The 112148-nt window shown below is 70.2% G+C and carries 104 protein-coding genes, 3 tRNA genes and 7 pseudogenes (2 of these 114 cut by a window edge); 59 read left to right on the top strand and 55 right to left on the bottom strand.

What is annotated here, in order from left to right:
- A protein-coding gene (gene istA, locus DA075_RS29765) for an IS21-like element ISMex13 family transposase (protein ID WP_200602002.1) crosses the window boundary here: on the bottom strand, positions 1-869 show its 5' portion. 397 nt of this gene lie to the left of the window's left edge; only the first 869 of its 1266 coding nucleotides appear in the window; its start codon is at positions 867-869; its stop codon lies off the left edge, out of view.
- 154 nt (positions 870-1023) lie between these two features.
- Between istA and DA075_RS29760 the strand changes: the two genes are divergently transcribed.
- Both DA075_RS29760 and istB read left to right on the top strand, forming a co-directional pair.
- Positions 1024-1233 (top strand): hypothetical protein, encoded by a 210-nt coding sequence (locus tag DA075_RS29760; RefSeq protein WP_099956253.1) that lies wholly within the window; start codon positions 1024-1026, stop codon positions 1231-1233.
- The gene (gene istB, locus DA075_RS29755) at positions 1230-2024 is read left to right on the top strand and encodes an IS21-like element helper ATPase IstB (protein WP_099952834.1); all 795 of its coding nucleotides are present in this window, start codon (positions 1230-1232) and stop codon (positions 2022-2024) included. The genes DA075_RS29760 and istB overlap by 4 nt, the downstream gene beginning before the upstream one ends.
- 42 nt (positions 2025-2066) lie before the next feature.
- Here the strand turns inward: istB and DA075_RS29750 are convergent, their stop codons facing one another.
- Positions 2067-2426: a DEAD/DEAH box helicase family protein gene (locus DA075_RS29750; protein ID WP_099956252.1), complete on the bottom strand. Its 360-nt coding sequence runs from the start codon at positions 2424-2426 to the stop codon at positions 2067-2069.
- A 468-nt stretch (positions 2427-2894) separates the two neighbouring features.
- Here DA075_RS29750 and DA075_RS38675 point away from each other — a divergent pair, with 468 nt between their 5' ends.
- The gene (locus DA075_RS38675) at positions 2895-3560 is read left to right on the top strand and encodes a DUF6538 domain-containing protein (protein WP_420813093.1); all 666 of its coding nucleotides are present in this window, start codon (positions 2895-2897) and stop codon (positions 3558-3560) included.
- 69 nt (positions 3561-3629) lie between these two features.
- On the opposite strand, the pseudogene DA075_RS29745 reads toward DA075_RS38675, so the two are convergent.
- Positions 3630-4561, bottom strand: a pseudogene (locus DA075_RS29745) (IS66 family transposase).
- A 221-nt stretch (positions 4562-4782) separates the two neighbouring features.
- On the opposite strand from DA075_RS29745, the gene DA075_RS29740 reads away from it, so the two are divergent.
- On the top strand, positions 4783-5358 hold the full coding sequence (locus tag DA075_RS29740) for a tyrosine-type recombinase/integrase (protein ID WP_099956251.1): 576 nt from the start codon (positions 4783-4785) through the stop codon (positions 5356-5358).
- Here the strand turns inward: DA075_RS29740 and DA075_RS38670 are convergent.
- Complete coding sequence (locus DA075_RS38670) at positions 5306-5767, bottom strand: DUF6538 domain-containing protein (protein WP_420813092.1); 462 nt, start codon at positions 5765-5767, stop codon at positions 5306-5308. The two genes, DA075_RS29740 and DA075_RS38670, sit on opposite strands and share 53 nt — an antisense overlap.
- Positions 5768-5867: 100 nt before the next feature.
- Positions 5868-5957: transfer RNA gene (locus DA075_RS29735), tRNA-Ser, on the bottom strand.
- Positions 5958-6254: 297 nt separating this feature from the next.
- On the opposite strand from DA075_RS29735, the gene DA075_RS29730 reads away from it, so the two are divergent.
- Entirely contained in the window at positions 6255-6656 is a 402-nt protein-coding gene (locus DA075_RS29730) for a response regulator (RefSeq protein WP_232387061.1), read from the top strand.
- A gap of 291 nt (positions 6657-6947) precedes the next feature.
- On the opposite strand, the gene DA075_RS29720 is transcribed toward DA075_RS29730, so the two are convergent.
- The 4 genes from DA075_RS29720 to DA075_RS29705 all read right to left on the bottom strand — a co-directional run bounded on the left by DA075_RS29720 (position 6948) and on the right by DA075_RS29705 (position 10166).
- A complete protein-coding gene (locus DA075_RS29720; protein ID WP_174800132.1) occupies positions 6948-7229 on the bottom strand; it encodes a hypothetical protein in 282 nt (93 codons plus the stop codon).
- A gap of 95 nt (positions 7230-7324) precedes the next feature.
- Positions 7325-8341, bottom strand: a complete 1017-nt coding sequence (locus tag DA075_RS29715; protein WP_099956250.1) for an ABC transporter substrate-binding protein — start codon at positions 8339-8341, stop codon at positions 7325-7327.
- Positions 8342-8469: 128 nt separating this feature from the next.
- Positions 8470-9357, bottom strand: a complete 888-nt coding sequence (locus DA075_RS29710; RefSeq protein ID WP_099956249.1) for an ABC transporter permease — start codon at positions 9355-9357, stop codon at positions 8470-8472.
- 38 nt (positions 9358-9395) lie between these two features.
- On the bottom strand, positions 9396-10166 hold the full coding sequence (locus DA075_RS29705) for an ABC transporter ATP-binding protein (protein ID WP_099956248.1): 771 nt from the start codon (positions 10164-10166) through the stop codon (positions 9396-9398).
- Between the two features lie 122 nt (positions 10167-10288).
- On the opposite strand from DA075_RS29705, the gene DA075_RS29700 reads away from it, so the two are divergent.
- The 5 genes from DA075_RS29700 to DA075_RS36855 all read left to right on the top strand — a co-directional run bounded on the left by DA075_RS29700 (position 10289) and on the right by DA075_RS36855 (position 13961).
- Positions 10289-10966 (top strand): response regulator transcription factor, encoded by a 678-nt coding sequence (locus DA075_RS29700; protein ID WP_099956247.1) that lies wholly within the window; start codon positions 10289-10291, stop codon positions 10964-10966.
- Positions 10963-12348 (top strand): sensor histidine kinase, encoded by a 1386-nt coding sequence (locus tag DA075_RS29695; RefSeq protein ID WP_099956886.1) that lies wholly within the window; start codon positions 10963-10965, stop codon positions 12346-12348. Before DA075_RS29700 ends, DA075_RS29695 begins: the two co-directional genes overlap by 4 nt.
- The gene (locus DA075_RS29690; RefSeq protein ID WP_244936440.1) at positions 12345-13472 is read left to right on the top strand and encodes an ABC transporter substrate-binding protein; all 1128 of its coding nucleotides are present in this window, start codon (positions 12345-12347) and stop codon (positions 13470-13472) included. Before DA075_RS29695 ends, DA075_RS29690 begins: the two co-directional genes overlap by 4 nt.
- 56 nt (positions 13473-13528) lie before the next feature.
- Positions 13529-13711, top strand: a complete 183-nt coding sequence (locus tag DA075_RS29685; RefSeq protein ID WP_099956246.1) for a hypothetical protein — start codon at positions 13529-13531, stop codon at positions 13709-13711.
- Between the two features lie 94 nt (positions 13712-13805).
- Positions 13806-13961, top strand: a complete 156-nt coding sequence (locus tag DA075_RS36855) for a hypothetical protein (RefSeq protein ID WP_164712518.1) — start codon at positions 13806-13808, stop codon at positions 13959-13961.
- Between the two features lie 3 nt (positions 13962-13964).
- Here DA075_RS36855 and DA075_RS36850 read toward each other — a convergent pair whose 3' ends face one another.
- The 3 genes from DA075_RS36850 to purM all read right to left on the bottom strand — a co-directional run bounded on the left by DA075_RS36850 (position 13965) and on the right by purM (position 16273).
- Entirely contained in the window at positions 13965-14321 is a 357-nt protein-coding gene (locus tag DA075_RS36850; RefSeq protein WP_099956245.1) for a VanZ family protein, read from the bottom strand.
- A gap of 219 nt (positions 14322-14540) precedes the next feature.
- Positions 14541-15200 (bottom strand): phosphoribosylglycinamide formyltransferase, encoded by a 660-nt coding sequence (purN, locus tag DA075_RS29675; protein WP_099956244.1) that lies wholly within the window; start codon positions 15198-15200, stop codon positions 14541-14543.
- Positions 15197-16273, bottom strand: coding sequence for a phosphoribosylformylglycinamidine cyclo-ligase (purM, locus tag DA075_RS29670; protein WP_099956243.1), 1077 nt, complete (start codon positions 16271-16273; stop codon positions 15197-15199). The genes purN and purM overlap by 4 nt, the downstream gene beginning before the upstream one ends.
- A 109-nt stretch (positions 16274-16382) precedes the next feature.
- Between purM and DA075_RS29665 the strand changes: the two genes are divergently transcribed.
- The 5 genes from DA075_RS29665 to ppx all read left to right on the top strand — a co-directional run bounded on the left by DA075_RS29665 (position 16383) and on the right by ppx (position 23002).
- A complete protein-coding gene (locus DA075_RS29665; protein WP_099956242.1) occupies positions 16383-16940 on the top strand; it encodes a CDP-alcohol phosphatidyltransferase family protein in 558 nt (185 codons plus the stop codon).
- A 105-nt stretch (positions 16941-17045) separates the two neighbouring features.
- A complete protein-coding gene (locus tag DA075_RS29660) occupies positions 17046-18164 on the top strand; it encodes an AI-2E family transporter (RefSeq protein ID WP_099956885.1) in 1119 nt (372 codons plus the stop codon).
- Between the two features lie 44 nt (positions 18165-18208).
- Complete coding sequence (locus tag DA075_RS29655) at positions 18209-18922, top strand: P-loop NTPase family protein (RefSeq protein ID WP_099956241.1); 714 nt, start codon at positions 18209-18211, stop codon at positions 18920-18922.
- A gap of 224 nt (positions 18923-19146) precedes the next feature.
- On the top strand, positions 19147-21402 hold the full coding sequence (locus tag DA075_RS29650; RefSeq protein WP_414468191.1) for an RNA degradosome polyphosphate kinase: 2256 nt from the start codon (positions 19147-19149) through the stop codon (positions 21400-21402).
- 64 nt (positions 21403-21466) lie between these two features.
- Positions 21467-23002, top strand: a complete 1536-nt coding sequence (gene ppx / locus DA075_RS29645; RefSeq protein WP_099956240.1) for an exopolyphosphatase — start codon at positions 21467-21469, stop codon at positions 23000-23002.
- Positions 23003-23096: 94 nt separating this feature from the next.
- Here the strand turns inward: ppx and DA075_RS29640 are convergent, their stop codons facing one another.
- Positions 23097-23498: a SpoIIAA family protein gene (locus DA075_RS29640; RefSeq protein WP_099956239.1), complete on the bottom strand. Its 402-nt coding sequence runs from the start codon at positions 23496-23498 to the stop codon at positions 23097-23099.
- A 119-nt stretch (positions 23499-23617) separates the two neighbouring features.
- The gene (gene hemN / locus DA075_RS29635; protein WP_420813163.1) at positions 23618-24973 is read right to left on the bottom strand and encodes an oxygen-independent coproporphyrinogen III oxidase; all 1356 of its coding nucleotides are present in this window, start codon (positions 24971-24973) and stop codon (positions 23618-23620) included.
- A 231-nt stretch (positions 24974-25204) separates the two neighbouring features.
- Between hemN and ccoN the strand changes: the two genes are divergently transcribed.
- The 14 genes and pseudogenes from ccoN to DA075_RS37820 all read left to right on the top strand — a co-directional run.
- The gene (gene ccoN / locus DA075_RS29630; RefSeq protein ID WP_167456065.1) at positions 25205-26878 is read left to right on the top strand and encodes a cytochrome-c oxidase, cbb3-type subunit I; all 1674 of its coding nucleotides are present in this window, start codon (positions 25205-25207) and stop codon (positions 26876-26878) included.
- Positions 26879-26940: 62 nt separating this feature from the next.
- Positions 26941-27681: a cytochrome-c oxidase, cbb3-type subunit II gene (gene ccoO, locus DA075_RS29625; RefSeq protein ID WP_099956236.1), complete on the top strand. Its 741-nt coding sequence runs from the start codon at positions 26941-26943 to the stop codon at positions 27679-27681.
- A 5-nt stretch (positions 27682-27686) separates the two neighbouring features.
- Entirely contained in the window at positions 27687-27836 is a 150-nt protein-coding gene (locus DA075_RS29620) for a cbb3-type cytochrome c oxidase subunit 3 (protein ID WP_099956235.1), read from the top strand.
- Positions 27837-27841: 5 nt separating this feature from the next.
- Positions 27842-28735 (top strand): cytochrome-c oxidase, cbb3-type subunit III, encoded by an 894-nt coding sequence (ccoP, locus tag DA075_RS29615; protein WP_099956884.1) that lies wholly within the window; start codon positions 27842-27844, stop codon positions 28733-28735.
- Between the two features lie 325 nt (positions 28736-29060).
- Entirely contained in the window at positions 29061-29291 is a 231-nt protein-coding gene (locus DA075_RS38445; protein ID WP_099956234.1) for a hypothetical protein, read from the top strand.
- 365 nt (positions 29292-29656) lie between these two features.
- Complete coding sequence (locus tag DA075_RS29605; RefSeq protein ID WP_099956233.1) at positions 29657-31108, top strand: DUF1254 domain-containing protein; 1452 nt, start codon at positions 29657-29659, stop codon at positions 31106-31108.
- A 279-nt stretch (positions 31109-31387) separates the two neighbouring features.
- Positions 31388-32923: a cytochrome c oxidase accessory protein CcoG gene (ccoG, locus tag DA075_RS29600; protein ID WP_099956883.1), complete on the top strand. Its 1536-nt coding sequence runs from the start codon at positions 31388-31390 to the stop codon at positions 32921-32923.
- 2 nt (positions 32924-32925) lie between these two features.
- Complete coding sequence (locus tag DA075_RS29595) at positions 32926-33432, top strand: FixH family protein (protein ID WP_099956232.1); 507 nt, start codon at positions 32926-32928, stop codon at positions 33430-33432.
- Between the two features lie 18 nt (positions 33433-33450).
- Positions 33451-35781, top strand: a complete 2331-nt coding sequence (locus DA075_RS29590) for a heavy metal translocating P-type ATPase (RefSeq protein WP_099956231.1) — start codon at positions 33451-33453, stop codon at positions 35779-35781.
- Between the two features lie 11 nt (positions 35782-35792).
- Positions 35793-35930 (top strand): cbb3-type cytochrome oxidase assembly protein CcoS, encoded by a 138-nt coding sequence (ccoS, locus tag DA075_RS29585; RefSeq protein WP_099956230.1) that lies wholly within the window; start codon positions 35793-35795, stop codon positions 35928-35930.
- 40 nt (positions 35931-35970) lie between these two features.
- Positions 35971-36390: a CBS domain-containing protein gene (locus DA075_RS29580; protein WP_099956229.1), complete on the top strand. Its 420-nt coding sequence runs from the start codon at positions 35971-35973 to the stop codon at positions 36388-36390.
- 120 nt (positions 36391-36510) lie between these two features.
- A complete protein-coding gene (locus tag DA075_RS29575) occupies positions 36511-36930 on the top strand; it encodes a response regulator transcription factor (RefSeq protein WP_099956228.1) in 420 nt (139 codons plus the stop codon).
- Positions 36931-37009: 79 nt separating this feature from the next.
- Positions 37010-37342 (top strand): annotated as a pseudogene (locus tag DA075_RS37825) (cyclic nucleotide-binding domain-containing protein); the annotation flags it as partial.
- Between the two features lie 194 nt (positions 37343-37536).
- Positions 37537-38054, top strand: a pseudogene (locus DA075_RS37820) (HAD family hydrolase); the annotation flags it as partial.
- A gap of 236 nt (positions 38055-38290) precedes the next feature.
- On the opposite strand, the gene DA075_RS29565 reads toward DA075_RS37820, so the two are convergent.
- Positions 38291-38626, bottom strand: a complete 336-nt coding sequence (locus DA075_RS29565; protein WP_099956227.1) for a hypothetical protein — start codon at positions 38624-38626, stop codon at positions 38291-38293.
- Between the two features lie 71 nt (positions 38627-38697).
- On the opposite strand from DA075_RS29565, the gene narI reads away from it, so the two are divergent.
- Both narI and DA075_RS29555 read left to right on the top strand, forming a co-directional pair.
- On the top strand, positions 38698-39393 hold the full coding sequence (narI, locus tag DA075_RS29560; RefSeq protein ID WP_099956226.1) for a respiratory nitrate reductase subunit gamma: 696 nt from the start codon (positions 38698-38700) through the stop codon (positions 39391-39393).
- Complete coding sequence (locus tag DA075_RS29555; RefSeq protein WP_099956225.1) at positions 39390-40058, top strand: peptidylprolyl isomerase; 669 nt, start codon at positions 39390-39392, stop codon at positions 40056-40058. Before narI ends, DA075_RS29555 begins: the two co-directional genes overlap by 4 nt.
- Here the strand turns inward: DA075_RS29555 and DA075_RS29550 are convergent.
- Positions 39992-41173: a cupin domain-containing protein gene (locus DA075_RS29550; protein ID WP_099956224.1), complete on the bottom strand. Its 1182-nt coding sequence runs from the start codon at positions 41171-41173 to the stop codon at positions 39992-39994. The two genes, DA075_RS29555 and DA075_RS29550, sit on opposite strands and share 67 nt — an antisense overlap.
- Positions 41174-41365: 192 nt before the next feature.
- Here DA075_RS29550 and DA075_RS29545 point away from each other — a divergent pair, with 192 nt between their 5' ends.
- Positions 41366-41788: an EamA family transporter gene (locus DA075_RS29545; protein WP_232387044.1), complete on the top strand. Its 423-nt coding sequence runs from the start codon at positions 41366-41368 to the stop codon at positions 41786-41788.
- Here the strand turns inward: DA075_RS29545 and DA075_RS29540 are convergent.
- Positions 41772-42671, bottom strand: a complete 900-nt coding sequence (locus DA075_RS29540; RefSeq protein ID WP_099956222.1) for a LysR family transcriptional regulator — start codon at positions 42669-42671, stop codon at positions 41772-41774. The two genes, DA075_RS29545 and DA075_RS29540, sit on opposite strands and share 17 nt — an antisense overlap.
- A 125-nt stretch (positions 42672-42796) precedes the next feature.
- Here DA075_RS29540 and DA075_RS29535 point away from each other — a divergent pair, with 125 nt between their 5' ends.
- On the top strand, positions 42797-43432 hold the full coding sequence (locus tag DA075_RS29535) for a LysE family translocator (protein WP_099956221.1): 636 nt from the start codon (positions 42797-42799) through the stop codon (positions 43430-43432).
- Positions 43433-43462: 30 nt separating this feature from the next.
- Here DA075_RS29535 and DA075_RS29530 read toward each other — a convergent pair whose 3' ends face one another.
- Positions 43463-44056, bottom strand: a complete 594-nt coding sequence (locus DA075_RS29530) for a COG3904 family protein (protein WP_099956220.1) — start codon at positions 44054-44056, stop codon at positions 43463-43465.
- Positions 44057-44120: 64 nt separating this feature from the next.
- On the bottom strand, positions 44121-45275 hold the full coding sequence (locus tag DA075_RS29525) for a hypothetical protein (protein ID WP_099956219.1): 1155 nt from the start codon (positions 45273-45275) through the stop codon (positions 44121-44123).
- 101 nt (positions 45276-45376) lie between these two features.
- On the opposite strand from DA075_RS29525, the gene DA075_RS29520 reads away from it, so the two are divergent.
- The 3 genes from DA075_RS29520 to der all read left to right on the top strand — a co-directional run bounded on the left by DA075_RS29520 (position 45377) and on the right by der (position 48357).
- On the top strand, positions 45377-45982 hold the full coding sequence (locus DA075_RS29520) for an NnrU family protein (protein ID WP_099956218.1): 606 nt from the start codon (positions 45377-45379) through the stop codon (positions 45980-45982).
- 122 nt (positions 45983-46104) lie between these two features.
- Positions 46105-46908 carry a tetratricopeptide repeat protein gene (locus DA075_RS29515; protein ID WP_164712560.1) on the top strand — a complete coding sequence of 268 codons (804 nt, stop codon included), beginning with the start codon at positions 46105-46107 and terminating at the stop codon, positions 46906-46908.
- Positions 46909-47010: 102 nt separating this feature from the next.
- A complete protein-coding gene (der, locus tag DA075_RS29510) occupies positions 47011-48357 on the top strand; it encodes a ribosome biogenesis GTPase Der (protein WP_099956216.1) in 1347 nt (448 codons plus the stop codon).
- A gap of 46 nt (positions 48358-48403) precedes the next feature.
- Here der and DA075_RS36845 read toward each other — a convergent pair whose 3' ends face one another.
- Positions 48404-48574: a hypothetical protein gene (locus DA075_RS36845; RefSeq protein WP_164712517.1), complete on the bottom strand. Its 171-nt coding sequence runs from the start codon at positions 48572-48574 to the stop codon at positions 48404-48406.
- Between the two features lie 212 nt (positions 48575-48786).
- Entirely contained in the window at positions 48787-49668 is an 882-nt protein-coding gene (locus DA075_RS29505; protein ID WP_099956215.1) for a LysR family transcriptional regulator, read from the bottom strand.
- Positions 49669-49771: 103 nt separating this feature from the next.
- Here DA075_RS29505 and DA075_RS29500 point away from each other — a divergent pair, with 103 nt between their 5' ends.
- From DA075_RS29500 to DA075_RS29490, 3 genes are all read left to right on the top strand, one after another.
- Positions 49772-50638 (top strand): NmrA/HSCARG family protein, encoded by an 867-nt coding sequence (locus tag DA075_RS29500; protein WP_099956214.1) that lies wholly within the window; start codon positions 49772-49774, stop codon positions 50636-50638.
- A 101-nt stretch (positions 50639-50739) separates the two neighbouring features.
- The gene (locus DA075_RS29495; protein ID WP_099956213.1) at positions 50740-50940 is read left to right on the top strand and encodes a P-loop NTPase family protein; all 201 of its coding nucleotides are present in this window, start codon (positions 50740-50742) and stop codon (positions 50938-50940) included.
- 42 nt (positions 50941-50982) lie between these two features.
- Positions 50983-51228: a hypothetical protein gene (locus DA075_RS29490; RefSeq protein WP_099956212.1), complete on the top strand. Its 246-nt coding sequence runs from the start codon at positions 50983-50985 to the stop codon at positions 51226-51228.
- A gap of 45 nt (positions 51229-51273) precedes the next feature.
- Here DA075_RS29490 and DA075_RS29485 read toward each other — a convergent pair whose 3' ends face one another.
- The 6 genes from DA075_RS29485 to radA form a co-directional block, all read right to left on the bottom strand.
- Positions 51274-51678, bottom strand: coding sequence for a dihydrofolate reductase family protein (locus tag DA075_RS29485; RefSeq protein ID WP_060846860.1), 405 nt, complete (start codon positions 51676-51678; stop codon positions 51274-51276).
- A 93-nt stretch (positions 51679-51771) separates the two neighbouring features.
- Entirely contained in the window at positions 51772-53931 is a 2160-nt protein-coding gene (locus tag DA075_RS29480) for a sensor domain-containing protein (protein ID WP_099956211.1), read from the bottom strand.
- A 417-nt stretch (positions 53932-54348) separates the two neighbouring features.
- Positions 54349-55119, bottom strand: coding sequence for an SDR family NAD(P)-dependent oxidoreductase (locus DA075_RS29475; protein WP_099956882.1), 771 nt, complete (start codon positions 55117-55119; stop codon positions 54349-54351).
- 20 nt (positions 55120-55139) lie between these two features.
- Complete coding sequence (gene purF, locus DA075_RS29470; protein ID WP_099956881.1) at positions 55140-56642, bottom strand: amidophosphoribosyltransferase; 1503 nt, start codon at positions 56640-56642, stop codon at positions 55140-55142.
- Positions 56643-56931: 289 nt separating this feature from the next.
- On the bottom strand, positions 56932-57525 hold the full coding sequence (locus DA075_RS29465; protein WP_099904125.1) for a CvpA family protein: 594 nt from the start codon (positions 57523-57525) through the stop codon (positions 56932-56934).
- A gap of 128 nt (positions 57526-57653) precedes the next feature.
- The gene (gene radA, locus DA075_RS29460; protein ID WP_099956210.1) at positions 57654-59108 is read right to left on the bottom strand and encodes a DNA repair protein RadA; all 1455 of its coding nucleotides are present in this window, start codon (positions 59106-59108) and stop codon (positions 57654-57656) included.
- A gap of 179 nt (positions 59109-59287) precedes the next feature.
- Between radA and DA075_RS29455 the strand changes: the two genes are divergently transcribed.
- Positions 59288-59848, top strand: a complete 561-nt coding sequence (locus tag DA075_RS29455; protein WP_099956209.1) for a cytochrome b — start codon at positions 59288-59290, stop codon at positions 59846-59848.
- A gap of 144 nt (positions 59849-59992) precedes the next feature.
- Here the strand turns inward: DA075_RS29455 and DA075_RS29450 are convergent, their stop codons facing one another.
- On the bottom strand, positions 59993-60550 hold the full coding sequence (locus DA075_RS29450; protein WP_099956208.1) for a TetR/AcrR family transcriptional regulator: 558 nt from the start codon (positions 60548-60550) through the stop codon (positions 59993-59995).
- An 86-nt stretch (positions 60551-60636) separates the two neighbouring features.
- Here DA075_RS29450 and DA075_RS29445 point away from each other — a divergent pair, with 86 nt between their 5' ends.
- The gene (locus DA075_RS29445) at positions 60637-61836 is read left to right on the top strand and encodes an MFS transporter (protein WP_099956207.1); all 1200 of its coding nucleotides are present in this window, start codon (positions 60637-60639) and stop codon (positions 61834-61836) included.
- A gap of 31 nt (positions 61837-61867) precedes the next feature.
- Here the strand turns inward: DA075_RS29445 and DA075_RS29440 are convergent, their stop codons facing one another.
- From DA075_RS29440 to DA075_RS29415, 6 genes are all read right to left on the bottom strand, one after another.
- The gene (locus DA075_RS29440; protein WP_099956206.1) at positions 61868-62968 is read right to left on the bottom strand and encodes a hypothetical protein; all 1101 of its coding nucleotides are present in this window, start codon (positions 62966-62968) and stop codon (positions 61868-61870) included.
- Between the two features lie 472 nt (positions 62969-63440).
- Positions 63441-64070, bottom strand: coding sequence for an outer membrane protein (locus tag DA075_RS29435; RefSeq protein ID WP_099956205.1), 630 nt, complete (start codon positions 64068-64070; stop codon positions 63441-63443).
- Positions 64071-64206: 136 nt separating this feature from the next.
- On the bottom strand, positions 64207-64869 hold the full coding sequence (locus tag DA075_RS29430; RefSeq protein WP_164712516.1) for an alpha/beta fold hydrolase: 663 nt from the start codon (positions 64867-64869) through the stop codon (positions 64207-64209).
- 98 nt (positions 64870-64967) lie between these two features.
- Positions 64968-65043 (bottom strand) — tRNA-Lys (locus DA075_RS29425).
- A 103-nt stretch (positions 65044-65146) separates the two neighbouring features.
- Positions 65147-65222: transfer RNA gene (locus tag DA075_RS29420), tRNA-Lys, on the bottom strand.
- A 140-nt stretch (positions 65223-65362) separates the two neighbouring features.
- A complete protein-coding gene (locus DA075_RS29415; protein ID WP_414468189.1) occupies positions 65363-66940 on the bottom strand; it encodes a 2-isopropylmalate synthase in 1578 nt (525 codons plus the stop codon).
- Positions 66941-67365: 425 nt separating this feature from the next.
- Between DA075_RS29415 and DA075_RS29410 the strand changes: the two genes are divergently transcribed.
- The gene (locus DA075_RS29410) at positions 67366-67695 is read left to right on the top strand and encodes a hypothetical protein (protein ID WP_232387030.1); all 330 of its coding nucleotides are present in this window, start codon (positions 67366-67368) and stop codon (positions 67693-67695) included.
- Positions 67696-67699: 4 nt separating this feature from the next.
- On the opposite strand, the gene DA075_RS29405 is transcribed toward DA075_RS29410, so the two are convergent.
- Positions 67700-69022 carry a PLP-dependent transferase gene (locus DA075_RS29405; RefSeq protein ID WP_099956202.1) on the bottom strand — a complete coding sequence of 441 codons (1323 nt, stop codon included), beginning with the start codon at positions 69020-69022 and terminating at the stop codon, positions 67700-67702.
- A 150-nt stretch (positions 69023-69172) separates the two neighbouring features.
- On the opposite strand from DA075_RS29405, the gene DA075_RS29400 reads away from it, so the two are divergent.
- Both DA075_RS29400 and DA075_RS29395 read left to right on the top strand, forming a co-directional pair.
- Positions 69173-69367, top strand: a complete 195-nt coding sequence (locus tag DA075_RS29400) for an Rmf/CrpP family protein (RefSeq protein ID WP_099956201.1) — start codon at positions 69173-69175, stop codon at positions 69365-69367.
- A gap of 9 nt (positions 69368-69376) precedes the next feature.
- The gene (locus DA075_RS29395) at positions 69377-70684 is read left to right on the top strand and encodes an MFS transporter (protein WP_099956200.1); all 1308 of its coding nucleotides are present in this window, start codon (positions 69377-69379) and stop codon (positions 70682-70684) included.
- 4 nt (positions 70685-70688) lie between these two features.
- On the opposite strand, the gene DA075_RS29390 is transcribed toward DA075_RS29395, so the two are convergent.
- Positions 70689-71690, bottom strand: a complete 1002-nt coding sequence (locus tag DA075_RS29390) for an SDR family oxidoreductase (protein WP_099956879.1) — start codon at positions 71688-71690, stop codon at positions 70689-70691.
- Between the two features lie 276 nt (positions 71691-71966).
- Between DA075_RS29390 and DA075_RS29385 the strand changes: the two genes are divergently transcribed.
- The 5 genes from DA075_RS29385 to DA075_RS36840 all read left to right on the top strand — a co-directional run bounded on the left by DA075_RS29385 (position 71967) and on the right by DA075_RS36840 (position 77567).
- Complete coding sequence (locus tag DA075_RS29385; protein ID WP_099956199.1) at positions 71967-74969, top strand: response regulator; 3003 nt, start codon at positions 71967-71969, stop codon at positions 74967-74969.
- A gap of 154 nt (positions 74970-75123) precedes the next feature.
- Positions 75124-75387: a hypothetical protein gene (locus tag DA075_RS36150; protein WP_123834486.1), complete on the top strand. Its 264-nt coding sequence runs from the start codon at positions 75124-75126 to the stop codon at positions 75385-75387.
- Between the two features lie 5 nt (positions 75388-75392).
- Entirely contained in the window at positions 75393-75959 is a 567-nt protein-coding gene (locus tag DA075_RS29375) for a histidine phosphatase family protein (RefSeq protein WP_099956197.1), read from the top strand.
- A 149-nt stretch (positions 75960-76108) separates the two neighbouring features.
- Positions 76109-77167, top strand: a complete 1059-nt coding sequence (locus DA075_RS29370; protein WP_099956196.1) for a patatin-like phospholipase family protein — start codon at positions 76109-76111, stop codon at positions 77165-77167.
- Positions 77168-77420: 253 nt separating this feature from the next.
- The gene (locus DA075_RS36840; protein ID WP_164712515.1) at positions 77421-77567 is read left to right on the top strand and encodes a hypothetical protein; all 147 of its coding nucleotides are present in this window, start codon (positions 77421-77423) and stop codon (positions 77565-77567) included.
- A gap of 12 nt (positions 77568-77579) precedes the next feature.
- Here DA075_RS36840 and DA075_RS29365 read toward each other — a convergent pair whose 3' ends face one another.
- From DA075_RS29365 to DA075_RS29305, 13 genes and pseudogenes are all read right to left on the bottom strand, one after another.
- Positions 77580-79031: a M81 family metallopeptidase gene (locus DA075_RS29365; protein WP_099956195.1), complete on the bottom strand. Its 1452-nt coding sequence runs from the start codon at positions 79029-79031 to the stop codon at positions 77580-77582.
- A 180-nt stretch (positions 79032-79211) separates the two neighbouring features.
- Complete coding sequence (locus DA075_RS29360; protein ID WP_099956194.1) at positions 79212-80690, bottom strand: amidase; 1479 nt, start codon at positions 80688-80690, stop codon at positions 79212-79214.
- Between the two features lie 103 nt (positions 80691-80793).
- Entirely contained in the window at positions 80794-82431 is a 1638-nt protein-coding gene (locus DA075_RS29355; protein WP_099956193.1) for an ABC transporter ATP-binding protein, read from the bottom strand.
- Entirely contained in the window at positions 82428-83351 is a 924-nt protein-coding gene (locus DA075_RS29350) for an ABC transporter permease (protein ID WP_244936434.1), read from the bottom strand. The genes DA075_RS29355 and DA075_RS29350 overlap by 4 nt, the downstream gene beginning before the upstream one ends.
- Positions 83348-84289, bottom strand: a complete 942-nt coding sequence (locus tag DA075_RS29345; protein WP_099956192.1) for an ABC transporter permease — start codon at positions 84287-84289, stop codon at positions 83348-83350. Before DA075_RS29345 ends, DA075_RS29350 begins: the two co-directional genes overlap by 4 nt.
- Before the next feature lie 3 nt (positions 84290-84292).
- The gene (locus tag DA075_RS29340) at positions 84293-85864 is read right to left on the bottom strand and encodes an ABC transporter substrate-binding protein (protein WP_099956191.1); all 1572 of its coding nucleotides are present in this window, start codon (positions 85862-85864) and stop codon (positions 84293-84295) included.
- A 296-nt stretch (positions 85865-86160) separates the two neighbouring features.
- Complete coding sequence (locus DA075_RS29335; protein WP_164712514.1) at positions 86161-87063, bottom strand: LysR family transcriptional regulator; 903 nt, start codon at positions 87061-87063, stop codon at positions 86161-86163.
- 145 nt (positions 87064-87208) lie between these two features.
- Positions 87209-87856 carry an isochorismate family cysteine hydrolase YcaC gene (gene ycaC / locus DA075_RS29330; RefSeq protein ID WP_099956189.1) on the bottom strand — a complete coding sequence of 216 codons (648 nt, stop codon included), beginning with the start codon at positions 87854-87856 and terminating at the stop codon, positions 87209-87211.
- Between the two features lie 200 nt (positions 87857-88056).
- Positions 88057-89471: pseudogene (locus tag DA075_RS29325) on the bottom strand (sensor histidine kinase).
- Positions 89472-89615: 144 nt separating this feature from the next.
- On the bottom strand, positions 89616-91073 hold the full coding sequence (locus DA075_RS29320; protein WP_099956188.1) for an aldehyde dehydrogenase family protein: 1458 nt from the start codon (positions 91071-91073) through the stop codon (positions 89616-89618).
- Entirely contained in the window at positions 91070-92347 is a 1278-nt protein-coding gene (locus DA075_RS29315) for an NAD(P)/FAD-dependent oxidoreductase (RefSeq protein ID WP_099956187.1), read from the bottom strand. Before DA075_RS29315 ends, DA075_RS29320 begins: the two co-directional genes overlap by 4 nt.
- Before the next feature lie 58 nt (positions 92348-92405).
- On the bottom strand, positions 92406-93275 hold the full coding sequence (locus DA075_RS29310; protein ID WP_099956186.1) for a GNAT family N-acetyltransferase: 870 nt from the start codon (positions 93273-93275) through the stop codon (positions 92406-92408).
- 113 nt (positions 93276-93388) lie between these two features.
- Positions 93389-94276 (bottom strand): GNAT family N-acetyltransferase, encoded by an 888-nt coding sequence (locus tag DA075_RS29305; protein ID WP_338067993.1) that lies wholly within the window; start codon positions 94274-94276, stop codon positions 93389-93391.
- 337 nt (positions 94277-94613) lie between these two features.
- Here DA075_RS29305 and DA075_RS29300 point away from each other — a divergent pair, with 337 nt between their 5' ends.
- From DA075_RS29300 to DA075_RS29280, 5 genes are all read left to right on the top strand, one after another.
- The gene (locus DA075_RS29300) at positions 94614-94970 is read left to right on the top strand and encodes a cupin domain-containing protein (RefSeq protein ID WP_099956185.1); all 357 of its coding nucleotides are present in this window, start codon (positions 94614-94616) and stop codon (positions 94968-94970) included.
- 1092 nt (positions 94971-96062) lie between these two features.
- A complete protein-coding gene (locus DA075_RS29295) occupies positions 96063-97673 on the top strand; it encodes an ABC transporter substrate-binding protein (RefSeq protein ID WP_099956184.1) in 1611 nt (536 codons plus the stop codon).
- Between the two features lie 184 nt (positions 97674-97857).
- A complete protein-coding gene (locus tag DA075_RS29290) occupies positions 97858-98814 on the top strand; it encodes an ABC transporter permease (protein ID WP_099956183.1) in 957 nt (318 codons plus the stop codon).
- Positions 98811-99674, top strand: coding sequence for an ABC transporter permease (locus tag DA075_RS29285; RefSeq protein ID WP_099956182.1), 864 nt, complete (start codon positions 98811-98813; stop codon positions 99672-99674). Before DA075_RS29290 ends, DA075_RS29285 begins: the two co-directional genes overlap by 4 nt.
- Positions 99671-101329 carry an ABC transporter ATP-binding protein gene (locus DA075_RS29280; protein WP_099956181.1) on the top strand — a complete coding sequence of 553 codons (1659 nt, stop codon included), beginning with the start codon at positions 99671-99673 and terminating at the stop codon, positions 101327-101329. The genes DA075_RS29285 and DA075_RS29280 overlap by 4 nt, the downstream gene beginning before the upstream one ends.
- Before the next feature lie 57 nt (positions 101330-101386).
- On the opposite strand, the gene DA075_RS29275 is transcribed toward DA075_RS29280, so the two are convergent.
- Complete coding sequence (locus DA075_RS29275; RefSeq protein ID WP_099956180.1) at positions 101387-101863, bottom strand: Lrp/AsnC family transcriptional regulator; 477 nt, start codon at positions 101861-101863, stop codon at positions 101387-101389.
- A gap of 431 nt (positions 101864-102294) precedes the next feature.
- Between DA075_RS29275 and DA075_RS37815 the strand changes: the two genes are divergently transcribed.
- Positions 102295-103473: an IS630 family transposase gene (locus DA075_RS37815; protein ID WP_244936277.1), complete on the top strand. Its 1179-nt coding sequence runs from the start codon at positions 102295-102297 to the stop codon at positions 103471-103473.
- A 59-nt stretch (positions 103474-103532) separates the two neighbouring features.
- Here the strand turns inward: DA075_RS37815 and DA075_RS37810 are convergent.
- Both DA075_RS37810 and DA075_RS29250 read right to left on the bottom strand, forming a co-directional pair.
- A pseudogene (locus DA075_RS37810) lies at positions 103533-104840 on the bottom strand (IS701 family transposase).
- A gap of 219 nt (positions 104841-105059) precedes the next feature.
- On the bottom strand, positions 105060-105875 hold the full coding sequence (locus DA075_RS29250) for a class I SAM-dependent methyltransferase (protein WP_123834484.1): 816 nt from the start codon (positions 105873-105875) through the stop codon (positions 105060-105062).
- A gap of 205 nt (positions 105876-106080) precedes the next feature.
- Here DA075_RS29250 and DA075_RS29245 point away from each other — a divergent pair, with 205 nt between their 5' ends.
- Positions 106081-106779 carry an NlpC/P60 family protein gene (locus tag DA075_RS29245; protein ID WP_099956178.1) on the top strand — a complete coding sequence of 233 codons (699 nt, stop codon included), beginning with the start codon at positions 106081-106083 and terminating at the stop codon, positions 106777-106779.
- A 327-nt stretch (positions 106780-107106) separates the two neighbouring features.
- Positions 107107-107716 (top strand): annotated as a pseudogene (locus DA075_RS29240) (IS701 family transposase); the annotation flags it as partial.
- Here the strand turns inward: DA075_RS29240 and DA075_RS29235 are convergent.
- The 3 genes and pseudogenes from DA075_RS29235 to DA075_RS29225 all read right to left on the bottom strand — a co-directional run.
- Positions 107709-108287, bottom strand: a pseudogene (locus tag DA075_RS29235) (DDE-type integrase/transposase/recombinase); the annotation flags it as partial. The pseudogenes DA075_RS29240 and DA075_RS29235 sit on opposite strands and share 8 nt — an antisense overlap.
- A gap of 183 nt (positions 108288-108470) precedes the next feature.
- Positions 108471-108782 (bottom strand): hypothetical protein, encoded by a 312-nt coding sequence (locus tag DA075_RS29230; RefSeq protein ID WP_099956176.1) that lies wholly within the window; start codon positions 108780-108782, stop codon positions 108471-108473.
- Between the two features lie 86 nt (positions 108783-108868).
- Positions 108869-109891, bottom strand: a complete 1023-nt coding sequence (locus tag DA075_RS29225) for a TerC family protein (protein WP_099956175.1) — start codon at positions 109889-109891, stop codon at positions 108869-108871.
- 329 nt (positions 109892-110220) lie between these two features.
- Between DA075_RS29225 and DA075_RS29220 the strand changes: the two genes are divergently transcribed.
- Positions 110221-111414 carry an efflux RND transporter periplasmic adaptor subunit gene (locus tag DA075_RS29220; protein ID WP_420813091.1) on the top strand — a complete coding sequence of 398 codons (1194 nt, stop codon included), beginning with the start codon at positions 110221-110223 and terminating at the stop codon, positions 111412-111414.
- Between the two features lie 38 nt (positions 111415-111452).
- Positions 111453-112148 carry the start of a multidrug efflux RND transporter permease subunit gene (locus DA075_RS29215; RefSeq protein WP_099956174.1) on the top strand. Its footprint extends 2448 nt past the window's final position, so the window shows 696 of its 3144 coding nt (coding positions 1-696); the start codon lies at positions 111453-111455; its stop codon lies off the right edge, out of view.

Here is a 112148-nt window from a genome sequence, read left to right as displayed (position 1 = left end):
GCGGCGAAGGCTTCCGAGACGATCCGCTGCGTGGTGCCGTGCAAGCGGACGTTGGCGACGGTATCGAGCCAGCTCCGAAGCTGGCGGTTGAGGTCGTCGAGGTCGCGGAAGGAACGTGCGAGGAAGAAGTCCTGGCGGATGTAGGAGAACGGTCGCTCGACCTTCCCCTTGGTCTTGGCCCGGTACGGGCGGCAGGCGCGCGGCAGGAATCCGTAGTGCTGGGCGAGTGCCAGCAGGGATCGGTTGTAGACGATGTGGCCGTCCGCATCCTCGCCGGTGACCGCCGTCTTCATGCGATCGTAGAGGATCTCGATCGGCACGCCGCCGATCGCGGTGAAGGCCTGCATGTGACAGCGCAGCAGCGTTTGCAGGTCCTGATGCAGGACGAAGCGCGCCTCGATGTGCCGGGAATGGCCGAGCACCAGCGAGAACAGCCAGACGATGCAGGTCGTGTCCGGCGCATCCGTGAAGGTGACGAGGAAGCGGGCGAAGTCGACCTGCGCCTGCTGGCCGGCCGGGGTCTCGAAGCGGACCTCGTAGGGCTTGGCCTCGGGCGGCCGGATCGCGGCGGCGAACCGCTTCACCGCGGTGTAGGCACCGGTGTAGCCGCGCTCGCGCAACTCGCGGGTCAGGCGCACGGCACTCAGGTCGGGGAAGGCGGTGATCCGCTCGCGCAGATAATCGAGATAGGGCGCGAGCTTGCTCGGGCGGCCGGGCTGACGCGGGCCGTAGGCCGGCGGCTCGAGGCCGCGCTCGATGTACTTGCGGATCGTCTTCGGATCGCGGCCGGTCCGGCGGGCGATGGCGGAGACGGACAGGCCCTGTCGGTGCAGGTCCAAGATCATGACGAGTTCTCCCAGCAGAACCATCCTCGTCGCTCCCAGCCGATCGGTATCGGCAGGCATGGTGGCTGAGGATGGAAAAGCCCGAGAGGGCGCGGGGCGTCGCGACCCTACGGGCCAGGGCACCGACCAGGGAATTTTCGATGCCCACAATCAGGGAGTATTCAACGCCCGCTGACAGGTGCATGCCACGACCGGCGCGGTGCCGGCCGAGCGCCTGGAAGTGGAACGGACGCAGTTGCAGCCGGTGCCGCCGCCCTATGGCGGCCGCTCGGTGCGCCAGATCCAGGCCCCGGCGGTGCCGGCTCCCGCTCATCCGGTGGTCGGGCTGCAGCACCCGCTGGCGCTCTACGACGGGCTCTCGGGCCTGATGACGGGAGAACCGGCATGAGCGACCTGCAGCATGCCCGCCTGGCTGAACTCTGCGCCGAGCTGCGCTTGCAGGCGGTGCCCGCGGCCTACGGCGCGCTCGCGCAGGCGGCATCCGAGCGCGACACGCCCTATGCCGTCTTCCTGGAGGAGGTGCTGCGGGCCGAGCGCGAGGCTCGGCGCACCCGGGCGCGGGAGATGTTCGCCCGGGTGGCGGGCTTCCCGGCGGTGAAGACGCTGGAGGGCTACGACTTCGGCTTCGCCACCGGGGCGCCGCGGGCGCAGATCCAGGAACTGGCCAGCCTAGCCTTCGTGGAGCGGGCGCAGAACGTGGTGTTCCTGGGTCCGTCCGGCGTGGGCAAGACGCATCTGGCGATCGCGCTCGGCTACCTGGCGACGCAGCGCGGGATGAAGGTGCGCTTCACCAGTGCGGCGGACCTGGTCCTGACGCTGGAGACAGCACAGCGCCAGGGGCGCCTGAAGGAGGCGATGCACCGGGCGGTGAACCTCTACCGGCTGCTGATCGTCGACGAGATCGGCTACCTGCCGTTTGCGCGCGAGCAGGCGAACCTGTTCTTCCAGGTGGCGGCCAAGCGCTACGAGCGGGGCGCGATGATCCTGACCTCGAACCTGTCGTTCGGGGCGTGGGACCAGGCGTTTGCCGGCGACGCGGTGCTGACGGCGGCGATGCTGGACCGGGTGCTGCACCACGCCAGCGTGGTGACGATCACGGGCGAGAGCTACCGGCTGAAGGACAAGCGGCGCGCCGGGCTGGTGGCGCGGCCCGTGCGGGAACCAGCCGTTCCTGCGTGAGGGGTGGGTCAGGTTACGATCGGCGACAAAGCCAAAAGTGGGTCAGACTTCAATCGGCGTTGACATCAAGGTCCACTCGCGCTTGCGCTCGATGTAGGGGACCAGCAGGAAGCCGGCGTGCGTGAGGAAGAGGATCTCGCCCTGGTCCGCGGTGGCGTTCTTGAAGTGGGTGACGGCCTCGGCGACCACGGATGCCTTGAGGCAGGTGTCGCTGTGGATCTCGCGCACCGGGTAGGTCGGCGCGAGGGGCTGAAGTTCTTCGGCAACGGTCTTGGTGATGAGGTGCTTGGTCGGCTGGACGAAGAGCACCTTCTGCCCGCCACGGGCGAGCCGGTCGGCGTAGCGCGCGCAGGCGCGTGTCTTCCCGGACCCTGCCGGGGTGTTGAGTTCGTAGATGATCATAACGCTGACTGTTCCAGTATAGATAAAAAAATAACCCGCGAGGTGTGGCGGCACCTCACGGGTCGAAAGGATTTAGAACGTCAGCAGAGAACGCCTGTGCCGCGGATGCACAGACGGTCTATTTAATCCTGCTGATGAACGTCATCCCCCGCCAGGGGCCGAGGCACCAACGTGCCTCGTGGTACTTATCCGGCAGGAACCCGGAAGGTGTCCATAAAAATTCGTACGGGACACCGACAACGGCTCAACCCGGCATCAGCAGGGCGCAGGGGTCTTGTGGGCGAGCAACCCCGCTTGACGGGAGCCCCCACGGTGTCACCCCCATTCGCCGGAAGCGAGACCATTGATGGAGTGGAGGAAACGACCAGTGTCGGCTCATCCCTCTCTCTCCGCCAAGTCCATTTAAGCTATTGCTGGACTTGGGTTTTTTATCGCTTCCAACGGCTCGCACGATGACACTGTGTCACCGTGGCCGTATTGGGGGTGAGGTCCGCAGTGCGCCGTGCGGAGTACCTGCAATGCCGTCGCGGGCGCTGGTTCGTCCGCCTCAGAGTTCCGGTTCACCTCCAAACCTTGATCGGGCAAAGCCACCTCGTCCGTTCCCTCGACACAGATAGCGAAGCTGTTGCTCAGGAGAGGCGCAGGGTCGCGCTGGCGCTGCTCTGGGAGTGGATCGGCGCTCAAACCGTTTCGGACGGCTGGGAGCCCGCTTGGGCGGCTGCTCTTACCGGTTCACAACGGTGTGATCACGATGGAGCCGAAGGATGCCCCCGTGGTCCAGATGCACCTGCCACCGATCGTTCAAACCTGAAACTGAGCCAGCCTCGCCCCACATCGGCACAGCGCCTTCAGCAGCATACCATCTTGAGCATGATGGAGAGATGGCTTCGTGAGATCGAGGGGGTGCAAACAAAGCAGTCCCTGATGCAGCACGCTGTAGCCGTCAGGGAGTTCGCCAAATCCCAACCATCAAGCTGTACTGTGACGAAGGTTGATCGTCGTAAGGCCGGTGAGTTCGTCAGTGACGTGCTTCTAAAATCAGGAGCGGCGCAGAAGACCATAAATCGTAAGCTCAGTTCTCTTTCAGCTATGTGGCGATGGCTTCAGAAACGAGGCTTCGCTAGCGACAAGTAATTACCCACGGGGTGTTTTTCGGCACGCAGTTCGTCGGCCCACCCTATCCGGGCTGGCTGGGGGGAGTGATCAGGCTGTGATGGTGGCGAGCAGGGTGGCGAAGGGGGTGGCCTTAGTCCTGAGCGCGGCGGTGGCGACGACGGTGCGCACGTCCGCTTCGCCCTTGGCCGCCCACATTGCCCGATAGCCGTTGGTGACCTTGCGCTGGATCACCGCCGGCCGCAGGTCGCGCTCGCAGGCGTTGTTGGTCACGTCCACCTGCCCCGGGAAGGCCACGAAGGTCAGGAGTTGGTCGCGCGCCCTCTGCATCCGGGTCTGGAGCGCCAGGGCCAGATCGCCCGTTGCCGGGGCCTTCAGGATGGCATCGAGGTCCCGCTCCAACTCGCGCCGCTTACGCGCCAGGGTCGAGGCGGCCAACTCGGTCAGCCCTCGAGCGAGCCCGAAGGCCTTGTCGAGCCACCACGTGAGCCGCAAGGCAATCAGGTCGTCGCCCGCCTCGACAGGTCCGACAGGGCGGCCTGCAACCGGTCGTAGGACAGCGCCTGGAAGGTCTTGAGATAGGTCGCCACCGCGTGCAGACGTGGCCCGAACGGCGTCGCGTCGGCCCCCGCTGGCCGCGGGGCGACGACCCGGGTCCGGCAGGCCGGGCAGGTCACGCCCAGGCGCCGATGCTGATCGACCACCGGGCGAACCAGCGGCAGGTCGATCCGCTCGTGCGTGCTGACGACCTCGGCCGGAAGATCGATGGGCAATGGCGCGCCGCAGGCCGAGCACGAGGCCGGCCGGTGCTCCACGACCTGATCCGGATCGGGTGTCAGCGCCCGCTTGTGCCCTTCATGCCCGGGCTTGGCCCCGCCGGGGTGGGACTTCTCGCGCCGCTCCTTGCGGTCGCTCGCCGGCGGCTTGGACGAGGTGCGCGACGTCTTCTCGGGCCGGTGCAGCTTCAGCACCAACTCGATCAGCTCCTCCTTGCTCAGGCGCTCGAGGTCACTGCGGCTCATCCCGACAGGGAATCAGCCAAATCGCCGTCCGGCAAGGGGGGGAGGGCCGACGCCCAAGCCGCCACGGAAGCACACCGATCCAACACCCCCTGGGTAATTACAGCGACAACCCCTGGGCCGGGCAAGGTAATTTCGGCAGTGGGGCAAGGCTCGACAGCGGTAAGCGGTCATACTCTGCTCGGGAACTCGTCACGCTGCTCAGCACCGATCCCCGGACGGTCATGGGTCAGCGCTACGGAGAAGTGCTTTTCGACCTCATGCGTCTGGCACCGCTGACTGGTTGCCGAATCAGCGAGCTTTGCCAACTCCGCAATGAGGACGTAATTGCAGAGCAGCAGGCGCTCCGCATCCCGGAAGGCAAAACCGAAAACGCTCGTCGTATCGTGCCGGTGCATCGGCTTGGCTGGCCGATCGTTCAGCACCGGTTGGCAACATCATCTGACGGCTGGATTTTCTCGGGTCTGACACCGGCAGGACCAGACGGAAAGCGAAGCTGGATCGTGGTGAAGCGGTTCGCCACGTTCCGACAGAAGGTGCTCGGTTCGAGTAAAGAAGTCGATTTTCACAGCTTTAGGCGATGCTTCGCCACCTATCTTGAGCGTGCGTCCACCCACACACCGGCCGTAAACTCCAGCGTAATCGCCGAGCTTATGGGCCATTCAAAAGCGACGCTCGCCCTCGCGGTGTACTCTTCAGGGCTTGTCCCCTCTCAGCTTAGGACAGCGATCGACGCTCTGGATTACGTCATTGAGCCCGAGGTCGTAACGCACCTCGGCGACAAGCTTCGAGGTGCATGACCCCCTCGATCTCACGAAGCCATCTCTCCATCATGCTCAAGATGGTGTGCTGCTGAAGGCGCTGTGCCGATGTGGGGCGAGGCTGGCTCAGTTTCAGGTTTGAACGATCGGCGGCAGGTGCATCTGGACCACGGGGGCATCCTTCGGCTCCGTCGTGATCACACCGTTGTGAACCGGTAAGAGCAGCCGCCCAAGCGGGCTCCCAGCCGTCCGAAACGGTTTGAGCGCCGATCCACTCCCAGAGCAGCGCCAGCGCGACCCTGCGCCTCTCCTGAGCAACAGCTTCGCTATCTGTGTCGAGGGAACGGACGAAGTGGCTTTGCCCGATCAAGGTTTGGAGGTGAACCGGAACTCTGAGGCGGACGAACCAGCGCCCGCGACGGCATTGCAGGTACTCCGCACGGCGCACTGCGGACCTCACCCCCAATACGGCCACGGTGACACAGTGTCATCGTGCGAGCCGTTGGAAGCGAGAAAAAACCCAAGTCCAGCAATAGCTTAAACGGACTTGGCGGAGAGAGAGGGATTCGAACCCTCGATACGGTTGCCCGTATACACGCGTTCCAGGCGTGCGCCTTCAACCACTCGGCCACCTCTCCGGGCCAGACCGGCGGGGCGGCGGGGCGCCCGTGCCGGTCAGGTGCTGTGCTCTAGCGGGGCGCGGGCTGCGACGCAAGCGCGAGATCGTGCGAGAGCCCCCACGAAGCGGCGAATTCCTCGTTGGGCGGACACGGCGCCGCTGCAACCGGTGCAGGGTATCCGTCGTTTCGATCAACGGCCGGCGTGTGGGCGCTGGTCGGCCGGGATCGGCCGCCCGACAACAGGAGACCGCTCGTCCGACCGCGCCGCCTCCGGGCCGGCGTCCCGGACGGGCCCGACCGGCAAGGACAGGCGACGTGGGAAACGACACCGTGAAGGCCAAGGACGGTACCCAGCACGAGCGGCCCGTGATCCTGGTGGTGGAGGACGAGGCGCTGACGATCATGGATCTCAGCGACGTGTTGGACGCGGCCGGCTACGAGGCGCTGCAATCGGCCTCCGCCGAGCGCGCGCTCACCCTGCTCACCGGACGGACGGACATCGTGGCGCTGATCACGGATGTCGAGCTCTCCGGCAAGACGGACGGCTTCGACCTCGCCCGCACCGCGGCGCAGATGCGGCCCGACCTGCCGATCGTCGTCGTGTCCGGGCGCAGCAAGCCCGATCCCGACCGGATGCCGGCCCATGCCCGCTTCGTCGCCCGTCCCTGCCGCGGCGACGACATCCTGGAAGTGCTCAGGACCTTGATGCAGGGCTAGGCGCGGGCGCGAGAGGCTCGTGCGGCTCCGGCTCGGCCAGCCACACCTCGACCGGGGCGCAGGCCGAGCCGAAATCGAGGATCAGGTTTCGCAGCCGGCGCGCGGGGCATCCGGGGGTGCCGGGCATCTCGACGAACTCACCGACGGCCCGCAGGACACCCTCGATCCTGCGTCGACCCAGGGTCAGACTGACGGGCGTCCCGCTGCAGGTGTCCACGCTATTGGCTCCCCTCACTGTCAACCGCTTAACGCGGGGCGGCGAGGGGTGGTCCATCGACGAGTCGATCAAGGTTACGGTCCGGTCACCGACGTGCACGAGCGACGGTTCCGCACTTTGGGGTTGAACGTGCCGTCGTGCGCGATTCCTCGGGATCCTCCGGCCTTGAGGGCGCGCAGCCGCATGGCGCCGGGTTCGGCCGGGCTGCGGGGAGGGGAGAGGCGGCGCTCGACGGCGTCGAGCCGGCGGCTCTGCACGGTCAGGAGAAGGCGCCAAGCCGCGATGCTGGCGCGCAGGTCCCGGGCGTCGCCGAGCGGATCCAGGGAATGATGGCCTGTCAGACGCTGAGTCGGCATGGCCGGCATCAGGGCCGGCCAGGTTTGACCAGTGGGAAAAACCCCGCCGCGCTGCCGGCGCAGTGGGGTCGGGTGTCGCGGAAATCTCGGGCGGATCAGCTGCCGGCGCGCTCGCGCAGGGCCGGGATGAACAGCTCCTGCCAGCCGGCGGGCTTGGTCTTCATGATGCCGGCCCGGTGCATGAAGGTGACGAACTCCATGATGCCGTGCGGCGTCGCCGAGAACTTGCTGTCGGGATCCTCCAGGATCTGGGCGACGTCCGACGGGCTCACCTTCACCTTCGAGGCGCGGGCGAAGATCTCGGCGGTCTCGGCCTTGTTGGTGACGATGAAGTCGCAGGCCTCGTCGAGGGCGGCCAGGAAGGCCTGGGTCATCTTCGGGTTGGCCTCGGTGAAGCGCTTGAGCGCGAACACCACGTCGAGGGTGATGTTGCCGAAGATCTGCGAGGCCTTGAGGATCGTGCGCACCTTCGGGTCGGCGCGCTCGACCCCGGTGAAGGGCGGCGAGGCGAAGTGGGCGACGATCTCGGTCTTGCCCGAGAGCAGGGCCGCGACCGCCTCCGGATGGGGAAGGCCGACGGTGCTCGCATCGAGCTTGGTGTAGTTCTCGGGCCCGAACTGCTTGGCCACCGCCATCTGCAGCACCACCGCGGCGAGCGAGGTCTTGATGCCCGGGATCGCGATCTTGTCCTTCGGGGTGAAATCGGCCAGCGACTTGAGCTCGGGCTTGTTGACGTTGAGGTCGAGGGCGGTCGCCGACATGCCCGAGACGCCGATCACCTCGGTCTTGGGGCTGCCGCGGCCCTTCGACCACAGGGCGAGGAAGCCCGGGGCGCCGGTGCCGGCGATGTCGAGGGAGCCGGCGATCATCGCGTCGTTGATGACGTTGCCGCCGTCGAGCGTCAGCCAGGTCACCTTGACGTCGCCGAGGCCCGCCTTGGCGGCCTGGGCCTCCAGGAACTTCTTCTCCTGCATCACGAAGAGCGGCAGGTAGAGGACGCCGTAGCCCTTGGAGATGCGAACCTCGGACACCTCGGCCCGGGCCGGGATCAGGCTCAGCGAGAGCGCCAGGGCGGCGCCGGCGGCGAGGCCGAGGAGCTTGCGTGCGAACATGGGGGGTTCCTCCCGGGTCGTCGTTCTTGCAGCGCGTACTTGCGATGCGTTCTTGCGGTGCGTTCTTGCGGGTCTTCTCTGCCCCCCGGACGGCGGCGGGTCCAGGGGGGACGAGGCTTGTTTGGGTTTTAGTGCTGCATGCCCCAGCGGCGGATCGTCTTCTTCTCGATGTTGGCGAAGATCACGTTCTCGACGAAGAGGCCGATCAGGATGACGGTGAACAGGCCGGCGAAGACGTTGGTGGTCTCGAGCGCGTTGCGGTTCTCGAAGATGTACCAGCCAAGGCCGCCCGAGCCCGAGGAGACGCCGAAGACCAGCTCCGCGGCGATCAGCGTGCGCCAGGCGAAGGCCCAGCCGACCTTGAGGCCGGTGAGGATCGAGGGGAAGGCCGCCGGGATCAGGATCGCCCGCACCAGGCTCAAGTTGCGCAGGCCGTAATTCAGGCCGACCATCCTGAGCGTGTTCGAGACCGAGCGGAAGCCCGCATGGGTGTTGAGCGCGATCGCCCACAGCACCGAGTGGACGAGGACGAAGACGACGCTGCCCTGGCCGAGGCCGAACCAGATGAGCGCCAGCGGCAAGAGCGCGATGGCCGGCAGCGGGTTGAACATCGCGGTCAGCGTCTCGAGCAGGTCGGTGCCGATCCGCGAGCCGATGGCGAGCGTGGTGAGCAAGGCGGCGAGCCCGATGCCGATGCCGTAGCCGATGGCCAGCGTCTGGAGCGAGACCAGCGCCTTGGTGGGGATCTCGCTGCTCAGGATCGCGGTGGCGAAGGCCTCGACCGTGGCGGAGAAGGTCGGGAACAGCAGCGGGTTGTCGAGCCAGCGGCCATAGGCTTCCCAGACCGCCGCCAGGACGGCGAGCACCACCACCTTGCGCAGCCAGCTCTGGCGATAGGCCAGTTCGGCGAAGGACAGGCGCTGCTCGACGCTGATCGCGCCGGCGGCGGAGGTCTCGCGGACGATCTCGGGCCGTGGGCTGAGCGGTGTGGTGAGGGGGGCGAGGGTGGCGGTCACGGCGTGTCTCCCGAAAATTCTCTCAGAAATTCTGGTTGTCAGGCGAACAGCATGTCGTTGATGCGGGTCTCGAGGGCGCCCTGCGCGGCGGTGCCGAGCTCGGAGGCCGGCAGGCTGTTGAGCTCCGCCTTGACCTGGCCCGGATGCGGCGAGAGCAACAGGATGCGGGTGCCGACCTTGATCGCCTCCTCGATCGAGTGGGTGACGAACAGGACCGTGAACCGGGTGTCGTCCCACAGGCGCAGCAACTCGTCCTGCATCTTGCGGCGGGTCAGCGCGTCGAGGGCCGCGAAAGGCTCGTCCATCAGCAGGATGTCGGGCTCCATCGCCATGCCGCGGGCGATTGCCACGCGCTGCTTCATGCCGCCCGACAGCATATGCGGGAAGGAATCGGCGAATTTCGCCAGGCCCACCTTCTCGATGTAGGCCATCGCCCGGTCCGCGGCTTCCGCCCCGGTGGCGCGGCCCGACGCGGTGAGCGCGAAGGCGACGTTCTGCTTCACCGTCTTCCAGGGCAGGAGCTGGTCGAATTCCTGGAACACCATCATGCGGTCGGGGCCGGGCTCGGTGACCTTGCGGCCCTTGAGCCTGATCTCGCCCTCGACCGGAGTCATGTAGCCGCCGATCGCCTTGAGCAGGGTGGACTTGCCGCAACCCGACGGCCCGAGCAGGATGTAGCGGTCACCCGGCATCACCTCGAAATCGACCCGGTAGGTCGCGGTGACCAGGTGATCGGTGGTCTTGTACTGGAGCGTGACGCCCTCGACCTGAAGCAGCGGCTCAGGGATGAGAGTCGGGCGTGCGTTCATGGTAGTCCTCCCCTTACGTCCGTCGTCAGGCCCGCTTGGCCGGGCGTTGGAGCGTGGGGTAGCCTGCGAACCTGTTGCCAACCTGACAGATAGTTCCGGCCGGAACTCGAAGAGGAATTTTCGTGCGCATCCTGCTCGTCGAGGACACGCGGGACGTCGGCGAGGCCATCGCGGTACGCCTGCGCGGCCTCGGCCACGCGGTCGACTGGGAGACCGACGGCGCGGCGGCGGACGCCCTGCTGGAGGTCCAGGCCTACGACCTCGTCATCCTCGACGTGAACCTGCCGGGGCTCGACGGCTTCGCGATCCTCAAGCGCCTGCGGGCGCGCCGCGGCCCGGTGCCGGTCCTGGTGCTCACCGCCCGCTCGGAGGTCGACGACCGGGTCGGCGCGCTCGATCTCGGCGCCGACGACTACCTTGTGAAGCCGTTCGACTTCCGCGAGCTGGAGGCCCGGGTGCGGGCGCTGCTCCGCCGCAACAGCGGGCATGCCGACAACGCGCTCACCCTCGGCAATCTGCGCCTCGACCGGGAGGCGCGCAGCGCCAGCGTGGCGGGCGAGGCCCTGGAGCTGACGCGTCGGGAATGGACCCTGATCGAGATCCTGGCGGCGCGGCCGGGCCGCATCTTCGCCAAGGGCGACTTGTTGGAGCGGGTCTTCGCCTTCGAGGAGGAATCGAGCGAGAACGCCGTCGAGCAGATCGTGGCGCGCCTGCGCCGCAAGCTCGCCGCCGCCGGCGCCCGGGCCGAGATCCGCACCCTGCGGGGGCTGGGCTATCAGGTCGTGTGCCCGGACTCATGATCTCCCGCAGCTCGTCCCTCTTCGCCCGCCTCGTCACGGTGCTGGCCCTGGTCCTGGCCGTCGGGGCGGGCCTGCTGCTTCTCGCCGCCTGGGCCTCGGCCCGGCTCGCGGCGGACGAGGCCTACGACCGGCTCCTCGTCGGCGCGGCGCTCCAGATCGCCGAGACCATCGCCAGCGACGGGCGCGCGATCTCGGTCGATCCGCCCTTCTCGGCCTTCGAGACGCTGGCGTTGAGCCCGCGCGACCGGATCTTCTACAAGGTGGTCGATCCCGCCGACCGCCTGCTCACCGGCGATGCCGACCTGGAAATCCCGGTCGATCGCGCGCGCCTCGCCGCCGGGCCGCTCCTCCTCGACGGGGAGCATCGCGGCCAGGCGGTGCGGGCGGTGGTGGCAGGCCGCTACGTGCCGGACGCGACGCAGGCCGGCTTCGCCGCCGTGGTGGTGGCCCAGACACGCGAGGCGCGCGGCACGCTCACCCGCGCGCTCACCGTGAAGGCGAGCCTGATGGTGCTGGCGATGAGCGCGCTGGCGCTCGGCGCCGTCGCGGTGGCGGTGCGGGGCGCCTTACGGCCGCTCGGCGCCATCGAGGGCGTGCTGGCGGCGCGCGGACCCAACGACCTCCAGCCGCTGGGTCTCGCCGCCCCGCAGGAGATCCACCTGCTCGTCGCCTCGATCGACCATTTCATGGGCCGGCTCTCGGGCCACGTCGCGGTGATGAAGCGCTTCATCGCGGATGCCGCGCACCAGATCCGCACGCCGCTGACGGCGCTCGCCGCCCAGCTCGACCTCCTGTCGCACGAGACCGACGAGGGCCGCCGGCGCGACCAGCTCGCCCGCATCCGCGCGCGCATGGCGGAACTCGGCCACCTGACCAACCAGCTCCTCAACCACGCCATGGTGATCCACCGTGCCCGCTCGGCGGCCTTCGATCCGGTCGACGTGGCGGGGCTCGCCCGCCGCACGCTGATCGATGCCGTGCAGGGCGCCGGCGACCGGGCCGTCGATATCGGCTACGAGGGGCCGGACGAGGCCGTGACCCTTCCGGGCGACGCCATCGCGCTGCGCGAGGCCCTGGCGAACCTGATCCACAACGCCCTCAAGCACGGTGCCAGAAGCCGGCTCACCGTCCGGGTCGGGCGCGAGCGCGGCCGGGTGGTGCTGGCGGTGGAGGATGACGGGCCGGGCATCCCGGCGAGCGAGTGGGCGCGGGTGCGCGAGCCGTTCCAGGCCGCCAGCGGCGGCACGGTCGGGTCCGGCCTCGGCCTGTCGATCGCCGCGGAGGTGGCGGCGGCACATGGCGGCGAGTTGCGCTTCGAGAGCCACTCCGAGAAGGGGTTCTGCGTGATCCTGTCCCTGCCGGACGGGGAGGGGCGGTCGTGAGCCGCCGCCTTGCCCTGCTCATGGCCCTCACGCTGGCGGGTCCGGTCGCCGCCGAGGAGGCGACCCGCTTCCCCGCCACCGAGCATGCGCGCACGACGCTCACGATCCGCTCCGCCGCCGACCTCGACGCCATGGCGCCGCTGATCCGCGACTACCAGCTGCTCTATCCGGACGTGACGGTGGTCTATCACGAATACATCACCGCCGACCTGTTCGGCGAGGTCGCGGCATCCTGCGCCGCGGGCCGGGCGGAGCGCGACCGTGAGGCGGACGTGGTGATCTCCTCCTCGGTCGATCACCTGATCAAGCTCGCCAATGACGGCTGCGCCCGGGCGCACCGCTCGATCGAGACCGGCCGCCAGCCCGACTGGGCCGCCTGGCGCGACGAGGTGTTCGGCTTCACCACCGAGCCGGCGGTGATCGCCTACCGGCCCGACCTCGTGCCCCGCGAGGACCTGCCGCGCAGCCGGGTCGAGCTGGTCGACCTGCTGCGGCGCAAGCCCGAGGCGTATGCCGGGCGGATCGGCTCCTACGACATCACCCTGTCGGGGATCGGCTACCTGTTCGCCGCCTACGACGCCCGCGCGGCCGCTACCTACGGGCGTCTCGTCGAGGCGTTCGGGCGGGCGAACCTCCAGGTGCGCTGCTGCACCAGCGACCTCATCGCCGATCTCGAGGCCGGGCGCATCGCCATCGGCTACAACCTGCTCGGCTCCTATGTCTACCGGGCGATGCGGCGGGGCGCCCGCCTCGGGCTGGTGGTGCCGCGGGATTATACCCTGGTCCTCGCCCGCGCGGCCCTGGTGCCGGTCACCGCCCGCGCGGTGGGCGACGCCTTCGCCTTCGTCGACTATCTCCTGTCCGAGCGCGGCCAGCGGGTGTCGCGCGAGGAAGCCTTCTTCTTCGACCGCGCCGGCCCGCTGCCGCCCGGGATCGACGGCCCGTCGAGCCTGTCCGCCGCCGGCGCCTTCCGGCCGATCACCGTCGGGCCGGTGCTGCTCGCCGTGCAGGACCGGGCCAAGCGCGCCCGCTTTCTCGCCGAGTGGCGCCAGTCGATCGGGGCGGAGGCGCAGAAGGCCGACGGCAACGCCCAGGCGGGCGGTCGGCGGGCGGAGGAGCCGTGACCCGCGGCAACTCCGCCGGCTCTCGGGCCGTTGTTCCCGCGGAGGTATGCATCGCGATGAAGGGATCCCCGTACAGCCTGTGGCTCTCCGCCGCCAACCGGGCCGCCGGCTTCTGGATGGGGCACGCCGCCAACGCGGTGCGGCGCCAGCAGCGCGCGGCCCTGGCCGAACTCGGCAAGGCCGCGGCACCGAAGCCGAAGGCGAAACGCCGGCGCCGGACCAAGCGTCGCGCGGCCTGAGGCGGAGCCCTTCGCGGCCGCCCCGAATCGGCTTACTGTCCTCACCCTTGAGTCGGCCCGCACGAGAACGGGCCGGCCATCGGAGGAGGCAGCCATGCAGGAGGCGGTTCGCATCACGGTGCGGCCCGACGGCCGCTACACGCTCTATCGCGGCGAGACCCCGCTCATCTTCGGCCTGACCCGCGAGATGGCGTTCAGCCTGGCCGAGAGCTGCGGCGTCGTCATCGAGCGCGCCTACAGCATCAACTAGCGGTCACGCCTCGCCGCTCGTGCCGAGGCGGGGCCAGACCAGGCCGGCGGCCAGGGAGGCCGCCGCACCGAAGCCGCACCCGACCACCTTGACCATCAGGTCGGCGATGCGGCCGTGCCGGGTCGGCTCGAGCAGCTGGAACGCCTCGAGGGCACCGGCCGCCATCACGGTCAGCACCAGCACCTGCCAGCGGTGGCGCGGATAGCCCAGCGCGAGCAGGAAGGCGAGCACCGCGAAGGCGCCGAACCGCTCGATCGAGACCGGCATGCCGCTGATCGGCCGGTACCCGATCGGCGCGATCGTCGACACCGCGATGGCGGCCAGGATCAGCCAGCCGAGATAACGCGACGCTCTGGACATGCGGGGGGGGATCCGTGCGGGCCACGCGGCCCGTGCTTGCGACATGACGCGAATGCCGGTGCCAGATCGCACCTTGCGCCGCAATCCTGATCCAAACGCTTTAAGCCATCGCCTGAAGGACGTGTGGCACCGTGGCATCGGTTCCATATCCGGCGCGCCAGCGCGACCGAGCGGACGACCGGTCCGGCCACGCGCCCGGGGGAGCGACGGCCCCCGCGATCAGTCCAGCGACGGCGCCACCAGCGCGCCCTCGGCGGCCCCGCTGCCTTGCGCGAACACCACCCGGCCCCCGTCGAGGCGGGCCCGCCCGCTCGCCACCAGGGCAAGCGCCGCGGGGTAGAGGCGGTGCTCCTGCACCAGCACCCGGGCGCTCAAGGATTCCTCGTCGTCCTCCGGCAGCACCGGCACGACGGCCTGGGCGACGATCGGGCCCGCATCGAGCTCCGGCACCACGAAATGCACCGTGCAGCCATGGACGCGCACCCCGGCGGCCAGTGCCTGGGCGTGGGTATGGATGCCGCGAAACAGCGGCAGCAGGGAGGGGTGGATGTTGAGCATCCGCCCGGCCCAGGCCTCGACGAACCAGGGCGTCAGCACCCGCATGAAGCCGGCGAGCACCAGGAACTCGACGCCGTGGCGGCGCAGGCCCTCGTCCAGCGCGCGCTCGAAGGAGGCCCGGTCCGGATGGGCGCGGTGATCGAAAGCCGCGGTGGGAAGCCCGGCTTCCGCCGCCCGGGCCAGGCCGGGCGCGTCCGGCCGGTTCGAGGCGACGAGCACGATCTCGGCCGGGTAGTCCGGCGCCTTCGCGGCTTCGAGCAGCGACACCATGTTGGAGCCGCGGCCCGAGATCAGGATCGCGACCTTGGCGCGGGCGCTCATAGGGCGAGCCGGCCCGAATAGGTGACCGGGCTCTCGCCCCGCGCCGTGATCTGCCCGAGGCGCATGGGCGCCTCGCCGGCCGCCTCGAGCGCCTGGGCCACCGCCTCCGCTTTGGCCGGATCGACCACCACCACCATGCCGATGCCGCAATTGAAGGTGCGCAGCATCTCGGCCTCGGCGACGTTGCCCTGGCGGGCGAGCCAGCCGAAGACCGGCGGCACCGTCACCGCGTCGAGGTCCAGCGCGATGCCGACGCCGTCGGGCAGCACGCGGGGCAGGTTGTCGGGAAAACCGCCGCCGGTGATGTGGGCGAGCGCCTTGACGGCGCCGTGGCCGGTCGCCTTCAGGGCCGCCAGCAGCGGCTTGACGTAGATGCGGGTCGGCTCCAGCAGCGCCTCGCCGAGGCTCACGCCCGGCGCGAAGGGCGCCGGGGCGTCGTAGCCGAGGCCGGAGGCCGCCACGATCCGGCGCACCAGCGAGAACCCGTTCGAATGCACCCCCGACGAGGGGAGGCCCAGCACCACGTCGCCGGGCGCGATGCCGGCGACCGGCAGGAGCGCGCCGCGCTCCGCCGCACCCACGGCGAAGCCCGCGAGGTCGTAATCGGACCCGTCATAGAGGCCCGGCATCTCGGCGGTCTCACCGCCGATCAGCGCGCAGCCGGCCTGGCGGCAGCCCTCGGCGATGCCCTTCACGATGTCGGCGCCGATTCCCGGCACCAATTTGCCGGTGGCGTAGTAGTCGAGGAAGAACAGGGGCTCGGCGCCCTGCACGATGATGTCGTTGACGCACATCGCCACGAGGTCGATGCCGATCGTGGCGTGGCGCCCGGTCTCGATCGCGATCTTGACCTTGGTGCCGACGCCGTCATTGGCCGCCACCAGGATCGGATCCTTGAAGCCGGCCGCCTTCAGGTCGAACAACCCGCCGAAGCCGCCGATCTCCGCATCGGCCCCCGGCCGGCGGGTCGCCCGCACCAGGGGCTTGATCGCCTCGACCATGGCGTTGCCGGCATCGATGTCGACGCCCGCCCCCGCGTAGGTCATCCCGTTCTGGCGCTCGCCCGTCGTCATCCCTCGACCCTTCGCCTCGATCCTTCACCGGTTGCGACCGCTCTTAGCCGCTCTTGTGCGTGATCGCGAGTCTTGCCCGCGGCCGCGAGTCGGGGCAGCCCAAGACGTCATGACGCTGCCGAAGACTCTGCCTCGATCGCTGCCGAACCTGATCACCGCCGCGCGCCTCGCCGTGGTGCCGGTCGTCGTCTGGGCGATCGTCCGCGAGGCCTGGGGGACCGCCTTCCTGGTCTTCGCCCTCGCCGGGCTCTCCGACGGGATCGACGGGTTCCTCGCCCGCCGCTACGGCTTGACGAGCCGGCTGGGCGCGATCCTCGATCCGCTCGCCGACAAGGCCCTGATGCTTGCCGTGCTGGTCAGCCTGACGCTCGCCGGCCTCGTGCCGGCCTGGTTTCCGGCCGTGCTGATCGCCCGCGACAGCCTGGTGGTGCTGGCTGCCGGCCTCGCCCGCCTCGCCGGCCGCCCGCTGGAGACGCCGCCGCTCCTCGTCGGCAAGCTCAACACCGCCTGCCAGATCGCCTTCCTGGCCTGGCTCCTCGGTGGCCGGGCGCTCGGGATCGCGGCCGCGGGGGCGGAGGCTTGGGCGATGCCGGCGCTCGCCGGGCTGTCGGTCGCCTCGGCGGTGGGGCAGGGCGTCGTGGCGTGGCGGGCCAGTGCCTCTCGATAAACATCGATGAACCATCCGGCTTGACCCTGCGGCGCCGCCCTTCCATCTCGGTCCGGCCGGGGCGCGACGGATTCGCGTTGAGTGACGGGGCCGTCGAGCATGCCGATCCAACGCCGGGCCGCCATCACCCTGGCCGTCCTCGCCCTGCTGGTCGTCCTGCTCTACCAGCTGCGCGACGTGCTGCTGCCCTTCGTGGCCGGCGCGGCGCTCGCCTACGCCCTCGATCCCGTCGCCGACCGGCTGGAGCGGCTCGGGGTCGGGCGGCTCGCCGCGACGCTGATCATCCTGGCGGTCTTCCTGTTCGGGCTGATCCTGGCCCTGATCCTGGTGGTGCCGCTCGCCGCCAACCAGGTCGCGGCCCTGGTCGCCTCGCTGCCGGCGATGATCGCCAAGCTCCAGGCGATCATCGCCGAGCGGGCCGGGCCCCTGATCGAGCGGGCCGGGGGCCACGGCGCCGTGCAGGAGCTGCAATCCTCCGTCGGCAACCTGATGGGCCAGGCGGTGGCCTGGATCCTCGGCTTCCTGCGCTCGCTGTGGTCGGGCAGCCAGGCGGTCGTCGGCATCGTCTCGCTGCTGGTGGTGACGCCGGTCGTCGCGTTCTACCTCCTGGTCGACTGGGACCGGATGATCGCGACGCTCGACCGCTGGGTCCCGCCGCGCCACCGCCCGACGGCCCGGATGCTCGCCCGCGACATCGACGCGGCGATCACCGCCTTCATCCGCGGCCAGAGCCTGGTCTGCCTGATCCTCGGCACGTTCTACGCGCTCGGCCTGTGGCTGATCGGGCTGAATTTCGGCGTGCTGATCGGCCTGATGGCAGGATTCCTGACCTTCATTCCGTATGTCGGCTCGCTCACCGGGTTCCTGCTCTCCACCGGCGTCGCCCTGGTGCAGTTCTGGCCCGACTGGGTCTCGGTCCTGCTGACGGTCGGGGTGTTCCTGGTCGGGCAGTTTCTCGAGGGCAACGTGCTCCAGCCCAAGCTCGTCGGCGATGCCGTGCGGCTGCACCCGGTCTGGCTGATGTTCGCGCTGCTCGCCTTCGGCTCGCTGTTCGGCTTCCTCGGCCTGCTGCTGGCGGTGCCGGTGGCGGCGGCCCTCGGGGTCGTCGCCCGCTTCGGGGTGACCCGCTACCTGGAGAGCCGGCTCTACCACGACGGCACGCCGATCCTCACGGCCGACGCCTCGGTGGCGAAGCCGGCCCCGCCCGCCATATCGAAGCCCTGAAACCCGTCCAACATCCCCAAGACCGCGAAGAATCCCGACTCCGCATGCCCGACCAGCCGCGCCAGCTCGCCCTCGACCTGCCCGTCGCTCCCCGCTTCGGGTCCGAGGACTTCCTGGTCAGCCCGTCCAACGAGGGGGCCTATGCCCGCATCGAGGCATGGCCCGACTGGCCGGACCGCGTCCTCGTGCTCACCGGCCCTCCGGGCAGCGGCAAGAGCCACCTCGCGGCGATCTTCGCCGAGCGCTCGGGCGCGCTGACCGTGCCGGTCTCCGCCGTGACGGCCGAGGCCGTGCCGGAACTCAGCATGGCCGAGGCCCTGGTGATCGAGGATGCCGACCGGGGGGAGGGCCGCGACGAGGCCGCCTTGTTCCACCTCCTCAACCTCGCCCGCGAGCGGAGCCTGAGCGTGGTGGTGACCGGCTCAAGCCCGGTCGAGGCCTGGGGCATCGCGACTCCCGACCTGCGCTCGCGCCTTCGCCTGTCGCCCGGCGTCAGTCTGGCGCCGCCGGACGAGGCCCTGCTCAAGGTCGTGCTGGTGAAGCTCTTCCTCGACCGCCAGCTCGTCGTCGATACCAGCGTGGTCGACGCGCTGGCCCTGCGCCTCGACCGGTCGCTGGCCCGCGCCCGCGACGTGGTCGCGGCCCTCGACCGGGAGGGGTTGAGCCGGCGCCGGCGCATCACCCGGCCGCTCGCGCTCGCCACCCTGGCGGCCCTGGAAGGAGCCGGCGAGGCAGGCGACGAGCCCGACGAGGAGTGAGGCCCGGGAGCCACGCACAAGCCCGAACGGATATTCTCCCGCTCCGTTCATGCAAACGTCAAAGTGTCCTGTCACCGGGGAAGGCTGGAAGCCGCGCCCCGGCATCGATCCAAGGAGGAGCCATCGTGTCGGACACCGCTACCGGAGCCAGCGCTATCCCGGTCCTCGACGAGACCGAGGCGACGCCTGAGAAGGTGGGGGCCGCCCGGCGCGACGAGGCGGACATCCTCGCCGAGGCCAAGGTCGATCCCGAGACCCGGCGCCCCGCCGGCGAGGCCGGGGCGGCGCAGGGGGGCGCCCAGGATGCCGCCCGCCAGGCCAAGGCCGAGGCGATCGCGGCCGGCCGTGCCCTGCGCCACGAGCCCGGCCGCTACGTCAACCGAGAATTGTCCTGGCTCCAGTTCAACCGCCGGGTGCTGGAGGAGGCCTCGAATACCGGCCATCCGCTACTCGAGCAGCTGCGCTTCCTGTCGATCTCGGCCAACAACCTCGACGAGTTCTTCATGGTGCGGGTCGCCGGCCTGCACGACCAGGTCCGGGCCGGGCTGACCGCACCCTCCGCCGACGGCCTGTCGCCGGCCGAGCAGCTCGCCCGGATCGATGCGGAGGTCACGACGCTGGCCCGCGACCAGCAGCGGCGCTGGAGCGAGCTGCGCGAGGACCTGCACGCCACCGGGATCGACCTCGTCGAGGCGCTGGACCTCTCGGCGGAGGAGGCGGCCTGGCTCGAGGATTACTTCCTCCAGCACATCTTCCCGGTGCTGACGCCGCTCGCCATCGACCCGGCGCATCCGTTCCCGTTCATCCCGAATCTCGGCTCGACCATCGCGCTCACCCTAGTGCGCCCGCGCGACGCCCGGGTGCTGCGGGCGCTGATCCGCCTGCCCTCGATCATCGACCGCTTCGTGCGCCTGCCCGATCCCGGCAATAGCGGCACCGCCCGGTTCATCGCCATCGAGCAGGTGATCGTGCTGTTCACCAGCCGCCTCTTCCCGGGCTACCTGGTCAAGGGCCAGGGCGGCTTCCGGGTGGTGCGCGATTCCGACCTCGAGATCGAGGAGGAGGCCGAGGACCTGGTGCGTCACTTCGAGACGGCGCTGAAGCAGCGCCGCCGCGGCGTGGTGATCCGCCTCGAGGTCGTCGCCACCATGCCGGAGGACCTGCGCACCTTCGTGGCCGACGAGCTGGAGATTTCCTCCGACGCCGTCTTCGTGGTCGAGGGGATGCTGGCCCTCAACGAATTGTCGCAGATCGTCGGGATCGACCGGCCGGACCTGAAGTTCAAGTCCTACAACCCGCGCTTCCCGGAGCGCATCCGCGAGAGCGGCGGCGATTGCTTCGCGGCGATCCGCCAGAAGGACTTCATCGTCCACCACCCCTACGAGTCGTTCGACTCGGTGGTGCAGTTCCTGTCGCAGGCCGCCCGCGACCCGAACGTGGTGGCGATCAAGCAGACGCTCTACCGCACCTCGTCGAACTCCCCCATCGTCGCGGCGCTGGCCGAGGCGGCGGAAGCCGGCAAGTCGGTGACGGCGCTCGTCGAATTGAAGGCGCGGTTCGACGAGGAGGCCAACATCCGCTGGGCCCGCAACCTCGAGAAGGCCGGCGCGCAGGTGGTGTTCGGCTTCATCGAATTGAAGACCCACGCCAAGCTCTCGATGGTGGTGCGCCGCGAGGGCGACCGCCTGGTGAGCTACTGCCATGTCGGCACCGGCAACTACCACCCGATCACCGCGCGGATCTACACCGACCTGTCGTTCTTCACCGCCGACCCGGTGATCGGGCGCGACGTGTCGCGGATCTTCAACTTCATCACCGGCTATGCGGAGCCGGCGGAGCTGGAGCGGATGGCGGTCTCGCCGCTGACCCTGAAGGCGCGCCTCCTGGAGCACATCGCCGAGGAGATCGCCCACGCGAAGGCCGGGCGGCCGGCGGCGATCTGGATCAAGTGCAACTCGCTGGTCGATACCCAGATCATCGACGCGCTCTATGACGCCAGCGAGGCCGGCGTCGCGATCGACTGCGTGGTGCGCGGCATCTGCTGCCTGAGGCCCGGGGTGCCGGGCCTGTCGGAGAACATCCGGGTCAAGTCGATCGTCGGGCGTTTCCTGGAGCACGGCCGCGTCTACGCCTTCGGCAACGGCGTCGGGCTGCCCCACCCCAAGGCGCGGGTCTACATCTCGTCGGCGGACCTGATGAGCCGCAACCTCGATCGCAGGGTGGAGGCGATGCTGCCGATCCTCAACCCGACCGTGCACCAGCAGGTGCTCGACCAGATCATGATGGCGAATCTCCTCGACAACCAGCAGAGCTGGCGTGTACTGGCGTCCGGTGCGAGCGAGCGGATCGAACCCGCCGAGGGCGAGGAACCCTTCAACGCGCACAAGTATTTCATGACCAACCCGAGCCTGTCCGGCCGCGGGAAGGCATCGAAGAAGTCGAGTCCGCGCGCGCTCAGCCGGCGCGCCCAGCGCGCCTGACGCAGCGTTCCGGGTCGGTCCTGAGGACGCGGCGCCAAGCGGCGTTCCCGTCATGAGGACCTGGATGGGCCTGGATCGTACCGCCCTCAACGAAGCCGCGCTCGCCCGCATCGAGCCCGGCGCTCCCGTCGCCATCATCGATATCGGCTCGAACTCCGTCCGGCTGGTCGCGTATTCGGGCATCAGCCGGGCGCCCACGCCGCTCTACAACGAGAAGGTCCTGTGCGGCCTCGGCCGCAACGTGCTGACCACCGGGCGCCTCAACGAGGAGGCGGTGCGCCGCGCCCTCCAGGCGCTGGCCCGGTTCCGGGTCCTGTGCGAGACCATGCATGTCGGCCAGGTCTTCGTGCTGGCCACCGCCGCCGCCCGCGACGCCGAGAACGGCCCGGCCTTCCTCGAAGCCGCGCAAGAGGCTTGCGGCCACCCGATCGAGCTGCTCTCCGGCCGGCGCGAGGCGGAGCTCTCGGCCTACGGCGTCATCTCGGGCTTCCACGCGCCGGACGGCGTGGTGGGCGACCTCGGCGGCGGCAGCCTGGAGCTCGTCGACCTGCGCGGCTCGTCCGTCGGCAGCGGCGTGACCATGCCGCTCGGCGGCCTCGCGCTCCAGGATCTCAGCGGCGGCTCGCTCAAGAAGGCCCGCAAGATCGCGGCCGAAGCGCTCAAGAAGGCGGGCCCGCAGCTCGACACGCTGAAAGGGCGCACCTTCTACGCCGTCGGCGGCACCTGGCGGGCGCTCGCCCGCCTGCACCAGGCGGCGCGGGACTACCGCCTGCACGTGATGCACGGCTACGCGATCGAGCCGAACGACGAATTGTCCTTCCTCCAGGTCGTCGAGCAATCCGACGCCGCCACCCTCGCCGCCGTCGAGAGCGTGTCCGAGGCGCGGCGCCCCCTCCTCGCCTACGGGGCGGTGGTGCTCGAGGAGCTGATCCGCTCCGGGCGCCCGCGGGAGATCGCGATCTCGGCCACCGGCGTGCGCGAGGGCCTGCTCTACGAGAAGCTCGACGACGCCGCGCGCGCCCGCGACCCGCTGCTCCTGGCGGCGGCCGAGCTCAACCGCCTGCGCTGCCGCAGCCCCGGCCACGGCCCCGAATTGCAGGCCTGGACCGACGCCTTCATGGCAAGCCTGTCGACGCCCGAGACCGCCGACGAGCGGCGCCTGCGCCACGCCGCCTGCCTGCTCGCCGACGTCAACTGGCGCACCCATCCGGATTACCGGGGCGAGCAGAGCCTCAACGTCATCGCCCACGCCTCCTTCGTCGCCATCGACCATCCGGGCCGTGCCTATCTCGCCGTCGCGGTGTTCTTCCGCCACGAGGGCGTCGCCCCCGAGAAGGCGAGCCCGCTCCTGCGCCAGCTCGCCGGCCCGCGCCTGTTCGAGCAGGCGCGCCTGCTCGGCGCGCTCCTGCGCGTGGCCTTCCCGGTCTCGGTGGCGATGGAGGGCATCCTGCCGCGCACGCCGCTGGCGATGCGCGACGGCGCCATCGTCCTCACCCTGCCGCCGGAGTTGCGCGACCTCGCCAGCGACCGCCTGTCGAACCGCCTGCGCGGGCTCGGCCGGCTGCTCGGGGCGGAGGCGCGGATCGAGATCGGGGCGTGAGGGAGACGGCCGCCGCAGGGACGATCGGCGGCGTCCATGACAATCTGGGCGGGCGCCGCGCCGTGGTGCGGGCTCGCCTCTGGCGCCGTCCTGCTCAGGCCTTGGCCGGTCCCGCCTCGGCGAGGTAGGCCCACGCAGCCGCTTCGTCGGACAGGTCGAACGTCTTCGTGTCCACCGGCAGGACCGTCCCGGACAGGGTGATCATCGCCCGGGCGAAGGCCGGTGCGCCGACCACCACGTAGTTCCGGATATGCGCGACCGAGCGGGCCATGACCGAGGTGGCGTAGCCGTCGAACCGCGCGCCGAGATCCGAGCCCTCGTAGTTCGACATGATCAGCAGCATGTCGATCTTGCCATGCGCGTTCATGGCCGCGTCGGTGATCGAGGACATCCATTCGATGTCCGGCTTGGTGATCCGGTCCCTGACCTCGAAGGCGACGAGGTCGGGCCGGGGCGTCTCGCGCTGGATGACCGAACCGTCGGGGCTTGCGTTCATGACGACCTCGCAACGCCGCGCCCGTTACTCGTCTCGAAAGCTGCGGCTCGTTGCGGGAGAACGGGGCTTGGGCGGTTTCGATCCCGCGACCTGCGGTCCCGCTGTCCGGAGACGGCCGCTCAGAGGCTCGGCGAGTGCCGGCCCGGCCCGCCGGACAGCCGCGCGTCGAACACGGCGCTCGCGGAGCGCACTAGGCCGCGCATGTCCTCCGGCACGGTGATGCGGTGGCCGGCCCGCCGCACCACGCCGAGGCGCTCCATCTCGGCGAGCGCCGCCAGCTCGCTCGCGAACACGGAGGAGGCCGCGACGCCGTGCCGGGCGCAGACCGCGTCGAGATCGACCGCGAGGTCGCACATCAGCCGCTCGATCACCTCCCGGCGCAGGCGGTCCTCCGGCGTCGGCACGAGGCCCCGGGCGGTGGCGAGGCGGCCCTGCCGCAGGGCGTCGCCATAGGCGGCGATGTCGAGGGTGTTCTGGGCGTAGCCGCCGGGCAGGCTCGAGATGGCGGAGGCCCCGAAGCCGATCAGCGTCTCGGCGGCATCCGTCGTATAACCCTGGAAGTTGCGGAAGAGCCGCCCCTCCGCCATGGCGCGGGCGAGGGGGTCGTCGGGCTGCGCGAAATGGTCGAGCCCGACGCGGAGATACCCGGCGCGGACGAGCCGCGCGGCGGCCGCCTCGAATTGCGCGTGGCGCTCGCGGGGGCCGGGCAGGGCCGCCTCCGGCAGGGCGCGCTGGTGCGGCTTCATCCAGGGCACGTGGCCGTAGCCGAACACCGCGACCCGGTCCGGGGCGAGGTCGAGGGCGTGGTCCAAAGTCGCGATCACGTTGTCCACGCTCTGGTGCGGCAACCCCACCATCACGTCGATATTCACCGCTTCGATGCCGACATGGCGCAGCCACGCCACGGCCCGCGCGGTCTCCTCCACCGATTGGACACGGCGGATCGCGCGCTGGACCTGAGGATCGAGGCTCTGCACGCCCAGGCTCGCCCGGGTGACGCCGATGGCGGCCAGGGTCTCGACATCGGCCGGCGTCAGGGTGCGGGGATCGATCTCGACCGCGATCTCGATGTCGCGCGCGAACCTGAAGCCCTCGCGCAGGCGCGCCCCGATGCGGCGCATGTCCGAGCCGCGCAAGCTGGTCGGGGTGCCGCCGCCCCAGTGCAGGTGGCGCAGGGTCGGCCGGCCGGCGACACGGCCCGCGACGAGGTCGATCTCGCGCTCGAGCGCGGCGACGTAGGACTCGATCGGCGCGTAGCGGCGCGCGACCTTGGTGTGGCAGCCGCAATAGAGGCACAGCTCGGCGCAGAACGGCACGTGGAGATAGGCCGAGACCGCCTCGCCCTCGCCGATTCCCGAGAGCCAGCCGGCGACCTCCTGCGGGCCGACCTCGGCGGTGAAATGCGGAGCGGTGGGATAGCTGGTGTAGCGCGGCACGCGCTCGCCGCCGAGGCGGTCGATCAGGTCGGGAGAGATCATGGATCGGGGGTTTCTGGGAGAGGGGTTTAGGGGGGCTTTCCGGCGCCAAGCCTCGCGGGCCGCCCGGCCCCCCGCCTTGCGCTGGATCAATCGGCCGGTGCCGGGCCGGCCACCTCACGGTCATCGCCGGCCGGCTCCGGGGGGATTGACGCAGATCAAGGCTCCGCCGCCGGCCGCGTGGACAAACGGGTCGTCCCGCATCACCGCGTGGAGCGAACCGATTCAGCCATGCCCGCCACAACCGCACCCAAATACATGACCGAGGGAGAGGCGGGCCTGTGCGCCGTTCTCGGCCTCGGCGCCCTCCTGTGCCTGATCGCCTCGGCCAAGGCGGTCGATCCCGCCTTCGGGCTGCATACCGGCCTCTTCTCGCTCGCGGCCGTCGCCGGGGTCGTCGCGATCCTGCGCCGCTACGCCGCCCGCGACCCCGAGCCGATCCCGCAGGAGATCGGGGGGAAGCCGAACTACAATTTCGGGCCCGTCAAGTTCGCGGCGATCGCCTCGATGGGATGGGGCATCGCCGGGTTCCTGGTCGGCTGCATCATCGCCTTCCAGCTCTGGGCGCCCTCGCTCAATCTCGGGCTCGAATACACCACCTTCGGGCGCCTGCGCCCGCTGCACACCTCGGCGGTGATCTTCGCCTTCGGCGGCAACGTGCTGATCGCGACCTCGCTCTACGTGGTGCAGCGGACCTGCCGGGCGCGCCTCGCGGGCGACCTCGCGCCGTGGTTCGTGGTGCTCGGCTACAACCTGTTCATCGTCATCGCCGGCACCGGCTACCTGATGGGGGTCACCCAGTCGAAGGAATATGCCGAGCCCGAATGGTACGCCGACCTCTGGCTCACGATCGTCTGGGTCGTCTACCTGGTGGTTTTCCTTGCCACCCTCGCCAAACGGCGCGAGCCGCACATCTTCGTGGCGAACTGGTTCTACCTCGCCTTCATCGTCACCATCGCGATGCTGCACATCGTGAACAACCTCAGCATCCCGGTGACGGTGTTCGGCTCGAAATCCTACCCGGTCTTCTCCGGCGTGCAGGATGCGCTCGTCCAGTGGTGGTACGGCCACAATGCCGTCGGCTTCTTTCTCACCGCCGGCTTCCTCGCGATCATGTACTACTTTGTCCCGAAGCGGGCGGAGCGGCCGATCTATTCCTACCGGCTGTCGATCATCCACTTCTGGGCCCTGATCTTCATGTATATCTGGGCCGGTCCGCACCACCTGCACTACACGGCGTTGCCGGACTGGGCCCAGACGCTCGGCATGACCTTCTCGATCATGCTGTGGATGCCGTCCTGGGGCGGCATGATCAACGGCCTGATGACGCTCTCGGGCGCCTGGGACCGCTTACGCACCGATCCGATCCTGCGCCTGATGGTCGTCTCCCTCGCCTTCTACGGCATGGCGACCTTCGAGGGGCCGATGATGTCGATCAAGGCGGTCAACGCGCTCAGCCACTACACCGACTGGACCATCGGCCACGTCCATTCCGGGGCGCTCGGCTGGGTCGCCTACGTGTCGTTCGGCGCCCTCTACTGCCTGGTGCCGTGGCTGTGGAACCGCCGCGAGGTCTATTCCCTGCGGCTCGTCGAGTGGCACTTCTGGGTCTCGACGCTCGGCATCGTCCTCTACATCACGGCGATGTGGGTCGCCGGAATCATGCAGGGCCTGATGTGGCGGGCCTATAACGACTTCGGCTTCCTCGAATATTCCTTCGTCGAGACCGTCGAGGCGATGCAGCCCTACTACCTGGTGCGGGCTCTGGGCGGCGTCCTGTTCCTGATCGGCGCGCTCATCATGGCCTACAACCTCGCCATGACGATCCTGGGCCGCGAGGCGGGCGTGCCGAATCCGGCCAAGCCCGAGCCCGCCGCCGACGGCGCCCTGGTCCCGGCCGAGTAACCCTCCCGGCCCGCCGGCAAGGCGGGCCCATCCCCGAAAGTCCCCAGCGAAAGCACCCGGCCATGGCCATCGCCCAGCCCGGCCTCTGGAAGAGGCATGAATTCTTCGAGCGGAACTCGATCCTCCTGCTTATCGGCATCCTGATCGTGGTCGCCATCGGCGGCCTGATCGAGATCGTCCCGCTCTTCTACCTGAAGAGCACCATCGAGGCGGCGGAGGGCGTGCGGCCCTACACGCCGCTGGAACTCGCCGGCCGCAACATCTACGTGCGCGAGGGCTGCTACCTCTGCCACAGCCAGATGGTGCGCCCGATGCGCGACGAGGTCGAGCGCTACGGCCATTTCTCGCTCGCCGCCGAGTCGATGTACGACCACCCGTTCCAGTGGGGCTCGAAGCGCACCGGGCCCGACCTCGCCCGGGTCGGCGCGAAGTATTCCGATGCCTGGCACCGCGAGCACCTGAAGGACCCGCGCGCGGTCGTCCCCGGCTCGATCATGCCGGCCTACGCCTTCCTCGACCGGCCGCTCGACGCGGAATCCGTCGCCGACGACCTGAGGGCGAACGCCAGGCTCGGCGTGCCCTACAGCCCGGACATGATCCTGCGGGCGCAAGGCGACCTTAACGCCCAGCTCGATCCCGACGGCGCGGATGCGACGTTCCCGCAGCGCTATCCCGGCGCCGTCCTGCACGCCCCCGGCGAGCGCGGCCGCGCCACCGAGCTCGACGCCCTCGTGGCCTACCTCCAGGTGCTCGGCACGATGGTCGATTTCAAGATCTACGACGATCAGAAGAACCTGAGGTAATTGTCGTGACCTACGATCTCGCCTCCCGCTTCGCTCAGACGAGCGGCCTTCTCTACTTCGTGGCGTTGTTTGCCGGAGCCACGCTCTACGCGCTCTGGCCGCGCAACCAGGGCCGGTTCGACGCCGCCGCCCGCCTGCCCCTCGACGAGGAGTGAGCCTCGTGACCGACCTCAAATCCGCCACCCCCGCCACCACCGGCCCGGACGCCACCGGGCAAGAGACCACAGGCCACGAGTGGGACGGCATCGCCGAGTACAACAACCCGCTGCCGCGCTGGTGGCTCACCTCGCTCTACGCCACCATCGTGTGGGCCTTCGGCTACTGGATCGCCTATCCGGCCTGGCCGCTCGTCTCGGACCACACCCGCGGCCTGCTGGGTTACTCGACCCGCGCGGCGGTGCTGGCCGACGTCGCGGCGACGAAGGCGGCGCGCGCGGCGTTGGGCCAGGAGAAGCTCGCCTCGGCGGATCTCGCCCAGATCGCCGCCGACCCGACGCTGATGCCGCTGGCGCTCGCCACCGGCAAGGCCGCCTTCGGCGACAACTGCGCCGCCTGCCACGGCACCGCGGCAACAGGCCGGACCGGCTACCCGAACCTCCAGGACGACGACTGGCTCTGGGGCGGGAGCCTCGACGCCATCGCCCGGACGATCCGGGTCGGCATCCGCTCCGGCCACGCCGACACCCGCGCGGGCGAGATGCCGGCCTTCGGGCGCGACGGCATCCTCAAGCGCGACGAGGTCGAGACGGTCGCCAACTACGTCCTGTCCCTGTCCGGCAAGGCCTTCGCGCCGGCCCTGAGCCTGGAGAAGGGCGCGGAGATCTTCGCCCAGACCTGCGCCGCCTGCCACGGCGAGCAGGGCAAGGGGAATCCGGAGATGGGTGCCCCGAACCTCACCGACGCGGTCTGGCTCTACGGCTCCGCGCCGCAGGAGGTGGCGGCGACGATCCAGGGCGGGCGCAAGGGCGTGATGCCGACCTGGGAGGGCCGGCTCGACGCCGCGACCATCAAGTCGCTGGCGGTCTACATTCACGGGCTCGGGGGTGGGAAGTAGCGGGCGGCACGCCCTCTCACGACCACGGTCGCGCAGCGAAGTCGTGACACCAGCGGTCGCTGAGAACGACCGTTGGGCTCCGTTCCCGGATGTCCGCGAAGCGCGATGCAGCGACGCCGGCGCTCCGTCGCCGGCCCGGGCGGAGCCAGCGCCCGGCCTGCGCTTGCCGGCGATGCGATAGCCATCAAAACGACAATTCGTCCTATAAGCGTACCGTCTTCACAAATGATCGGAAATTTCTTCAAGATCATGCTACCGTTACGACTGCCGTGATGCGGCGGTATGTCCTTGATCTTGCCGGTGCTGCAACGCGCGGAGGTCCGTCATGCGGTATATCCTGGTCGCTCTCGGTCTCGTCACGGGCGTACTCGCCTACCTGCCGACGGAGGCGAATGCCGTCGTCTGTGCGCGCGGCATCTACCGGGCGGGCTGCGTCGGCCCGCGCGGTGCGGTCGGTGTCCGACGGGGATATTACGGTCCGCGTGCGGTAGGGGTCGTTCGGCGCGGATATTACGGCCCGCGAGCGATCGGCGTCCGGCGCTACCGCCGCTGGTAGGCCCGTCCCTGCCGCCGCAAGCCTCGGCATCATCGTTCACGCCGTGATGCGTGATTGCCTCGCGCAAGTCTCCGCATGAGCCAGTTCATGAGACAAGCTTCGGGCGCGGCGAATTCGGCTTGAGATTTTGCGCGCAATACAGCAAATTTGACATATCTCAAGCGGACATGTCCGTCTTCGTGCTTTCTTCGCCCGCTCAAGGGGCTGGTGCCATGCTCCCGGCGCAATCCCGATTGCTGCCGCCGAGGCAGATGGGCGGCCGCCGATGATGGCCCCTTAGCCGAAAGCGCGACGGGTCCGAGGTTTCCGAAGGCTCGACATGGGCCCGTCGCCCGCAGGGGCCCGTCGCTCGCAGGAGGCGATCCATGGAAGTGACCAGACGGATCTTCGCCGCGGGCGCTGCCACGATCCCGTTCGTCGGTCCTGCGACGCCCGCCGCCGACGCCCAGACCGTCGCTCAGGACGCGCCCGTCATCGGCAATCAGGGGGTGGCGGACCCGCTCGAGATGGCGGTGGGCGCCTACATCTATGGGTATCCGCTCGTCACCATGGAGATGACCCGGCGCGTTCTCACCAACGTCGCCGCACCAGAAGGCGCCAGGGGTGCGCCGATGGGCCAGATCAGCAATGTGCGTCGTTACCCCGATGCGACGTTCCGGGCCGTCACCGCACCCAACGCCGACACGCTCTACTCGCTCGCCTTCGTCGATGTCGGCCGAGAACCCTACCTCTTCGGCATCCCGGAGATGGACGGGCGCTACTTCCTCATGCCCATGCTCAGTGCCTGGACGAACATCTTCGCGGTTCCGGGCAAGCGCACGACCGGGACGGGGCCGCAGACCTATCTCATCGTCGGGCCCGGCTGGAGCGGCAGCGTACCGCCCGGCGCCACGTTGATCCAGGCGCCCACCAGCCTGATCTGGATCCTCGGTCGGACCTATTGCACGGGCACACCCGACGATTACGCGGCCGTCCACGCACTTCAGGACCGGTACCGGCTCATCCCGGCGAGCGCGGCCGGCAGACCCTCCACGCCGCCGGCCGGCCGGGTCGATCCGAGCATCGACGGCAAGACGGCGGTGCGCGAGCAGGTCAACCGCATGGACGCGTCGACCTACTTCAACCTGCTCGCGGCCCTGATGAAGGACAACCCGCCGGCGCTCGCCGACGGGGTTCCGGTCGCCAGGATGGCCGCGCTCGGCATCGTTCCCGGCCAGCCCTTCGACGCAGGCAAACTGCCGCTCGCCGCTCGACAGGCGGTCGAGCAGGCACCACCGCTCGCCCTTGCCCGGATCATGGAGCACGAGAAGAGGACGGGCAGCCACGTCAACGGCTGGACCTTCACGACGGACGGTGGCGATTACGGCAAGGATTACCTGCAGCGCGCCTTCATCGCGGCGGTGGGCCTAGGCTGCAACTTGCCGCAGGACGCAGTCTACCCGATGACAATGGTGGATTCGGCTGGGCGCCGGCTAAACGGCACCTCGAACTACGTCATGCGCTTTGCCGCGGGTGACATGCCGCCGGTCGAAGGCTTCTGGTCATTGACGATGTATGACGCGGACTTCTTCTTCGTCGACAACCCGCTCAACCGCTACACCGTCAGCCCACGCAACAGCCTTCAGGCCAACCCGGACGGCTCGGTCGATCTCCTCATTCAAAACGAGAGCCCCGGCGCCATGCGGGAGGCGAACTGGCTGCCTGCCCCGAAGGGGCCGTTCAACCTGATGCTGCGGACCTACTGGCCGAAAGGCGCGCTGCTCACCGGCGCCTGGGCCCCACCGGCGGTCACCCGCACCGGAGGCACCACGCTTTAGGCCGTCCGGACATCGCACCCGCGCCAGTGGCAGCCCCGAACCGCGGAGCGCCGGGGCCGGTTCCAGGCCAGGTCCCTCGTCACGAGGGGCGGCTGCCGGACCGCCGCCCGTGCCCGGCCGGCGCGACGCCGAACGAACGCTCGTCACCGCAGGAGGCCGGCCCGACTTCCCGATTGCGCGAGATCAATGCCGCGGGCCGCCCCTCGGCCCAAGACATCGGGCGCCCGTTCCCGGGCGGCTGGACACGCGGTGATGGCCCCGACGGATTCTGCGCGGACGATGCGATCCACGACCCTCGACGAGGGGCACGCGCCCCCGACCGGGGGTCGCACGACCCCGTCGGGGGGTCGCACGACCGTTCTGGAGGGCCGCACGAAGAAGTTCGGCGAGGCGGCGACGCGGCGGGTCGTCTCAGCCCCCACCGGCGCGCTCTACGAGGCACGGCGCAAGATCCAGCCGCAGGCGGTGCGCGGGCGCTTCCGCACCGCGAAGTGGATCGTCCTGGCGGTCACCCTCGCCATCTACTACCTCGTGCCGTTCCTGCGCTGGGACCGCGGACCGGGCGCGCCGTCGCAGGCGGTGCTGATCGATCTCGACCGCGGCCGGCTCTACTTCTTCTTCATCGAGCTGTGGCCGCAGGAGGTCACCTACGTGATGGGCCTGCTGATCCTGGCGGCCCTGACCCTGTTCCTGATGAATGCGGTCGCCGGCCGGATGTGGTGCGGCTATCTCTGCCCGCAGACGGTCTGGACCGACCTGTTCCTCGCGGTCGAGCGCCTGGTCGAGGGCGACCGCCGGGAGCGGCTGAAGCTCGATGCCGCGCCGTGGTCGATCGAGAAGGTCGCCTTGCGCACCATGAAGCACGCGATCTGGCTCCTGATCGCCTGGTGGACCGGCGGCGCCTGGGTGCTCTACTTCGCCGACGCGCCGACTTTGGTGCATCAGCTCGCGACCTTCCAGGCCCCGCCGACGGCGGTCTTCGCCATCCTGACCCTGACCGCCACGACCTACGGGCTCGCCGGCCACATGCGCGAGCAGGTCTGCACCTATATGTGCCCCTGGCCGCGCATCCAGGGCTCGCTCACCGACGAGCACTCGCTCAACATCCTCTACCGGGTCGATCGCGGCGAGCCGCGCGCCTCGGTGAAGACGTCGCAAGCCCTGCGCGCCGCCGGACAGCCGGCGGGGGATTGCGTCGATTGCTTCGCCTGCGTCACCGCCTGCCCGGCGGGGATCGACATCCGCGACGGCCTCCAGATGGCCTGCATCCAGTGCGGCCTGTGCGCCGATGCCTGCGACACCGTCATGCAGAAGCTCGGGCGCCCGACCGGTCTCATCGCCTACGACACCGAGGCGAATTGCCGGCGCCGGGCGGAGGGCAAGCCGCCCGTGTTCAAGATCCTGCGCCCGCGCACCATCGTGTACGGGCTCCTGGTCGCCGGCATCGGCGGCTTCATGCTCACCACGCTCGCGACCCGCAGCTTCACCGGCGTGAACGTCCTGCACGACCGCAACCCGCTCTTCGTCACGCTCTCGGATGGCGGCATCCGCAACGGCTACACCGTCCGGCTCATCAACAAGCGCCCGTTCGAGCGGGAGCTCGGCCTCGTCGTCGAGGGGCTGCCCGGCGCCCGCGCCGAGATCGTCGGCGCGCCGGAGGGTCACCTCGCGGTGCCGGCCGACGCGACGCGGGAGGTCCGCGTCCTCGTCTTCGCGCCGCCCGGCACCGCCGGCTCGGTCCCGCTCACCTTCCGCCTCGCCGATCCGGTCTCGGGCGAGACCGCGTCGGTGCAGGACCACTTCAAGGCGCCCTGACGATGCAGGCCGATTCGACCCTTTCCGCCGCGTCCTTCCGCCTGACCGGACGGCGCGTGCTCCTCATCTTTGTCGGCTTCTTCGGCACCATCGCGAGTGCCGACGCCGTCCTCGTCGCGTCCGCCCTGCGCACCTGGTCGGGCCTGGAAGTGGCCTCGCCCTACCATGCGGGCCAGGTCTACAACGCGGAACTCGCCCGGGCCCGCGCGCAGGAGGCCCGGGGCTGGCACCTGGAGAGCGCCGTCGCGCGGGTGGGCGCGGGCGCGACGGTCGGCGTCTCGCTCCAGGGTCGGGGGGCCGTGCCGCTGGCGGGCAAGGATCTGCGCGCCCGGCTGGAGCGCCCCACCGATGCCCGCGCCGACCGGGGCCTCGCCCTCGCCGAGACGGCGCCCGGCCACTATGCGGGCCGGGTCGAGGCGCTGCCGGGCGGCCAGTGGCGGCTCGTCGTCGAGGTGCTGGGCGCCGACGGGGTCGAGCTGCGGCGCGAACGCCGCCTGACCATCGATTGAGGTCCGGGAGGCGATCCGATGTGCTGCACCGACGCCGCCCTCGCCTATGTCGAGGCCCATGCCGCCTGGAGCGAGGCGAATACGAGACCGTCCCTCGGCCGCAACTACGAGGCCTTCGTCTCCCGTGACAAGGCGGGCGCGGCGCGGGCGGAGTTCGCGGTCGAGGGCGTGCGCTGCGCCGCCTGCATGAGCGCGATCGAGCGCGGGCTCCGCGACGTGCCGGGCGTCGCGAGCGCGCGCCTCAACCTCTCCGACCGGCGCCTCGCGGTCGAATGGGCGCCCGAGGCCGAGCCGGACATCGGCGCGATCCTCGCGCGGCTCGACGGTCTCGGCTACGCGGCCCATCCCTTTGATCCGCGCCGGCCGGCCGATGCCGAGGCGGCGGAGACCGAGCGGCTGATCCGTGCCATGGCGGTGGCGGGCTTCGCCTCGATGAACGTGATGCTGCTCGCCATCTCGGTCTGGGCCGGCAACGTCTCCGACATGACGCCGGAGAACCGCGACCTCTTCCACTGGATCCAGGCCCTGATCGCCCTGCCGGCGGCGGCCTATGCGGGCCGGCCGTTCTACGAGGGCGCCCTGCGGTCCTTACGGGCCGGGCGGATCACGATGGACTTCCCCATCACCCTCGGGGTGGTGCTGACGCTCGTGATGTCGGTGGTCGAGACGGCGTTCGGGGCCACCCACGCCTATTTCGACGGCGCGATCATGCTGCTGTTCTTCCTGCTGATCGGGCGGGTGCTCGACCAGGCGATGCGGCGGCGCACCCGGGCGCTGGCCGAGAACCTGGCGGCCCTGCGCAGCGAGAAAGCCGCGCGGATCGAGCCGGACGGGTCGGTGCGGGACGTGCCGCTCTCGGACCTCGCCCCCGGCGCCCGCGTGCTGGTGCGGCCTGGCGAGCGGGTGCCGGTGGACGGGACCGTCGAGCGCGGGCGCTCGGACCTCGACCGCAGCCTCGTCACCGGCGAGACCGCCGCGGTCCCGGTGGCGGAGGGCGCCACGGTCCATGCCGGCGCCCTCAACGGCGACGGGGCCCTCGTCGTCGCGGTCACGGCTCTCGCCGGGGCGACGCTCCTCGACGAGGTCGAAGGCCTGATGCGCCGCGCCCTCGAGGCGCGCTCCCGCGCGCTGGTCCTCGCCGACCGGGCCACCCGCCTCTACGTGCCCCTGGTCCACGCTGCCGCCGCCCTGGCCTTCGCCGGCTGGCTCCTGGCGGGGGCCGGCCCGCATGCCGCCCTGATGACCGCGGTCGCGGTGCTGATCGTCACCTGCCCCTGCGCGCTGGGCCTCGCGATCCCCGCCGTCCAGGTGGTGGCGGCCGGGGCCCTGTTTCGCGACGGCGTGCTGCTCGCCGACAGCACCGCCCTGGAGCGCCTGGCCGAGGTCGACACGGTGGTGTTCGACAAGACCGGCACGCTGACCCTGCCGGAGCCGGTCCTGGCCGCGCCCGGGGATCCGGCTCTGCTGGCGCAGGCCGCGCGCCTCGCCCTGTCGAGCCGCCACCCGATGGCGGCGGCGCTTGCCAGGGCCGTCCCCGCCGCCGAGCCCTGGCCGGGCGCGCAGGAGGCCGCCGGGCTCGGCGTGCGGGCCGTCGTCGACGGGATCGAGCTGCGCCTCGGCTCCCCGACCTTCTGCGGAGCGGAGAGCCAAGCCGCCGCGGCCCTCGCCGCCGATCCGGAAGCGTCGGTCATCTGCTTCCGGGCCGGGGAGGGGATCCCGGTCGCCTATCCGGTCGCCCAAGCCCTGCGCCCCGATGCGGCCGAGGTCGTGGCGGCACTGCGGGCGGAGGGCCGCCGGGTCGTCATCCTGTCGGGCGACCGGCCGTCGGCGGTCGCCGCGGTCGCCGCGCGTCTCGGCATCGACGAGTGGGAGGCCGGCCTGACCCCGCAGGACAAGATCGCCCGCATCGACGGGCTCAAGCAGTGCGGCCGGCGCGTGCTGATGGTCGGCGACGGCCTCAACGACGCCCCGGCCCTCGCTGCCGCCCACGCCTCGCTCTCGCCGGTGACCGCCGCGCATGTGAGCCAGGCTGCGGCCGATGCCCTGTTCCTCGGCCGCAGCCTCGCCCCGGTCCTGTCCGTCCTCGCGGTCGGCCAGCGGGCCCGGACCCTGATGCTGCAGAACCTGTGGCTCGCCGCCGCCTACAACCTGGTGGCGGTGCCGCTCGCCGCCGCGGGGTTGCTCACGCCGCTGATCGCGGCCCTGGCCATGTCGGGCTCCTCGGTCGTCGTCACGCTCAACGCCCTGCGGGCGCGGAGCCTGTCCGTGCCGTCCCTCGGGTGGCAGCCGGAGACCGACGCGGCCGGGACGCCGCCGACCGTCCCCACTCTCACCGTCCCCGCCACCTGAGGACCCGTCCGATGAGCGTGCTTCTCCTCGTCATCCCGATCGCGCTCGGCCTCGGCGGGCTCGGCCTCTGCGCCTTCCTGTGGGCGCTGCGATCCGGCCAGTACGACGACATCGAGGGGGCCGAGCTGCGGGCCCTGTCGGACGAGTGACGTCCCTCACGCCCCCTCGAACTCCTTCGGAGCCTGCCCCATGCCCGACCGGACCCTCGTCGAATTCCTCGCCGACCGCCCCGTGCGCGGCGTGAGCGGGAGCTTCACCATCGCGAGCGTCTGCCATCGCCTGCGCGACTACGGCGTCGGCGCCCTCGTGGTGATGGAGGCGCGTCGCCTCGTCGGCATCATCACCGAGCGGGACATCGCCGTCCGCGTCGTCGCGGGCCATCGCGATCCCCTGGTGACGCTGGTGCGCGAGGTGATGACCCGCGATCCCCAGACGATCGCCGCCGAGGCGAGCCTCGCGGACGCGCACCGGCTGATGATCGCCGGAGGGTTCCGGCACCTGCCGGTCCTGCGCGGCGACCACGTGGTGGGGGTGGTTTCGCTGCGCGACATCCCGGCTGTTGGGGGGCAATCCCGGAGCGAGGCCGTTCAGGCGCCTGCTCTCGGATGACGCAGGAGACTGTCCACGGAGAGGGCACCTCGCGCGCCCGTCCCCGACCCGCTTGAGACAGATCAACGACCCGTCCGAACCGGCCGGCTACCGTCCATCACGTCAGCATCCGGGTCGATCATGCCAGCCCCCACGGGACCCGTCCTCGTCGTCGACGACGACGAGGCGGTCCGCCGCTCGCTCAAGTTCTCCCTTGAGCTCGAAGGATACGATGTGCGCCTCTACGAGGATGCCGCGCAGCTCCTCGGAGAGGCGGGTCTGCCCGGCGAGGCGGCCGGGCTGCCCCGGACCGGGTGCCTGATCGTCGATTACCGCATGCCGGGCATGGACGGGCTCGCGCTGGTCGACATCTTGCGCGCGCGCCGGATCGGCCTGCCCGCCATCCTGGTCACCGGCCGGCTCACGGAGGACCTGCGGCAGCGCGCGACCCGGGCCGGGTTCCGGCAGGTGGTGGAGAAGCCCTTCCAGGACGGATCGCTGCTCGCCGGCATCCACGATGCGCTCGCCGCCTCGGCCGCTCACCTAAGGGATTCCCCTTAAGCGCTGGTCCGGAATGTCCCGTTCGCCTCCGGCGCCGTAGCCATGGCCTCGTCACACGCCATCCGACGGGGCCTCTCCCATGCCGCTCGCTCTCGCCACCGCCGGCCTCGGCCCCGCGCTCAATGCCGGTCCCGCTCCGGCCGCCCGGCTCAGGCAGGACGGCGCGCAGGACGGCGCAGCCGCGGGCGCGCGCCGCCGCTTCGAGGCCGAGGAGGAGATCTACGCCGAGGGCGACCGCGTCGTGCACTTCTACAAGGTCGTGTCCGGGGCGGTGCGGACCTACCGCCTCCTGAGCGACGGCCGCCGGCAGATCGACGGCTTCCACCTGCCGGGCGACATCTTCGGCCTCGAGGCCGGCGCCGAGCGCCGCACCGGCGCCGACGCCCTCGTCGACACGACCCTGGTCGCCCATCGCCGCAGCGACCGCGCTGCTCTGACGGGCGAGGCGGGCGCTCTCGCCCACGAGGTGGCGGCGGCGATGCTGCGCGCGCTGGAGCGGGCGCAGGACCACATGCTGCTGCTCGGGCGCAAGTCGGCCAAGGAGCGCGTCGCGAGCTTCCTGCTCGGGCTGGCGCGGCGGTCCGGGATGGAGGGCACGATCGCGCTGCCGATGTCGCGGGCCGGCCACGACTGGAGGGCGCGCGGGCTGCGCTGGAGGGGCTCGGCGGCGCCGCGGCGCAGGCCGCCGCCTATGCCGAGAGGAAGCAGGCGGCGATCGAGCGGCTCATCGCGGCGGGGAATGTCGCCGCCTTCCCGGACGCGATCCGCCTCGCCCTCGCCCTGGAGCGGACGGCCTTGCGGCGCGTGCTCGCCTCCTCGTCGAGAAATGCCGACGCGATGCTGGCGCGCGTGGTCCTGCCCGACGGGCGCAGGCTGCTGTCGCTGTTCGACGCGGATGTGAGCGGGCGCGACCTGCCCCGCGGCAAGCCCGACCCGGCCCTGTTCCTGCACGCGGCCGAGGCCGCCCGCGTGCCGCAGGCGCAGTGCGTCGTCGTCGAGGACGCGCCGGCGGGCATCGCGGCGGCGTCGACCTCGTCCTCACCTCCCTCGACGGTCTCGACGTCGCCGCCCTGGCCGGCGGGGCCTTGCAAGCGCGATCGTCCACGGAGGGCGACGAGGCGTAATGGCCGTCACGCCGCCACCGGATCCGCAGGCTTGACCTGTAGGATTCTGCACAAGGAAGGCTTCCGCCTGCCAAAATTCTGTAAGGCCAGGGGATGATGGGTTATCGATCCTGCAAGTTGGCCTATTGTTCATCGGATTTGCTGCTTATGTCCCCGTGATATCCGTGGAATGGTCACCGAATGCCGCGCATCCGGCACGTTATCGCGCGATTATACAATCAAGAATGAGAAAAAGACTATCGGAGAATCGTCCGAACCCTTTGCGTCACGCGTCCCTTCGACATCCGTCGGACCGGAGAACCGCCTATGGCAACGTTGGTCACCTCGCCGAGTGGCACGGCCGAACAGGCCGACCGGGTTCTCTGGACGAGCACCGCCGCGTTCACGGCGAGCTTCGCGGTCTGGACGATTTTTTCCATCCTCGGCATCGGGATCAGCGACGAGCCGAGCTTGTCCGAGACGCAGTCCGGGCTCCTCGTCGGCACACCGTTCCTGTCCGGCTCGGTGTCGGGGCTGTTCCTCGGCGTCCAGTCCGACTGCGACGGCGGCCGCAGGATCTTCGCGGGCCTCATGGTCGGCTCCGCGGCCGCGACCGACGCGCTGATCTGGGCCGACAGTCTGAGGCGTCAGCACCCCTTGGTGCATCTGCTCCATAAGGCCGCAGTATTCCTGGCGCTCCGAATCCTCGCAGTTCCTGCGGCGCAAGCAGATGCTCGTCGGATCGAACCTGTTCCACCTCGGCATCCTGGTTATCCTGGTCGGCCACTTCGTCGGCCTGCTTACCCCGGTCGAGGTCTTCGAGCGGTTCGGCATCAGCCACGCGGCCAAGCAGCTGATGGCGAACACGATCGGCGGCATCGCCGGCATCGCGGCGCTGATCGGCTGCTCGCTGCTGCTGCATCGCCGCCTGTTCGAGCCCCGCATCCGGCGCAGCTCGTCGGTCGGCGATATCCTCGTGCTCTGCCTGATGTGGCTGCAGCTGATCGTCGGCATCGGCACCGTCTACTGGACGTTCCAGTCGCTCGACGGGCGCGAGATGGTGCGCCTCATGGGGTGGGCTCGCGGCGTCGTCACCTTCCAGCCCGGCGCCTCCGACCTCCTGCTGGAGACGGCCCTCGTCTACCGGCTGCACATCGTCATCGGCCTCACGATCTTCCTGATCACCCCCTTCACCCGGCTCGTGCACGTCTTCAGTGCGCCGGTCTGGTACCTGTTCCGTCCCGGCTATCAGGTCGTGCGCTCGCGGCGCGTGCCCGCGCAGGCCGTCCAGGACCCCTTCGCCGGCGCGGTCAGTGGAGCCGCCTCGATCGGACGGGCTCAAGCCGAGAGCGCGCAATGAGCACCACGCTGATCATCGACCGCCGCCCGGACCCGGCAATGCCGAAAGCCTGCGGCAGCGGCTGCGGCTGTGCGTCGGCTGCGACGCCGCCCGCCCCGCCGCCGAGCGGCGGCCGGGTCGCGGTCAACGGCGTGGAGATCGCCCCCGAGGAGATCGCCTCCGAGAAGATCGCCCGCGAGATCCAGCACCGCCGCCGCCGCCTGGAGGGCGGCCGCGCAGGCCCTGGTCGTGCGCGAGCTGATGCTCCCAGGCCGCCCGGGCGGCGGGCCTCGTGGCCGGTCCCGAGCGCGACGCGGCCGGGCGGCTGGAGGTGGCCGAGGAGGCGCTGGTGCGGCGCCGCTCTCGCTCCCGCCCCGCGTCGAGCGGGCGAGGCGGAATGCCGGCGGTACTACGAGGCGAACCGCCATCGCTTCCGCATGCCGGACCTGGTCGAGGCCTCCCACATCCTGTTCGAGCCGGCCTCCGACGACGCGGCGGGCTGGGGGCAGGCGGAGCGGGAGGCCCAGGCGATTGCCGCCGAGCTCGGTGACGATCCGGGCGACTTCGCCGCGCCGGGCGATCCCCTCACGGGTGATCGCCCGGCGCGGCGGGGAAGGGGTCACGCTTGCTTCAGCTTCGTGATCGTGTCGCCCGGCACCCCCGCGAAGTTGTTCGACAGGAGGTAGCGCGGGCTCGATTTGATCCAGGTGTCGAGGTCGATCTCCTCGAACTTGCCGTTGTCCCAGGTCTGAACGATCTCGAGGTCCTCGTCGCCGATGTTCTTGATCGCGTGGCCGAAGCCCATCGGGATGTAGGCGACGTCGCCGGGCTTGAACTCGGCCACCTTGCCGCGCCCGCCCGAGCCGAACAGGGCCACCTGGCCCTTGCCCTTCAGGTAATAATGCCACTCGTTGGCGTTGACGTTCCAGTGCAGCTTACGCATCTGCCCGGGCTTGATCGTCATCACGCCGCCCGACATCGTCTTCTGGATCGGCCACTCGTCGACCGTGGCGAGGCGGAAGGTGCCGCCCTCGAACTCGCGCACAGCCCGCGGATCCTTGAGCAGCCGGAACTTGTGGGTCGATTCCTTCGGCCAGGGTGCGTCGAGGGCGTCCGACACCGGCACGACCGGGCCGGCCTGGATATAGGCCTCGCCCTTCGGGAAGGCGTCGAAGGCGTCCTTCGGCAGGCCGAAATCGAGGGCCAGCATGTCCTTCGGGGTCACGTCGATCCAGTCGGTGATCGAGAACGTGCCGTGCTCCGAGAAGGCGCCGTTGTCGAACGACAGGATGAAGTGGCACGGCTTGTCGCCGATGGTCTGGATCGAGTGGCCGTGGCCCTTCGGGAAATACCAGAGGTCGCCGGGCTCGTAGTTGTTGATCTCGCTGGCGCCGGACGGGTCGAGCACCACGGTCTGGCAGCGCCCGTCGATGACGTAGGCCCATTCGGCCGCGATGGCGTGCCAGTGCAATTCGCGCGAGGCGCCGGGCTCGAGGAACATGTGCACGCCCGCGATCCCCTTGCTGATGGGGAACTGGTGCACCGTCGCCTCCTTGGCCCACCCGCCGGAGGTCACCTTCGGCCGGTTGCCGTCGAGGGAGAAACGGAAATCGGGCATCGCCCCGACATCCTGGGGATCGTGGTAGGCGACCTTGGCGCCCGGCGGCAGCGAGACCGCCTGACGGCCGAACCCGCCGTCGCCCGGATTGCCGTGGTCGTGCTCCAGCGCCTTCGCGCCCGTGGCCATCACGCTGGCACCGAGCGCCGCACTCCCCAGAAACAGCCGCCGCGTCTGGTCCATGGTGCTTCCCCCCGTTGGGCAGACGGGCCGGCCTCGGCCGGGCTCCTGTCTGTGTGATCTTGCCGTGCGGCCCTGCCGGGCCGGCCGCGGGGGAAGCTGAGCGAAGCCGGTGCGCCAGTGAAACGCATTGTCGGCATTCGCGCATGCCGATCATTCATGATGCCGTTCGGGGAGAGGATGGAGGGGTGCGGGATGGCGTGGCAGGTCTGGGCGCTGGTCTCGGCGGTGTTCACGGCGCTCACGGCGGTGCTGGCCCGGGCCGGCAGCGCCGGGGCGGAATCGGATGCCGCCGCCTTCATGCGCTCGGTCGTGATCCTCGTGGCCCTCGGGGCGCTCTGCCTCGCCACCGGCCAGTGGCAGGGCCTGCGGTCGCTCACCGGGCGCAACCTCGGGCTTCTCAGCCTCTCGGGCCTCGCCACCGCCGGCTCCTGGGCGTGCTACTTCCGCGCCCTCAAGGTCGGCGGGGCGGCGCAGGTCGCGACCCTCAACAAGCTGTCGATCGTGCTGGTCGCCGTATTCGGCGCGACGCTGCTCGGCGAGCGGTTGTCGGGGGTGAACTGGCTCGGGGTCGGGCTGGTGATGCTCGGGGCCTACCTGCTCACCTGGCGGGGATGAAGCCCCCGGGAGGGTCGGCGAGCGTCCGGGCCATCCGGCCGCCGATCCACTCCGCGAAACGCCGCTCGCGCCCCTCGGCCGAGATGGGTTTGTCGGTCAGGGCGACGTAGCGGCTGCCGTCCGGCTGGAACGGATGCAAAGCCGTCAGGCGGCCCGCCTTCAGATCGTCAGCGACCATGTGGAGCGAGGCCAGGGCGATCCCCTGGCCGGCGATCGCGGCTTCGAGCATGAGGGCGAAGTGCTCGAACTGCACGTCGCGGGAGCCGAGGAAGGCCGGCAGGCCCCGCCGGCGCCAGGCCGGCCACGCATCCGGCCGGCTGCGCGTGTGCAGGATCGGCAGGCCGGCCGTCCCGGCGAGGGCGGGTGCGCAGACCGGCCCCATCGCCTCGTCCGCGAGGGGGCGGACCGCGAGGTGGCTGGGAATCGGGAAGTCGTCCCGCCGGATCGCGAGGTCGACGCGGTCGCGCCGAAGGTCGATCCGCCCGCCCGCCGCCAGCACGCGGATGTCGAGGCCGGCCTCGGCGCGCAGGGCCGGCAGGCTCGGGATCAGCAGCCGGAGGCACAGGGTCGGCTCGCAGGAGACGACGAGCGGCGGGTCGGCCTCGCGGCGCGCGAAATCCGCCAGGGCGTCCTCGAGCTGCGCGAAGGTCGTTGAGAGCCGCTCGGCGAGCCAGCGGCCCCGCTCGGTCAGGAAGAGGCCCCGGTTGCGCCGTTCGAACAGCGGCTCCCCGAGTTCCGCCTCCAGGTTTCGGATCTGCTTGCTGACGGCACCGTGGGTCACGTGCAGCTCCGCGGCGGCCGCCACCAGGCTTCCGTGGCGCGCCGCGGCCTCGAAGGCGCGCAAAGATCCGAGCTGCGGCAGGCGGTTGCGGGTCTCGGGCATCCTGTGAGCGATACTCACGCATCGGCGGACATGGTTTCGATGGTCGCACGCGCCCCGCCGTGGTCCCTTGCCGTGGTCCCTTGCGGTCGCGCCCTCGAGGCGCAGGTCTATCGGAGAACGGCGTCATGGAGCAGGCTCTGCTCATCGCATCGGTCACATGGCTCGCGGTGCTGAGCCCCGGGGCGGATTTCGCGGTCGTCAGCCGCAACAGCTGCCTGTTCGGGCGCCGCGCCGGGCTCGCCGCCGCGGCCGGGATCGCACTCGCCTGCTGGTTCCACGTCGCCTACGCGATGGCCGGGGTGGCGGTCATCCAGCGTGTCGCGCCGGGGGCGCTGGAGATCGTCAAGGTCGTGGGCGCGCTCTACCTCGTCTCTGTCGGGATCACGACGGCCGCGACCCGGCTCGACCCGGACGCCGCCGCTTCTGCCGTCTCCCGCCGGTCGCTCGGCCGCGACATCGCCACCGGCGCCCTGACGAACGGCCTCAACCCCAAGACCTCCCTGTTCGTCCTGAGCCTGTACAGCCAGCTCATCGGCGCCGAGACCTCGGTGCCGGTCCAGATCGCCTGGGGGGCGTTCTTGTCACTGTCCCACTTCGCCTGGTTCGCGACGGTGTCGGTGTTCCTGTCGCGGGAGTCGGTGCGGGCCAGGATGCTGCGGCATCAGGCAGCCCTGCGCTTCGGGATCGGCGCCGTGCTGGTGGGCCTCGGCGTGGCGCTTCTCCTCACCCATGTCGGTCCTGCTCCCGGGACGCGATCCTGACGATCGCTCCCATCCACGGTCCGCCGGCCCTCACGGCGCCTGCAGGCTCGTCGCGATGCCGAGGCCGAGCGCGGTGCTGCCGGAGGGGCGGTAGAGGGTGTTGAAGGCGGCCTTGTCGACCAGCGTCGCGGCGCCGGGCTGGCCCATCTCGGCATAGAACCGGCGCATGTTGTCGGAGCCGTGCTCGTTGAGCGTGTTGGCCTCGACCCGGTTGCCGGGGCGGTGCGCCGTGTGGAAGCCGAGGCCGGAGCGGCCCGACATCCCCTCGTAGACATCCTCGCCGTGGATGTAGTGGCGCCGAACGCCGCCGGCGAAGATCAGCGTGCAGGCGCTGTCGCACCGCGCCGCGTGAGCATCCACCGCCGTGACGAGGCCGGCGCGGCGGATCGCCCGGCCGATGGCGATGCCCTCCAGCACCTTGCCGCCGCCGCTGTCGAGATAGACGACCCGCGGCGGCTGGGCGTGCGGCCCGGCGAGGAAGCGGGCGAAGGCCTCGCCGTCGCCCGGCACGATCGTGCCGACGAGCGTCACCCGATCGCCGCTCTCCGAGAGGCTCATTGCCTGGGAGGGGCCGGCGCCCGCGGTCGAGATCGCTGCCACGCATGCCAGGGCCCGCCACCGCATCACCGTTCCTCCCGCGCTTCCCCTAAGGCATATTGACGCGACGCGAGACCGAGGGCCAGCGCCGTCACGGCCAGACCTTGATCGCTACCGGCCGCCGCACGAGGTCGCGCTCCGAGGTGACCTCGCAGCCCTTGGTCTTGAGGGTGACGGTGAACAGCGTCGCGGTGTCGCCGATGGTGTCGAAGTTCCGGCCCGGCGCGGCGGGATCGAGGAGGGACGGATAACTGACGAGTTCGCCGCCGGAGGTGCAGGGATCGTCGTAGAGCGTCGGCCCGGCGATGAGCAGGCGGGGCGCGTCCCAGGCCAGGAGGTCCCGCGACGTGCTCCAGTAGATCCCGGAGCGCGAAAAGACGCCGCCGGTGCTGGCCTGGAACACCGCGATCCAGGCGCCGGTGCCGCGGTGGCGGCTCACCGAGCCGACCGGGGCCGGAAACGGGCCCACCGGCGCGCAGGAACCGACGGGTTTCGCGCCCTTCAGGTAGGGGTTGGGGAAGCGGGCGGTGAAGGCCTTGCCGTCGAAGGCGCGCCAGCGGGCGGGATCCGAGACGTCGTCGCTGCGGAACAGGCAGACGCCGAAGGGCTGGCCGGTCCAGCCGGTGGTCGAGGCGTAGAAGTAGCGGAAGCGGCCGTCGGAAAAGATGTTCGACGGGTTGAAGAAGCCGCGATGGCGCCCCTGCTCGACCTCCTGGCGGAAGGGCGGCGCCGCGACGACCGTCGGGGGCGTCGCCCGGGTGAAGCTGCGCCCGCCATCGGTCGAACGGGCGGCCAGGATGGCGTTGTACCAGCAGGCCAGCGTCCCGGTGGTGCGGCAGCGCTGGTGGGTGTCGGCGTGGTACTCCTCGTGCAGCAAAGCCTCGACCCGCGTGCCATCCTCGGTCCAGGTGGCAGTGATCCAGGTGCGGTCGTCGAAGGCCTCCGGCTCCGGCTTGAAGGCGGAATCGAGCACGATCCGGCAATCGAGCTTCAGGCTGTCGAAGTCGCGGCCGCGCAGGGCCCGGTTGCGATAGTGCATCCCGAACAGCGCGATCCCGCCATCGGCCTCGCGCAGGGCCCGGGCGGGGGCGTCCGGCACGTCGTGGCCGTCGCAGGCGTCGCGTCCGGCCTTGAAGACCGTGCGGGCGGGGCCGACCAGGGTCAGGGCCGAGAGGGGAGGCTCGGCCGCGGCCGGCACCGTCACGGCCGCGACGCAGAGACACGCGAGGAGGAGGCGGAGGAGCATGCGGCGTCCCTGGACTCGGACTCCGAGCCTGCCCCAGACTGCTTGACGCTTGCTTTCGGCGATCCACCGGATCGGCCGCCATTCCCGAGGACTTTTTTCCGATGCTGCTCCTGATCGTCGGCCTCGCGCTGTTCCTCGGCACCCACGCCTTCACGATGGCCCGCGGCCCCCGCGCCGCCCTCATCGAACGGGTGGGGGAGGGGCCCTACAGGATCGGCTACTCGCTGGTCGCGCTGCTCGGCCTCGTCCTGACCGGGATCGGCTACGGCCAGTACCGGGCGCACGGCATGATCGAGGTCTGGTCACCCCCGGTCTGGACCCGGCACCTCGCCCTGCTGCTCGTGCTCCTCGCCTTCGTCAGCTTCGTCGCCGCCTACCTGCCGGGACGGATCAAGGCGCGGCTCAAGCACCCGATGCTGCTCGGCGTGAAGATCTGGGCGACCGCGCATCTCCTCGCCAACGGCGATCTCGGCTCGATCGTCCTGTTCGGGGCGATCCTGGCCTGGGCGGTGATGGCCCGGATCAGCGCCAAGCGCCGCGACGAGGTGAGGCCGCATGGCGGGCCCCTTGCCGGCCCGGTCGCCGCGCCCGCCGGCTGGCGCAACGACGCGCTCGCCGTGGTGATCGGCGTCGCGGCCTGGTTCGTGTTCGCCCGAGTGCTGCATCCCTGGCTCATCGGCGTCGCGGTCTGGCCGGGCCAGGCCTGAGACACGGCCAAGCCTGTGCCTGACCGGGCCTGACTTCCCGCCGGGACTGTGCTACGCGACCGGCCCTGTCGCACGGTCGCGGCGAAGAGCCCACCAGGTCCTTGGTGGCGGCGAGCCCAGAGATCATGAGCGAGAACGAGTTCATCCGCGAGGTCAACGAGGAGTACCGGCGCGACCGCCTGGCGCAGATCTGGTCGCGCTACAGCGGCGTGCTCATCGGTCTCGCGGTGCTGGTGGTGCTGGGTGTCGGCGGCTGGCGCTACTGGCAGCACGCGCAGGGACAGCAAGCCGAGGCGGCGAGCCTGCGCTTCGAGGAGGCCCTGCGCCGCGCCAAGGGCGGCACGCCGGAGGATGCCGAGAAGGCCTTCGCGGGTGTCGCCGCCGATGCGCCGTTCGGCTACCGCCTGCTGGCCCGCCTGCGCGCCGCGGCGGAAGCCGGTAAGGCCGATCCGGCCGCCGGGGCCAAGGCCTACGGGGCGATCGCGGACGATTCGGCCGTCGGCCAGTCCCTGCGCGACCTCGCCCGCCTGCGCGGCGCCCTGCTCCTCGTCGACAAGGACGATGCCGGCGCGCTCAACAGCCTCCAGAGCCTCGCCGCCCCGTCGAGCGCCTTCCGCCACACCGCCCGCGAGACGCTGGGCCTCGTGGCGCTCAAGAAGGGCGACTTCGAGGGGGCGGGCCGCTGGTTCGACCAGGTCGCCGCCGACCGCGAGACCCCCGCGGGCCTGCGCCAGCGGCTCGAGATCTATGTCGCCCTGGTGGCCGGCGGGCCGGTGCAGGTGACCGAGGCGGCGCCTCCGGCCCCCGCCGCGCCGCCGCCGCCCTCCCTCCTCGGGACGCCCCTGCCCGCGCCCGACGCTCACGATCACGACGCGCACGAGGAAACCCCGGCTTCCGAGGCTCCGGCTCCCGAGGCGACGCGCTAGAAACCCCGTAGCGCGGGATCCCTTCGTCCCGCATCATCACCTTCGAAAAGGGCGGCGTGCCTCGCGGCGTGCCCGCCCGCTGCTATGTTCAGGAAGACCTCCATGTCGATGCCCATCGTCGCGATCGTCGGGCGTCCCAACGTCGGCAAGTCGACGCTGTTCAACCGCCTCGTCGGCCGCAAGCTCGCGCTCGTCGACGACCGGCCGGGCGTGACCCGCGACCGGCGCGAGGGCGAGGTGCGCCTCGGCCACCTGCGCTTCCGCATCCTCGACACCGCCGGGCTGGAGGAGGCCGAGGCCGATTCGCTCGCCGGCCGCATGCGCGCCCAGACCGAGGCCGCCATCGCCGAGGCCGACGCGGTCCTGTTCGTGATCGACGCACGCGCCGGCCTGCTGCCCGCCGACCAGCCCTTCGCCGAGCTGGTCCGCCGGGCCGACAAGCCGGTGATCCTGCTCGCCAACAAGGCCGAGGGCGGAGCCGGCATGGCCGGGGCCTACGAGGCCTTCGCGCTCGGCCTCGGCGATCCCGTCCCGCTCTCCGCCGAGCACGGCGAGGGCATGGGCGACCTCCTCGACGCCCTCGAAGCGGTGCTGCCGGAGCCCGACGACGAGGACGACGAGGAGGGGGGAGAGGGCAAGCCCCTCAAGGTCGCGATCGTCGGCCGGCCCAATGCCGGCAAGTCGACCCTGATCAACCGGATGCTCGGCGAGGACCGGCTGCTCGTCGGCCCCGAGGCCGGCATCACCCGCGATTCGATCTCGCTCGACTGGGAATGGCGCGGCCGGCGGATCAAGCTGCACGACACCGCTGGCATGCGCCGCCGCGCCCGGATCGACGACAAGCTGGAAAAACTCGCGGTCTCGGACGGGTTGCGGGCGGTGCGCTTCGCCGAGATCGTGGTGGTGCTCCTCGATGCCACGATCCCGTTCGAGAAGCAGGACCTGACCATCGTGGACCTCGTCGAGTCGGAGGGCCGCGCCCTCGTCATCGGCCTCAACAAGTGGGACCTCGTCGCCGACCAGCCGGGACTCCTGAAGGAGCTCAAGGAGAAGGCGACCCGCCTGCTGCCGCAGGTGCGCGGCGCCGCGGTGGTGCCGCTCTCGGGCCTCGCCGGCGAGGGCATCGACCGGCTGATGCATGCCGTGGTCTCGACCGCCGAGGTGTGGAACCGCCGCGTCTCGACCGCCAAGATCAACCAGTGGCTGAGCGAGGCGACGCAGGCCAACCCGCCGCCGGCGGTGTCCGGCCGGCGGATCAAGATCCGCTACGCCACGCAGGTGAAGTCGCGCCCGCCGCACTTCGCCCTGTTCGGCAACCAGCTCGACGCGCTGCCGAAATCCTACACCCGCTACCTCGTCAACAGCCTGCGCGAGGCCTTCGACCTGCCGGGCGTCCCGATCCGCCTGTCGCTCCGGACCTCGAAGAACCCGTTCGACAAGGGCGAGTAGGCAAGGGCGAGCCGGCAAGGGCGAGCGAGGAGGGCTCGGGCGGCGCTCAGCGCGGCTTCTGGTCGGCGGGGAGGTTGCGGGCGTAGGCCTCGCGCTCTTCCTTCTCGCGGATCAGCTTCTCGTAGGCCGCCTTGGCCTCCGGCGACACCGTGAGGGTACGCGCCTGCGCGGTCTTGCGCTTGGGCGCGCGCTTGAACCGATCGGTGGATTCGCTCATCGCCGAAACACCCCCGTTTTGACTGATTGCGGACGAGCCTACCGCTTTCGGCGGTCCTTGGCGACCGCCAATGACCGAGCGGCAGATCGAATCTCGCAGGCTTGAGAGAGCTTTGCCGGCTGGAACGCTGGCCGCGGGGATGTCCGGGGAGGGGCCGGCGTCCGGGTCGGCGCCGGATTCCTTCTCGTTCCAGGAGATGTCAGGGCCTCGCCTCACCCGGCCATGTAGGCCGCCAGCTCCTCCGGCTCGCCGGTCGGGAACGTCTCGCGCAGGTGCTCCAGGAAGGCGGAGACGCGGGCGCTGAGGAGCCGCTGGGACGGGTGGAGTGCCCACAGGGCGATCTGCGACCCCGCCACGTCGCCCCAGGAGACCAGCCGGCCGGCGGCAAGGTCGTGGGCGACCAGGGAGACCGGCAGGCGCGCGGCGCCGATGCCGGTGCGGACCGCATCGCGGATCATCACGAGGGAGGACAGGGCCAGCACCGGTGCGACGGCGAGGCTCGCTCCGTCCATCAGGGCCCAGACCGCCCGGTCCTCCACATTCCGCACCACCGCCGGAACGCATCCCCCCTCCGCCGGGCGGGCGAGGCCTGGGCCCGCCACGACCACCATCCGGTCGCGCAGGAAGACCCGCCCGACCAGGGCCTCGTCCGGGTCCGGGTTGACCCGGATCACCAGGTCGTAGCCCTCCTCGACCATGTCGACGGCCCGGTCCTCCGTCGTCACCGCGAGGCGCACCTCCGGGTATTTCAGCGCGAAGCCCGCCGCGACCTTGCCCATGGCGATCTGCGAGAAGAGCAGCGGCGCGCTGATCCGCAGCCGGCCGCGGGCGCTGGCCCCGCCCGCGGCGATCGCCGCCGCGGTCTCGTCGAGCTCGGCCAGCAGCGCGCCGGCCCGCTCGTGGAGCGCCCGTCCCTCCTCGGTCAGCGTCAGCATCCGCGCGCCGCGCTCGAACAGGCGCAAGGCCAGGCTGGCCTCCAGCTCCGCAACCCGGCGCGACAGGGTCGCCTTCGGCCGGCCCGTCGCGCGGGCGGCGCGCCCGAACCCGCCATGGCGGGCAACCAGGGTGAAGTCGGCGAGGGCGAGCAGGTCCATCCGTTCCACTCACGAGACGGTGCGTCCAGATTGGACGCCTATCGGCTCGATCCTGGATCGCTCATCTTGTGGATGTGTTCAACGACGAACCCGGAGCAATCCCATGACGATCCTGGTCACCGGCGCCACCGGCACGATCGGCCGCCACGTGGTCCAGCACCTCGCGAAGGCCGGCGCCGACATCCGCGCCCTCGTCCGTGATCCCGCCAAGGCGGACCTTCCGGCGGGCGTCGCGGTCGCAAAGGGCGACCTCCTCGACATCGACGCGATGCGCGGCGCGCTCTCGGGCGTCTCCACCTTGTTCCTGCTCAACGCGGTGGTGCCCGACGAATTCACGCAGGCCTTGGTCGCCCTCAACCTCGCCCGCGAGGCGGGAATCCGGCGGGTGGTCTACCTGTCGGTGATCCACAGCGAACTCTACGTGAACGTGCCGCACTTCGCCGGCAAGTTCGGCGTCGAGCGGATGATCGAGGCGATGGGGTTCGAGGCGACCATCCTGCGCCCGGCCTACTTCATCGACAACGACCGCACCGTCGTCGACGTGGTGCGCCAGCACGGCGTCTACCCGATGCCGCTCGGACACAAGGGGCTGGCGATGGTCGATGCGCGCGACATCGGCGCGGTCGCGGCCCTGGAGCTGATCCGGCGCGAAGGGACCGCGGGACCTCTCACGCGCCTCAACCTCGTCGGGCCCGAGACGCTGACCGGGCCGGCCGTCGCGGCCATCTGGTCGGAGGTGCTGGGCCGCCCGGTCACCTATGGGGGCGACGACACGGCCGGGTTCGAGCAGAACCTGCGGAGCGTCATGCCGCCCTGGATGGCCTTCGACATGCGCCTGATGAGCGAGCGCTTCCAGACCGACGGGATGATCCCGGAGGCGGGCGACCGCGAGCGCCTGACCGCGATGCTCGGGCGCCCGTTGCACGCCTACCGCGAGTTCGCGGCCGGCCTCGGAGCCGGAGCGCGCTGAGTGTCGCCCGCGCGGGAACTCGGGCCGACACCCGATCGGCTCCATCTCGCGGGGGACCGCCCAGTGTGGAAACCGGGCCGTGGCAATGCGAGAGTAAGGGGATGTCTCCGCCTCGCTCCATCCGTTGGGTCATCGTCGGCAACAGCGGTTCGGGCAAAAGCACGCTGGCCGAGCGCCTGGGGCAGATCCTGCATCGGCCGATCTACGACCTCGATCGCGTTCACTGGCAGCCCGACGGACGCAAGCGCGACGAGGCCGATGCCAGGGCCCGCGTCGCCGAGATCGCGGCGACCGATGCGTAGATCGTCGAGGGGGTCTACGGCTGGCTCGCCGAGGTCGCCCTGGTGCGGGCGACCCGGCTTATCTGGCTCGACATCCCGTGGGACGCCTGCCGGGCCGGCCTGCTCGCGCGAGGCCTGCGGCGCGGCATGACCGTGACCGATCAGAACGATCTGCTGGCCTGGGCGCAGGACTATTGGACCCGGACCACGTCGTCATCGTTCACGGGCCACGAGCGGCTCTATCGCGGGTTCGCGGGCGAGAAGGCGCATCTGCGCACCCGCGGCGACGTGGCTGCCTTCGTACCGTGATTACGCTCGGGGCCGGACGGTGGATCCCGCGGGAGGTCCGGGCTTTCAATCCCGCCCCCGCCCCACCAGCCAGGCCGGATCGAACCAGCGGTCCGCCTCGCCGTCATAGGGCAGGCGGGTGATGTCCCATTGCTGGATGAAGGGCGCGTAGACGTTCCAGACCGCAATGCCGCCCCCGACATAGATGCGCCGGCCGGGGTAGCGCGCCAGCACCGCCCGCGGGTCCTCGTGCGAGCGGATGATGGCGATGGTGCGGTCCTGGTAGGCGAAGTCCGGCACCGCCTCGATGGTCTTCGGCCCGGCGATCAGCACGTGGCCCTGCGTCACGGCGAAGAAGCGCGTCACGTCCTCGACGTAGAGCGGGTCGGTGTTGCCCTCCCAGGGCAGCCGCCCGTGGAGGCCGAGCTGGCCCCGCTGCCCGATGGCGCACATCGCCCGCACGTCGATCATCGGCGCATTCTCTCCCGGTCCGGGCCCGGCGGGCCTCGATCGACTGATAGCCCGCCCGCCGGGCCGAGGGCCAGCCGGCCGAAGGGCGGGGGCTCACGATCCGGTCGACAGGACCGCCCCCTGCGCCGCCCGGCGCTCCGGCAGGGCCTTCGCGGGCATCGGCCGGCCGTAGAGATAGCCCTGGAGCTGGGTGCAGCCCTCGCGGCGCAGGCAGGCGGCCTGCTCGGGGGTCTCGACGCCCTCCGCCGTGGTGGCGATGCCGAGGCTGCGGCTGAGCCCGGCGATCGCCCGCACCACCGCCAGGGCCTCGCGGCTGTCGCAGATCTCGCGCACGAAGGACCGGTCGATCTTGATCTTGTCGAACCGGAACGCGCACAGGTAGCTCAAGCTGGAATAGCCGGTGCCGAAATCGTCGAGGGCGATCCGGACGCCGAGCTGCTTCATCTGCTCCAGGAGCGCGAGGTTGTTCGACGAGGCGTCGAGCAAAACCGACTCGGTGATCTCCAGCTCGAGCCGGCCGGCGGGCAGGCCGGAGGCGGCGAGCGCCGAGGCCACCCGGGCGGCGAGCGCCGGGCTGCGGAACTGCACCGGCGACAGGTTGACGGCGACGCGGCGGCCGCTCGTCCAGCGGCTCGCCTCCCGGCAGGCCTCGTGCAGCACGAAGGCGCCGATCTCGTGGATCAGCCCGGTCTCCTCGGCGATCGGGATGAAGTCGAGCGGCGGGATCGGGCCATGCACCGGATGCTGCCAGCGCAGCAGCGCCTCGTAGCCGATGGTCTCCCCGTCCTCCGCCCGCACGATCGGCTGGTAATGCAGGCCGAGTTCGCGCCGGGCGACCGCCCCGCGCAGGTCGGTCTCGATCAGCCGTCGGTAGCGGGCCGAGGCCGCGAACGTGCCGTGGAAGCGCTGGGGCCGGCCCCGCCCCGCGCGCTTTCCCTCGGAGAGCGCGAGGTCGCCGCAGCGCAGGAGCGCGTCGGCGCTGTCGGCGTCGATCGGCGCGAGGGCGATGCCGATGCTGAGGCCGGTCTCGATGCGGTGGCCCTCGATCTCGACCGGCGCGCCGGCCGCCTCGATCAGCCGGTCGGCCAGGGCCTCCGCCTCCGCCTCCGTCGCGAGGTGGGGAGCGACGGCCGCGAACTCGCCGCCGCCGAGGCGCGCCAGGGTGTCGCCCGGGCGCAGAGCGTCCCGGAGGCGTCCGGCGAGCGCGCAGAGCAGCTGGTCGCCGACCGGCTGGCCGAGGGTGTCGTTGATGCGCTTGAGGTCGTCGAGGTCGAGGCGCAGCACCGCCGTGCAGGTCCCCGCCGCGGCGTCGGAGGGCGTGGCGGCCAGGGCCGCGCCGAGCCGCTGCCGGAAGAGCGCGCGGTTGGGAAGGCCGGTCAGCCCGTCGTAATGGGCGAGGTGGTGGATCCGCACGCTCGCGGCGTGCTCCTCGCTGATGTCCTCGGCGATGAGCAGGCCGTGGAGCGGCGCCTCGCCTCGCCCGCCGATCGCCAGGGCGCGCATCCGGAGCCTGCGCGAGCCCCAGGCGGTCGGGACCGGCGCCTCGCAGGTGAGGGCGGCCGGCGTTCCGGCCGCCGCGGCTGGCGTTCCGGCCGCCGCGGCCGGCATTCCGGCCGCCGCGAGAGCGGTCCTCAGGAGCGCCGCGAGAGCGTCCGGCAGGACCGCGCCTGCCGGCCGGCCGACCAGCTCGCCGGCGCAGCCGCAGAGCAGCAATTCCGCCTGCCGGTTGGCGAGCCGGATCAGCCCGGTGCCGGCGTCCTGCACCACGACGATCGACGGCATGGTTGCGACCACGCTGTCGAGGAAGGTCGAGGTCGCGGCCAGTGCGTCGCGGTGGCGCTCGGCGGTCTCCTTGGCTTCCAGAAGCTGCAGCTCCTGCATCCGCCGGTCGCTGCGGTCGCGGGTGACCTTGGCGAAGCCGACGAGGCCGCCACCCTCGTCGCGGATCGCGTCGATGACGACGTCCGCCCAGAACGCGGTGCCGTCGCGGCGGATGCGCCAGCCTTCGGTCTGGAAGCGGCCGGATTCGCGGGCCTGGCGCAGGCCGGCCTCCGGCAGCCCCGCCGCCCGGTCCTCCGGCCTGTACAGGCAGGAGAAGTGCCGACCCACCATCTCGTCGCCGGTGAACTGCTTGGCCCGCTCCGCCCCCGTGTTCCAGTTCACGACGATCCCATGCGGATCGAGCATGAAGATCGCGTGATCGGTCACGCCCTGGACGAGCAGCCGGTACATGACGTCGATGCTTGCAGTCACGGCTGGCCGTCCCGTTTGCGGCCGGGCCCCGGCAAGGCCCAGTGTGATGAGGTTCCCTTGCGTTCTTGTTGAGCGGGAGGGTCCTAAGGCGGTGTTAAATCAGCCTGCCGCCGCAGCGAAAACGGTGTTTGTCGGACACGTCCCGAACTCTATTGGTTCAATGAGCATTTAGGGCTCAAAGTGAGCTTGCCGTGTCGAATTAGGACAAAATACCTATGTTTCGTGGCGGGAATCGCCGGCCGGGCATGCCCCAACCCTCGCCCCAGGCGCGGGGCTGGCCAGGAACATGAAGGGCGCGGGCCCACCGCTCTCCCGCGAGGGAGGGCGGTGGGCCCGCGCCCGATCGTCGAACGTTCTGTCCGAGCCGCCCCGCCGCAGGATCGGGGCCGCGGAAGAACAGCGCGCGGCCTTGCCTGCTCAGGCCGGCTTCTGCGGCGTCAGTACGCGCCCGGTCGGGAAGTCGTAGATCGTCCCGCTCTCGGTCCAGTCCGGGCTCACCAGGCGCAGGATGTGGGGCGCCAGATCCTCGGGCGTGCGCAGGGTCTCCGGGTCCTCGCCCGGCATCGCGGCCTTGCGCATCGCGGTGCGCAACGGCCCGGGATTGAGCAGCATCGCGCGCACCGGCGTCGAGGCGGTCTCGGCCGCGTAGGTGCGCACCAGCGCTTCCAGCGCCGCCTTCGACACCGCGTAGGGTCCCCAATAGGCCCGGCACGACGAGGCCGCGCCCGAGGTGACGAACACCGCCCGCCCCGCATCCGAGCGCCGCAGCAGCGGGTCGAGGGAGCGGATCAGGCGCCAGTTCGCCGTGACGTTGACGTCCATCACGCTGGCCCAGACCTTCGGGTCGACATGGCCGAGCGGCATCAGCTTGCCGAGCACGCCGGCATTGCCGACGAGCACGTCGAGCCGGCCCCAGCGTTCGTGGATGGCGGCGCCGAGGCGGTCGATGGCGTCGTAGTCGCACAGGTCGAGGGGGACGAGGGTGGCGGAGCCGCCCGACGCCCGCACGGCATCGTCGAGGTCCTCGAGCGCGCCCTGTGTGCGGGCGACCGCGATCACGTGGGCGCCGGCCGCGGCGAGCGCCAGGGAGGCCGCGCGGCCGATGCCGCGCGAGGCCCCGGTGACGACCGCGATGCGGTCCGCGAGAGGCTTGTGGGAGAGGGGCGGGGAGGGAGGGCTATCGGACATGCGCTCGGTCTGCTTCGGGTTCAATCGGCCTCGGCGAGGATCGCCATCCGGCGCGGCGAGGCGACCGCGAGGTCGGTCAGCGGCGTCGGGTAGTCGCCGGTGAAGCAGTGATCGGTGTATTGCGGGCAGGCGGCGTCGCGGCTCTCCTCGCCCATCGCCCGGTAGAGCCCGGCGATCGACAGGAAGGCGAGGGAATCGGCGCCGATATACTGGCGCATGCTCTCGAGGTCGTGGGTCGCGGCGAGCAGCTTCTCCTTCTCCGGCGTGTCGATGCCGTAGAAGTCGGGATGGGTGATCGGCGGCGAGGCGATGCGGAAATGCACCTCGCGGGCACCGGCCTCGCGCATCATCCGGACGATCTTCACCGAGGTGGTGCCGCGCACCAGGCTGTCGTCGACGAGGACGATGCGCTTGCCCTCGACCGCGGCGCGGTTGGCCGAGTGCTTCATCCGCACGCCGAGCTCGCGCACCGACTGGGTCGGCTGGATGAAGGTGCGGCCGACATAGTGGTTGCGGATGATGCCGAGCTCGTAGGGCAGCCCGGTCTGCTGCGCGTAGCCGAGCGCCGCCGGCACGCCGGAATCCGGCACCGGGATGACGATGTCGGCCTCCGCCGGCGATTCCTTCGCCAGTTCGAGGCCGATATTCTTGCGCACCGTATAGACGTTCTTGCCGTTCACGATCGAATCGGGACGGGCGAAGTAGATGTACTCGAAGATGCAGGGACGGAGCGGTTGCGCCCGGGCGAAGCGGATCGATTCGATGCCCTCTTCCGAGATCACCACCATCTCGCCGTTCTCGACGTCGCGCACGAAGCGGGCGCCGATGATGTCGAGGGCGCAGGTCTCGGAGGCCAGGATGTAGCGGCCGTCGAGCTCGCCCAGCACCAGCGGGCGGATGCCGAGGGGATCGCGGGCGCCGATCAGCTTCTTGTTCGTCATCATCACGAGGGCGTAGGCGCCCTCGATCTGGCGCAAGGCGTCCATCACCCGGTCGACGATGCGCACGTGGCGCGAGCGGGCGACGAGGTGGAGGATCGCTTCCGTGTCGGAGGTCGACTGGCAGATCGCGCCGTCGCGCACGAGCTGGCGGCGCAGCAGGAGGCCGTTGGTCAGGTTGCCGTTATGGGCGACCGAGAGGCCGCCGGTCTCCAGCTCGGCGAAGAGCGGCTGCACGTTGCGCAGGATCGTCTCGCCGGTGGTCGAGTAGCGGACGTGGCCGATCGCCGTCTCGCCCTTCAGGCGCTCGATCGTGGCGAGGTCGGAGAACGAGTCGCCGACGAGGCCCATGCGGCGCTCGGAATGGAACACCCTTCCGTCGAACGACACGATGCCGGCCGCCTCCTGGCCCCGATGCTGCAGGGCGTGGAGGCCGAGCGCCACGATCGCGGCGGCATCCGGATGGCCGTAGATGCCGAAGACGCCGCACTCCTCGCGCAGGGTATCGCCGTCGAGGTCGAGATCGCCGCCGAACGCTTCGCTCGCCCCGGGGGCACCCCGGAAGGTTTCGCTGCGTGCTGACATGATGAGAAGCCCCTGGTGGCCGGTCACCGCACGGCCTCGCCTCGCCGACCCCGCGCACCGGTCATCCGCGCGCGGGCCTGATTCGCTTGAGCGAAGCAGGGCCCGGGCCACCTGCGTCGTGCCTCGCGCCCGATCGAGATGCGTCCGAATTCTTGCCTCGCGCCGGCTATGTAGTCGCTGCCGTTGGCGGAACCAAGGCGTCAAACGTGCGTTGCGCGGCGTATCACACATGCAAAGGGCGCCGGTCGGGCGCCCTTGTGCCGGTCGATGTGAGCGTCGTGCGGCCGAGTCAGCGGCGCGGGCTGGCGTCGGTCCGGCGCTGGGGCGGGGCGTCGGCCTCCGCCGGGGCATCGGTGCCGGGATCGGTCTCGGGCTTGGGCTTGCGGAACTGCTTGAGCAGGCCTTCCGGGTTGTCCGGCAGCATCGCCACGAGCTTCTGGCCGCTATTCTCCAGGATCTCGCGGCTGCGGGCCTGCTGGGCCCAGTCCGGCACCTTGCCCTGGACCAGCCAGGCGAGGAACACCCAGCCGATCACGCAGATCAGGAAGCCGCGGGCCGCCCCGAAGGCGAGGCCGAGGCTGCGGTCGACCGCGCCGATGCGCGAATCGAGGATCAGATCCGAGATCTTCACGGTGATCACCGAGACCACCAGGAGGGTCACGAGGAAGATCGCGGCGATCGAGACCACCAGCGAGACGGTGTCGCTGGAGACGTGCTGCTTCACGGTCGGCAGCAGCAGCGGGTGCAGGTACCAGGCGAGGCCGGCCGCCGCGACCCAGGCCACGATCGCCAGCACCTCGCGGGTGAAGCCCCGCACCGCCGCGAGCAACGCGGAGATGACGACGACACCCAGCACGACGAGATCGAGAACGGAGAACGGCATCGGCAGGAACGGTTCGGGGGCTGTTGCGTTGCCTCGGGATCGCGGCTGCCCTGACCGCCGGGGTTGTATACGCTGCCGGATGTGATCCGTCACCCTCGCCGTCGCCCGTGCGCTGACAAGCCGGCGGCTCACATGTCCTCGTCGTCGTAGGCCGGCATCCGCTGCGGTTGGCGCCGCCCGCCGCGGGCCGGCTTGCCGTTGGCGGCGACACCCGCCACCAGATCGGCGATGTGGCGCAGGGATTCGGCCGGAAACCCCTTCTCGGACCCGTCGCGGCCGCTTCCTTCTCGACCTTGGGGCATCAGCGCCTTGGCGAAGCCGAGCTTCTGCGCCTCCTTCAGCCGCGCCGGCGCCTGCGCCACCGGGCGGATCGCCCCCGACAGGCCGACCTCGCCGAAATACACCGCGTCCGACGGGAGCGCCGCGCCCGAGAGCGAGGAGACCAGGGCCGCCGCCACCGCGAGGTCGGCGGCGGGCTCGCTGATGCGCAGGCCCCCGGCCACGTTGAGGTAGACGTCGTGCCCCCCGAGCCGGATGCCGCCATGGGCCTCCAGCACCGCCAGCACCATCGACAGGCGGTTGGGATCCCAGCCGACCACGGCGCGGCGCGGCATGCCCAGCGCCGAGGGCGCCACCAGGGCCTGGATCTCGACGAGGAGGGGCCGCGTGCCCTCCATCCCGGCGAAGACCGCGGTGCCCGGCGCCGCGAGGTCGCGCCCGGCGAGGAACAGGGCCGAGGGGTTCGGCACCTCCGAGAGGCCCCCGTCGGTCATCTCGAACACCCCGATCTCGTCGGTCGGGCCGAAACGGTTCTTCACCGCGCGCAGGATGCGGAAATGGTGGCCCTGGTCGCCCTCGAACGAGGCCACCGCGTCGACCATGTGCTCGACCACGCGGGGGCCGGCGATCTGCCCGTCCTTGGTGACGTGACCGACCAGGATGACGGCGGTGCCGGAGGTCTTGGCGAAGCGGATCAGGCTCTGGGCCGAGCCGCGGACCTGCGTCACCGTGCCGGGGGCCGATTCCACCGTCTCGGTCCACATCGTCTGGATCGAATCGATGATCGCGAGCGCCGGCGGACGGCCCTGGCTCAGGGTGGCGATGATGTCCTCGACATTGGTCTCGGCGGCAAGCTCCACGGGGGCGCCCGACAGGCCGAGCCGCTCGGCCCGCAGGCGCACCTGGCCCACCGCCTCCTCGCCCGAGATGTAGGCGACGCGCTCGCCCCGCTTCGCCAGGGCGGCGGAGGCCTGCATCAGCAGCGTCGACTTGCCGATCCCGGGATCGCCCCCGAGCAGGATCACCGAGCCGCGCACGAAGCCGCCGCCGGTCACCCGGTCGAGCTCGGCGATGCCGGACGAGGTGCGCGGCGCCTCCTTGACCTCGCCCGTTAGCCCTTCGAGTGGAAAGATCCGGCCCCGGGCCCGGCTCGGCCGCGTCGCGACCGGGCCGGAGACGGGGCTCGCCGCGCCGGTCTCCTCGACGATCGTGTTCCAGCCGTTGCAGGCCTCGCAGCGCCCGCGCCAGCGGTTGTAGACCGCGCCGCAGGACTGGCAGGCGAAGGTCTGGTGGTTCTTCGCCATCGGCGGCGGATCTCCGAGAGGGGTGGCCGCGCGCCGGCAGCCTCCCGTGTTCCTGATATGTCCCGAGGGGGACACGGTTGCAACCGCGCCCCGCGACGGTTCCGAAACGAACCTGCCGCGCTCGCGTCCCAATCCGCGGCGACAGCTCGGGCCTCTCCTCAGCGAAGGACGCTTGCCCGATGTCCCGGTCCGGCCAGGGTTTTCATTATGACCGCCTCCAGCGCGGCTTCCACTGGCTGATGGCGGCCCTGATCGTCATCGCGCTCGGCCTCGGCATCTACGCCGCCTGGCAGGTGCCCGGCACCTCGCCGCGGCGCGAGCTGCTCGACATCCACAAGTCGCTCGGCCTGACGGTGCTGCTGCTCCTGCCCCTGCGCTTCGTCTACCGGCTCGTCGCCGGCGAGCCGGCCTACCGCTCAGCCCCCTCCCGGAGCGCCCATCTCGCCGCGACCCTGGCGCATCTGACGCTCTACGCCCTGATGGTGCTCCTGCCCGTCAGCGGCTACGTCTACTCGGCGGCGGGCGGCTACGGCCTGCCCTGGTTCGGGGTTTTTTCCTTCCCGCGCCTCGTCCCGGTCGACAAGGCGCTGTCGCAGGCGGGCTACGGCGCCCATTACTGGATCGCCTGGGGCTTCGGGATCCTGCTCGGCCTGCACCTGCTGGCGGTCGCCTGGCACGCCTGGATCCGCCGCGACGAGGTGGTGGGGCGGATGTGGCCGCGGCGGGTGGCCGGGGGTTGAGGCGAGTTCGGCCTGATCTGATCCGGCGGCGCCAAACGCGGGTTTCCTCCTCCCCCGCGGGCGGGGAGAGGAGAGAACCCGAGCCTGTTCTTTCATCTGACTGCCCTGCGGCTCACGGTGGGAGCGGACCTTGCGCCGGATCCGTCAGGCGGCCACGAACGCCGCCTCCACCAGCCCTCCCACCCGCTCCGCCCCCAGCGCCTCGTCGAACAGGATGCGGTAGACGATCGGCGCGACGACCCGGTCGAGAATCGTGTCGATGTCCGGAAACGCCTCGTTGCGGGATGCGGCGCGCTCCGCGATGGCGGCGATCTGCTGCCTGACATAGCCGCAGCAGCGCCGCGGGCCAGCCTCGCCCTCGGCCGCCAGCACGTCGCGGATCATCTCGCGGCCGAGGCTGGAGGCCATCTCCTCGGCATATTGCTCGGCCCAGGCCAGGAGGTCGCCGATTCCGCTGCCCGTCTCGACCGGCACCATGTCCGGCCGAAGCCGCTCGACCGCGACGTCGGCCAGAAGCTCGTTCAGCTCGCCCCAGCGCCGGTAGATCGTCGAGGGCGTGACGCCGGCCTCGGCGGCGATCAGCGGGATCGTCACCTCGGCGCGGTCGAGCCGGGCGAGGAGATCCCGTGTGGCGCGATGCACCGAAGCCTGGACCCGCGCGCTGCGCCCGCCCGGACGCGGCCCTCCCTCCCTCTCCGCCATCGCTGCCTCGCCTTCCAAACGCAAAGAATTTGCTTTTAGCACGCCGTGGCGCTAGATCCTTAACGCAACGGATTTGCTTTAGGGGCATGACGATGCGCACAGGTCAAGGATCCCGGCGGGTCGACCCGCTCGTCGTCCACGCCGTGACGCTCGGGGCGTTCTTCGCCGCCGCGGCGGCACCGACGCCGCTCTACCGGATCTACCAGGAGACGCTGGCCCTCTCGCCGGTCTTCGTCACCCTGGTCTTCGCGGTCTATGCGGTGGCCCTGCTCAAGGCGCTGCTCGTCGCCGGCTCGCTCTCCGACCATCTCGGGCGCCGGCCGGTGATCGCCGGGGCGTTGTGGCTCGAGGCCGCGGCGATGGGCCTGTTCCTCCTGGTCGGAAACGGGCCCGGCTGGCTCGTCGTCGCCCGGATCGTCCAGGGATTCGCCACCGGCATCGCCGCCGCCTCCCTGGGCGCCGCCCTCGTCGATGTCGGCCGCGCCCGCGGGCCGATCGTCAATGCGGTGGCACCGCTCGCCGGCATGGGCGTCGGGGCGCTGGGCACCAGCGCGCTGATTCAATATGCGCCGCTGCCGCTGCACCTCGTCTACGGCCTCCTTCTCTGCACCTTCGCCGGGCTGGCGCTGGCGATCTGGCTGATTCCCGAGAGTGCCGCACGGCGGCCGGGGGCGCTCGCGTCCCTGAAGCCCCGCATGGCCGTCCCGCCCCGGATCCGGCGGCCGCTCGCCCTGGTGACGCCGATCAACATCGCCAACTGGACGCTCGGCGGCTTCTACCTGTCGCTGATGCCCTCGGTGGTCGCGGCGGCCACCGGCAGCCGCGCGCCGCTCACCGGCGGCGCCGTCGTCACCGCCCTGATGGTGGCGGGCGCTGTCACCGTCCTGCTGCGCCGCACGGCGCCGCCGCGGGAGAACCTGACCTTCGGGGTCCTCACCACCGCTCTCGGCGTCGTCGGGGTCGTCGGCGGCATCCACGCGGCGAGCGTACCGGTGCTGATCTTCGCCACCCTGGTCACCGGCTGCGGCTTCGGCACCAGCTTCCTCGGCTGCCTCGGCACGATCATGCCGCTCGCCGAGCCCGACGAACGCGCCGGGCTGCTCGCCGCCTTCTACGTCCAGAGCTACCTCGCCTTCAGCCTGCCGGCGGTCGGCGCCGGCTTCCTCGCCCGCGCCCTCGGCTACGCGGCGACGGCCGATCTCTACGCGGCGGCGATCCTGGTGGTGAGCCTGACCGGCCTCGGGCTGCTGCGGGCGCGGTCGGGGCGGGGGCTGGCGGTGGCATAGGCACGGAGGCGCCCGATCACGGGATTCCTCCTCACAGGATTCGTCTGGCCGCATGCACGAGCCGGCACGCCGCCGCTCCGAAGCGTCCGCGCAGCCCCGGCGGTCCCGCCGGAAGCCGGCCGCCGAACTCCTCCCGGATCGTCCCGAGGATCTCCGCGACCTGGCTCTCCTGGTCGCTGCCGGGTCCGAGCCGCGCCAGCTCGTTCACCGCCCGGTGCGGCGGCTCGGCGACGCGGGTGTTCCAGCCGGTGCCCCAGACCCGGCGGGCGAGGGCGTCGTTGAGCCGGTCGTAGACCTCGGCGACGCGCGCGGTCATCGCCCGGTCGAGGGCGCGGAACGGCTCGGCATCGAGGCCGCGCGCCTGCGCCAGGGCATCGATGCGGGCGGTCACCGCGCGGGCGAGCCCCTGCGGGCCGCCGGCGCCGTCCGCCCGCAGGCGGCGCGACACCTCGACGCCGACGGGACCGAGGCTCTCGTTGGTGCGATAGGCGAGGTCGGCGGGCGTCAGGAGCGGCAGCAGGCGGTCGGCCAGCCCGAGCTCGACCGCGATCCGCGCGATGAGTGGGGCCGGCGATCGCCGGTCCTGGACCGGCACGAGATGCACCCGCCACGCCGCTTCCCGCGCCCAGCTCCGCAGGCCGCGCCAGTAATCGAACCGCCGCGCCCGCAACTCGGTCTCGAACGACACCCTGAAGGCCTGGGCCTCGCGCAGGAACTGGATCCGCCAGGTATATTGCGATTGCAGGTAGGCCGCCTGCGGGCGCACCGTCATCAGGATCTCGGGCCGGAAGCCGCGGCGCTCGAACAGACCGCAGAGGAGCTTCGGCGCCCGGTGCCAGGGCGGCAGCAGGCACAGGCTCTCGTAGGAGAGGACGGCGACGTCGTCCCGGCTCTCGGCCAGCGTCCGGTCGAGGCGGTCGAGGAGCTCGCCCCGCTCCCGCCGCGGCCGGCGCCCGTCCAGGGTCTCGCCGAGATGCTGGTGGCTGACATGCGGATCGGCAGCCGAGGCCGGTGTCAGCGCGGGGTAGAGGATGCCCGCCCGGTGCAGGTCGTCCCGGCGGGTATGCAGCAGCATCTGCAGCGACGACGTGCCGGTGCGCGGCGTGCCGATATGGAGGATGGCGCGGCGCATCGGAGCCCTCAGTGCGGGGTCCTGCGCGGGCATGCATCCGACGGAGCGGCCCGGTCGGTCGGGGATGCGCGGGGCATCGTCCGGTCAGGGATCATGCGGATCTCCCATGCCTGCGCCGGCGCCCCGAAGGACGCAGGTCAGCCCGAGCCGACGCGACGGGGGACCATGGTCCCATCCCGCCGGCGCTCACGGCTCAAGCGGAGCCGTTCGCGAGACAAAATGCGTGCACAAGCCAGGCAATTTTGCGGCATATTGGGCCGGCTGCCGAGCAAAAAGCCCGTTCTTTAAAGAGGAGAGCCGGACGATCTTGCGATCGGGATACGCCCTATCTCCGTGATGTTGCCAGGTGACCGCTTCGAAGATCGGAGTTCTACGTCGATGCGAAATAATTTTTTGATGGAAGTGTTGCCGGGCGCGTTTCCGCTTCGATGCGACATGTTGTGTTGCATGAACGACTGTTGCCGCGCTGCGCTCAGCGCAGGCCGCCGCCGACCACGCCGGCCTCGACGGCGACCGACAGCCGGTCGGTGATCGCCCATTCGACCCCGACATGCGCGTTCGGCAGGATTGCGATGTCGTCGCGCGAGAACGGGGCCGAGCCCGGTGTCGCCCCGGCCCTGACCGTGCCGTGGACCGCCGCCGCGCCGGCGCGCGCGTAGAGCAGCACCTCCGGCGTCAGGAGCGTGCCGACCTTCACCTGCACCGCACCGGCGAAGTCGCGGGTGTAGCTCAAGGCCCCGAAGCCCGGCGTCAGGCCGCCGGAGGTCGCCGCGAGGTAGTCGAACCCGCCGGAGATGCCGTAGACGAACCGGCCCTCCCGCCACAGCCGCCCGCCCTCGACGCCGATGGTCGGCCCGGCATAGCTGCCGAAATGCCGCGACGACACCGCCTCGAACCCGGTCGAGAGCCGGGCATAGGAGCCGGACCAGCGCCCGTCCCCACCAGGGCCCTCCTCGAGGTTTTTGGGCCAGGCGAAGACGGGCAGGAATCCGAAGCCGACGAGGCCCTGCGCCGCGCCGGGATCCGGCCTGAGGGCGCAGAAGCCGAGGACGAGGCAGGCCGCGAGGCGGCGGCGGGAGCGGGAATCGGCGCATCCGGTCATGGCGCCACGATAGCCGAGAGCCGGACGCTCCGCATCCGGGGGCGCGGCGAGGATTGGTCTCTGCGGACAGCGACGGACGAAGCGCCCACCGGGATACGGATCGCGGGCGAGGCAGGACAAGACCGCTTCAGGGCGGTCAGGATTCCGTCCCGGCCGATGATGCACCGTCAGGAGCGCGCGACGGCCCTTCGGGCGGAATCCAGGACGACACGGCGTCCAGCACCGCCGCCTGCGCCTCCGGATGGTTCATCAGCCAGGTATGATGGGCCGGCACCGTGCGCCACCGCTCGCCGGCGCCGAGCCGTGCGCTCTCCAGGCTGACCAGGCCGTCATGCGGCTCGGGGATCCGGCCGCGGAAGAGCGGGATGAGCGCCCGCGTGCCGGCCACCACCGCCATCGGGCAGGCCGGCACCGGGACCGCCCCGGCGGCGTCGCGGCGCAGGTCGCGGAGGGCCGGACCGAACACCGCCCGACCGAGCCAGCAGCGCGACACGAGGTCGGCCGCCTCGCTGCCGCGGTTCGGCGTGCCCAGCATCACCAGTCCGGCCGCCAGATCGGGGTCGGAGGCGGCGAGGTGCCGGGCGACGAGGCCACCCATGGAATGCCCGACGAGGACGACCGGGGTCCCGGCGCGGCGCCGGATCGCCGACAGGGCCGGTCGCAGATGCTCGGCGCAGGCGGCGAGGCCGAGGCGGCGGGACGGGTAGCCGAGGGTCTCCACGCGGTAGCCGGCGGCGGCGAGGCGGGCGGCGAGCCGCGCCATGCTGCGCCGCGTGCGTCCCAGGCCGTGCAGCAGCACCACATTCATGCTCGCCCCGGGGCAGGATTCAGGAGACCGGTGCCTCCGCCGGAGCCGCCGCGCGGCCGACCCGGTCCATCGTCTGTCAGGGAGGGGAGTGGTGGGCGCACTAGGGCTCGAACCTAGGACCCGCTGATTAAGAGTCAGCTGCTCTACCAACTGAGCTATGCGCCCGTCGCTCGCGAGAGCGAAAGGGGAACGGCCACCAACCGTTCCTCTGGTGCCGGATACCCGAAGGTCTCCGGTTCAAGTTACCACGAGAGTAACTTGGGACTTTTGGTGGGCGCACTAGGGCTCGAACCTAGGACCCGCTGATTAAGAGTCAGCTGCTCTACCAACTGAGCTATGCGCCCGCGCTCACAAGAGCGCCACCGGGGAAGCCACCAAACCGCCCCGGCGGTGAGGGTCGTTTAATGGGCCGGCGGCGGGCTGTCCAGCCCCGATCCCGCCGACCCGTCGATTTTTTGCCGGCTGGCTCCCGACGGGGTCCGGTCTACTCGGCGGCAGCGTGCTGGGCGTGCTGGGCGTGCAGGCGGCTGGCGCCGGCCATCAGCTTGTTCAGCGCGGCGAGATAGGCCTTGGCCGAGGCGACCAGGGTGTCCGGGTCGGCGCCGCGGGCGGTGACGATGCGGTCGTCCTGGCGCAGGCGCACCGAGACCTCGGCCTGGGCGTCGCTGCCGCCCGTCACCGCGTGGACGTCGTAGAGCTCCAGGGCGGCCTCGTGCGGCACCAGGGCCTGGATGGCGTTGAACACCGCGTCGACCGGGCCGTTGCCGTCGACCTCCTCGGTGACGATGCGGTCCTCGATGGCGAGCTTCATGGTCGCCCGCTGCGGGCCGCGGGTGCCGGCGACCACGGTCAGCGAGACCAGCCGGATGCGGTCGTGGGCAGTGGCCAGGTTCTCGTCGACGAGGGCCTCGATGTCCTCGTCGTAGACATGCTTCTTGCGGTCGGCCAGCGCCTTGAACCGCTCGAACGCGTCCTGGAACTGGTTGTCGGACAGGCGATAGCCCATGTCGTCGAGCTTGGAGCGGAAGGCGGCCCGGCCCGAATGCTTGCCCATCACCAGCGAGGTCTTGTGCACGCCGACCGATTCCGGCGTCATGATCTCGTAGGTGGTCTGGTTCTTCAGCATCCCGTCCTGGTGGATGCCGCTCTCGTGGGCGAAGGCGTTCCGGCCGACGATCGCCTTGTTGTACTGCACCGGGAAGTGGGTGGCGCCGGCCACCAGCTTCGAGGCACGCACGAGCTGGGTGGTGTCGATGCCGGTCGCATAGGGCAGCACGTCGGCGCGGGTCTTGATCGCCATCACGATCTCCTCCAGCGCCGCGTTGCCGGCCCGCTCGCCGATGCCGTTGATGGTGCACTCGATCTGGCGCGCGCCGCCCTCGATGCCGGCGAGCGAGTTCGCCACCGCCAGCCCCAAGTCGTTGTGGCAGTGGACCGAGAAGACCGCCTTGTCGGCGTTCGGCACCCGCTCGCGCACGGCGCGGAACATCGCCCGGTATTCCTCGGGCGTGGCGTAGCCGACCGTGTCGGGCAGGTTGATCGTGGTGGCGCCCACCCGGATCGCTGCCTCCACGCAGCGGCACAGGTAATCGATCGGCGTGCGGGTCGCGTCCATGGCCGACCACTCGACGTCCTCGACGAGGTCGCGGGCCTGGGCCACCGTCTTCAGGATGATCTCCAGGACCTCGTCCTCGGTCTTGCGCATCTGGTGGGCCAGATGGATCGGCGAGGTCGACACGAAGGTGTGGATGCGCCCGCGCTTGGCAAATTTCACCGCCTCGCCGGCCCGCGCGATGTCGGCCGGGATCGCCCGGGCGAGGCCCGCGATCACCGCCGACTTGGAGCGGCGGGCGATCTCCGCCACCGCCTCGAAATCGCCGTTGGAGGCGATCGGGAAGCCGGCCTCGATGATGTCGACACCCATCGTGTCGAGCATCTCGGCCACCGCCAGCTTCTCCTCCAGCGTCATCGTGGCGCCGGGGCATTGCTCGCCGTCGCGCAGGGTGGTGTCGAAGATCAGCACGCGCTCGGCGGAGGCAGCAGTGGACATGGCGGTGGACATGGCGGAGCGGGCAGCCTGGTCGGTCATGGTCTGGAATCCTGGTTCGCCCGGGAAACAGGTCGCGCGGGCGCGGCGTCGGATAAGGTGTCTCTGTCCTCAGATCCCCCAAGGGCCCAGGCGCGCGCCCGGACGGCCCTCAGGGGCTGATAAGGAGAAGAAGGCCGCCGAGAAGGAGCGCGCGCGACCGTGCCGCCGAAAGGGCGGTCGTCGGAAGCGTCAGCGGGGAGCCGGCATGAGCCACGGCTCGCGTCTCCTGAAGGGTGATGAACCCGGTGCGAGGGTGGCCTGTGTACCGGGCCCGATGATCGATGACAAGGGTGCGGTGGCAAGTCGCGGCGGACGCAGCGTCGCCCCGTGATTGACCGCCCCATCCGTGCTTGCCACAAGCTTGGCCGCACATGCTCAATTCCAAGTGGAGCTTTCCCGTGTCGTATTGGAAGCCCGGACTCGCCCTCGCGGCCCTCCTCGCCGTCGCCGCCTGCCAGTCGAAGCCGGCCGCTCCGCCCGCCGCGTCGCTCGGCCCGGTCGCGGCGCTCCCCGCCGGGGCGCTGCCCCCGGGCACCGGCTGCGGCCCGGCCATCGCCCGCACGCAAGCCGTCGTCGACAGCGACGTCGCCACCGGCAACCTCAACGCCCCGGTCGGCAAGCGCTTCTCGGCCGACCTCGCCAACGCGTCGTCGGCCTGCGCGGCCGGCCGGGACGGCGAGGCCCTGCGCCTGCTCGCCGCCGCCAAGGCCCGCTACGGCTACCCGTAGGCCTTCAAAGAAGCGTCCCGCGTGACGCTTGCGCGAGGTCGGCGATCAGGTCGTCGGCCTCCTCAAGGCCGGCATTGAAGCGGAACATCACGCCCTTGGGCAGAGATTCCCCGGGCAAGCTCGCCGGATCGCGGTGCGGATGGACCGGCAGCACCAGCGAGACGTGGCCGCCCCAGCTCTCGGCGACGCGAAACAACAGCAATGCGTCGACGAAGGCGTGGACCCGCTCGACCGGAAGGCCCTCGTCGAACGCGACCGTGAACAGGCTGTTGCCGGCGCCGAAATACTGCCGGAAGCGGGCGTGGTACGGGCTGCCTGCGCGGGTCGGGCTCAAGGTTTCGGCCGTGAAGGGCTGAGCCTCGAACCATGCCATCAGCGCCGCGGCGCTGGCCGCGTGGCGGTCCAGGCGGTCCCTGGCGCTGTCGACCCGGTGGAACAGGCGGGTGCAGGTCTGGGGCGACACCGCGCCGTGGCCGCTGATCCGGAGCTGGCGGCGCAGGCGGGCGATGTCCGCCTTGTCGCGGGCCACCACGATGCCGCTCGGCGTATCGCCGTAGCCGCCCTCGTACTTTGTCGTCGCCTGGACCGCGATCCCGATGCCGTGCTCCAGCGGCCGGAAGCGCACGTGGCTCGCCCAGGTATTGTCCATCGCGGTCCGCAGGCCTGCCCGCGTCGCTTCCGCGACGATGCCGGCGATGTCCGGGATCTCGAAGGTGCCGCTCGCCGGCGCCTCGAGATAGACCATCGTGTCGGCGGGCGCGAAATGCCGGCCCGCCTCCCGGATGCGGGCGCCGACCTCCTCTCCCGACGCGCCGGCCGGGTAGGTCAGCAGCGCGGCCCGGCCGGTCTCCGAGAGGTAGCGCCGGGCCGGGAAGTAGAGGGCATCCGGGATCAGCACGGCCTTCGGGGCGAAGGCGTCGAGCATCGTGGCGATCGCCGCGAGACCGGAGGCGCAGACGATCGCGCCGGCGCCGCCATGCAGCTGGGCGAACTTCGCGCAGACCGCGTCGGCCTCCGGCGATTGGACGACACCGTACTCGGCGCCGCCCCAAGGCGCGCGGCCCGCCGCGTCGGCCGCCTCGTAATCGCCGAGCGTATCGAAGCCGACGCTGCTCTGGCCGAGCGAGCCGAGATCGGAGAAGGCCCGGGCGTGCCCGAGGCCGCGGGGATTGAGGTGGCCGCGCGACGCGGCGAGATCGACGATCGGCGCGTGGATCCGGCGCGTCGCCGGCCGGCACCCGGCGAGGAAGGCCGCGCGCCGCCCGGCCTTGGTGCCGGTCTCTGGTCCGGCCTCTTGGGATGACGGGGCGGGCGGGGAATGCGGCACGGCGGCGTCTCCGTCTCAGGGGATTCACGCCTATAGGCCCGTCCCGCGCCGCCGGCCACGCGGGACGGCGCGCAAGCGACGCCATAGGCGCTTCGGATTGCCGAGGCGCGCCCTAGATCGGAGGCGAGACGCAGGAGCCCGGCAGACCCGATGCAATCCCCGCCCGACAACCTCGACGCCCACGCCCTCGGCCGCGCCGCCCCCGGGAAGGGCCTCGCCCGCGAGGCCTGCCCCTATGCCGAGGGCACCGAGGCCCGGGAGCGCTGGCTCTCCGGCTACGACGAGGCCGTGGCGGCGGGGGCCGAGCCGGTGACCGGCGGCCTCAAGCGCGAACCGGGCCGCTGACATCCCGGCATGGATGCGCGCAATCCTGTCCGCCCCGGCCTCGACCGCAAGGCGGTCGGCGCCGTGGTGCTCGGCAACGCCCTCGAATTCTACGACTTCACCGTCTACGCCTTCTTCGCCAAGGCGATCGGCGAGGCGTTCTTCCCCGCCTCCGACGCGAGCCACAGCCTGCTCGCCTCGCTCGCCCTGTTCGGGGCCGGCTACGTCATGCGGCCGATCGGCGGCGCCCTGATCGGGGCGCTGGCCGACCGGTCCGGGCGCAAGCCCGCCATGCTGGTCACGATCGTGCTGATGGCGCTCGGCATGCTGATGCTCGCCGCCTGCCCGGGCACCACGCAGATCGGGGGGTGGGCGCAGGGGATCGTCATCGTCGCCCGGCTGATCCAGGGCCTGGCGCTCGGCGGCGAGGTCGGCCCCTCGACCGCCTACCTGCTGGAGGCGGCGCCGGCGAAGCATCGCGGCTTCGTCACCAGCTGGCAGATCGCCAGCCAGGGCTGCGCGGCCCTGTTCGCCGGCCTGCTGGCGACGGCGCTCGCGCTCACGCTCGGCGATGCCGCCATGGCGGCCTGGGGCTGGCGGGTGATGTTCCTGGTCGGCCTCGCCGTGGTGCCGGTCGGCCTCGTCATCCGCAGCCACCTGCCGGAGACCGGGGGCATCGCCCGGGAGCCGGACGCCGCATCCTCGACCGGGGCGGTGATCGGCCGGCTGCTGCGCGAGCATGGCCGCCTGCTCGGGCTGACCTTCCTGGTCGTCGCCGCCTCGACGGTCTCGAACGCCGTCGGCACCAACATGCCGGTCTATGCCGGCGCGACGCTCGGCCTCTCCGAGACCGCCGCGACCGCGGTGCCGATCGCGCTCGGCCTCGCCTCGGTGGCCTTCCCGTTGCTGGGTGGATTCCTCGCCGACCGCTACGGCCGGCGCCCGGTGATGATCTGGCCTCGCGCCCTGGTGCTGGTCCTGGCGGTGCCGGCCTTCGCCTGGCTCCTGCGGGACCCCAGCCCGCTGGCGGTCTACGCCGTGACCTTCCTGCTGTCGGCGCTGTCCTCGATCAACGCGGCGGCGGTCATCGTGGGCATCCCGGAATCGCTGCCGCGGGCGGTGCGCAGTTCCGGCCTCGCCATCGTGTACGCGCTCGCGGTGTCGGTGTTCGGCGGCAGCACCAACTACGTCATCAACTGGCTGATCACCGCGACGGGCGACCGGATGGCGCCGGCCTACTACCTCGCCGCCTTCAGCCTGATCGGCACGGCGGCGGCGTGGTTGCTGCCGGAGACGCGGGGGCGGGTCCTCGATGCGGGGCAGGGGCGGTCGCGATAGGCGCTCACAGCCGCCGCCGCCCGACCGCCAGCCCCCCGAGCAGCAGGGCCGCCGTCGCGGCCAGCCCCGCGGCGACGCCGGCGCTCGCCAGCGGGTGCAGGCTCGCCCGCGTATAGGCGCTGGTGCGCATGACGTAGACCGGCGGGTCGCCGCGCTCCTCTCCGGCCCGCACCGGGGCGTGGAGGGCGCCGGCCGGGTCGCGGGGCGGCTCGGCGCGCTTCTGCAGCGCGATGATGGCGGGGGCCAGCTCGTCATAGGCGCCGGGCGCGAAGTCCTTGCCCATCACGAACAGCTTGCCGCCGCCGCCGACGAAGATGTCGCGCTGCGGGTGCACGGCGGCGTGCAGGATGGCGTTCGCCACCTCCTCGGGCGGATAGATCGGCGGCGGCAGGGTCGGCTGGCGGTCCATGTAGTTGCGGGCCCGGTTCGGCAGCGGCGTGTCGACGGAAGCGGGCTTCACCAGCGTGACCGAGACCGGGGCGCCCTCGGCGATCAGCTCCATGCGCAGCGTGTCGGTGAATCCCTTCACCGCGTGCTTGGAGGCGGCGTAGAGGCCCTGGAACGGGAAGGCGAGGTCGGAGGCGACGCTGCCGACATTGATCAAGGCCCCGCCACGCCGGCGCAGGTGCTCGGCGGCGACGAGCGAGCCGTTCACCGTGCCCCAGAAATTGGTGCGGATGAGCCGCTCATGGTCCTCCTGGGTGATCTCGCGCAGGGGTCCGTAGACGGTGAGGCCCGCCACGTTGACCCAGGTGTCGAAGCCGCCGAACGTCGCGACGGCCGTGTCGGCGATCGCCTCGACCTGCGTCCGATCCCCGACATCGGCGGTGACGGCGACGGCCCGTGCGCCGATCTCCGCGGCCAGCCGGGCGAGCACGTCGCCGCTGCGGGCGGCCAGCACCACCCGGGCGCCGTTTTCCGCCGCCATGCGGACGGTGGCGAGCCCGATCCCGCTCGACGCGCCCGTGACCACGATGACCTGCTCGCGCAGCGGCTTGTGTCGCATCATACCCCTCCTGAGTTCCCCGGCCCCGGGGTGACGTGCGACGGACGGCAATGTTTCACCCTGTGCGGCTTTCGCGCACCGTCTTCGACACCCGGGCCCTGCCCCGGCCTTTCGACCTTGCGCTCGGGCGCGAGCTCCGGCTCCTGTCCCAGGCTGTGCCTGAGAAAAATTCCGCCGCACCGGCGCCGGCATGGCGGGCGATGCCGGGGATCGGGCGTTGCATGAGACATAGAGGCGACGACGCGGATCCCACCGGGGCCGCGAGAGCAAGGTGACATGAGCAGCAAGACCGCCTCCACCCATCGCTGGCGCTTCCTCGCCCCCGGCCGGCGCCTGCCGGGTTCGCCGCTGGCCTTCCTCCTCCTCGCCGTCGCGGTCGCGGCCGGCGGCTGGAACACCGTCGCGGGGGCCCGCAGCCGGACCGAGGCCGAGCGGCTGGGGCGCGTCACGGCGCTGAGCGAGCGCGTGCTCTCGAGCATGAAGGACCTCGAGACCGGCCAGCGCGGCTACGTCCTGACCGGCCGCGAGGATTACCTCGAACCCTACGAGGCGGCGCTGATCCGGATCGACGGCGAGCTCGCCGCCCTCGACGGCGTCACGCCGGACCGGGCCGTGCGGGATCGGCGCCGGAGCGTGATCGCGGCCGAGACCGATTACGCCGCCCGGGTCGTCGCCGCGCGCCGGTCTGGCGGCCAGGAGGCCGCCCTGAGGCTGATCCAGACCGGGGAGGGCAAGCGCGTCATGGACGCCGTGCGCGACCTGACGCGGGACGTCCAGGACCAGGCGGCCGCCGAGCTGCGCCGCCTCGCCAAGGCCGAATCCCTGCGCTCGCCGCTCCTGCCCCTCGTCACGCTGGCCTGTGCGCTCGCGGCGTTCGGCCTTCTGGCACGCCTCGCCCTGATGCGCCGCCGCGAGAGCCAGCGCATGGCCGACCTGCTGGAGAGCGTTTTGGAGAATGCGCCGGTCGGCCTCGGCTTCCTCGACCGCGACTTGAACCTCCAGCACATGAACCGGGCGCTCGGCAACATGAGCGAGCGCGGCTTCGGCGCCGATCTCGGCGCGCCGATCTGGGCTCTCCTGCCCTCCTTGCGCGACGAGCTCGGGCCGAAGCTCGCGGCGGCGCGCGACCGCGGGCTCGTCACCGCCAATGTCGAGGTCGGGGTGCCGGCCCCGAGCGCGCCGGGCGGGATCCGCCACTTCGAGGCGAGCTTCTTCCCCTTGCGCCGCCGGAGCCGCGGCCCCGAGAGCGAGCGGGCCGACGGCGTCGGCATCGTCATGGACGACGTGACCCTCGGAAAACTGGCCGAGCGCCGCCTGGTCGACAGCGAGGAGCGGTTCCGCTCCCTCACCGAGGCGACCTCGGCGATCGTCTGGACCACCACGCCGGACGGCGCCTTCCGGCAGGCCACCTCGGAATGGACCCGCTTCACCGGCCAGGCGCCGGCCGAGGCCGCGGGCCAGGGCTTCCTGGAGGCCGTCCATCCCGACGACCGGGAGGCGACGCGGGACGCCTGGGAGCGGGCGGTCACGTCGCGCACCCTCTACGCCATCGAGCACCGCTTGCGCCGCCACGACGGCGTCTGGCGCCACATGGAGGGGCGCGCCGTCCCGATCCTGGAGGAGGACGGGCGCGTGCGCGAATGGGTCGGCGCACATGCCGACGTCACCGCCCGGAAGGAAGCGGAACTGGCGCTGGAGGCCGCCAAGGAGGCGGCGGAGGAAGCCAACCGCGCCAAGAGCCAGTTCCTCGCCAATATGAGCCACGAATTGCGCACGCCGCTCTCGGCGGTGATCGGCTATTCGGAGATGCTGCAGGAGGAGATGGAGGATCTCGGCGAGGAGAGCCTGCTCGCCGACATGCGCAAGATCGAGGCGAATGCCCGCCACCTGCTCGGCCTCATCAACGACGTGCTCGACCTCTCGAAGATCGAGGCCGAGCGGATGGAGGTCTTCGCCGAGGATCTCGACGTCGCCGAGACCGTCCGGGAGGTCGCCACCACGGTCGACGCCCTGGTGGAGAAGAAGGGCAATACCCTGAACCTGACCCTCGGCGACGACCTGGGGCGGGCGCATACCGACGCGACGAAGCTCCGTCAGTGCCTGATCAACCTCCTGAGCAACGCCGCCAAGTTCACCGAAGGCGGCACCGTCACGCTCCAGGCCGCCCGGGAGCACCGGGAGGGCGGCGACTGGCTGGTCTTCACGGTCACCGATACCGGCATCGGCATGAGCGAGGAGCAGCAGGCCCGGCTGTTCCAGCGCTTCACCCAGGCCGACGCCTCGACCACCCGCCGCTTCGGCGGCACGGGGCTCGGCCTCGCCATCACCCGCGCCTTCGCGCAGATGCTCGGGGGCGAGATTTCCGTGGCGAGCCGGCTCGGGGAGGGTACCACCTTCACCCTGGAGCTGCCGGCGCTCTACGAGGAGCGTAGCCCCGCCGAGCCCGCCGGCCAGATTGTGCCCGAGGCCGCGGCAGCGACCGGCGCGCCGCCTGACACCGGATCCAACCTCGTCCTCGTCGTCGACGACGATCCGGCGACCCGGGATCTCCTCGCCCGCTTCCTGCGCCGCGACGGGTTCACGGTCGCCACCGCCGCGGACGGACGCGCCGGCCTGGAGCAGGCGCGGCTCTTACGCCCACGAGTCGTCCTCCTCGACGTGACGATGCCGCGCATGGACGGCTGGGCGGTGCTGCGGGCCCTGCGCGCCGATCCCGATTTCGGCACGACGCCGGTGATCATGGTCACGGTGCTCGACGAGCAGAACCTCGCCTTCTCGCTCGGCGCGACCGACTACCTGCACAAGCCGGTCGAGTGGGGGGCGCTCAAGGAGGCGATGGAGCGCTTCCGGCCCGCCATCCACGAAGGGCCGGTGCTGGTGGTCGACGACGACCCGGACGTGCGCGAGCGCATGACCACCATGCTGACCCGCGAGGGCTGGCGGGTGGCGAGCGCCGAGAACGGCCTCGCCGGCCTGGAGGCGGTCGGCGTGCGCAAGCCGGGCCTGATCCTCCTCGACCTGATGATGCCGGAGCTGGACGGCTTCGGCTTCCTGCGCGCCTTGCGCGACCGGCCGGACTGGCGCGACATCCCGGTCGTCGTGCTGACCGCCAAGGACGTGACCGCGGAGGATCGCCGCCGCCTCGCCGGCCGGGCCGACCGCATCCTGCCGAAGGCGGGCCTCGGCATGGCCGACCTGGCGGCGACCCTGCGCGGGTTGATGAGTCCGGGGGCGGGGGGCGAGGCGGCGGACTCGCCGGATCGGGCGGTGGCGCCGTGAGAGGGCTGCGTCCCGTGTCGGGCGATACGGCTTTCAGCCCGTCCCGCATCGCGGAGAGTCAATCCGGGGAATCGAGAGGCCGACGCTGCTCGTTTACGGCGACGTTCGACGCCGGGCCGACCCCCATGACGAGGTCGCCCGCCATCTGGACGCCGTGGACGCGGCACGTCGGCTCGGCCCCGGGCTCGCGCGCCACGCCGCGCTGATCGCCGCGGGCGAGCTCGTCCAGGGCGTGGCCGATGCGGCGTTCCGGCAGACTGGCCGGGACGCGCATGAGGGCGCGACGGCCCGGCTTACCGGGATGCTGGTGTGGCTCGCCGAGCACCGGGTGGAATCCTGGCTCGCTCCGCCCCTCGCGGCGCGGCTCCGAGTCGCGAGCCCCCATACGGGCCCAAATCGAGGCTGCGCCCTACCTTGACCGGCATGATCCTGCTTCGCCATGGCCAGAGCCAGTTCAACCTCCATCACCACGCCACGGGCGTCGATCCCGGCATCGTCGACGCGCCCCTGACGCCGCTCGGCCACGAGCAGGCGGAGGCCGCCTCCCGAACCCTGGCGGGAGAAGGGGTGCGGCGCATCCTCTGCTCGCCGCTCACCCGCGCGCTCCAGACCGCCGCCCCGGTCGCGTCCCGCCTCGACCTGCCGGTCCTGGTCACGCCGACGGTGCGCGAGCGCCGGGGGGCGAGCTGCGACATCGGCACCTGCCGGACCGACCTCGCCCGCGCCTGGCCCCATCTCGACCTGAGCCACCTCGACGAGGTCTGGTGGCGCGAGGCCGAGGACGAGGAGGATCACGAGCCGGACCACCTCTTCGCCGCGCGCACCACCGCCTTCGGGGCCCGGATGGCCGGGGATCCCGATTGGGCCCATACCCTGGTCGTCTGCCACTGGGGGTTCATCCACGCAGTGACCGGCTGCAGCCTCTCCAACGGCGAGTGGGTCCGCTGCCGGATGGACGAGGGCGGGCGGCTGGTGGCGGTGGATCGCTGACGCTCCGTTGACCCCGGTCGAGGCGGCGAGGCGGTCGTTGCCTCATCCACCATGAGGGCGCCAGTCGCGAACCGACCATGCGCTGATTCTCTCCTCTCCCCGCGGGCGGGGAGAGGAGAGATCCTGTGCCTCTTCCTTCTCCGGACAGCATGACCGAATCCGCCTCGCCCGCCCTTTCGGCCGTCGCACAGGTCGCGCGGCCTCGCGACACCGCCCTCGTGCTGGCCGGGGGCAATGCTCTCGGGGCCTATCACGCCGGCGGCTACGAGATGCTTCAGGCGCGCGGAATCCAGCCGGGCTGGATCGCCGGCGCCTCGATCGGCGCGGTCACGGCGGCCATCATCGCCGGCAACGCGCCGGAGCACCGGGTCGAGCGGCTGCGGCAATTCTGGGATGAGGCGACCCAGCACACCGCGCCGAGCGCCACGGAGAGGCTCAAGCCGCGCCAGGTCTATAACGGCTTGCACGCCCTGATGACCCTGGCCTGGGGCCGCCCCACCATCTTCCGGCACCGTCTGCCCGGCCTGTGGTCGGCGCTGCCCTGGGTGCCGAACGACGTGGCGTTGTTCGACCACTCGCCCCTGCTCGACACGCTGGTGAGGCTCGTCGATTTCGGGCGGCTGAACCGGGGCGACATCCGCGTCACGATCGGATGCGTCGACATCACCACCGGCGAGGAGGTCTACGTCGACACCGCGCACCAGACGATCCGCCCCGAGCACATCCTGGCCTCGACCGCGATCATCCCGGCCTTCGCGCCGGTGGAGGTGGACGGACGCCTGCTCTGCGACGCCGGCTATACCAACAACCTGCCCCTCGATCCGATCTTCGCCGCCGAGCCGGCGCGGGACCTGCTCTGCATCGCCTTCGACCTGTTCGGCCTCCATGCCCCCCGGCCAGCCTCCCTCGATGCCGTCCTGGAGCGCGCGAACGACCTGATCTTCGCCAGCGCCGGCCGGCGCGCCATCGCGGGCCTGGAGCGGGAATACGCCTTGCGCCAGAAGCTCGATCCGCACGGGCCGGCCGTCGCGCTCCTGCACCTCGTCTACCAGGCCGAGGCCGATCAGCTCGCGGCCAAGAGCTTCGACTTCTCGCCCTCCTCGATCCGCGACCGCTGGCAGGCCGGCAGCCGCGACGCCGGCCGGTGCGCCGACTGGCTCGCGCGCCGCATTCCTGGGGACCTGCGCTTCACCTATGCCAAGCTCTGATAGGCCACCATCTGGCCGCCTCCCTTCGTCCGACGAGGGTGAACCGCTCCGTGCGACCGGTCCTTTCGGCCATCATCCACGCAATACTGGCGCAACAAACCTCCGCCACTCTACGGGGTGGACGCTGGAACATCGAACTTGTCTCTCATTTGTTGTATTGAGAGTTCAGAATTGTGATGAGGCAAATTCGTTCCCGTACTGTATCAACGGCGTAGGCGTAATATTTTTCCCGATATCGAGAAGGGTCAACGCGATGACGGTTCAGGCACGTCGCATGGTCGGATTCCTGGAGAGCGCCGCGACCGCGTCCGGTGAGGAGATCCGGGCGCATGTCAGGGCGCAACTCACGCGGCTCGTCTCCGGTCTGAAGGCGGAGGGGGGCTGCCTCGACGCGGCGTGAGCCCCCCGCCCGTCAGAACGGGTCGGCGACGATCGGCCAGAGCGGGCGGGCGGCCCTCGGCAGGCGCAAGGCGGCGAAGTCGGGATTGGCGCTGCCGGGCACGGCGACATGGAGGATGCGGTCGGCCCGCGGGGCGAAGCCGGCGTTGAAGTGCTGGGCCGACTTGACGAACACCGTGGCGTAGTCGGTCAGGCGCACGCCGAACTGCTCGAACACGCTCGGCTGGAAGACCTGGGTGCGCAAGCTGTTGAGCACGATGTGCAGGCCCGCCGCCTCGACCATCACGCAATCGCCCATCGGCTGCTTGCCGTTGCCGTAGGTCTGGACCGCATCGGGCACGATGCCGACGACGCGCACCGTGAGGTCGATGGGATCGCCCGACATCGGCCCGGTCTTGCCGCCGATGCGCAGGGCTAAGCGCGCACCCTCGCCGGCCTCGCGGCAGAGCCGGACCGCGACCGGATCCCAGATGCTGCCGATGGCGCAAGCCGTCGCGCCGGCCTCGACCAGGGCGCGCAGCAGGAAGGTCGAATCGCTCGCCGATCCCGCCCCGGCATTGTCGGAGACGTCGGCCAGCACGCTCACGCCCGCCGGAGGCGCGAGCGCCACCTGCACCGCCTCGTCGAGGGTCAGCAGCCGGTCGGTCGTCGCGTCCCGTAATTCCCAGAGTTCGCGGGCCAGCGCCTCGGCTGTGCGCCGAGCAAGACCTAAGTCGCCGTCGGCGACCGCCACCACCTTGGCGCCGACATCCGGGATGTCGGCCCAGGGGAAGCCATGGGCCAGCGACAGGGACAGGATCCCGTCCCGCCCCTCCGCCGCGCTCATCCGGTCGACGAAGCCGCGGGTCGGTGGGTTGGGCGTACGCCACACCGCCAGCATCCGGCAATCCGCGACCGCGATCACCGGGCGGGTCCGGCCGGCCCGCGCATCCTCGCAGAGACGGAAGAGGTCGCGCGCCCGGTCGTCGACGTCGATATGCGGGTATTCCTTGTAGGTGAGCAGCATGTCGGCGGCCGCGACGATGCGGTCGGTCAGGTGGCAATGCAGGTCGAGCTCGACCCCGATCGTCACCTTGTCGCCGACGATCTCCCGGGCCGCGACGACGAGCGCGCCTTCGCAATCATCTTCAGCGTCGGCGATCATCGCGCCGTGGAGGTTGAACAGGACCATGTCGACCGGGCCGGCGTTCCTCAGGTCGGCGAGGATGCGGTCGCGCAAGGCCACCCAGACGTCCTGGCGCGTCGGCCCGCCGGGCGGCGCGAAGGCACCCAAGCTCTCCACCACCTCGTAACCGGCGGCCTCCCCCATCTCGCGCCAGACCCGGAGCGGCCCGGCGAACCAGTGGTCCGACTGGCGGGAGGCGCCGGTCTCGACGTAGAGGTCGTCCAGGAAGGCGGCGCGCCCGGTCGGGATCGGCGAGAAGGTATTGGTCTCGGTGCCGAGCGCGGCGATGAAGAGCTTCACGGGTGGTTCTCCTCGGTGGTCCGACCGGTGCCCGACGGGTTCGGGCACCGCCCTCCGCGCGGCCGCCAGGTCCGCACGGTGACAATGATGGCCTATCCTATCCTCAGCCTCAGGATGAGGTGAGAGGAGGGGAGGGTGCGGGTCGTCAGGTGAGGTGGCGCGAGCCGTCGGCCGATCATGTCAGCCCCCTGCCGTCACATGCACCCCCGGCCGCCGCCCGTCGTTCCATTGCCCGCCGATCGCCCGTTCCACCTGCGCGGCGAGCTGGAGCAGCAGGCCGTCCGCCCCCTGGCGCGCCTGGGCCTGGATGCCGAGCGGCAGGCCGTGCTCGTTCCAGGCCAGCGGCATCGAGAGGGCGGGTAGGCCGCACAGGTTGGCGAGCGGCGTATAGGCGAAGTTGCGCCACAGGTTCTCGAACCAGTCATGGACCGACGGGTTGTCGCTGATCGTCAGGTACTCGGTCGTGCCGACCCGCGGCGTCGGCAGGGCGGTGACCGGCGTCAGGATGATGTCCCATTCCTCGAAGAAGGCGCCGAAGCCCCGGGCGGTGGTGTTGAACGCCGCCTGCATCGCCGCGCGCTCGGCGTAGCTCGCGTGACGACCGGCCTCCCAGATCCGGATGTTCATCGGCTCGACGAGGTCTTCCGGCGGGCGCTCGAGGCCCTTGGCGTCGATCAGCCCGTTGATGGTCTGGGCGAAGTTGGTGATGTAGCAGGTGGTCTGGGCCTGGAAGGCGGCCCGGATGTCGACCGCCGGCAACGCCCAGTCGACATGGTGGCCGAGGCCTTCGAGGAAGCGCCCGATCCGCTCCAGCTCGGCGACGTGGTGGGGCACGGCGCGGTAATCGCCCCATTCGTGCGACAGGGCGATGCGCAAGGAGCCCGGATCGCGCCCGATCAGCGTCGCGTAGGGCTCAGGGGAGGTCCAGTACGGCATGAACTCGCCCGGCGCGCCGCCGCGGCATTGGTCGACGAAGGTCGCGGTGTCGCGCACGGTCCGCGACTGGCAGCCCTGGATCGACACGATGCTGGTGAGATCCGAGCCGTAGGGCGCGATCGAGAACACGCCGCGGGAGGGCTTCAGCCCGAGATTGCCGTTCACCCCGGCCGGGATGCGGATCGATCCTCCCCCGTCGGTGGCGTGCGCCATCGGCACCACGCCCGACGCGACCGCGGCGGCGGAGCCGGCCGAGGAGCCGCAGGTGGTGTAGTCGAGGTTCCACGGGTTGCGGGTGACGTAGACCGCCGGGTTCTCCGCCGAGCTGCACACGCCGAATTCCGGCGTGGTGGTGCGGCCGATGAGGTTGAGGCCGGCCCGGCGCATCCGGCTCGTGAGATGGCTGTCGCTCGCCGCGCGGTTGCCGCGCATCAGGAGCGAGCCCATCTCCTGGAGCCGCCCCTTCAGGGTCGGCCCGAGATCCTTCATCAGGAACGGCACCCCCGCGAAGGCGCCGTCGAGGTCGGTGCCGTCCCGGGACGGGTCCGCGATCGCGTCGTCGAACAGCTCGACCACCGCGCTCGTCGCCGGGTTCGTCAGCGCCACGCCGGCCGCCGCCTGGGCGGCGAGTTCGGCCGCACTCACCTCCCCGGCGCGCACCCGCGCGGCGAGCGCGCAGGCATCGTGCTGCGCCCATTCCTCCCACGTCATGGCGAGGGTCATCGTATCGGTCCTGTTCTCGTTACAGCTGTCGTTTCAAGACAAGGCGCGTCCCCCTCTCCCGTGCGGGAGAGGGGATCCCGCGCTTCATCATCACGTGACGGCATCACGCGGAGGCCGCCTCCGCGAGGGGCTCCGCCCCCCGCCCGAAGTCCCGCCCCGGCGCCGCCTCGATCAGCGCCCGGGTGTAGGCCGCACTCGGCCGGGCGAAGACCTCCCCTGTGGGACCCTCCTCGACGATCCGGCCGCGCTGCATCACGATCAGCCGGTCGCAGATCTGCGCCGCCACCCGCAGGTCGTGGGTGATGAACAGGATCGCGAGGTCGAAGCGCCGCTGCACGTCGTCCAGGAGGGACAGCACCTGGCGCTGCACCGAGACGTCGAGGGCCGAGACCGCCTCGTCGGCGATCAGGATCTCGGGCTCCATGGCGAGGGCGCGGGCGAGCGCGATGCGCTGGCGCTGGCCGCCGGAGAACTGGTGCGGGTAGCGGGCGAGCGCCGCGGGATCGAGGCCGACGAGGCCCATCAGCTCGCGCGCCCGCGCCGTGGCGGCTTGCGGGTCGCTCCCGAAATTCACCGGCCCCTCGACGATCGAGGCGCCGACGGTGCGGCGCGGGTTGAGGGAGCGGAACGGATCCTGGAACACCACCTGGATTTTTTGCCGCAACGGCCGCAGCCGCCGCTCGGGCAGGCGGGCGATGTCGCGGTCGGCGACCATGATCTGCCCCGCGCTCGGGGCGATCAGCCGGGCGATGCAGCGCGCGACCGTGGACTTGCCCGAGCCCGACTCGCCGACGACGCCGACCGTCTCGCCGCGATGGATGCGCAAGGCCACGTCTGCGGCGGCGTGGACCTCGCGCGCTTTCTTGAACAGGCCGCCGCTGCGATAGGTCTTGGCGAGGCCCGCCGTCTCCAGCGCCAGCGCTCCGGTCACCGGAGGCCGCCGCGCGGGCGTCATCGTCGGCACCGCGGCGATCAGCATCTTGGTGTAGGGGTGTTGCGGATTCCCGAGGACGTGCGTCGCCGGCCCCTGCTCGACGATGCGGCCGTTCTGCATCACCACCACCCGGTCGGCGATCTCCGCCACCACGCCGAAATCGTGGGTGATGAACAGCACGCCGGTGCCGCGGCGCCCCTGCATCTCGCGGATCAGCCGCAGAATCTGGGCTTGCGTCGTGACGTCGAGGGCCGTCGTCGGCTCGTCGGCGATGAGGAGGGCGGGGTCGAGGATGAGGGCGGCGGCGATCATCACCCGCTGGCGCTGGCCGCCGGAGAGCTGGTGCGGGTAGGAGGCGTGCATCCGCTCCGGATCGGGCAGGTGCATCGCCTCCAGCATCGCCAGCACCTTGGCGCGGCGCTCTTTCGGCCCGAGGTCGGTGTGGATGCGCAGGACCTCCTCGATCTGGTCGCCGACGGTCAGCACCGGGTTCAGCGCCGTCATCGGCTCCTGGAAGATCATCGCCATCCGGTCGCCGCGCAGGGCCCGGAGGCGCTGCGGGCTCGCCGTCAGCACGTCCTCGCCGAGGAGCCGGATCGCCCCTGCGACGGGCTTGAGCACCCGGGCGAGCAGCCCCATCACCGAGAAGGCGGTGACCGACTTGCCCGAGCCCGATTCGCCGACGACGCAGACGATCTCGCCGGGGGCGACCGTGAAGGAGACGCCGTCGACGGCGCGCAGCCGGTCGCCGCCGCCCGGGAGCGCGATGGCGAGGTTCTCGACCTCGAGGACGGGAGCGCTGCTCATCGGCCGGTCATCTTCGGATCGAGGGTGTCGCGCAGGCCGTCGCCCAGCATGTTCACGGCGAGCACCGTCAGGCCCAGAAAGATCCCCGGATACAGGATGTTGTGCGGGTAGACCCGGAACAGGTTGCGGCCCTCCGCCATGATGTTGCCCCAGCTCGGCGTCTCCGGCGGGATGCCGATGCCGAGGAAGGAGAGCACCGCCTCGACCAGGATCGCCGAGGCGGCGATGAAGGTGCCCTGCACGATCAGCGGCGCGATCGTATTGGGCAGGATGTGGCGCGCCATCAGGAGCGGCAGGCGGGTGCCGGCCATGATCGCCGCCTCGACATAGGGTTCCTCCCGCACCGAGAGCACGATGGAGCGCACCAGCCGCACCACCCGGGGGATCTCCGGCACCATGATCGCGGCGATGACCGCCGGGAGACCGGCCCGGAACAGCGACACCACCGCGATGGCGAGCAGGATGCCGGGGATCGCCATCAGCCCGTCCATCAGCCGCATGATCGGCCCGTCGAGGGGACGGATGTACCCGGCCACCAGCCCGAGCAGGAGGCCGATGGCGAGCGACAGCACCGCCACCGAGACGGCGATCAAGAGCGAGACCCGGGCGCCGTAGAGCACGCGGCTGTAGACGTCGCGCCCGAGGCTGTCCGTGCCCATCCGGTGACGGAAGGTCGTCGTGCTGCCGTCCTCGGCCCGGATCGTGCGCTCGAAGCCCGGCGGGCGGTTGCGGGTCGCCGGGTTGATCGCGGTCGGATCGAGGGTGCCGAGGAAGGGCGCGCAGGCGCCGATCAGCGCCATCAGCAGCAGGAAGCCGGCGCCGAGGGCCACGACGGGGTTGCGCAGGAGGCGCGCGGCCAGGGACCGGCCGGGCGGCGGGAGTGCGGCTGCGGGGGCCAGCAGGCTCGGCTCGGCACTCAATGACGGATCCTCGGGTCGAACAGGCTGTAGGTCAGGTCGATCAGGAGGTTGATGAGGACGTAGACGCCCGAGAACAGCAGGATCAGCGCCTGGATCGTCGGGTAGTCGCGGGCCAGCACTGCATCGACCGTGAGGCGGCCGAGGCCGGGAATCGCGAACACGCTCTCGGTCACCACCACCCCGCCGATCAGGAGCGCGATGCCGATGCCGACCACGGTGACGATCGGCACCGCGGCGTTCTTGAGCGCGTGGCGGAAGAGGATCTTGCGCTCGACCTGGCCCTTGGCCCGGGCGGTGCGGATGTAGTCCTCGTTCAGCACTTCCAGCACGCTCGCCCGGGTCATGCGGGCGATGAGCGCGATATAGACGACCGACAGGGTCATCGCGGGCAGGACCAGCCTGTGCAGGTAGCCTCCGAACCCGCTCGCGAGCGGCTGGTAGCCCTGGACCGGGAACCAGCCGAGCGTGATCGCGAAGACGTAGATCAGCAGGTAGCCGATCACGAAGACCGGCACCGAGAAGCCGAGCACCGAGACGCCCATCACGATCCGGTCGAGCCAGGAGCCGTGCCGGTAGGCCGCGACGACGCCCAGAGGAATGGCGACGCAGATTGCGATCAGCATCGTGGCGGCGGCGAGCGACAGGGTCGGTTCGATCCGCCCGAGGATCAATTCGCCGATGCTCTTCTTGAAGAAGAACGACTCGCCGAGATTGCCCTTGGCCAGGTTGCCGATCCAGATCGCGAACTGCGCCGGCAGCGGCTGGTCGAGGCCGAGCTTGCTGCGGACCTGGGCGATCTGCTCGCTCGAGGCGTTGTCCCCGGCGATCACCGCCGCCGGGTCGCCCGGGGTGAGCCGCAGCATCAGGAAGACCAGCACCGCGACGATCGCCAGGACCGGGATGGCGGCGACGAGGCGCCGCAGCACGTAGCCGAGCATCCGTTACTTCTTCACGACGTTCCAGAACACCGGCGCCGCGGCGGTCAGGATGCCGGAGATGTTTTTGCGCGCGGCGATCGGGATGTAGAACTGGCCGAGATGGACGTAAGGCACGACCTCGCGCCAGCGCGTCTGCACAGCCTCGGCGATCGCCTTCTGCTTCACCGGGTCGACCTCGCGGGCGAAGTCGTCGCGCAAGCGCTCCATCTCGGCATCGCAGGGCCAGCCGAACGGGGCCTTGTCGCAGCTCATGTTGATGAAGCTCGACATCACCGGGTTCAGGATGTCGGCCGAGACCCAGGAGGTGTTCATCAGGTTCCAGCCGCCCTTGTCGGCGGGATCCTTGCGCACCCGGCGCGACACCACGGTCTGCCAGTCGGAGGATTGCATATCGACCTTGAAGCCGCCCTTCTCGAGGAGCTGCTTGGCGACCGGGCCGAGATTGGTCAGGGTCTGGAGGTCGGTCGAGTGCAGGAGCACGATCGGCGTGCCGTCGTATCCTGCCTCCTTCAGGAGCTGCTTTGACTTGGCGAAGTTCGAGTCGAGCAGCCCGTCCATCCCCTTCTCGGTGGCGAGCGGCGACCCGCAGACGAACAGGGCCTTGCAGGTCTTGTAATAATCGGGGTCGCCCACCACCGCCTGGAGGAAGTCGGTCTGGTTGAGGGCGTAGGTCAGGGCCTGGCGTACCTTCGGGTTGTCGAAGGGCTTGATCAGGTGGTTCGGCCGCATCGCGTATTGCAGGCCGAGCGGATTGTAGTCGACGAGCTGGACGCTCGCATCGCCCTTGAGCAGCGGGATCAGGTCGTAGGCCGGCTGCTCGATCAGGTCGATCTCGCCGGCGAGCAGCGCGTTCACCGCCTGCTGCTGGTCCGAGATCGCCAGCCATTCGACCCGGTCGACCTTGACCACCTTGCCGCCGGCGAGCCCCGAGGCCGGCTCGGGCCGTGGCTTGTAGTCCTTGAACTTGGTGTAGACGATCCTGTCGCCGGGCTTCCACTCGTCGGTCTTCATCACGAAGGGGCCGGAGCCGGTGAAGTCCGAGATCTGCTGGTTCGGGTCGGTCTCGGCGACCCGCTTCGGCATCATGAACGGCACGTTCGAGGACGGCTTGGCGAGGCCGAACAGCAGGAGCCCGGTCGGCGATTTGAGCTTCACGGTGAAGCTTTTCGCGTCGTTGGCGCTCATGCCCTCGACGAAGGTCATCAGCTTCTGGCCGAGCGAATCCCGGGCGCTCCACCGCTTGATCGAGGCGACGCAATCCTCCGCCGTCACCGGCTTGCCGTCGTGCCAGGCGAGGCCATCGCGCAGGGTGAACGTGTAGGTCAGGTTGTCGGGCGACACGGTATAGGTGTCGACCATCTGCGGCTTGATCTCGCCCTGTCCGTCGAGCGCGAACAGCGTGTCGTAGATCATGTAGCCGTGGTTGCGGACGATGTAGGCGGTGGTCCAGATCGGATCGACGATCTTGACGTCCGAATGCATCACCGCCTTGAGCGTCTGGGCCGGCGCGACGTCGGGCGCGAGCAGGGCCGCGGTTGCGGCGATGAGGCCGAGGACGGACCGACGAAACGCCATCACGTTGTCTCCTCGCAGTCTCGCCGCGGGTGCGGCGATGCCATCAGGGTGCTGGGCAACATGCCCATGGCGCCGGGTATGCAATCGACAGACCAGATCTCCGGCGGCGGCCGGAACTGATCGGTTGCGCCGAAGGTTTCGGCTCAACGCAAGTGTTGGGACAGCAGAGACGGCGTGGCGCAGGTCTTCCGGTGACCCAGGCCGTACAGACCGTCGCAGGATGCGGGAGGGCGGGCGGGCTGACTACGACGAAATCGTGCGAGGCGTGCACCGCTTTTCGTGGCACTCCCCGTCGTTCAAGCTCGCACTTGGAGCAGCGCGGCTTCCAGCTCGCGGCGCAGGCGCTCGGCGGCGTAGCTCGGCTGGCGGTCGGCCGGGACGCAGAGGTCGAGGGAGGTCTCGACCGGCATCGTGTCGGGGAAGGGCACGGCCGCCATCGTGCCGGCGTCGATCTCGTCGGCGACGGCCGCCCGCGGCAGCACCCCGAGGGCGCCGGCCTGAACGATCAGCGCGCGTTGCAGGTCCAGGGAGGCGGCCTCGAAGGTCGGCACGATCCGGCACCCCGCCTCCGCCGCCGCCCGGTCGAGATAGGTGCGCACGCCGAATTCCGGGCCCGGCAGCACCCAGCGATAGCGCTCGAGGGCCCTGCAAGCCGCGCCGCCGTCCCGCGTCACCGGATGGCCGGGCGGCGCGATGATGAATTGCGGCAGCCGCACCCGTCTGACCACCGCGATCGCGGCGGAGGCCGGGGCGAAGAAGGTGAGGGCGAGGTCGCAGGAGGCGTCCTCGATCGCCCGCACGCCGTCCTTCGCGGTGCCGGTGCGCAGCCGGGCGCGGACATGCGGGTGGCGGGCCGCGAAGGCGGCGAGGACCGGCACCAGGATCGCCGAGGCGACGCCCTCGGCAGCATGGACGCCGACGAGGCCGCCGCGCAGACCCTTCAGGTCATCGATCAGGCGGACGACGTGGTCGAGCTCGTTGATGGTCCGGTCGAGCTTGGCGGCGAGCAATTCGCCCGCCGCGGTCAGCCGGATGCCGAGCGGCCCGCGTTCGAGCAGCGGCGCGTCCATGTAGTATTCGAGCTGCGAGATGTGCCGCGCCAGCACGTTGGGATGGATGTCGAGCTGGGTCGCGGCGTCGCGCAGCGACGTGCAGCGGGTGACGACCGCGAAGTAGTGGAGAGCGACGATCTTCGCCATGCCGAAATGCCCGTGGCCGAGACCGGCCGGCCCTGCCCTCTTGCGGGCAAGGCCGGCCGGCGCGCAGGGCCGTTCTCTCTCACGAAACTCCCGCATCGTCATGGCGCATCGTCACGGCGCATCGTCACGGCGCATCGCGATGGGCTCAGGCGCCGGGGGTGGCCTGCGGGATCGCGCCCCGGAGCGCGGCGTAGCTCGTCATCAGGTTGCGGTAGTCCGGGATATGGTCGCCGAGCAGCGTCGCCAGCCCCTCGACGTCCCGGCGCCAGTCGCGGTGCAGCTCGCAGGCGACCGCGAACCAGTTCACGAGCTGCACGCCGGCTGCCGACATCCGGTTCCAGGCCCCGTCGCGCACCACCGGATTGAAGGTGCCGGAGGCGTCGGTGACGGCGAACACCTCGTAGCCCTCAGCGATGGCCGACAGGGCCACGAAGGCGACGCAGACCTCGGTGACGACACCCGCGATGATCAGCTGCTTGCGGCCCGTGGCCTTCACGGCGGCGACGAAATCGGGGTTGTCCCAGGCGTTGATCTGGCCAGGCCGGGCGATGAAGGGCGCATCCGGGAACTTGGCCTTCAGCTCGGGCATGATCGGGCCGTTCGGTCCGTCCTCGAAGCTGGTGGTCAGGATGGTCGGCAGCTTGAAGTAAGCGGCGAGGTCGGCGACGGCCAGCACGTTGTTCTTGAAGCGGTCGGGATCGAAGTCGCGCACCAGCGACATCAGGCCGGCCTGATGATCGACCAGCAGGACGACGGCCTGATCGAGGTCGAGGCGATTGTAGGGCTTGGTCATGGTCGTCTCCATCGTGGCGGCCGGTGCGGCGGCGTGTCGATGGAGGGAGTATGTCTGGGGTGTTTCTGATTGAAAACAGAAACGATGGAAACTGATCGTTTTTAAAAATTACCAGATGGTCGAGGATGAAGGCTGCCGCTCCCGCGTCGCCGGGCACCGGATCCCGCCCCTGGAGGCCGGGCACTACGCCAGCCCGGGCACTACGCCAGCGTCGCGGGCAGCTCGATCGTGAACGCCGTCCCGCGATCCTCGCCGCTTTCCAGCGCGATCCGGCCCTGGAGGGTCGAGGTCACGAGGTTGTAGACGATGTGCAGCCCCAATCCCGTGCTGCCCTTGTCCCGCCGCGTGGTGAAGAACGGATCGAAGATCCGCAGGCGGTTCTCCTCCGGGATGCCGCGGCCGTCGTCGCGGAACACGATCCTGATCCGCGCCTCGTCGAGCCGGGCCACGTCGACCGCGAGCGTGCCCGTCCGGCCGTCGGGAAAGGCGTGGAGGACGGCGTTCAGCGCCAGGTTGCTGATCACCTGCGCGAGGGCGCCCGGGTAGGAATCGAGCACGATCCCCTCGGCGCAGGCGAGCCGGACCTCGTGGCCCTTGCGCCGCAGGAGGGGCCCAAGGGTGCTCATCAGCTCGACGAGCCAGTCGCGCAGGTCGAAGCGGCGCCGGTCCTCGATCGCCTGATCGACCGCGACCTGCTTGAAGTTGTGCACGAGGTCGGCGGCCCGGGTCAGGTTCGAGAAGATCAGCCGCGTTCCCTCGTTCAGGTGCTCGACGGTCTGCGTCAGCTGCGAGCGGCTGATCTGACCCGCGGCGACGCTGCGGCGCAGCTCCCCGAGATGGTGGTCGAAGGCCGTCGAAGTGGTCAGCGCGAGGCCGATGGGGTGTTGATCTCGTGGGCGACGCCCGCCACGAGCTGGCCCAGGGCCGCCAGCTTCTCGGCCTGGACCAGCTGCGCCTGCGTCGCGCGCAGCTCGGCCAGGGCGGCCTCCGAGCGAATCGTCTCGACCTGAAGCTCCTGCGTGGTGCGGAACTGGCGCCGCGCACGGAATTCCCGGGCGCCGACGCCGTAGAGCGAGAGCGCGTAGGCGGCGCCGATCTCGGCATTGTTCACGAGGGTCAGGCCTGGATTGTCGTGCGTGGCGATCGTCTCGAACAGGGCGAAGCAGGTCCAGGTCAGGGCGGCGAAGATCGCGAAGGCCGGCACCCGCAGGGGCAGCAGCGTCGACACGAACAGGATCACCACGATCATGCCGGCGGCGCCGTGGTCGAAGCTCGGGCGCAGGAAGACATAGATCACGCTGAGCATGCAGCCCGGCACGACGCAGTAGACGAGATAGATCCGCTCCGCCCACGGACGGGCGCCCGGCCAGCCGAGCAGCAGCGTCGCCGGCAGCAGGACCAGGAGGGCGACGGCGAGCCGGATCGCGGTGGCGACCGCCCAGGCCTCCGGGCTGAGGATCCAGTCCATGGCCGAGAAGGAGCAGTAGACGATGGCGCCGAGCACCATCGCGGCCTGCGTGCGGCCGAGATCGTCGAGGGTGAATTGCCGGACGAACCGCTTCTCGTCATGCGGATCGTCGAACCGGAGACCGAGCTTGAGCAGGAGCCTGTGCATGAAGCCACCCCATACACGCGCGGGCTCGCCGCGCCCATGGCGCGGCGGCCTCCCTCCCGGGGGGGCAGGGGGCTAATCGGGGTAAACCCGTTGACCACCAAGTGCCGGTTCGCCTCTTCGCTACGCGCGGGGGAGGCCGGCACTTCACCGGTAGAAGCCGAGGATGGATTTGGTCTCCAGATACTCCTCCAGGCCTTCGCGGCCGTATTCCCGGCCGTTGCCCGAGCGCTTGTAGCCGCCGAACGGTGCCGCCGGGTCCCAGTCCGGCCCGTTGAGGTGGACCTGGCCGGCCCGGATCCGCCCGGCCACCGCCCGCACCTGCTCGAGATCGGTGCCCTGCACGTGGGCGCCCAGGCCATAGATCGTGTCGTTGGCGATCTCGACCGCCTCTTCCACGCTGTCATAGGGAAGGATCGCCAGGACCGGCCCGAAAATCTCTTCTCGAGCGATCGTCATGTCGCGGCGCACCGCGGAGAAGACAGTCGGGCGGGCAAAGAGGCCGGTCGTCAGGCCCCCGGGCCGGCCGGGGCCGCCGGTGACGAGTCGCGCGCCCTCGTCGAGGCCGATCCGGATCATCCGCTCGATGCGGTCGAACTGGGCCCGGTTGGCGATGGCGCCGTGGGTCGTCTCCTCGCGGAGCGGATCGCCGACCGCGAACCCGGCGACGGTCTTCTCCGCCAGCGCCTCGACCTCGGCAAGGTGCGCACGCGGCACCAGCATCCGGGTCGGCGCGCTGCAGGACTGGCCGAGATTGCGCATCGCCGCAGCGACGCCGAGGGGAATGCAGCGTTTCAGGTCGGCATCCGGCAGCACGACGTTCGGCGACTTGCCGCCGAGCTCCTGCGCCACGCGCTTGACCGTGGGCGCCGCGGCCTGCGCCACGAGCACCCCGGCCCGGGTCGATCCGGTGATCGAGATCATGTCGACCTCCGGATGCGCGGCCAGCGCCTCGCCGACCACCGGCCCGGTGCCGTTGACGAGGTTGAACACGCCGGCCGGGCAGCCCGCCTCGTCCATCACCTCGGCGAAGAGGAGCGCGCTCAGGGGCGACAGCTCGCTCGGCTTCAGCACCAATGTGCAGCCCGCCGCCAGTGCCGGGCCGACCTTGGCGGTGATCTGGTAGAGCGGCCAGTTCCACGGCGTGATGAGCCCGCAGACGCCGATCGCCTCGCGGGCGATGGCGGTGGTGCCGCGCTGCGACAGGAAGGGATACGTCGCGAGCAGGTCGCGTGCGACCCGGAGGTGCTCGGCGGCGAGCGGCACCTGGGCGCGGCGGGCATAGGTGATGGCGGCGCCCATCTCGGCGGTCAGGGCCTGCGCGAACAGCTCCAGCCGGTCCAGCACGAGCCGATGGACGCGGTCGAGGAGCGCGGCGCGCTCAGCCGGCGTCGTGCGCGACCAGGCCGGGAACGCGCGCCGCGCGGCGGCGACCGCGAGCTCGACGTCGTCCGCTCCGCCGAGCGCGATCTCGGCGATCACCGCCTCGCTCGCCGGGTTGACGACGCCGGCGCGCTCGCGGCCGGCCGGATCGCGCCACGCCCCGTCGCCATAGAAGCGGGTCAGGCGGCCGGCCTCCGCCAGGTGCCGAAGCGGATCGGTCATTGGAAGCGGTCCTTGAGGCGGTAATAGGCGCCGACGAGGGGCAGGAACCAGGGCGGGCCGAAATGGCCGGGAATCGCCGGCCAGGCGAACGCGCCCCAGGGGTTCAGCTCGGTGCGCCCGTCCATCACCTCGGCCATGAGGGTGCCCATCAGGGTCGCCATCTGGGTGCCGTGGCCGCTGTAGCCCATCGCGTAGTAGAGGCCGTCGCGCTCGCCGGCGCGGGGGAGGCGGTCGCGGGTCATGTCGACCATGCCGCCCCAGCAATAGTCGATGCGGACGTCGCGCAGTTCGGGGAAGACGTCGTGCAGGGCGGCGCGCAGGATCGCGCCGCTCTTCTCGTCCGAGGCCGGGTTGGAAACCGCGAAGCGGGCACGTCCCCCGAAGAGCAGCCGGTTGTCGGGCGTGGTGCGGAAGTAGTTGACGAGGTTCTTGGTATCGACCGCATTGCGGCGGCGCGGGGTGAGCCGGTCCAGCATCTCGACGGGCAGGGGCTCGGTGGCGATCAGGAAGGCGCCGACCGGCACGATGCGCCGGCGCACCCAGCCGAGCGGGCCGGCCTGGGAGGTGCCGCTGGCCAAAAGCACCTGGCGAGCCCGGACGGTTCCGCGCGGCGTGCCGACGAGATGGCCGCCACCCGGAACAGCCTTCAGTGTCGTCATCGGGGTGTGCTCGTGGACCGCGACTCCGCGCCGGGCGGCGGCCTCGGCGAGGCCGCGGACGAAGCGCCCGACATGCAGGGCGGCGCTCTTGCGGTAGATCAGGCCGCCGTAATAGCGCCCGGATCCGATCTCGGCGGGGAGGTCGGCGCGGCTGACCATCTCGGTCTCGGGGTCGACCGTGGCGGCGAGCAGCGCCTGGCTGCGCGCCAGCTTGTCGACATGCTCGGGCTTGGCCGCGAGCTTGATCTTGCCGACGCGGGCGAAGCTGCAATCGATCCCCTCTTCCCGGACCAGCCGCTCGACCGTGTCGACGCCGGCATCGAAGGCCCGGTAGAGCCGGTCGGCGACCTCCCGGCCGAGCTTACCCGAGAGCGTGCCGTAATCCTGCGCGAAGCCGTTGTTGCACATGCCGCCGTTGCGCCCCGAGGCGGCGTTGCCGATCGTGCCGGCCTCCAGGAGGACGACGCGGGCGCCCTTCTTCGCCAGCGCCAGGGCGGCGGAGGAGCCGGTCAGGCCGCCGCCGATCACCGCGACGTCGCAGGTGCCCTCGACCGGCCCCTCGGCGCCGCCCGCGAACGGGTTCGACGTGTCCAGCCAATAGGATGTGAGCTTCATAGCGGCACCCGGAGGTTCGAGTCCTTGAGAGGCGGCGGCGAGAGGCATCGCGGCGGGCCTAATGGAACGACTGGCTGGCGAGGGCGAAGAGGCGCGCCGGCCCGGTCGGCGCCAGGACACCGCGCACCATGGTGAGGGCGTCGCCGACCTGCTCCAGGCCGGTCCCGGTCAGCCAGGACGAGAGATGCGTGGAATCCGGCACGTCGATCCGCACGAATCGGCCGTCGAGGCGGGTGAGCGCCGCGGCGATCAGGCGGCGCGCCTCGTCCGGGCTCCCGGCGACGACCGGCCCGATGACGTGGCCGCGGCCGAAGGGCCGGGCGATCGCGTAAGCAGCGGGGGCGCCGTCGCGCAGGAGAACGAAGCCCTCGCCGGCCGCGATCAGGCGTTCCAGCAGCGGGCGCCGCGCGAAGCCGGTCGCCTCCCGGTCGAGCCGCGCGGTCGCCTCGATGTCCTCAGGCGCCATCGCCCGCACGCCCGGATCCGGCGTCTCCGCGGGGCGGCGCCGGTACGGGCCCTGGTGCTGCCGGACGGTGCCGACCGGCGTGAAGCCGTACCGCGCGTAGAGCGCGCGTCCCTCGGTCGTCGAATTGAGCAGGAGGGTCCGCGGCCCGGCCGCGCCGAGCAGCGCCTCCACCAGCCGCGTCCCGTAGCCCCGCCCCTGCGCCGCACCCGCGACGATGATCATGCCGATGCTGGCGTGGTCCGCGTCGTCCGGGAACCAGGCCGCCGTGCCGATCACCGCGCCGTCGCGCTCCAGGGCGAAGCCCCGGCCGACCCGCAGGGCGAACTCCCAGTCCTCGCGCCGGTAGGGCCAGGCCATCTCCTGCGAGAGCGCCAGGGCGCCGGGCAGATGCGCCGCCGCGAAGGGCACCAGGGCGACGGGATCGGCCGCTGTCCGGTGGTCCGGGAGGGTTGCGGTGTCCATGATGGGGGGCTTCTCGCGTCGATGGCAGGAGGCGCGACGCGGCATCCGCCCCTCGGTCGGGGAGGGCGGTCCGTGCCGTTCGCCGGCATGCGAAGGGTGTGATCGGTCGGACGCTAGCTCAGGGCGTGCGCCGCCAGCCCGTAGACGCCCGGGCGTCCGGGCTCGACCGTGGGCAGGGCTGCACCGCGGGTCAGCGTCCTCACCGTGTCGAACAGGCGCAGGCCCGCCGCTTCCAGGTAGGTGCGCAGGGGCCCCATCTCCTGCCGGGTGTCGAGGCGGACGAAATGGCCGTCGAGACCGGCGAGCAGGGCGGCGGCGAGTGCCACGGCCTCCTCCTCGCTCTCCGCCACGACCGGGCCGATGACCGTTCCGCGCCCGAACGTCCGGCGCGCGCCGTAGCCCACCAGGCGCCCGCCGCGCCGAAGGCCGCGGATCTCGGCCGTCCGGGCGAGCTGCACCATCAGCAGGGGGCGCCCGGCCCCGAACCCGGCCTCGTCCAGGGCCGCGACCTCGCCGAGATCGGTCGGCGCGATCGTCTCGACTGCGTCCGCGAGGCCGGGCATGGCGGCGGCCTCCGGCGTCGCGTAGCCCTGGCATTGAGAGACGGTCGCCTGCGGCGCGAAGCCGAGCGAGACGTAGAGGCGGTAGGCGGCCCGGGTCGAGTTCAGGATCAGCCGGCGCTCGCCGCATTGCTGGAGGATGCGTTCCATCATCCAGCGCCCGCCGCCTTGGGCCTGGAGGCGCGGCGAGGTGATGACCATGCCGATCGTCGCGCACTCGTCGCCGTGGGGAAACCACATCGCCGAGCCGAAGACGCGGCCGATCTCGTCGAGGGCGGCGAAGCCGTGACCGAGGGCGCGCAACGCCTCCCAGTCGCCCGGGCGGTGCGGCCACTCGACCCCGAGGGACAGGCCGTGGAGCGCTTCCACGTCGACGGAGGCGATGTCCTGCGTGGCGAGCTCGAAGGATTTCAGCCGCATCGTGTTGGGGGGCGTCGTCACCGCATCCTCTCCTTCGTCGGCCGGCGCCCTGGAGGACGACCCGGGTTCAAGGCCCGCATCGCATCGCCACGGCGCCACCGCTCGCCGTAAGATGGCCCGGACCGCGCCGACATTTCCGCTGGAGATCGGGCGGTTTTCGGAATTTTCGCCCGAAGCCTCCCGGTTTACGGCAGGAGCCCCGGATTCTCACCGTTAAGGTCGAGCCGGTTCAGGGGGACTGCGCCGCTCCTCGCCGGCCGTTCCCACCGCCATTCCGTTCAATCCGCCGCGCCGGTCCGCCCGCGGTCGCGGGTCCCCATCCACTCGCCTATCCGACCCCTTTGCCCAGGAGACCGGCATGAGCCTTCTCGTCACCATCGATACCGATCCGCGCTTCGCTCCCAAGGAAGCCCTGCCGCTGCCCGAGCGCCTGATCTCGGGCTCGCCCGCGTTCAAGACCTGGGCGCAGGACGACACCCGCGACGGCATGATCAAGACCGGGATCTGGGAGGCGACCCCGGGCGAGACCCACTCGATCAAGGGCACCACCTTCGAATTCTGCCACATCCTCTCCGGCCTGATCGAGATCGAGGAGGCGGGCGGCGAGACCAGGACCTATAGGGCCGGCGACAGCTTCGTGATGAAGCCCGGCTTCGTCGGCATCTGGCGCACGATCGAGACGGTGCGCAAGATCTATGTCTGCGTCTACGAGTGAGCGTGAATCGAGGCTGACAACGTCCCTGGGAATAAGGAAGGCGGCCGGGAGGCCGCCTTTTTGCGTCCGCCCGGCACGTTGCGTCCGCTCGCCAAGCCACGGGATTGGCCTTCCCTCCGCAAAGGCAGCGTCGTTCGAGTAAAATCCCTTCCACAATCAAACGCGGGATCCCCTCTCCCATACGGAAGCGTGGAGGGCCGCGACTTCGTCTCCAGGACAGCCCCGCCACTGGCGGGGAGACGGGGACCCCGCGCCCTTTCTTCTCCTGACCCCATGCACCGGCGGGGACGGACCGAAGCAAGGCCATGGCCTTGGCCACAGCAGATTGTTGCGCATCGCGACCCGGCCGGCGGCATCGCCGGCCCGCCCTCGGCGCCGGCGATCCGCGCGGCACGCTGGCGTGACGAAGCCGGGCAGCCCCCGCTCGCCGCATTCCGCAACTCTCACCGACCCGGATCCCCAGAAGGAGGCGGCAGGCCTCGGGCGATCCGCCCCTGATCGGCGCCTGCGCCAGTCGATACGGGGCTGCGCGCCCTCTCTCTTCTGCCGGAACGCGGGCGTGACCTCGCCCTTGACTGCGCGGCGCCCTATCCTGGTCAAGCCGTAACAGAACCGGACATGCGGGGCGGCCGCCGATGCGTTGCGCGCGGAGGCACCGCACAAATTTTGCCGGGACCGCATATTCGCAATTTTGTGCCGTCCCCCTCGGTCGTTTCGGTGCAAATCGCGCGGCCGATCCGCCACATTGCTGTCATCGAGAGCCGGGCCGGGCCCCGATCCTCCGAAAGGGCGGCGGAGCGCGAGGGCGCGGACGGGATCGGATGGCACGGGATCGACGCCATCCGCGGAATTTCACCCGCCGCCGCCCGGATCGCCGGCGGCGTCGGACGGCCCACCCGCCGCAGGCCGAAGCGGCGGGTCCGAGTGTCACGGCCCGCGAGATCGGATGTCGCCCGTGTCCCGGGCTCGTCACGCCCGGTCCGCCTGCGCCCTGGTCACGACGACCGCCGTCGCGGGATGCGGCCCGCGTCGGCTTGAAGCGTCCCCGACAACCCCGCGCCGGCGGATCACCATCCCACCAGGAGACCTGCGATGAGCGACACGAGTGCGAACTGGACTCCCGGTGACGACGCGATGGTCGAGGCCGCCATCCGGCGCGGCGCCGACCGGCGCGAATTGCTGCGGATGATGCTGGCAGGCGGCGTCGCCCTCTCGGCCGGCACCGCGATCCTCGGCCGCGCCGGCGCGGCGCTCGCCGCCGCGCCGGTCAAGGGCGGCCACCTCAAGGTCGCGGGCTTCTCAGCCTCGACCGCCGATACGCTCGATCCGGCCAAGGCCTCCAACGCCACCGACTACACCCGCTGCTGCAGCCTCTATAACCGGCTGACCTATATCGATGGCGCCGGCCAGGTCACGATGGAGCTGGCCGACAGAATCGAGAGCGCCGACGCCAAGACCTGGACCGTCACGCTGCGCAAGGGCGTCACCTTCCACGACGGCAAGAGCCTGACCGCCAAGGACGTCGTCTTCTCGCTGAAGCGCCACCTCGATCCCGCTACCGGCTCCAAGGTCGCCACGATCGCCAAGCAGTTCGCGGACGTGACGGCCGCCGACGACCTCACCGCCACGATCACCCTCACGGCGGCCAATGCCGACCTGCCGACGATCCTGGCGCTGCACCACTTCATGATCGTGGCCGACGGCACCACCGATTTCGCCAAAGGCAACGGCACGGGGCCCTTCGTCCTCAAGGAGTTCAAGCCGGGCGTCCGCTCGATCGTCGCCCGCAACACCAACTACTGGAAGGCCGCGGGTCCCTATGTCGACAGCTTCGAGTATTTCGCGATCGCGGACGAGTCGGCGCGCCTGAACGCGGTGCTGTCGGGCGACATCCATGTCGGCGCCAACCTCAACCCGCGCTCCCTGCGGATCATCGAGGGCAACCCGGCGATCGCTCCTTTCATCAGCAAGCTCGGCACCTACACCAACCTCAACCTGCGGCTCGACCTCCCGCCGGGCGACAAGGCCGGGGTGGCCGAGGGCTTCAAGTCCCTGATCAACCGTCAGGTGATCCAGAAGTCGGTGCTGCGCGGCCTCGCCGAGATCGCCAACGACCAGCCGGTCCCGTCCTGGAGCCCCTATTTCAACGCCGAGCTCAAGCAGCGCGACTACGATCCGGAGCGGGCCAAGTCCCTGTTCCAGAAGGCCGGCCTCCTCGGGCAGGAGGTCCGCATCGTGGCGTCCGACGCCGCCAGCAGCTCGGCCGACTACGCCGCCGTGCTCCAGCAGGCGGGCGGCAAGATCGGCCTGAACCTCGTGATCGACCGCGTCCCCGCGGACGGCTACTGGTCGAACCACTGGCTCAAGGACCCGATCGGCTTCGGCAACATCAACGCCCGCCCGACCCCGGACATCCTGTTCTCGCTGTTCTACCAGTCGACCGCGCCGTGGAACGAGAGCCGGTACAAATCCGAAAAATTCGACGCGATGCTGCTCGAGGCCCGCGGCCTCCTCGACCAGGCCAAGCGCAAGCAGATCTACGGCGAGATGCAGGCCATGGTTGCCAACGAGGCCGGCACCGTGATCCCGGTCTTCCAGTCGAACCTCGACGGCGTGTCGCCCAAGCTGAAGGGGCTGGTCGCCAACCCGCTCGGTGGCATGATGGCCTACGGCCTCGCCGAATACGCCTGGTTCGGGGCCTAAGCAGAGCTGCATGGCGCAACTCTGCTTAGCTCCTTGATTTTTGCATCATTTTTATCGCCGAATCGGTGACCGCTTCGGCCCCGGCCGTCCGCGGCCGGCGGAATGATGCTTGGAGCCGCGGGTGCCGGGGGCGGTCCGCCGCTTCCGGAGCCGCCCTGTTCATGCCGTCAGCGCGGGATCGCCGATGAACTCTCTCATCCTCCGCATGGTCGCGGGACGCGTGGTCGTCGCCGTGGTGACGCTGCTGATCGTCGCGATCGTCCTCTTCTTCGCGACCGCGCTCCTGCCGGGGGATGTGGTGCAGATCCTGCTCGGCCAGGCGGCGACGCCGGAGGCGGTCAAGGGCCTGCGGACCGCCATGCATCTCGACCAGCCGGCCGCCCTGCGCTTCCTCCTCTGGCTGAAGACCCTCGCGACGGGCGATCTCGGCGTCTCCTACGTCAACAACATCCCGGTCGCCGAGCTGATCGGCGGCCGCCTGGCGAACTCGCTGAAGCTCGCGGGCGTGACGGCGGCGATCTCGGTGCCGGTCGCGCTGAGCTTGGGCGTCACCGCCGCCATCCTGCGCGGGACGCTGGTCGACCGGATCATCGCGGTCTTCACCATCGCGGTGATCTCGGTCCCCGAATTCATGGTCGCGACCCTCTCGGTCATCGTCTTCGCGGTCTATCTCGGCTGGCTGCCGGCCCTGTCGATGACCGGCGACGTCACGACGATCGGGGGCCTCATCAAGGCCTACGCGATGCCGGTGCTCACGTTGAGCTTCGTCGTCTCGGCGCAGATGATCCGCATGACGCGGGCCGCCGTGATCGAGACCCTGAACACGCCTTACATTGAGATGGCGCTGCTGAAGGGGGCTTCGCGCCGCCGCGCGGTGCTGCACCACGCCCTGCCCAACGCGCTCGGGCCGATCGTCAACGCGGTGGCGCTCTCCCTGTCCTACCTGCTGGGCGGCGTCATCATCGTCGAGACGATCTTCAACTATCCGGGCCTCGCCAAGCTGATGCTCGATGCGGTGGCGACCCGCGACCTGCCGCTGATCCAGAGCTGCGCGATGATCTTCTGTCTCGCCTACCTCCTGCTGATCACGATCGCCGACATCGTCACCATCGTCTCCAACCCGAGGCTGCGCCACGCATGAGCGTTTCCCTGTCCGGCGCGCGACCGCTGCGCCGCTGGCGCCTCGGCTACCGGATCAGCCCGGTCGGCGCGGTCGCCTTCCTGGTGATCCTGGCCTGGGCCGTCGTCGCGGCGGTCGCGCCGCTGATCGCACCCCATCCGGTCGGCGAGATCGTCGATTTCGACTTCTTCCAGCCGGTCTCGGCCTCTTACCCGATGGGGACCGACTATCTCGGCCGCGACGTCCTCTCGCGCATCCTGTTCGGGGCCCGCTACACGGTGGGGGTCTCGCTGGCGGCGGTCGCGATCGCGTGCTTGTCCGGCGTCACCCTCGGCATGACCGCCGCGGTGATCGGCGGCCTGTTCGACGGTGCGCTCAGCCGCTTCCTCGACGCGCTGACCTCGATCCCGAGCAAGATCCTGGCGCTGGTGCTGGTGGCGGCGGTCGGCTCCTCGATCCCGGTCCTGATCCTGACGCTCGCCGTCATCTACATTCCCGGCAGCTACCGCTTCGCCCGGGCGCTCGCCGTCAACGTGAACGCCATGGACTACGTCACTGTCGCGCGGGTGCGCGGCGAGCGGCTCGGCTACCTCATCCGCGCCGAGATCCTGCCGGGCATCATCGGCCCGGTCCTGGCCGATCTCGGCCTGCGCTTCGTCTTCATCGTGCTGCTCCTCTCCAGCCTGTCCTTCCTGGGCTTAGGCGTGCAGCCGCCGAACGCCGATTGGGGGGCGCTGGTGAAGGAGAATATCGGCGGCCTGTCGCTCGCCGCCCCGGCGGTGATCTTCCCGCTGCTGGCCATCGCCAGCCTGACGATCAGCGTGAACCTGCTGATCGACAACCTGCCCCAGAAGATCCGCGACCGGAGCGACGACGCATGAGCCGCCTCGTCGAAGTCCGCGACCTGAGGATCGCGGCGCGCACCGATGCGGGCCGCACCGTCGAGATCATCCGCGGCGTCTCGTTCGACATCGACGAGGGCGAGATCGTCGCCCTGATCGGCGAGAGCGGCTCGGGCAAGACCACGATCGCCCTCGACCTGATGGGCTATACCCGGCCCGGCTGCCGTGTCACCGGCGGCACCGTCACCCTCGACGGCGTCGAGATGAACGCCGTGCCTGAGAGCCGGCGGGCGGGATTGCGCGGCTCGCTCGTCTCCTACGTGCCCCAGAGCGCGGCGGCGGCCTTCAACCCCGCCCACACGATCATGGACCAGGTGGTCGAGGTGGTGCGCATCCACGGCTCGATGCCGCTCGGGCAAGCCCGCGCCAGGGCGGTCGACCTCTTCCGGGCGCTGGCCTTGCCCAACCCGGAGACCATCGGCGACCGCTATCCCCACCAGGTCTCCGGCGGCCAGCTGCAGCGCCTCTCCGCCGCGATGGCGCTGATCGGCGCCCCCAAGCTGGTGATCTTCGACGAGCCGACCACGGCGCTCGACGTCACCACCCAGGTCGAGGTGCTGCGCGCCTTCAAGTCGGTGATGCGCAAAGGGGGCATCGCGGGCGTCTACGTCTCGCACGACCTCGCCGTTGTGGCGCAGATCGCCGACCGGATCATCGTGCTCCGCCACGGCGAGATCCGCGAGGAGGGGCGCACGGCCGACATCCTGGAGCGCCCGCAGCACCCCTACACACGCGAGCTGCTGTCGGCCTTCCGGCCAAGCGCCGCGCCGCGGGTGAGCCCTCTCGACCAGGACGAGGCACCCCTCCTCGTGGTGCGCGACGTTGTGGCCGGCTATGGCCGGCCCGACGCCGAGGGCCTGCCGGCTCTCCGCATCCTCAAGGGCGTCGATCTCACGCTCGCCCGCGGGCGCAATCTCGGCATCGTCGGCGAATCGGGCTGCGGCAAGTCCACCCTCGCCCGGGTGATCGCCGGCATCCTGCCGGCGGCGAAGGGCGAGATCCGTCTCGACGGCCGGTCGCTGGCGCCGGATTTCCGCAAACGCCGCCGCGAGGACCTGCGCGACCTGCAGATCGTCTTCCAATCCGCCGACACCGCGCTCAATCCCCACCAGTCGGTCGGCGAGATCCTGGGCCGGCCGCTCGCCTTCTACCACGGCATGGGCGGACGGGCGCGCGAGGCGCGGATCGACCAGCTGCTCGACATGGTGCGGCTGCCCCGACCCTTGCGCCATCGCCGCCCCGGCGAGCTCTCGGGCGGCCAGAAGCAGCGCGTCAACCTCGCCCGCGCCCTGGCGGCGGAGGCCCGGCTGATCCTGTGCGACGAGATCACCTCGGCACTCGACACCGTGGTGGCCGCCGCGATCATCGACCTCCTGAAGGAATTACAGCGCGAGCTGTCGCTGTCCTACCTGTTCATCAGCCACGACATCGAGACCGTGCGGGCGATCTGCGACGAGGTGGTGGTGATGTACAAGGGCGAGAAGGTCGAGCAGCTCCGCCCCGACGTGAATGGCGGGCAGCCGACGCACGCCTATTCGCGGCTCCTGTTCTCCTCGGTGCCGCAGCTGCGCACCGGCTGGCTCGACGGGCTGACGCAGGATCCCGAACTCACCCGGGCCTTCGCGCAGCGATAGCAGCCGGCTTGCGCCGGGACCTGACCCGGCGCGGTCTTTGCGGGGAGCAGGCCCTGCCTAGAGCCGAAACATCGTATCGAGCGGCAGGTACGACCGCACGATCGGCGACTTCAGCACAACGAAGCTGAAATATTGCTCGATGCCGATCTCGAGATCCAGCAATCGCTCCATGGTCGTCTGATACTCGATGACATCGACGGTGACGAACTTGAGCAGATAATCGTAGCCGCCGGAGATCAGGTGGCACTCCATCACCGAATCGATCTTCTCGATCGCCGCGAGGAAGCGGGCGAAGTCGGCCTGCCGGTGGTTCTTCAGCGTCACCTCGGTGAAGACGGTCAGGGCCTGGCCCAGTTTCGACAGATTGATCTGCGCCGAGTAATTCGCGATGTAGCCCTCGCTCTGCAGCTTCTTCACGCGCATCAGGCAGGGGCTCGGCGAGAGGTTCACCCGTTCGGCCAGATCGACATTGGTGATGCGTCCGTTCTTCTGCAACTCGGAGAGAATTTTCAGGTCGATCCTGTCGAGCTTCATCGGTGTCTGTCTGGTTCGTCAGCGGCGGCGAGGGGGCTTGGAGGAGTCTTGCCGCGGGAGATTCTTGCTGCTGGGGATTCTTGCCGCTTTTGCGACGCCCCGCAATCGACCGATCACGGTCCCGGCCGGCACATTCGCCTCACGTTCGAGGCTGGACGGCACGAAACGCGATCGGGCCAGGACGCGGCGTCCCGAACGAGGCGGCGTCGCGACCGGCTCATCCGGGTCACGGACCGCTCAGCTCCGTAGACCGTTCCGTCGGAGAGCGTGCTCGAGACGAAATGGTGGGGCCTGCCGGACTCGACACTGCAACCAGACCGGTATGAGCAACCCGATCGCTGAAAATCTTCGCTTCTGGCGAATCAAGACATCCTAGTGCATTGACGCATTCAGATGATTCACGTCAGGCGTGAGGCATGCGAGTCTGAGGCATGGCTCAGACTGTCTGCGTGATTCCCAGCGCCGCCGACCTGGCGCACCTGTCCGCCATCGTCGCCGATCGGGCGCAGCCCCTCAAGCACATCCAGCGCGCCCGCATCGTTCTGCTCTCGGCCGAACGCCTCTCCGTCCTCGACGTCGCCCGCCAGGCCGGCGTCAGCCGGCCAGCCGTCTGGCGCTGGCAACAGCGCTACGCCGAAGAAGGCGTCGAGGGACTGCTGCGCGACAAGACCCGTCCGCCTGGCAAGCCGCCCCACTCCACCGACACCGTCGCCGAGGTGCTGGCGCTGACCTGCTCCGAACCGCCCGGTGAGGTCACCCACTGGACCGGCCGCGCCCTGGCGCAGGCCGTCGGGATCTCCTTACGATCGGTCCAGCGCATCTGGGACGCACACCGCCTCCAGCCACATCGGGTCCGCAGCTTCAAGCGCTCGAACGATCCAGCCTTCGCCGAGAAGGTCGAGGACATCGTCGGCCTCTCCATGGATCCGCCGCGCCATGCCGTCGTGCTCTCGCTCGACGAGAAGAGCCAGATCCAGGCCCTGGAACGCACCCGTCCGAGCCGACCCGTCACGCCAGGTCGTCCCGTCACGCCAGGTCGTCCCGTCACGCCAGGTCGTCCCGTCACGCCAGGTCGTCCCGTCACGCCAGGTCGTCCCGTCACGCCAGGTCGTCCCGTCACGCCAGGTCGTCCCGAAACCCAGACCCACGACTACGTCCGTCACGGTACCACGACGCTGTTTGCCGCGCTCGACGTGCTGGAGGGCACCGTGATCGGTCGCTGCATGCAGCGTCATCGCCACGACGAGTTCCTGCGCTTCCTCAACACTATCGAGGCCGCGGTGCCGGCCGGCAAACTGATCCATGTGATCCTGGACAACTACGCCACCCACAAGCACCCGAAAGTGCGAGCCTGGCTGGCCCGGCATCCGCGCTGGATCTTCCACTTCACTCCGACCTCGGCCTCGTGGATGAACGCGGTCGAGGGCTTCTTCTCGGCCTTGACCCGGCGCAGGCTGAAACGTGGCAGCTTCAGCGGGATCGTCGACCTTCAGGCTGCGATCAACCGCTACATCACCGAGCACAACGACAGGCCAAAGCCCTTCGTCTGGACCAAGCCGGCCGCCGCCATCCTCAATGCCGTCAACGGCAACGCTGCACCATCCGAATGAGTCAGTGCACTAGCACTACTTTGGCAGGTTGTCCTTAAGGTGGCTGGTCGAGGGCGGCATCACAATGCGGGCATTGCTGCGGCGATGGCTGGCCGAGATGGTCCAGGATGGCCTGGCGGATGGCCGGCATCGAGGGCTGGGGCGGTGGGCAGGCGATTATTTTTTTTCCGTCCCGTCGCTGCGAGGCGCCGGGATCGGAGGAAGGCGTAGGCCATCATCGTCATCAGCGCGTGGCGATGCAGCCCGGTCCAGGAGCGGCCCTCGAAGTGGTCGAGGCCGAGTTCCTCTTTCATCTGCTGGTGCGCCTGCTCGCAGATCCAGCGCGCCTTGATCGTTGCGGCCAGTTGCTTGAGGGTCGCATCGGCGGGGAGGTTCGTGAGGTCGTATTTGCGCTCGCCCGAGCCGCGCTCCTCGCGCACCAGCCAGACCTCGCCTTCCGGCAGGTGCTGGTTGCCTTTTGTGCCGATCCGCTGGGTCGGACCATCGGCCATCCGGACGCGCAACGCGCAAAAGTGGCCCCGCAGCCGACCCTTGGTGCCGTGCTGCCAGGTCACCACCCGGCCGGTCATGTCTGCCAGGATCGTTTCGGCTGCGACCGAGACCTGATCCGGCACGTGACGCTTGCGCGGTCGTCCGCGCCCCGCGACCGGGAAGATCATCGTCACGTCGGTCGGATAGACCTTGCTGCGCCCCGCGATCCCGACAGCCCAGGTCAGGCCACGCGCGCTCGGGGCCTGCCGGAACGCGGCGGACCCGTAACCCGCATCGGCCAGCACGCAGCTGAAGCGCACGCCCCCCCCTCCCGGGCCCGGTCGATCTCCGCGACGGCGATCTCCAGCTTGGTGCGGGCCTCGCGCCGGTCCTCTCAGGGACACCGGCCCTGGTCATCCGGTGCGGGTCGCTCGTCCAGGTCTCGGGCAGGAACAGCGCCAGGCCGACCGCCACCGGCACCTCGCCGCGCGCCAGCGTCAGCGACACCAGCGTCTGACAGTTGGCGGTTTTGCCCAGCGTCGTGGCGTATTGCGGCGCCACCCCGACCGAGCGGTTGCCCTTCTTCGGCAACGCGGTGTCGTCGACGACCAGGATCGCATCCACACCGCCGACAAGGCGATCGGCCTCGCCGAGCAGCGCCCGCTGCAGCGGAGCCTCATCCCAGATCCCGGCCGCGATGAAGTGGTGCAGCCGGTCGTAGGAAACCCCATCGGCCTGGGCCGGCCTTGGCTGGACGCTCTTGCGATCACCCAGGCCGATGAGCCCGGCCACGTAGAGTGGGCACATCGCCCGGAGTGCCGGATGCGACACAGACCAGCCAGGAACGGCTGCAGCCATCGATCCAGATCGTCACGCCATCCGCTCGCATCCGACATCGCGATCACCCACGTCTATCGCCGTGGTATGCGAAGCCGCCATAACCGGATGCGTGCCCTCACCCTGCCAAAGTAGTGATAGTGCTCTGGCGCCAAGGAACGAGCTACGTGTTTGCTCGCCAATAGCCTGCAACCATACAGAAATTCACAGTGTATGGTGCGCCTTTAGAAGGCATCGGCGCAATAGATTTAAGGGCCAAGCTCGATGATGTGTGATAACTATTTGTGGGCGGAGAAAAATATCCAGTGGGGATGAGAGTCGCCCGGTCCAGTGGGGCGAATTTCATAGCTAAATTTGACAAAACCAATCTGCGAGAGGTCATTGCGCAGATAATCAACGTCCTCTACCATCGTGTCGTAGCCGCTATTGGTCGATATGGCGTCGTAGTTGTTTTCAAAGTATCCGGCCTTTCCGGGAGAAACACCAAAACCCATCTGAATAGATATGCGTCCAAGCTTTCGCAGTGCGCGATGCATATCTCTTAGGATATTAAATCGAACTTCGTGTACGCAGATGTGCTGCATAGCAATTGTTGAAAATATCAAATCATAGGTGTTATCTGGCGCATCCCCAAGATTGCTTCCCGTCGTCAAATACAAATTTGGAACTTTGATGTTATGAAATTCCAAGTTTGACTTGGCATTGTCCAGATTGTTTTGTGCAATATCGGCGCCATCGAGCCTCTTGAAGAGATGGCTATATTTAACAATGTTTCTACCGGGACCACAGGCAAAATCGAGCGCTAATTTTTCTTTCCAAGTTTCATCGACAAATCCGAGTAAATATTTGTCATAGTCGGGCCAGTTATTGTGCTCGTTATAGCTTCCTACAACATTGTCTTCTTTTCTATTCACATCGTATTTCGAAAGTGATGCGGCCTTTTCGTACCAATTCTTCTGCATATTAACATATTTGCTCATCCCCTCGCTCATTGGATTTCCCTTCTTGTTCTGCGGTATCGGCCATCCATGCCGCCGCTCGCGCGCCGCTGAGTCTCGCTTTGGCAGAGAGCACGGATCCTGTCCAAAACGCAAGCGAACCTCCCCAGGGTATCGACTCGGAAGCAATGAAGTAATATTAGAAATATCAGTAATAGTCGATCATAATATTACTTATTCAGCTGATCCGACGACAGTATCAATAAGTCACCAATTGTATAATTTATTTACACTATGATAAGACCGTCGTTACCTTTGAGCTTTTGATCTGAGCCCTCTCACCATCAATCCGGAGATCCTGATGACCGTCGCTGAGATCCAGCGGGCGCTCCTCGCGCGCGGGTATGACCTCGGGCCGGCCGGCGCCGACGGCGATGCCGGGCCCCGCACCATCGCCTCGGTGACGGCGTTCCAGCGCTCCGCCGGCCTGGTGCCGGACGGCATTGCTGGGGCACTGACGCAGAAGGGGCTCGGCTCCGCCGACCTGACTGAGCGCCGGGCCGAGCCCGAGCAGCCGGCTTGGCTCGCCCTGGCGGCGCCTGAGATCGGCACCCATGAGGGCGTCGGGAAGGCGAACAAGCCGATCGTGGTCCAGTACTTTGCCGATGCCGGTTTCTCGGGGGTCAAGGACGACGCCACCGCGTGGTGCGCGGGCTTCGTCGGCGCCATGCTTGACCGGGCCGGCCGCAAGCCCTCGGGGAGCCTCGCGACGCGGTCCTATGAGGGCTGGGGCGTCGGGCTGAAGGAGCCCGCTCTGGGCTGCATCGCCACGAAGAAGCGCGCCGGTAGCGCGTGGCAGGGTCACGTGGGCTTTGTCGTCGGCGCCAACGCCTCGACCATCTACTTGCTCGGCGGGAACCAGGGGGATCAGGTCTCGGTTACCGGCTTTCCCCGCAAGGAATTCACCTCGTTCCGGTGGCCGGCCGACGTGCCGCTGCCGGTGGCGACCAAGCTACCGACGACTATCGCCGGCGCCAAGTCTGGCGTCAGCGAAGCCTGATAACCTTGGCGACGTGCGTTGCCCCGGGCAGTCTGCTGCTTTTCTATTTCTGATCTCGGCGCTTTGTGCCGGCGCTCGATTTCCTTCGCGTCGAATACGTGGTATAGGCTCTTCAGGACAATGATTGCACGCGATTTCACACCATCATGAAGTTTATTGTAGGCTACTTTTGCTTCTTGAAGCATCATAAATGCATGTGTGATCTGATGAGTTATTCGATAACGAAGTTCGGCGGCGCGCCACCTCTATCACTACTTTGGCAGGGTGAGGGCACGCATCCGGTTATGGCGGCTTCGCATACCACGGCGATAGACGTGGGTGATCGCGATGTCGGATGCGAGCGGATGGCGTGACGATCTGGATCGATGGCTGCAGCCGTTCCTGGCTGGTCTGTGTCGCATCCGGCACTCCGGGCGATGTGCCCACTCTACGTGGCCGGGCTCATCGGCCTGGGTGATCGCAAGAGCGTCCAGCCAAGGCCGGCCCAGGCCGATGGGGTTTCCTACGACCGGCTGCACCACTTCATCGCGGCCGGGATCTGGGATGAGGCTCCGCTGCAGCGGGCGCTGCTCGGCGAGGCCGATCGCCTTGTCGGCGGTGTGGATGCGATCCTGGTCGTCGACGACACCGCGTTGCCGAAGAAGGGCAACCGCTCGGTCGGGGTGGCGCCGCAATACGCCACGACGCTGGGCAAAACCGCCAACTGTCAGACGCTGGTGTCGCTGACGCTGGCGCGCGGCGAGGTGCCGGTGGCGGTCGGCCTGGCGCTGTTCCTGCCCGAGACCTGGACGAGCGACCCGCACCGGATGACCAGGGCCGGTGTCCCTGAGAGGACCGGCGCGAGGCCCGCACCAAGCTGGAGATCGCCGTCGCGGAGATCGACCGGGCCCGGGAGGGGGGCGTGCGCTTCAGCTGCGTGCTGGCCGATGCGGGTTACCCAGCGCGATGTGGTACCATTCGACGCCTCGTTCCTGAGCCCAGCGCAGGACAGCGGTCGAGGTCAGTCCGGTGCCGTTGTCGCTTACCACCATCGCAGGCAGACGGCGCTCAGCGACGAGCCGGTCCAACTCGCGCACGACGCGCAGGCCCGAGAGCGAGGTGTCCACCACTGTCGCCAGCGCCTCGCGGGTGTGGTCGTCGACGACGTTCAGGACGCGGAAGCGCCGCCCGTCGGCGAGCGCGTCACCGACGAAGTCCCATGACCAGCGCTGGTTGGCCTCCTGTGGGATAGCCATCGGTGCCCTGTTGCCGAGTGCTCGCTTGCGCCCGCCGCGACGGCGCACGGTGAGCTTCTCCTCCCGATAGAGCCGGTAGACCTTCTTCAGGTTCACGCACGCCCCCTCCCGCTTGAGCAACATCGCCAGCCGCCGGGAGCCGAACCGGCGGCGTTCGCCCGCATGGTGGCGCAGCCGAGCCCGTAGCGCGTCGTCGGTGCCGGGCCTGCGCTCATATTGGAAAGCCGAGCGATCTACCCCGAGAAGCCCGCACGCACGCCGTTCCGGGAAACCGGCTCTTGCGCATGGTCCATCTCCACCTCGATGGACCCGACTTACGGATGGCAGGAAATCAGGGGAGCGGGTCACGAGTTCAAGAACGGCCGTGGGCGCCGGTGACCGTTCAACCGTTTGTCGGAGTTGATCGAGCAATGTTCACCTGACTTGGTTCGGGTCACTCACGCGACGGCCTACTGGTCACGACCGAACGTACCGCATGTCCAGAAATCTCTGTGCGCCTTCAAGCGCCTCGCCGCAGCGAGGAGCGACCTGGACAAGGATCGCTTCAGGCCGGCTCAACCCAGTCCAGAACCGCAGCGAGTGCGACACCGTCCACCATGGTTCCGTGAGCGTTCGCGCAGCGAGCCTCGGCTCCGCAGTCCGCAGGCAAGCGGTGGCAGCCGCAATAACGGCCGGTGGCGCGTGTCGCGCGCGCAACGCCTGCGTCATCTCTTCTTCAAGCGGCTGGATCAGCACCATCGAGACGAAGCTCGCGACGAGGTCGTGCATGGATGTATTCCCGACATGCAATGCCTGACCGTGCCGGGGTCAGGGTGCCGCCATGGCGCGGAAACCAGCGGCTCCCCGTCGCCCAGCTACGGCGTACGGACCTCACGCCCAGTCCGGTCCGCCGGAGTCGTTCGAGGCGATCCCCGGTGCGGCACGACCACGCTCCACACCACGCCACCGAGGAGCAACCCGAACGTCACCCCGAGCGACAGGGCCGGAGGCAGCTTGTCGATGGCGAGCAGGTCGGCGATGAAAATCTTGGAGCCGATGAACACAAGGACGGCCGCCAGCGCATACTTGAGGTAGTGGAACCGATCCACCATCGCCGCCAGCGCGAAATATAGTGCGCGCAGGCCGAGGATGGCAAATATATTTGACGTATAGATGATGTACGGATCGGTGGTTATGGCGAAGATTGCAGGGACCGAGTCGACCGCGAAGATGATGTCCGCGACCTCGATCAGCAGGAGCGCCAGAAACAGGGGCGTGATGTGCCAAGCGGGTTCACCCGTCGTCCGATCCGGCTGGCGGACGAAGAAGCGCTCGCCCTGCAATCCGTCCGTGACCGCGAGGCGACGGCGCACGAAAGCGAGCACAGGGTTCGCTCCCACGTCGTACGGACGGTCCTTGACGACCAGCATCTTGACGCCAGTGGCGATCAGGAAGGCGGCGAAGACGTAGAGCATCCACGCGAAATTCGCCACGATGGCTGCGCCGAGCCCGATCATGATCGCGCGCAGGACGAGCACGCCCAGGATGCCCCAGAACAGCACCCTGTGCTGAAAGGCGCGCGGGATCGCGAAGTAAGCGAAGATCATCGCGATGACGAAGACGTTGTCCATCGCGAGCGCCTTCTCGACGGCGAAGCCCGTCAGGTAGGCCATCCCGGCATCCGGCCCGAGCTGCCACCAGACGAAGGCGCCGAAGCCGAGACCCAGGACGATGTAGAGGGCGCTGGTCGCGAGGCTCTCGCGCACGCCGATGGCGCGCCGCTCGCGGTGCAGGACGCCGAGATCGAGGGCGAGGAGCCCGGCCACGAGGCCGAGGAAGCCGAGCCAAAGCCAGGCGGGCTTTCCGAGCCAGTCGACGGACAACATGCTGGATTCCATGAAGGCGCCTTCATGCCGGACCGCATAGTCGGGAGTGGTCCGACATCGCGAGTGCGCCGGCAGGCACTCACCAGAGGGGCCCGGACCTCGAGCGCTCTGAGACGTGGGCGGCGCTCCGTCAGGCCGCAAGTCGATATCCACAAATGATTGCCATCAATTATCTCAATGAGCAGCAATCGATATAACAAGGCGCCTCCGCTCCAGCTTTCGCGAATAACGACGACTTGAAAACGGCGCCTGCCCACCGATCTCATGGTGCGAGGTCGCGGGTCCGCACCGTCGGTGCCGGCTGACGGTACCTCGATGCTCTTCCGAACGAGAATAGAGCCATGTCACGAATGCTGGACCGCTCGCGGACCATCCGCATGCGGAGGGGCCGAGCTCTAGTTGTCGCCGCTGTGCTCCTCGCCGGCGCCGGTCCCGCGCCCTCCGCCTTCGCGGGCAATGCTGAATCAGCGCCGGAGGTTGGCATCGTGACGGTCCAGCCGAGGCCCGTCACCCTGACCAAGGAGCTGCCCGGTCGGGTGACGCCGATGCGCATCGCCGAAGTGCGTCCGCGCGTCTCCGGCATCATCGTCGAGCGCGCCTTCCAGCAGGGCAGCGTGGTCAAGAAGGGCGACGTACTCTACCGCGTCGACCCGCTCCCCTTCGAGGTCGAGCTCGAGAGCGCCAAGGCCGCCCTCGCCCGGGCCGAGGCCAGCCTGTTCCAGGCGTCGCGCCAGGAGGACCGGCTGCGCGCCCTGCTGTCCGGCCAGACCACGACGCAGGCCCAGTACGACCTCGCGCTCTCCGCCGAGCGGCAGGCGGAGGCCGAGGTCGCGGCCCAGAAGGCGGCGGTCAAGCGGGCGCAGATCAACCTCGACTACGCCACCATCCGCGCCCCGATCACCGGGCGCATCGGCCGCGCGCTGGTCACCGAGGGGGCGCTCGTGGGCCAGACCGAGGCCACCCATCTCGCCACCATCCAGCAGCTCGACCCGATCTACGCGGATTTCACCCAGTCGGTGACCGAGCTCAACCAGCTCAAGCGCGACCTCGCCTCCGGGCGCCTGCGCCAGGTTTCCCCGGACGCGGCCCGCGTGCGCCTGCTCTTCGACGACGGCACCCCCTATCCGCACACCGGGCGCCTGCTGTTCTCGGACGTGACGGTCGATCCGGGGACCGGGAAGGTGACGCTGCGGGGAGAGTTCCCCAACCCGCAGGCCGACCTTCTACCCGGCACCTACGTGCGGGTGCAGATCGAGGAGGGCGTCAGCGCCCGCGCCGTTACGCTGCCCCGCCAAGCCATCCAGCGCAACAATGCCGGCGGCAGCGAGGTCTATGTGATCAACGATGCGGGCCGGGCCGTCCTGCAGCCGGTGCGCACCGGGCGGACCCTCGGCGACCAGGTCGTCATCGAGGATGGTCTGCAGGCAGGCAATCGCGTCGTGGTCGAGGGCTTCCAGAAGTTCGTCCCCGGCGGCCCGGTCACGCCAGTTCCGTGGTCGGGGAGTGCTGCCTCCGCCAGCGCCGCGCAGAACTGATCCCCCCGCGACCGTCCTCTCTCCGGAGACACGCTGTCATGCCCGCCTTCTTCATCGCGCGGCCGATCTTCGCCTGGGTCGTAGCCATCTTCATCTGCCTCGGCGGCCTGCTCGCCCTGCCGTTCCTGCCCGTGGCCCAGTATCCGGTCATCGCGCCGCCCTCGATCGCGATCTCGACGGTCTATCCGGGCGCCTCGACGCAGAACCTCTATTACAGCGTGACCCGCCTCATTGAGGAGGAGCTGAACGGGGCCGCCAACATCCTGAACTATGAATCCACCAGCGATACGACCGGCGAGGTTGAGATCGTCGCGAACTTCCAGCCCGGGACCGACGTGGCTCTGGCGGCAGTCGACGTCCAGAACCGGATCAAGCGCATCGAGCCCCGCCTGCCCGAGGCCGTGCGGCAGCAGGGCATCCAGGTCGTCGAGGCATCGAGCGCGATCCTGCAATTCGTCACCCTCACCTCGCCCGACGGCAGCCTCGACGAGGTTGGGCTCGGCGACGTCGCCACGCGCTACGTCCTGCCCGAGTTGCGCCGCCTCCCGGGCGTGGGCCGCGCGCGCCTGTTCTCGACCGAGCGGGCGATGCGCATCTGGCTCGACCCCGACAAGATGCTCGGCCTCAGCCTGACGGCCGGCGACGTCGAGGCGGCGATCCGGGCCCAGAACGCCCAGGTCTCGTCCGGGCTCCTCGGCACCGCCCCAAGCCCCGTCACCGAGCGCACCCAGAAC

Source organism: Methylobacterium currus, from assembly GCF_003058325.1.
GTDB classification, from domain to species: domain Bacteria; phylum Pseudomonadota; class Alphaproteobacteria; order Rhizobiales; family Beijerinckiaceae; genus Methylobacterium; species Methylobacterium currus.
Note: the sequence above shows the minus strand (reverse complement) of the source record. Positions and strands in the feature narration are given on the sequence as shown.

Excerpts from the sequence above, each read along its gene's own strand:
- DA075_RS29225 (WP_099956175.1), bottom strand. The coding sequence starts at position 109,891 with ATGGAATCCAGCATGTTGTCCGTCGACTGGCTCGGAAAGCCCGCCTGG.
- DA075_RS29695 (WP_099956886.1), top strand. The coding sequence starts at position 10,963 with ATGATCTCCCGCAGCTCGTCCCTCTTCGCCCGCCTCGTCACGGTGCTG.
- ccoO (WP_099956236.1), top strand. The coding sequence starts at position 26,941 with ATGGCCATCGCCCAGCCCGGCCTCTGGAAGAGGCATGAATTCTTCGAG.
- DA075_RS29400 (WP_099956201.1), top strand. The coding sequence starts at position 69,173 with ATGCAATCCCCGCCCGACAACCTCGACGCCCACGCCCTCGGCCGCGCC.
- DA075_RS29500 (WP_099956214.1), top strand. The coding sequence starts at position 49,772 with ATGACGATCCTGGTCACCGGCGCCACCGGCACGATCGGCCGCCACGTG.
- purF (WP_099956881.1), bottom strand. The coding sequence starts at position 56,642 with ATGTCAGCACGCAGCGAAACCTTCCGGGGTGCCCCCGGGGCGAGCGAA.
- DA075_RS36855 (WP_164712518.1), top strand. The coding sequence starts at position 13,806 with ATGCAGGAGGCGGTTCGCATCACGGTGCGGCCCGACGGCCGCTACACG.
- ccoG (WP_099956883.1), top strand. The coding sequence starts at position 31,388 with ATGCGATCCACGACCCTCGACGAGGGGCACGCGCCCCCGACCGGGGGT.
- DA075_RS29550 (WP_099956224.1), bottom strand. The coding sequence starts at position 41,173 with ATGGACCAGACGCGGCGGCTGTTTCTGGGGAGTGCGGCGCTCGGTGCC.
- DA075_RS29580 (WP_099956229.1), top strand. The coding sequence starts at position 35,971 with ATGCCCGACCGGACCCTCGTCGAATTCCTCGCCGACCGCCCCGTGCGC.
- DA075_RS29310 (WP_099956186.1), bottom strand. The coding sequence starts at position 93,275 with ATGGACACCGCAACCCTCCCGGACCACCGGACAGCGGCCGATCCCGTC.
- DA075_RS36840 (WP_164712515.1), top strand. The coding sequence starts at position 77,421 with ATGACGGTTCAGGCACGTCGCATGGTCGGATTCCTGGAGAGCGCCGCG.
- DA075_RS29575 (WP_099956228.1), top strand. The coding sequence starts at position 36,511 with ATGCCAGCCCCCACGGGACCCGTCCTCGTCGTCGACGACGACGAGGCG.
- DA075_RS29640 (WP_099956239.1), bottom strand. The coding sequence starts at position 23,498 with ATGAACGCAAGCCCCGACGGTTCGGTCATCCAGCGCGAGACGCCCCGG.
- radA (WP_099956210.1), bottom strand. The coding sequence starts at position 59,108 with ATGGCGAAGAACCACCAGACCTTCGCCTGCCAGTCCTGCGGCGCGGTC.
- DA075_RS29320 (WP_099956188.1), bottom strand. The coding sequence starts at position 91,073 with ATGACCGATCCGCTTCGGCACCTGGCGGAGGCCGGCCGCCTGACCCGC.
- purN (WP_099956244.1), bottom strand. The coding sequence starts at position 15,200 with ATGAGCGCCCGCGCCAAGGTCGCGATCCTGATCTCGGGCCGCGGCTCC.
- DA075_RS29355 (WP_099956193.1), bottom strand. The coding sequence starts at position 82,431 with ATGAGCAGCGCTCCCGTCCTCGAGGTCGAGAACCTCGCCATCGCGCTC.
- purM (WP_099956243.1), bottom strand. The coding sequence starts at position 16,273 with ATGACGACGGGCGAGCGCCAGAACGGGATGACCTACGCGGGGGCGGGC.
- DA075_RS29540 (WP_099956222.1), bottom strand. The coding sequence starts at position 42,671 with ATGCCCGAGACCCGCAACCGCCTGCCGCAGCTCGGATCTTTGCGCGCC.
- DA075_RS29370 (WP_099956196.1), top strand. The coding sequence starts at position 76,109 with ATGACCGAATCCGCCTCGCCCGCCCTTTCGGCCGTCGCACAGGTCGCG.
- DA075_RS29590 (WP_099956231.1), top strand. The coding sequence starts at position 33,451 with ATGTGCTGCACCGACGCCGCCCTCGCCTATGTCGAGGCCCATGCCGCC.
- DA075_RS29595 (WP_099956232.1), top strand. The coding sequence starts at position 32,926 with ATGCAGGCCGATTCGACCCTTTCCGCCGCGTCCTTCCGCCTGACCGGA.
- DA075_RS29280 (WP_099956181.1), top strand. The coding sequence starts at position 99,671 with ATGAGCCGCCTCGTCGAAGTCCGCGACCTGAGGATCGCGGCGCGCACC.
- DA075_RS29750 (WP_099956252.1), bottom strand. The coding sequence starts at position 2,426 with ATGATCATCTACGAACTCAACACCCCGGCAGGGTCCGGGAAGACACGC.
- DA075_RS29520 (WP_099956218.1), top strand. The coding sequence starts at position 45,377 with ATGCTGCTCCTGATCGTCGGCCTCGCGCTGTTCCTCGGCACCCACGCC.
- DA075_RS29375 (WP_099956197.1), top strand. The coding sequence starts at position 75,393 with ATGATCCTGCTTCGCCATGGCCAGAGCCAGTTCAACCTCCATCACCAC.
- DA075_RS29385 (WP_099956199.1), top strand. The coding sequence starts at position 71,967 with ATGAGCAGCAAGACCGCCTCCACCCATCGCTGGCGCTTCCTCGCCCCC.
- DA075_RS29485 (WP_060846860.1), bottom strand. The coding sequence starts at position 51,678 with ATGATCGACGTGCGGGCGATGTGCGCCATCGGGCAGCGGGGCCAGCTC.
- DA075_RS29390 (WP_099956879.1), bottom strand. The coding sequence starts at position 71,690 with ATGCGACACAAGCCGCTGCGCGAGCAGGTCATCGTGGTCACGGGCGCG.
- DA075_RS37815 (WP_244936277.1), top strand. The coding sequence starts at position 102,295 with ATGGCTCAGACTGTCTGCGTGATTCCCAGCGCCGCCGACCTGGCGCAC.
- DA075_RS29395 (WP_099956200.1), top strand. The coding sequence starts at position 69,377 with ATGGATGCGCGCAATCCTGTCCGCCCCGGCCTCGACCGCAAGGCGGTC.
- DA075_RS29315 (WP_099956187.1), bottom strand. The coding sequence starts at position 92,347 with ATGAAGCTCACATCCTATTGGCTGGACACGTCGAACCCGTTCGCGGGC.
- DA075_RS29665 (WP_099956242.1), top strand. The coding sequence starts at position 16,383 with ATGACGCTGCCGAAGACTCTGCCTCGATCGCTGCCGAACCTGATCACC.
- DA075_RS29295 (WP_099956184.1), top strand. The coding sequence starts at position 96,063 with ATGAGCGACACGAGTGCGAACTGGACTCCCGGTGACGACGCGATGGTC.
- DA075_RS29220 (WP_420813091.1), top strand. The coding sequence starts at position 110,221 with ATGTCACGAATGCTGGACCGCTCGCGGACCATCCGCATGCGGAGGGGC.
- DA075_RS29285 (WP_099956182.1), top strand. The coding sequence starts at position 98,811 with ATGAGCGTTTCCCTGTCCGGCGCGCGACCGCTGCGCCGCTGGCGCCTC.
- DA075_RS29655 (WP_099956241.1), top strand. The coding sequence starts at position 18,209 with ATGCCCGACCAGCCGCGCCAGCTCGCCCTCGACCTGCCCGTCGCTCCC.
- DA075_RS29275 (WP_099956180.1), bottom strand. The coding sequence starts at position 101,863 with ATGAAGCTCGACAGGATCGACCTGAAAATTCTCTCCGAGTTGCAGAAG.
- ppx (WP_099956240.1), top strand. The coding sequence starts at position 21,467 with ATGGGCCTGGATCGTACCGCCCTCAACGAAGCCGCGCTCGCCCGCATC.
- DA075_RS29495 (WP_099956213.1), top strand. The coding sequence starts at position 50,740 with ATGTCTCCGCCTCGCTCCATCCGTTGGGTCATCGTCGGCAACAGCGGT.
- DA075_RS29720 (WP_174800132.1), bottom strand. The coding sequence starts at position 7,229 with ATGCCGACTCAGCGTCTGACAGGCCATCATTCCCTGGATCCGCTCGGC.
- DA075_RS29300 (WP_099956185.1), top strand. The coding sequence starts at position 94,614 with ATGAGCCTTCTCGTCACCATCGATACCGATCCGCGCTTCGCTCCCAAG.
- DA075_RS29415 (WP_414468189.1), bottom strand. The coding sequence starts at position 66,940 with ATGTCCACCGCCATGTCCACTGCTGCCTCCGCCGAGCGCGTGCTGATC.
- DA075_RS29705 (WP_099956248.1), bottom strand. The coding sequence starts at position 10,166 with ATGAACGCACGCCCGACTCTCATCCCTGAGCCGCTGCTTCAGGTCGAG.
- DA075_RS29555 (WP_099956225.1), top strand. The coding sequence starts at position 39,390 with ATGAGCACCACGCTGATCATCGACCGCCGCCCGGACCCGGCAATGCCG.
- DA075_RS29455 (WP_099956209.1), top strand. The coding sequence starts at position 59,288 with ATGTCCCGGTCCGGCCAGGGTTTTCATTATGACCGCCTCCAGCGCGGC.
- DA075_RS29740 (WP_099956251.1), top strand. The coding sequence starts at position 4,783 with ATGGGTCAGCGCTACGGAGAAGTGCTTTTCGACCTCATGCGTCTGGCA.
- DA075_RS38445 (WP_099956234.1), top strand. The coding sequence starts at position 29,061 with ATGCGGTATATCCTGGTCGCTCTCGGTCTCGTCACGGGCGTACTCGCC.
- DA075_RS29605 (WP_099956233.1), top strand. The coding sequence starts at position 29,657 with ATGGAAGTGACCAGACGGATCTTCGCCGCGGGCGCTGCCACGATCCCG.
- DA075_RS29475 (WP_099956882.1), bottom strand. The coding sequence starts at position 55,119 with ATGTCCGATAGCCCTCCCTCCCCGCCCCTCTCCCACAAGCCTCTCGCG.
- DA075_RS29335 (WP_164712514.1), bottom strand. The coding sequence starts at position 87,063 with ATGGCGAAGATCGTCGCTCTCCACTACTTCGCGGTCGTCACCCGCTGC.
- DA075_RS29445 (WP_099956207.1), top strand. The coding sequence starts at position 60,637 with ATGACGATGCGCACAGGTCAAGGATCCCGGCGGGTCGACCCGCTCGTC.
- DA075_RS29345 (WP_099956192.1), bottom strand. The coding sequence starts at position 84,289 with ATGCTCGGCTACGTGCTGCGGCGCCTCGTCGCCGCCATCCCGGTCCTG.
- istB (WP_099952834.1), top strand. The coding sequence starts at position 1,230 with ATGAGCGACCTGCAGCATGCCCGCCTGGCTGAACTCTGCGCCGAGCTG.
- DA075_RS36850 (WP_099956245.1), bottom strand. The coding sequence starts at position 14,321 with ATGTCCAGAGCGTCGCGTTATCTCGGCTGGCTGATCCTGGCCGCCATC.
- ycaC (WP_099956189.1), bottom strand. The coding sequence starts at position 87,856 with ATGACCAAGCCCTACAATCGCCTCGACCTCGATCAGGCCGTCGTCCTG.
- DA075_RS29685 (WP_099956246.1), top strand. The coding sequence starts at position 13,529 with ATGAAGGGATCCCCGTACAGCCTGTGGCTCTCCGCCGCCAACCGGGCC.
- DA075_RS29465 (WP_099904125.1), bottom strand. The coding sequence starts at position 57,525 with ATGCCGTTCTCCGTTCTCGATCTCGTCGTGCTGGGTGTCGTCGTCATC.
- DA075_RS29505 (WP_099956215.1), bottom strand. The coding sequence starts at position 49,668 with ATGGACCTGCTCGCCCTCGCCGACTTCACCCTGGTTGCCCGCCATGGC.
- DA075_RS29245 (WP_099956178.1), top strand. The coding sequence starts at position 106,081 with ATGACCGTCGCTGAGATCCAGCGGGCGCTCCTCGCGCGCGGGTATGAC.
- DA075_RS29360 (WP_099956194.1), bottom strand. The coding sequence starts at position 80,690 with ATGACCCTCGCCATGACGTGGGAGGAATGGGCGCAGCACGATGCCTGC.
- DA075_RS36845 (WP_164712517.1), bottom strand. The coding sequence starts at position 48,574 with ATGAGCGAATCCACCGATCGGTTCAAGCGCGCGCCCAAGCGCAAGACC.
- DA075_RS29535 (WP_099956221.1), top strand. The coding sequence starts at position 42,797 with ATGGAGCAGGCTCTGCTCATCGCATCGGTCACATGGCTCGCGGTGCTG.
- DA075_RS29565 (WP_099956227.1), bottom strand. The coding sequence starts at position 38,626 with ATGAGGCCCGCGAAGATCCTGCGGCCGCCGTCGCAGTCGGACTGGACG.
- DA075_RS29290 (WP_099956183.1), top strand. The coding sequence starts at position 97,858 with ATGAACTCTCTCATCCTCCGCATGGTCGCGGGACGCGTGGTCGTCGCC.
- der (WP_099956216.1), top strand. The coding sequence starts at position 47,011 with ATGTCGATGCCCATCGTCGCGATCGTCGGGCGTCCCAACGTCGGCAAG.
- ccoS (WP_099956230.1), top strand. The coding sequence starts at position 35,793 with ATGAGCGTGCTTCTCCTCGTCATCCCGATCGCGCTCGGCCTCGGCGGG.
- DA075_RS29545 (WP_232387044.1), top strand. The coding sequence starts at position 41,366 with ATGGCGTGGCAGGTCTGGGCGCTGGTCTCGGCGGTGTTCACGGCGCTC.
- ccoN (WP_167456065.1), top strand. The coding sequence starts at position 25,205 with ATGCCCGCCACAACCGCACCCAAATACATGACCGAGGGAGAGGCGGGC.
- DA075_RS29715 (WP_099956250.1), bottom strand. The coding sequence starts at position 8,341 with ATGTTCGCACGCAAGCTCCTCGGCCTCGCCGCCGGCGCCGCCCTGGCG.
- DA075_RS29450 (WP_099956208.1), bottom strand. The coding sequence starts at position 60,550 with ATGGCGGAGAGGGAGGGAGGGCCGCGTCCGGGCGGGCGCAGCGCGCGG.
- DA075_RS29530 (WP_099956220.1), bottom strand. The coding sequence starts at position 44,056 with ATGCGGTGGCGGGCCCTGGCATGCGTGGCAGCGATCTCGACCGCGGGC.
- DA075_RS29230 (WP_099956176.1), bottom strand. The coding sequence starts at position 108,782 with ATGCACGACCTCGTCGCGAGCTTCGTCTCGATGGTGCTGATCCAGCCG.
- DA075_RS29340 (WP_099956191.1), bottom strand. The coding sequence starts at position 85,864 with ATGGCGTTTCGTCGGTCCGTCCTCGGCCTCATCGCCGCAACCGCGGCC.
- DA075_RS29525 (WP_099956219.1), bottom strand. The coding sequence starts at position 45,275 with ATGCTCCTCCGCCTCCTCCTCGCGTGTCTCTGCGTCGCGGCCGTGACG.
- DA075_RS29440 (WP_099956206.1), bottom strand. The coding sequence starts at position 62,968 with ATGCGCCGCGCCATCCTCCATATCGGCACGCCGCGCACCGGCACGTCG.
- DA075_RS29435 (WP_099956205.1), bottom strand. The coding sequence starts at position 64,070 with ATGACCGGATGCGCCGATTCCCGCTCCCGCCGCCGCCTCGCGGCCTGC.